Raw genomic sequence first — 109,367 nt, 5'->3', positions numbered from 1 at the left:
CAATAATGAGATCGGGGCTCCACTTCGTGACCTGTTCCATCGAGACGGTTGTCCGCCCGTTGCCCGGCGTAATGGCACAATCAGCGACATTGATCCCACCGGCGAGATCGATCAGTTCTGCATGAGGGGAGCCGATCGGATCGGTCTGGAGTCCCTTGGGGCCTTCTGCATAGTAAACCCGGACCTTCTGGTCATCAGGGATCGTCTTTACCGTGGACGTGACCTTTGAGAGGACACGGTTGTAGAATTCCGAGAGTGACGCCGCCTGCTGGTCCGCGCCAAGGAGTGACCCGAGGAATGCTATCGAGGGATCGTACTGGGTCACGTTTGCTGCATCCGTGATGCCGACCACGGATATGGTACCGAACTTCTGCTGGCGCTCATTGACGGTGCTCGTGGCATTGGGATCCCCGAGTGTCGACATGTCAATGATGATGTCGGGGTTCATGGCGATGAAAGACTCATAATTCCCGGTCTGGGTGCCGAACCATCCGCCCACAACGGTCAGGTTCCGGTACTTTGCCGGCATATACACCGAGCCGTCGGGAGCGGGGTTCGGGTTGAAGTTGACGCCGATCAGCTTGTCCGGTGCAAGGACGTAGACTTCAAGTGTTGTCGGAGGGCCGGTGGCCAGTACTCTGCTGACTGGCTGGGGCACGAAGATATTCCGCCCCATCATGTCGGTGATCATCTTCGTATTTTGTGCTACAGGAGCCGTTGCCGGTGCATGGCCGACTGAGGCCCCGCTGAGTGTTATCACGGCAATACCCGCAATAATGAGAAATGCGACGGTGATCAGGATGTACTGGTTCTTCTTATCCATGGGTATCACCACAACAATCACGCCTTAGCTTTTCCGGACAGGATCTCCTTCACCTGGTCTGAGGTGAGGGGATAGCCGAAGAATTTCTTGTAGAATACGATGGTCTCTGCTTCCAAGTCGAGATCCGCGAATGTATCCGGGTAGAATGTTTTGGCTGCCCACAGCACGGTCAGCGGTGTTTCGATCCCGCGATGACTCCAGATGTGCGCTCCCATCGGTGTGATATATACCCTCTTGTTCTTGATGGCAGGGACAGAAGACAACCTAGTGTCATTGTACACTGCCCCAATCTCTGCTGGTGATGCAACAATGATGATATCCGGGTTCCATTTCACGATCTGTTCTGGTTCGATCTTCAGGCTCTCGGTCTGGCGAGGTTCATCAGTCACGCTCTTCCCTCCTGCTTTCGTGATCCACCAGTCCCCGATCTTGTGCGGAACGCTCATGCTGGTATACTGGAAATACAGAACCTTCGGACGCTGGTCCGCTGGGATTGTGGACACCTTTGCATCGATCCGCTGGATAGTCATATCAAAGAACTGCACGTATTCCTGAGCTTTCTCCTGCTCATCATATATCTCACCCATGAGCGTCATCAGCTTCTTCACATCCTCGGCATCCACCCATGAGAGATAGACCACCCTGATATCGCTTTTATCGAGGCTCTTGACCGTAGCCATGTCCATAGTGAAGACTAGGTCCGGCCCTGCCTTCAGGATCTCCTCGGCATTCGGCTCATAGGAGGCCGACTGCATCCCCGGCTGGCCGATAAGGTTAGGGGCAAAGACTTGCTGGTACTTCCAGCGTCCCTGTTTGATGAAGGATTCCGGCAGCCCGTTAGCTATCGTCCCGTTCTTCCCGAGCGCAAAGATGAATGTGTTCTGGACCGGGACCGACCCGATCGTCACTACTTTCTGGACCGGAACGGGGATTGTCACGTTTCTCCCCATCATGTCCGTTATCATTTTCGTGGTGTGTGACGGTACCGTGTGGCCTTCCGAGGCATAGACCGCATACCCTGCTGCACAGAGAACCACGATCACTGCCACACCGATAATGATGAAAATGCTTTTCTTATCCATACCATACTCCCTAAATTTTTTTTGTCCTGGTCGTGCCATTTACCGGGAAATGATCGTTCCGGATACTGATCCGATCCGCGGATTTGCCAAAGAAATGATAACCGGAGCCGCCTTCACTCAGGATATCCAGGAGATCGTCAGGATGGAGCACGAGGTCACCGCCCAGCACAGATATCCCGCGCCGGAAGAAGGCCCCCGGCAGCATGCTTGCCGTCGGCCCGACAATGATGATGTGTGCCCCCTTCTTCGCACTGGCGAGGATGGGCTCAAGCGAGTGGAAGAGGAGAGACGTGCCGGTGATGACCAGCAGGTCTGCTTGCGGAACTACTTCGGATGTCCGTTCTACCGGCACCCAGAAGGGCATCTCGTCGGGCTTGAGGGTCCGGGGGTCCATCTCGATGATCGAGTACGGCTTTCCCCGTTTTTTCAGCCGCATCAGGATTGGTACAAGTGCCCCGATGACAACGACATGTGCGTCATCCGGGATCTCTACCGTTTCCAGAGGGTCCGTTCCACGTTCGATGTGATAATCCTCCGGAGGTTCCTGCTCCCAGCTGGATGCCGATAGGGCATTTACTACTGCGATCCCGAAGGCCCGTTTAACCGGGCCCGGATCGAAGAGGGCATCAAGGAAGGTCGTGACCGGCCGGCCCCGGAACTTACCGGACCATGGAAGCGCCCGGAGCGAGCTCGGGCAGCAGACTGCCTGAGGGATCTCCTTGATGGGCGTGAAACAGAGTCCACCCGACCCGTTGCTGAGTTTCACCCCGGTGAAGAAGATCCCGATGACAGCCCGTTCGACCGTGATGCCACCGAACTTATGACCGAACCGGGACTGGAGTTCGTCGACGGTCTCCCGAAGGATTGCCCCGGGTTCAGCGGAGATGGCAGTGTCGGGTCGGCTTTTCTGTTCCGGGCGCCGGCGGTTTACTGGCATGAACTGCACCCGCATGAACGTTCCTGGCGGGGCAGCGGGCTCTGCCCTTCCGGCACCTTCTCGGCAACGTGTACCTGCGAGTCCCCGAAGTTCGTGGCGATGGTGGCCCGTTTCGTAACAACCAGACCGTTCATGAACATCGCGGAGGCAAAGTCCTCCGGGTGGCAGAGCGGATGCCCGTAACTGTGGATGGACCGGTCGAGTTCCCTGACGCCGGAAGATCCGGCTCCGCAGACCGGGCCGCAGAACCAGTGATTGGAGACAAAGAGCCCCCGGGGTTTCAGGCTGTTGCAGACTTTTTTGAAGATAGCGGGAAGATCGGCCCGGAACTTGTAGAGCAGGTGAGAGATGAGCACGATATCGTAGCCGGAACCGGGATCATCGGTTACGATATCACCTGCCATAACGGTGATGCGGTCTTCCATACCATACTGCCGGATAAATTCCTGGGTCAGGTCAACGACATGGGGTTTGTCAAAAACAACCGCATGGAGACGGGGGTTCTGCTGACAGGCGGCAATCGCGTAGAGGCCATGTCCACCCCCGATATCGAGAAGTGTTTCAGCGTTACCAAAACCGTCCCATGTACTAAGGATCTTCGTGATGCCCTGGACTTCCCCACGCAGGGCCCGCTCGCCCGCTGCCCGGAGAAACTGCGGGCCCGGTCCCTCGGAAAAGCCGGTGTTTTTCGGAGCGGTGAGGGCAAGCGTCTCAGCAAGATTGTCCCACTGGCCGTTGCCATCTGCGGCATTCAGGATCCAGTCGCCCTGGTATGCCGGGCTGCCCCGGACCAAAAGCCGTGTTGCGAGGTCCGTATTCCCGAAGCGATCATCCTTTCCGGAAAGGAATCCAAGATCGATAAGCGTCTGGAAGAAACTCCGGGTGAACATACCGTTGATGGACAATGCCTTTCCGATATCTTCCCGTAATGCGGGGCCGTGCTCGTCCAGCCAGTCAAAGAGGCCGAGTGTCAGGGCCGCACGGAGTACCTGGTAGCTTTTATACCCCTCAATTATGTTATCGATCGAGGAGATCTCCTCCCCGATCCTGATATTGATGAGATCTGGTTTTTTGCCGTTCATACATCTTCACGTGTTCCGTTATTTTGTGGCAGGCTGCGGGTTGAGGAATTTCTCATACTCAGCGTCGCTGAGTGTGTACCCGTAATACGTCCGGTAAAAGTCCTGCGTCTCAGCTTTGAGATCAATGTCGGAGAATTTCTCCGGGTACAGTGTCTTTGCAAGCCAGATGATTCCTAACGGCGCTTCGGGCGACGGCCGATCCCACCAGAACGATCCGATGGGGCATTCGTAGAGCTGGTTGTTCTTAACAGCACTGATACTGCCCAGCTGGGCGTTGTTCTTCACATCCGCTATGGGAATAAAGGTGCCTTCGTTGCTGCTGATGATGATGACTTCCGGGTTCCATTTCACCAGCTGTTCAAGCGAGGTGTCCCGGTTTGTCCCGAGTTCCTCGGCAACATTGATGCCGCCGGCCGCAGTGACGTACTCCTGTCCCCACCAACTTCCCCCGTTGGTGTGGGTGGTCTTCCCCAGCATGTAGTAGACCCGTTTTTTCTCGTTTGCCGGGATCGCTGCAATACGTTCCTTCACAAGAGCGAGCTTCGTCTCCCAGTAGTTGTTTAATGAGGACGCCTGATTCCCGGATCCCAGGAGCTGGCCCATCATGGCGAACTCAGACCGCATCTGGCTCATGTTGCCGCGGCCGGTCATGACAGTCACAACAGGGATGCCCGCCTCGCGGAGTTTCGTGTTCCCCTTTTCCGAGGTGACACTGGCAATGACGACATCGGGATGGAGCGCGATGATCTGCTCAACATTGATGTCGTCAAAGGATCCGGCATCCGTCACGGACGAGAAACCCGGTTTCATGACCTTGAGCTCGGGCATGATGCACTTGGCGGGCTGGGCAACGATCCTATCTGCCGCTCCCATGACCATCACCTCATGGGTGGCTCCCCCACAACAGGTGACAACAATGCGGTTGACTTCCTGCGGAACAACCACGGTATTGCCCATCATATCGGTGATGGTCCGGGTCTGGTGAGCAACCGGTCCCGCAGCAGCTTTGGGCAATGCAATCACTGCAGCAACTGCAAGGACAGCTCCGATGATAATGATCCCGGCAAGGATCTTGATCAACCGGCTGTTCTTTTGCTTCTTTTCGGGTTCTGTCATAATGATATACCTCTGAATTCCCCGTTCCCTCCCGAATATAGGATGGGATCTGCCTGCTCAGTGTTTCCCGGTCGGAGCGGAACTCTGGTTTTCGGGAAAACGTCTTACCTCATCGCAGGGACCATTGCGGCCATTTTCGGAGAATATTCCGGCTGCTTTGGATCCCGGCACCGGCACTGCCCGGACCGGTGCGGCACGCAGACATGCCGTTCCACGTCATGGCTGTACGTGATTGAGACGTCAACCCCGTATGTCGCCTTCAGGTTCGTCTCCGTGACAACCTCTTCTGCAAGCCCATAGGCCATGAACGAGCCGTGCTGCATGATGGCAACATTGTTGGAGGTGAGGAACGCGTGGTCCGGGAAGTGGGAGCTCATGATCACGGACAAACCGTCACGGGCAAGCCGGTCGATGATCTCCAGGACCCGGATCTGGTTCCCGAAGTCCAGGTGCGAGGTAGGCTCGTCCAGCAGGAGCACCTCCGGTTCCTGCGCAAGTGCCCGTGCAATCATGGCGAGCTGGTACTCCCCGCCGCTGATCTCGTTGACCGGCTTGTCTGTGATCTTTTGTATGCCGACAAGCCCGATGGCCTCGTCCGCTTTTGTACGATCCTCCTTTCCCGGCGAGGCAAAGAGCCCGAGGTGCGGGGCCCTCCCCATGAGGACGAACTCCCGGACACTGAACGGGAAGGTGATCTCATGGGCCTGCGGAACGTACCCGATGACCCGGGCCACGTCGCGATAGTTCAGGGACCGTATGTCCCGGTCGTGCAGGCGGATTGAGCCCGCACAGAGCGGGTAGAGGTTTGCAAGGCACCGGATGAGCGTTGACTTGCCGATCCCGTTCGGACCAAGGATGCAGAGCACCTCCTGCTCCCCAAGCGAGAACGAGATGCCCGAGAAGATCATCCGTACCGAATCGTACCGGAACCCGGCCTGGTTCACGTCAAGGATCATATCCACCCCACCGATTTCCTGCTGAGCAGGTACGCAAAGAACGGGGCGCCAACGATGGCCGTCAGGATCCCGAGCGGGATCTCGGCATTCGTGAGCATCCGCGCAAGGTCATCGATAATGAGCATGTAGCAGGCCCCAAGAAGCAGGCACGCGGGCAGGAGCCGGGTATAATCCGGACCGACCAGCATACGGCCGAGATGCGGGACAACGAGGCCGACCCAGCCGATGATGCCGGCAATGCATACTGCTGATGCCGTGATGAGCGTGGAGCAGAGGATGATCACCTGCCCCATCCGTTTCGTGTCGATGCCGAGCGCCCGGGCCTCGTCGTCGCCCACGGCAAGCAGGTTGATGCGCCAGCGGATGAGGAGGAGGATTCCCGTTGCGATAAGAAAGAACGGGATGACCATCAGGAGGTCGGAATAGCGGACCGAGGCGAGGCTGCCCATCAGCCAGAAGGTGATGGCCGGCAGCTTCTCGTACGGGTCTGCCACGTACTTGGTGAGCGAGATAAGGGCGGTGAAGAACGCGGCAACGATAATACCCGACAGGACGAGGATCAGCGTGGGTGTTGTCCGGTAAAACCTGCTGAGGAGGTACGTGATGGTGACCGCGAGGATCCCGAAGCAGAAGGCCGATACCTGGATCATAGCCATGTTCCACGAGAGGAGGATGGCAAGTGCCGCGCCGAAGCCGGCACCGGATGCCACGCCGAGGATATCCGGTGAGACAAGCGGGTTCTTGAAGAGCCCCTGGTAAGCGGCACCGGCGATGGAGAGTCCGGCCCCGACAAGTACTGCTGCGACAAGCCGGGGGAGCCGGATCTGGTAAATGACATTCTCCTCAGCGGCCGTCCAGGTATGTTCGATTTGGATGAGGTTTCCCGGCACAAGGTCTGTGACCGGTGCTGCAAGTATCTGGAGAACATGCTGCGGGGAGACCTCGTACCTCCCGAAGAAGAGGGAGCAGATGAAGATGAGGGGCAGGAGGCTGTAGATGAAGACCATACCTGTCGCGCCTGCTGATATCCGGCTTGTGAGCTGACCGACTGCTGCCGTTACTCCGGAGAGGGTCGTGGATATCCTTGCAATAGATATCATAATACTCCCTTCACGTGACTGTTACCTCCTGGCTGTCAGCGATCCGGTTATCCGGAAGCTCAATCCGGACATCCGACTGCCAGATCATGGATCCGACGCAAAGGCAGATGGAAAAGAGACCAAAAGCGATCATCTCATAGAACGAGACATGGACCGCCGACTGGATGAGCAGGAAAAAGAAGAGGACCGTGGCGTGGTACACGTAGAACCCGGTGATCCGGCGGTCGATGACATCGCAGGGCCGGATTGAGCCGTAAATCCTGGTATCATTGAAGGGATGGAAGAGCGCGATTCCTTTGCGGCAGCAGCAGTCTTCTGCAAGGTGGAGGACCATGCCAAACAACAGCCCTGCGAGGAACCCCATGACGAGAAGCACGGGAATCTCATCCCCGAATACGAATACCGGGACAAACGCGATTGCTGAAAGAATACCGAAGTTCAGGATTAACCCGGGAAGGGAGTGGGTCAGCCATTTGTCGCCAGGGTTACAATCGATCCTGAAGATCCTGCGATAGAATATGCACATGACCGGTGTGCAGATCCGCCGGCCCACCTGGGCAACCACCCACGCACTCGTCCGGAGCGGATTATTGTTCGGCCGTTTCATCTGGATATCCGGAATGATGGCACCAGTACCCGCACCGATGGCAACTAGGAATGCCAGGGCCGGATTATAATCCACGATGGCACTGCTGAGGATAACGCTGCACAACAGTACGAGCAGGAGATGCTGACGCGTGATCATTGCCGGTTTCCGGAATTATGATGTCGGGGTGGCGGGAGTGGTAACCGGTTCAGGTGCCGGTGCTGCAGGCGCACAGGCATACTGCCGGGCATTCTTCTTCTTCGTGAGCCAGACCAGATCGCCATCGGCAAAGGCGAATGCCTTCATCAGGAGGACCTGCACGTGGGGAGGGACAAATGACGTGTCGGTTGCCTGTGGCGTGAGCAGGAATTTCTTCACCCGCGATCCCCGGCTTGAGGGAAGTGCGTCGAGAGCGGTTATGCACTCGTTTTCCGGAATTGGATCAAATGAGACCGCAATGAAGGCCACTTCTTCGTGGTACAGCCGGTTCCGGGATGCCCGGTACAAGCCAACCGGTGATTGCACTCCGGTGATCGGGGCAATATTCCATCCGTCGAATTCAGAAAAATACTGGCGGATGTCCCGCTCGGCAAAGGTTGTCATGACATCTTTTGAGCCCATAGTGATCCTGATCCGGTTGTCTGTTGGACCATTTAAGTTTTGGGAAATTGGTTAATTTTTTGAGAAGTAAACTAATATCATTTTACAAGAGAGTTTTCATCTCCTGCACCATGTTCGCTTAATGTCATTAATAAATGAAAAAATCAATTAGTATAAGTGAACAACAAACGGGGAGAGAATCAATGAACGAGTATACCAGCCCCCCATATACCGGGAGTATCCCTTTACCAACTTGGAGTGAACGGTGGCGCCGGGTCAAGCTGGCGCACTGCGCCGTGCCGAACTATGGCAACAACAAGCAGTTCTGGAACAACAGGAAGAATGTCAAAACCGTGTACATGAAGGGCCGGGAGAAGAACCAGCACCAGACCGGGGAACGGCTGGAGGCCATGGCGATACCCGATGGCTCGCGCGTGCTGGACATCGGCGCCGGACCCGGCACGTTTGCCATACCGCTGGCGGCCCGCGGGTGTACGGTGACGGTTGTCGAACCTTCGGATGTGATGCGGGAGGCACTGGCTGAACGAATTGTCCAAGAGAACATCTCCGGCATATCGGTTATCCCGAAACGGTGGGAGGATGTGGGCATGGAAGAACTCGGCGAGCCCTACGATATCGTGATCGCGTCCTACTCCCTCACGATGATGGACATTGCAGAGGCAATCGCAAAGATGCAGCGCTGCTGCCACGGGACCGTACACCTCTTCTGGTTCCTTACCCCGCCAGCCTGGGCGAACGTGAACCGGGACCTCTGGCCGCTGATCCATGGCGGGGAGTTCCCGGGCGAGCCCACGGCTGACTGGCTCTTTATGGTCCTTTTCGAGATGGGGATCTACGCGAACCTTACTGTCGAGACCAAGTCACCGGCATCCTCCTTTGCCACGTTCGAGGAGGCTACGGGAGAATACATCCGGCGCCTGAACTGCGCGGCTCCGGAGCATGAGGAAATTGTGAGGAATTATCTCCACGCCATGCTGCGGAAGACGGACCAGGGATTCGTGCTGGGGGAAAAGACCCTTGGCGCCCATCTCTGGTGGAATGTCGCTGACGCACGGAATACCGGCGGGAACAACAAAGATAACAAGACCTCAGGAAAGAGGAGGAGATCATGAGCGATTATGATAGTTTGTTTGCAAAAGCGAGAGAATTCCACGGTCATGTCTGCGCCGGGATCGTGCTGGGCACCCGGCTGACAATCGCCGGGCTCCGCGAACTCGGGCTGAACCCTCTCGAACACCACCGCGATCTGATCGTATACATGGAGATCGACCGGTGCGGCGCTGATGCCGTGCAGGCCATCACCGGTTGTTCGCTGGGCCACCGCAGCCTCAAGTTCCGCGACTACGGCAGGTTTGCCGCAACGTTTGTCGACCTGAAGTCCGGCCGGGCCGTGCGGGTTGCCGTGGACGAGAAGAACCGGGCAAAGCACGACCAGATGGACCCAAAGGAGATGCTGCAGGCCCTTGCGACCGCCCCTGATGAAGAGATCCTAAAGATTCAGCGGGTCTCCGTTGAAATTCCCGAGAACGATATTCCAGGGATGCCGAAACACAAGACGCTCTGCACGCAATGCGGCGAGCGGATCATGGACGGCCGCGAGATTATGCGGGATGGCAAGGCCATATGCAAAGCCTGTGCGGACGGGGCATATTACCTGGTGCTGTGATCCCGGCCCCGGATCCGACCCCCCACCGGGTCTTCCGGCCCCACACTTCCCTGAATTCCTCCCCCGCGATCGATCAGAAGGGCAACAATTAATCCGATTTTGGCGCCCGTATTATTCCCAGATCCTCGAAATTTCCCCTATACATCAATATTTTTGAAATCGATCGCTGTAATTCGCCAAAAACCGCGACTATCCGGAAACCCGTTTCCTAAAATGGGCTCTGATCCGAAAAATAAGCCCAAATCAAAGAGATAATTTTATGGTGTAATTACTCCTCAACGGAGAGTAAGAGCATGAGAAGAACGCAGTTCTTCGAAGGAGAGAGACATTCAAACGTTCCCTGAAAGCCAGAAGTATCATGGATCATTCCTCCAGCCCTCCCCTCCGGTGAGGTCCCCCCGAACTTCATGTTCCACCTCATCTGCTTCGCCCACATTGCATCGAGCTGCGTGAACTGCGGCCAGTGCCAGGAACTCTGCCCGTCGGAGATCCCGAACGCCCTCTTCATGCACTCCCAGCAGGTCGAGCTCGAAAAGATGTTCGGCCACGTCCCCGGCCGGGACATGGAACTCCCGATCCTTGCCTATGCTGAGGAGAGAGAGGAGCGCGCCCGCCTGCACAACACCGGCAGCGACATGATCTACGAGAATGTGTTCAACCCGATGCCGGGCAAACATTAATCTTTTTTTCCTTCTTTCCCACGCAGCGAACACACCTGGCAGTTCCTGCTGTACGCTGCAATGGTTCAACCGGAATATCCGGCTTTTCTGGTTAACAAATAAAAAAAGTAAATCAATAATTATTTATTAGTGTCCGGTCGATCCCTGATCCTCGGAATGATTTCCATGACCCAGAAACTGAACTCAACACTCATCATCAGTATCGCCCTCGTCATCCTGTTCATCGCAGCGGCATGTGCCGGCTGCACCTCCTCGTCACAGGGTGCAAAGAGCACCGCAGCGGCAACAACCGCAGTTCCCACGGAGAGCATCCTCGTCTTCTCCGGCGCTGGGCTCAAGGCCCCGATGGAAGATGCTGGTAAGGCATTCACGCAAAAGTACGGCATCGGCGTCCAGTACAGTTATGGCGGAAGCGGAGTCCTCATCACGCAGATGAACCTGACCCACAAGGGTGATGTCTTCATCCCCGGCTCGACGAACGAGTGGAAGACCGCAAAAGCGCAGGGCCTCGTCGATTCCTACCAGCTTGTTGCCTACCACGTGCCGGTGATTGTGGTGCAGAAGGGCAATCCGAAGAACATCGCCACGCTGAAGGATTTTGCACAGCCTGGCATGAAGATCGCACTCGGTGATGTCGATGCCACGGCCATCGGCAAGGCTGGGGCGAAGATGTTCAAGAAGCTGAACATTACCGCTGACGTTGAGAAGAACGTGGTGACCCGCACACCGACCATCAACGAACTGGTCACGATCATGAATGCCGGGCAGGCCGACGCCGCCCTCCTGACGCTTGACAATGTCAAAACCGACAAGATGGACATGATCGAGATCCCGCTTACGGTAAACGAGGTCCTGATCACTCCCATCGGTATGACCACGTTCACGCAGAATTCCGATGCCGCAGCAAAGTTCGTGGCGTTCGTGGCATCGGACGAGGGCAAGGCGATCTTTGCAAAGCACGGGTTCCCGATCTACCCGGACCCGGTCTATGCGAACGTCCAGCCGTAAGGGAGACCGTAAAGAGACCATGATGGACTTCCGCCCGATAGGGATTGCGCATTCAGAGCTCACGACACGCGGTGCACCCCCGTTCCAGAGCTCGTTCTCGCAGGCCACAGGGACAATCGAGGTCTTTTTCGAATACCGTGAGGGGCTCCGCGACATCGAAGGATTCTCGCACCTCATCATCCTCTCCCATTTCAACCAAGCAGAGAAGCGGGCACTTGCGGAGAAGCCGCTCCTGGACGGGGAGGCAAACCACGGCATCTTCGCCACCCGCCACTTCAACCGGCCCAACCCGATCGGGATCTCGTACGTTGCCCTGACAGGGATTACTGATGGGGTTCTCTCGGTGAAAGGGATCGACCTTCTTGACGGGACACCGGTCCTCGATATCAAGCCCTATATCCCGGCGTTCGATTCCATCCCTGATGCCGCCCCCGGGTGGGTCACCACGACACATGTCGGGAGGCTCCGGGAAGCGGGATCGGGTATCCGGCAGCAGTAACCGGGCGGGCAGGAGTCGCGGATGCGGAAAGTATCGCTGGCCTTAACCCTCATCCTCTTTCTTGTTATCAGCGGGATGCTCCTTGGCCTCCTCTTCTACTCTCCGCTCTCCACGCTTCTTTCGAGCCTTGCAAGCCCCGAGATCCGGTTTGCGATCCTGCTCAGTCTTGTAACGAGCGTGGCATCGACCATCATCTGCATAGCTATAGCCGTCCCGGTTGCCTATGCGCTTGCCCGGTATACGTTCCCGGGAAAGCGGATCGCAAGCCTTGTCCTGACACTTCCCCTGACACTCCCCCCGCTGGTTGCCGGCATCGCGCTCCTCCTCTTTTTCGGCACAACCCCGTGGGGAAAGGCACTCGACAGTGCCGGCTTTGCTGTTATCTTCACCCCGCTGGGGATCATCGTTGCGGAAGTCTTCGTCAACCTCCCCTACATGGTCCGCATCATGCGCTCGACGTTTGCATCCATCAACCCGCGGTTCGAGCACGTGGCAAAGACGCTCGGGTGCACGGAGACCGGTGCATTCTTCCGGGTCTCCCTTCCCATGGCACGGCACGGCCTCATTGCCGGCACCGTGATCACGTGGTCCAAGGCAATGGGGGAGTTCGGCGCAGTCCTGATGCTTGCCGGCGCAACAACCATGCGGACCGAGACACTGCCTATCGCCCTCTACCTCAATATCTCGACAGGAGACGTGGACCTTGCCATCGCGGCCGCGACCATCCTGATCCTGATCTCGCTTGTCGCGCTCTGCACGGTCGAATACCTTGACAAGAACGTGAACGTCTTTTAGGGAGGTCCAACCATGCTGCGCATTGAATCCCTCTCCATAACGCTGGGAGAATTTTCCGTTCATGATGTTTCGCTTGAGATCCGTTCCGATGAGTACTTCATCATCCTCGGGCCGACCGGCGCGGGAAAGACGGTTCTCCTGGAGACCATTGCCGGGATTCATATTCCCAAGGATGGAAGGATCCTTCTCGATACGGTTGACATTACGGAACGCGAACCCCGCGAACGGAACATCGGCATGGTATACCAGGACTACATGCTCTTCCCCCATCTCACGGTTGAAGAGAACATCGCGTTCGGGCTGAACCAGAAAAAAGTCCCCGCACATGAACAGCGGGATCGCGTGCTGGAAATGTACGACCTGATGGAGATCGGGCATCTGAAAAAACGCTACCCCGGCACGCTCTCCGGTGGGGAACAGCAGAGAGTGGCCCTGGCCCGGGCCCTCGTGCTCCGGCCGGAAGTCCTGCTTCTCGATGAGCCGATGAGCGCACTCGACAGCCGGAGCCGGGAGCGGATGCGCCGCGAACTCTCCCGGATCCGGAGCGTGACCGGGACAACCATCGTCCAGATCACCCACCATTTCGACGATGTCTTTGCCCTTGCCGACCGGATCGCCATCATGCGGGAGGGTCGGATTGTGCAGGTGGGAGAGACATCGGAAGTTTTTCTCCACCCGGAAGACACTTTCGTTGCCGAGTTCCTGGGGATCAGCAACATCATACGGGGGAGATCGGTACGTGAGAGGAATATTGTCCGCATCACACCCACACGCGGCCCGGCCTTTACTGCGGCCTCACCCGTCACGGGAGACGTGGTCACCACCCTGCATGCCGAGGACGTGATCCTCTCAAAAGCGCCGTTCGAGTCCAGTGCCCGAAACTGCCTGCGGGGGATCGTTACCGGGATCGTTTCTTCGGGAAGCACAGTGCGGGTGAGCCTGGATGCGGGATTCCCGCTCACGGCACTCCTCACCCGCGAGAGCTGTCGTGACCTTGACCTGAAAGAGGGGAGCGGGGTATTTGCAACGTTCAAGGCAACGGCCGTCCACGTGATTTCCATGAATGGGGATGAACGCTCGGAGTGAGAAAACGCTGGGCAATACTTTCACCCTTCCCTGCCGCGCTTTTATCTTGTTCCTTGTGGAACGATACCGACAACCATGATACCTGATTGCAGGCTTACGGCGTTTGTCCTCTTTGTCAGCAACATTGAACGATCGAAACGGTTTTACCAAAATCTCCTTGGCCTTGAGATCGAGATGGACCTCGGGGTTAACGTGGGGTTCAGGAACGGCCTTGCACTCTGGCAGAAGGATTTTGCCCTGAACGTGATCCATGGAAAACAGACCCCGCCGGTCAAGGGAAACGATATCGAGATCTATTTCGAGACCGGGTCCATCGAAGATGCCTGGGAAACCGTTTGTTCGCAGGGGGTCGAAGTCGTCCACGAACTCCGCGAGCAACCATGGGGCCAGAGAGTGTTCCGGGTCTATGATCCAGACCGGTTCATTGTCGAATTCGGGGAACCGATGCCGGCTGTCATCCTTCGGATGCATCGCGAGGGGATGACAGAAGAAGAGATCGCAAAGAAGACAACAATGCCAGCGGAGATCATGCACCAGATTCTGGTGGCGTGAGAGCCCGGGCATACAAAGCGCCGCGTTCCCGTATCACAGCAAGGATCTCGTCACGGATCCAAGTGCTGTGATCCCGGCCACAAATCCGACCCCTCCCGGTTCCTCCGGCTCCACTCTTCCATGAAAAGATTCCTCCAAGGCGCCGAAGAGTATCTTCCGGTGCTCCCTCGAAAAACTTCTTTTTTCTCGTGTCTCAAATCTGATGAGTTTCAACATTCTCTAGCTCCTACTGCCGTTCCGACAGTAGTCGCTCATCCAAAAGGCACCAATTAGGCAACTTTTGGAGCCTGAAACGGCCCCCATATACACAAAATAGCCTTAAAAAAGCCCCCGTTCCAAAACATCACCCTTTAATTCGCCAAAAAATGCGAGTATCCAAAAACCCGTTTTTCAAAATGGGCTCCGATCCGAAAAATGTGCCCGCAAAACGGAGATAATTTTACCAAGGGGGACACTCGGATATACCTGGAAAAATGGGGGCATCCTGAATGCGGGGATCCCGCTCACAGCACTACTCACCCATGAGAGCTGCCGCGAACTGGACCTGGAACAAGGGGGGCTGGCGTATGCAACCTTCAAGGCAACGGCTGTACACGTGATTCCATTGAACAGCACGGAATGAAAAAAACGTACCGGGTATCAGAACAGCAGCACCCGCTGGTGCTCGGCATGCACATTTCCCGGCGGATAGAAGAGGATCTTGCCAAGCCCCGGGAAACCGATATCAAGGACGGCGTTTAAGTCCTTGTTCTTCACAAGCCCGCGCTTCTGCAATGACTGCACGAGGACAAAGAAATGAAGGTTCTCGCTCCCCGCCACGGCGTTGATAATGTCCTGGATCGTGAACAGAGGGGTTTCCGCGGGTGTCCGGTGCGTCCCGGCAACCGAGTACACACCGTCTTCAAGGAAGACAACGCGGGTCAGCACGCCCTGGTGGGCACAGGCAACAGCTAAGGAGACTGCCCCAAACGCCATCCCGGTGCTGTACGGAGACGTCGTGATGAGGATTGTCACCGGGGGGGCGGTACTGCTCTTCTCGGCACGGTCAAAGGAGACCGCCATCCCTTTTTTCGGGAAATTGACCGAGCCGGCATTTGCGGAGAGGATGATGTGCGGACGCTCGAACCGGTCAATGATCGCATTGAGGTCGCGGATATGGAACGGCTTGATGGCGCAGGTCGAGACAACCGATCCCTTGCCGTCGTCCCAGGTACTGTACCCCCGGGCCGTTGCATACCGGTTGCAGGCAAGGAAGAGGCTTGATAAATTCTGTTTTGCCGCACGCTCATGGATCTCTTCGAGACCGCGCCCGACATTCTCTGAATCGGCCGGGCTCTGGGCTGTGTGGCCCATGTGGACGCCATCGAGGTACGCGTAGAGTTCCGGGGAGAGACGGGCCTCGATGCCGGCATTCAGGCACCTCAGGCCATACACGGCGGAGAGGTGCATGTAGGGCGACTCGCTCTGGAACCAGCCGATGCCATCGGGAAGCGGCGGCCGGTTCTGCCGCACGAGCCCGAGTACGTCCTTCCAGAAGGAGGGGTGGTTGTCCACGGCAAGGCTGTTGGTGTCGATCACCTGGTCGGGATATTTCATCTTCAGGCGGCCGACCGGGATCCCGCGGAGGTCCAGCTCCTGCCGGTCGCAGATGATCCTGACCGCGGTCAGCGAGAGGATAACCGACCAGATCTGCACGGTCTCGGCATCCTCAAGGCTGTATAATGCGTCCCCGGTCAGGAGGAAGGTGACAACCGGGCTCTCGGCCGGGGCCCGGTGCATCAGCGACTCCGGGTAGAGCTGGACAAAGAAGAACTTGAGACACTCCTCGATCCACGAGAGCCGTTCAACGGACAGGCTGCCGGAAAGGAGGAAAAAATGCGTTGTCATGGTCCGGAACTCATTCGTTTACCGCTCTCATTTTCTCGCCAGCCGGATCTCCCAGTGCCCGTCCGGCAATCGTGTGGTCTCTATCAAGAGGCCTTCCTCCCGTGCAATTCGCGGAATGGAGATCGTAACAGCGGGGAAATTATCGCAGGTAATGAATAATTCCCCGGAGGTGGATAAAGCCTTTGCGTTCTTCTCTACGACAGACAGGCAATACGGGCTTATTGTCCCGGAAATGTCGAGTTTCTTCTGGTTTGTCACAAATAATCCCCGGTTCGGGCAGAGTACGGTATCTCTCATTGTTTTGTCCCGGGTTAAAATCCCTGCGTCGGCATGCATGATCACAAGAAGTAAACCCAATAAGCAAGTACACCAAACATGAGCAACTATGAGTGACGATACGATCAAAAAAGCACTGGAAGAAGCCGGAATAACAGAGAAGATCACCTGCCCGCAGGCATTTGCGATCGCCGAGAAGGCAAAAGTCTCGCGGAAAGCCGTGGGCGAGTACTGCACAAAGAACCGGATCAAGATCCGGGAGTGCCAGCTGGGCTGCTTCAAATGAGCAGGTTCTTCTCGGTCATTTCCGTAGAGGACGCGGTCAGGACTGCCGAAAGGATCGCCCCACCATCACAGCCGGAGAAGATCCCGATCGATACATCTGCCGGGCGCGTTCTGGCAGCAGATGTCCATTCGGACACGGACATTCCCGGGTTCGACCGTTCGGTTGTTGACGGGTACGCGGTCCGGTCCGCAGATACGACCGGTGCGGGAGACTCGATCCCCGCGCTCCTCCGCTGCGTGGGGCGGGTCGCGATGGGAAAATCCGACCCGTTGCTTGTGATTGGTAACGCTGAGTGCGCCTACATCCCGACGGGGGGCGTTCTCCCGCAGGGAGCCGATGCAGCGGTGATGGTCGAGTACACTGAAACGGCCGGGGACACGGTTCTTGTAAAAAAGGCGGCCTCCCATGGAGAGAACATCATCAGGAAGGACGAGGACTTCCGGTATGGTGAAACAGTCTTTACCGCAGGCCACAGGCTCACGCCTCAGGATACCGGCGTCCTCTCGGCCTGTGGTTGTGTGGATGTCACCGTAGCAAAAAAACCCGTTGTCGGGATCATCTCGACCGGTAACGAACTCGTGCCGGCCGACGTTGTACCCGGGCCCGGTCAGGTGCGGGACGCAAATGCCCCGATGCTTGCCGCATGGCTCCTTGAATACGGCTGCCTGCCGCGGCGGTACGGGATCGCAAAGGACGAGCGTGAAGCATTCGAGGCCGTGATCGCAAGGGCAGTTGCGGAATGCGATGTTGTCCTCCTCTCCGGGGGAAGCTCCAAGGATGACCGGGACATGACGGCAAGCGTCATTGCATCGAAGGGGGAGGTGCTGGTCCACGGGATCGCGCTCGCGCCGGGCAAGCCGACCATTATCGGGACGATCGGCAGTACACCGGTCTTCGGGCTGCCCGGACACCCGGCCTCGGCCTTTGTCGTCCTGATCGCGATCGTCCGCCCGCTGCTCGACCGGATGCTCGGGCAGAGTGAGCCCCTCATCCGGACCGTGCGGGCAACGCTTTCTGAGAACATCCCCTCGCAGCGCGGGAGGGAGGAGTACGTCCGCGTGAAGGTCAGAGACGGAATCGCGACCCCGTTCTTTGGCAAGTCCGGGCTCCTCAACACGCTTGTCCGGAGCCACGGGTTGATCCGGATTCCGGCAGGGTTCGAGGGGCTTGAGAAGGGCAGCACCGTTGATGTAATTTTGTGGTGACCCGGACCTTCGAGCCGGCACCCCGCTCCTGGCGGGGCCGCATCTTTTTTACAAAGCCGCTTACGCTGGATCCTTCTTCTGGACAGCGACACCGAACAGTGCCCGGACAACCGGAATTCTTCTGATGATCTCGTAGCAGGCAAACGTCACAAAGAGACTGAGGATGACGATTAGCGTGTATTGTACTACCGGCGGGACAGGTATGGCGATAAGGTAGTACGCAACAGCCACCAGGACGGCATGGTGGATGATGTAGACCGGGTATGATGCCGCGGACAGGTATGTCGTGACGGCGTTGGAAAAATCCAGCAGGTGCCTCCCGGCTCCCAGGAGGGCGAGCGCCCCGGTCCAGCCAGTCAGGACAAAGAGCGGAGATGATCCCCAGAAAAGTTCCCATTGACCGAGCACAATCCCGCCAACCCACATGACGCCTATGGTGAGCGCGATCCATACCGCAACGAGAAGTACCCGGTTCTCGTCCAGTGAAACCTGAACCTTATCCGACGCAATCAGGGTATACCCGATGAGGAAGAACAATAAGTACGACAGTAACGAATACCCAGCCACGTTCGGGCCGGCTGCATTCAGGAGCCAGGCCGGGACAAAGAGGAGGAAGAGAAACGGAAGGGGCATGACGATGGAGGTGAACCGGGATCCGATAAGCCGCCGCGAGAGCTGGATCAGGCAGAGTGCTGCAAGGGAGACGATAAAGAGGAACAGGAGGAACCAGAGGTGGTCCACGCTGAAGCCCCCGGTCTGCCCATTGGTATACGGGATGGTGAATGCCGAACTGAAAAAATGCATGACTGCCCCGGCAAAACTCCCGTCATAGCCGGTGTGGAATTTCAGGGCAAAGTAGGCAATGACAGGGCAGACAAGGATTACCCCGGCAAAGAAGGGAACGAGAAGTCGCTCTGCACGTTCTTTCAGGTACGCGAGGGGCGTGCGTTTCTGTAAAGCAAACCTGGTGCTGATCCCGGCAATGGAGAAGAGGAGCGGCATGATCCAAGGCTCGATGGCAACCGTGAGACAGTGCGCTGCCACGGAGGAGTACGGGGACATGACATAGTAGCTGTACCATCCGGCACAGAAGACGAAAGCGGCGTGGAGCGGGAAGAGCAGGAGGATAGCGATCCACCGCAGGTTGTCGATGAAATGCAGCCGGGCCATGAACGATCTGATATGCGATCCGAAGAAAGAAGACGGTTACGCTCCGGGCCGGGCCGGCCGGCGTTTCAGCTTGCCGGTGCAGCCCTCTTCGCGTGCCATGCCAGCAGGTATGCGAGGATCATTCCCGCGATGAAGGCAAGCGTCATCGAACTGACCAGCGCAAGGATGCCGATGACCACGGTCACAGCCAGAGAATCCGATTTCAGGCTGTGGCGCCCCATCTCGATCCCGACAAAGACAAGCAACGCGCCGAGCACACCGACTGCGATAAGGGAGAGGACCTGCGGCGAAGTAAAGAACAGAGCTAGCACGATGAAGATGATACCCGCGTAGATATTCGCTCCGCCGGTCCGGGCGCCGTACCGGTATTGTCCCGCAAGCCCGCCGGCACCATGGCACATCGGGAATCCGCCAAACGGGACAGTGGTCAGGTTCATCAGGCCAATAGTGGTGGAGAATTTCTTCGGCGGCACATCCCTCCCGAACAGGTCCTTTGTCAGGAGCGAGGTGGCAAGGATGGCGTTTGCGATGGTAAGGACCAGCTGGGGAAGAACGAGCTCCGAGACGGCCGGGATGATATCCGTGGTGAGGGGGATCACGAGCCGTGGTGCAGGGATCAGGCTGACCGGGGGCAGGCCAAAGAGCATGATGCCGCCGACAAGGCCTACGGCGATGACACAGATCGAGGAGAGGTCGGGGATCCCCCGGAACCGGACCAGAAGGAGGAAGCCGACAATGACCGCGATCCCGATCCCGAAAAAGAGGGGGTCTTTGATAATGAAGCCGGCAGATGATCGGAAGAGGAGGAGGGCAAGGCCGAGCTGGATGCCTCGCACAACGCTCTGGGGCACATACTGTTCGATGATCTCGAAGAAACGACCGTAACCAAGGACGAGGAAGATGATGCCGAGGACCAGGCCGGCAACCGCGATCTCCCCGGCCGAGATCCCGCCGGTCGCACCTGCGGCAATGACCACGACGGCGATCGCCTTCATCGGTTCCAGCGGGATGGGCAGCCGGTAATACAGGCCGGTGAGGATGAACCAGATCCCAAAAAAGAGGAGGGTGTAGCGGGGGTCAACATCAGAGACGAGCGCAACGGCAAGGATGAGCGGGATGATGGTCCCAAAGTCCCCGAACGATCCTGCAAGCTCCGTGAGGGAGAACGAGAGCGGGAGCGGGGGGATTTTTTCTGTCGCCTGGGTCACAGGATAGTATCCTTTGCGTTTACTACAATAAAGGAGATGAACGGGATTAACCTTTCCAGCCGCCCTGCCATCCGCCGTCGGGCACGTATTCAATAAATTTATCTGTTTGTTCACTGTACCAGTCAGTAAGGTATGCTATGGCGGATATGTTCACGGACCTTTTGATCTATATCGGTATCGGGGTCATCACGTTTGCCATCGGAATGGTACTCGGGTACCAGCTGCTGGTCATGTACTACACGAAACGGTTCCTCGTTATTGCAAAGGAGTGTTCGGATGCGGACTCGGTCGTCCCGCTCGTGGACGAGCTTGCGAGGGAGTCGTGAGAGGGGAACCATGGTAGACATACTGAGTTATTCCCTGGTCATGGTCACCTGCTTCTGTTTCGGGTTGATCGTCAGCTTCCAGATTGCCCATATCCACTATGCACGAAAGCTCACAACACTGGTGCGCCGCTCCATATCCACAAAAACCATTGCGCCGGTGCTTGCCGAATACGAGACCCTCAAACCCCGGAAATAATCTTTTTTCCCGCTTCTCCCGTCCGCATTCCCTTCGCGGGCACTTCTGCCACGAACGGTTCCGGACTGTCGCAAATCAAATCTCTAATACGAAGAAGGCCAATACTAGGGTAATGCGTTGTACTGTGCTTGCCAGCGGGAGCAAAGGCAACTGTGCCATCATCGAAGGCTCATCCGCCACCCTTTTGATCGACGCGGGTCTCAGCGCGAAGGAACTCTTCCGTCGCATGGCCATGGCCGGTCTCGACCCGGAAGGGATCAGCGCCATCCTCGTCACCCACGAGCACGGCGACCATATCCGCGGGCTTGACGTGACCGCACGGAAACTCGATGTTCCGGTCTACGCAACCGAAGGGACGCTCCGGGATTTCCTGGGATTCCGGAAGGTGTCGAAAAAGCCGCTCGTCCACCATACCTGCCGGTACCACGAGCGATTTACCATCGGGGACATCTCCGTGGAGCCATTCGCCACCTCCCATGACGCGGCAGAGCCCTGCGGGTTCATCCTGACCGAGGGGGACTGCCGGATCGGGTACTGCACCGACACCGGGGTCATGACACCGCAGATGCACGCCCTGCTCCGGCCCTGCGACGGGATCGTGCTTGAGAGCAACCACTGCCCGGAGATGCTGGCAAACGGGCCGTATCCCGAATCACTCAAGCGGCGGATCCGGTCAAAACACGGCCATCTCTCCAACCAGGCGGCAGCGGAATGCCTCCACGGTTTTGGGAAGGACGTGCCCCACATCATCCTCGCGCACTTGAGCGAGATCAACAATACTCCGGAGAAGGCACGGGGCACCGCCCGCGACGGTCTCGGCCTCTTTTTCGAGGAGGAACACGTTGTCGTGGCAACGCAATGCGGGAGCTGCCCTGAAACCCCGCAGGAGATCCGGCTCTGAACGGATCCCCGGGTCCTCAATGGTAAGAAATGATTATGTTCATCCCCCCACCCATGTAAGATCAGCAGGGAACACCGCCATGCGCTTCCAGGATTTTGCACAGACCTGCGGGCAGCTGGAGAAGACCTCCGGCCGGCTCGACATGATCGCGATCATCAGCCAGGTGCTCCCCGGACTGACCGATGAGGAGCTGCCGGTCTTTGTCCGGTTCGTGATGGGGCGGATCTTCGCGGACTGGAGCAGCAGGAAGCTTGGCATCGGCCCGAATCTTCTGTACGAAGCAGTCGGGTATGTTGCCGGGGTGAAAAAGGAGCAGGTGATCGACAAGATCAATGCAACCGGCGATGTCGGTACGGCAGTCGAGGAACTCCTTGAACTCAAGTCCCAGACCACCTTCTTCCACGAGGATCTCGAACTCGTGCAGGTGTACAACGAACTGATAGCCATCGCCGACACGGAAGGAAAGAAATCACAGCGGGAGAAAGGACTTTTGGTGCGGCGCCTGCTCGCAAATGCCCTCCCGATCGAAGGACGGTACCTTGCCCGGATCATGCTCGAAGAGCTGCGGATCGGCGTAGGGGAGGGAAGCGTGCGGGAGGCCGTGGCAAAAGCCTTCGGGGTCGACTCCTCTCTTGTGGAGCATGCCCAGCAGGCGCTCAATGACATGGGCGAGGTGGCCAGGCTTGCAAAGACCGGGGCCGCTGCGCTGGAGGACGTGAAGATCACGCTCTTCCATCCGGTACGGATGATGCTTGCTCAAGCCGGATCCATTGCCGGCATGATCGAAGAGCATGGCGAGATCGCGGCGGAGTTCAAGTACGATGGCTCCCGCTTCCAGTTCCATAAGAAAGGCAACTGGGCCCGGCTCTACTCACGGAGGCTTGAGGACGTGACTGCGGCGCTCCCGGACGTCATCGGACAACTGATGGGCGCAACCGACCACGACGTGATCCTGGACGGCGAGGTTATTGCGATCAAGGACGGAAGGCCGATGCCGTTCCAGTCCGTGCTCCGCAGGTTCCGGCGCAGGCACGATGTCGCAGAGGCACAGGAGAAGATCGAGATGGTGCCAAACGTCTTCGATATCCTGTACCTTGACGGAGAGACCCTCATTGACCTCCCGTTCTCCGAGCGCCGGAAGAAGCTGGAGAGTGTTATGAAGATGTCTATCGCCCCGCAGACCGTCAGCAGCAGTCAGGAAATCATCGAGAAGACGTACAACGATGCCCTTGCCGCAGGCCACGAGGGGATCATGATCAAGGTGCCGTCATCGCCCTATACGCCAGGCCAGCGGGGAAAGAACTGGATCAAGATCAAGCCCGAAGTGGACACGCTCGACCTTGCGGTGATCGGCGCCGAGTGGGGCGAGGGGAAGCGCGCCCATGTCTTCGGCTCGTTCCTTGTTGCCTGCCAGAACCAGGGAAAACTTCTCCCTTTAAGCAGGGTTGCCACGGGATTCTCGGATGAGCAGCTCGCAGAGGTGTACGACCTCCTCAAGGACACTGTTGAACGGAAGGCAGGAAAAGAGGTCACGTTCGAGCCCACGCTCGTCTTCGAAGTCGGATACGCGGAACTGCAGGCGAGCGTGAATTACGAGGCAGGGTTTGCCCTCCGCTTCCCCCGGTTTATCCGGATCCGGGACGACAAGGATATCGCTGACATCGAGACTATCGAGAGCATCCGGGCCCGGTACCAGCGGCAGGTGAACACGGCGCAGGCTTACGAAAAGAATTGAAGAATTTCTTTCGGAATCCTTACTCTTCTCGTGGTTCCTCGAATCGTTTGCAACTCGAAGAAACCTTTGGTTTCTTCTCGTGCCTCACTCCTAACGGGGTTCGGCATTACGAAAAAAACTGCCCCAGCGTCCGCTGTGTCCGCAGTTCGGGGATCAGCGTGCTGTGGCGCACCCAGCTGTCGGAGCCGATCACGGAGACCGTGTGAGCTACCGCGGCATCGAGCGTCGGGAATGCCAGCGGCGGGGCAGCCATCGCCTTCCGTGTTGCCTCCCGGATGACCCAAGTCCCAAGCGGCGCCCAGTACTCGTTCGAGACGCTCCGGACAACAATGACGCGGGCACACCGCCGGATGCGGTCCAGGTACTCGCAGACTGCGAGCCGGGCCGAGTAATACGCGCCTGTGATGGGGGAGTAGCCCTGTTTTTTCATCCCTTCGCGGTCCTGCACGATCATCTCCTCTTCCCCGCCCCAGAGCGTGTGCGCCCCCCAGACCTCGACCATCTCGTACCGCCAGTCGCCCGGCACGAGGATGCAGGCGATGCGGTTGCCGAAGACCTCTGCGGAGAAGAGGAGGATCTCCTCAATCGGGGCGTTACGGGCGATCTCCTTTTTCAGGTTAGTCGAGACCGTGTCGTCGACCGCCGTGATGGCCCAGCGCGTGGGAACGAACCGCCGCCGCTTCCCAAGGAGCCCCGCGGTCATCAGCTTCGAGACCTGGTACACGTCAACGGATTCATTTGTTAGCGCAACGCAGGCTTCGGTTGCGGGAAGATCCGTATCAGAGGTGATCCGGTCAACCACCCGTTCTACCCTTGCGCTGCCGATCACGTCCATGGTTTTCACGGAGCCGATCATCCCGACCGGCGCCATGGTCCCGTCGAAGGTGAGCGAGAACGAGACCGGGCGTTCGAAGGATACGTCCACATCCAGCGGCACGGAGGAGAGCGCGATCTCCTGCAGGTCCCCGGCAACAGAAGTGAGGGCCGAGCTCCCGCGGAGCGTGCGTGCCCGGATTCCCACGATCTCGTCCATGCCGAGGCTTCTCTTCAGCCAGTCGGGAGGGTTGTCCGAGTCATCGACCATCAGCGGCCCGCCCCGCACATCGGGATACCCGAAGCTCCCGATGAAGACCGACGGGGAGCTGCCCTGGTAGCTTGCCGAGGGCTTTGCAAGCGCAGCTGCCTGCGCATGGAAACGGCTCACGATGGGGCAGCGGGGGAGCCCGCAGAGGCCTTTTCCCTTGCACTCGGCACACCGGATCATCGCTGTACTCACACCTCTTGATGAAAGACTGGACCAGAAGGAGAATTATTCCGGGTTTTTCGGGTCATGGGACGGGAGAGCGGGGGGACTCGTGATTATCGTAACCTGCGGGGAAGAGGCCGGGGCCTGCACGGGTTTGACCGGTGCCCTTACAAACTTGCTCTCCATCTCAGAAAACGAGACCCGCCAGCCGACATCGAAACGGGCGCCACACTCCGGGCAGATGAGGATGACGCGGTACACCTCGCGGGTGGACTTGACGGGGTTGTCCTTGTCGGCGTTCGTGCCAAGGAACGAGGTATGGAATCCCAGCTCGTACCCGCAGGACGGGCAGACGCGGAACTCGCCTGCGGCTTTTACCGTGGTGATGGGCCCGGGTACTGTCATAGGACTAAAGAATGGATTAGGATCTATTGCAGAATTAACATTGCCTGCGCCCGGCAACAGCAAGGATGATCTCCATAGCCTTCTCCCGGCCGTTCGCAGGGCCCTTGGTTGCCCGGAAGGGCTGCGGCGGAATCTTCATGGTCTCGGCAAGTTTCTCTTCCAGAGTTTCCGGCGTGAGGCTCCTTCCATCAATGGAGACCCCCGCCCCCATCTCCACGATTTTCTGTGCATTGTTCTGCTGCTCGGGATGCTTTGGGTCCAGGATGATCAGGACCGGTTTTCCAAAACTCAGGGTCTCGTGGAGCGTTGTCAGGCCGCCGTGGACGATCGCGACTTTTGCTGCGGCCATGTGCTCGTACAGGTTTTTGACATAACCGTGGGTGAAGAAGTTGCCGGACGATTCAGGGAGCCCCGGGGTTGTGGAGAAAACATCGAAGGTCTCGTCCCGGTGCCGGCCGGCAACTTCGCGAAGCATCAGGTACATCGGGAGCTTGTAGGGTTCCCCGCCGAAACTGGCAAAGATGGTCTTCTGTTCGTGGACGTACTGGCCCGGGTCCAGCATGTAGAACGGGCCGGTATACCGGTACCGCTTCGTTTCTGCGCCGGGGATCCGGATATTGTACTGGCTGATCGTGTTCGGCGGGGGAAAGTCAGGGATGATGACTTTTTTAGCAAGACGCAGGTACCCGCGGACGAGGCGGGAGAGGAGCCGCCAGAGCGGGTTCGTCTTCCCGTTCAGCCCGCAGAAGTGGTTCTGGTTGGTGATGAAGACCACCGGCACGCCCTGCAACCGTGCCGCGAGCACCCCGCCGTACATCGTGTCGAAGACAACGCAGTCGTACTGGTACTCGCGGATGAGGAGGAAGACGCGGCCCGCCGACCGGAGAAGGTCGAGGAGGAGGAACTTCGAGTGCCAGAGAGTGCGTTTCATGCTGAAGAACCCTCCCTTGCCCTGGAGGCAGACCTCGCGGCTGACGCGGTGGAGCACCGAGCACCCGTGCTGGTTCATGAAGGTGTAGGACTTGCCGTACCCCGCATAGTGGACTGCATGTCCCTGCTCTTCCATAAAATGCCCGAGGTGGAGGCACCGGGACGCATGCCCCAGCCCCTCCCCGCAGACCACAAAGAGGATCTTCATTCCGGCGCTTCAGGACAGGTTTGTCCTGATGAATGATGAATTATGGGGTCTCGCCGCCAGGCTCTTCGGGAATAAGGACCCATGCAGCGAGGTAAACGATGATGCCGGTGCCCAGGGAGAGGAGCGTGAGCGCGGCCCAGATGAGGCGGATGACCGTGGGATCGGTGTCGAGATGGTTCCCGATCCCGGCGCAGACCCCGGCAATCATGCGACCATTCTGCGGGCAGTAACAACCGAGAGGTTTATCTGATGGACGCCAAGAAAGAGAATAGACCGGTATGGCTGGGACAGAAAGTACCCGTAAGCTTGCTACCTTTGGGGCCGGCTGTTTCTGGGGCGTGGAGGAGGCGTTCCGTACAATCAACGGTGTGATCACTACCGCTGTCGGGTACATGGGCGGATTTGTTGAAAGCCCGACATATGAGCAGGTCTGCACCGGTGAGACCGGCCATGCCGAGGTTGTGCAGCTGACGTACGACCCCGCCCGCGTCAGCTACGAGAAGCTGCTGGATGTTTTCTGGTCTGTCCACGACCCGACCCAGTTCAACCGTCAGGGACCGGACATCGGGCCGAACTACCGCTCGGTGATCTTCTTCCACGATGCTGAGCAGGGAACCATTGCACGGCGGTCAAAACTCGACATCGAGCTCTCCGGGAGGTATGGATCGCGCAGCATCATGACCGCTATCCAGCCGGCCGGGCCGTTTTACCGCGCCGAGGAGTACCACCAGCAGTTCTTCAAAAAGAGGGGCGGCGGGCGCTGCCACCTCTGATCCTCCCCGTTTCCCCGGTTTTTTTCGCATGGTTTATCAGCAGGGCTGAAAATACCAACGTACCATGGACATCTCCGGAACCATCCAGCTTGTCGCAACGCTTGCAGAAGTGGCTGTTGCCCTGATTGCATTCCTGATCGCCATACAGAAGAAGAAACTCTACGGCTGGTTTATCGGCATTACGTTTGCCCTCTTCGTTGTCTTCGACCTTGCCCGTATCTTTGCGCTGGATATGTCAGCCGAGCTGCACGCGCTGGTGCTCCTCATTGCCTGCATCTCGATGGTCGGCGCCGTGTGGCTCCTATGGAAGTCACAGTAGACGGGACAGCCTTTCAAATTTATCAGCGACACCGCACCACCTGCATACCATGGACATCTCAGGGGTAATCCAGCTCATCGCATCCTCTGCCGAGGCATTCGTTGCACTGACAGCGGTCCGGATTGCCGTACAGAAGAAGAAGGCTTACGGCTGGTTCATCGCCCTCACATTCACCCTTTTTGTCCTCTTCAACTGCACCCGTATCTTCTCGCTGGCAGTGCCGGAAGAACTGGACGCGCTGGTATTCCTCGCTGCCGGCGCTTCGATGCTCTGGGCAATGCTCCTGATCCGGAAAGACCCCTGAACCAGTTTTTCCCTCCCGCCCGGATACGGAACGCAGGCTTATAAACCAGAGCGGATACCATTAGCTGATCATATTCTCCGGCCCGGCCCGGGCAGGTGGTGGTGTTGCGATGATCCAGATCTACCGTTCCCGGAAAGATATCGAACCGGCCATTACGGATCTCATCGACACTCCCTGCGAGGGTGCATGGGTCCGCATGACCGCCCCCACAGATGCGGAGCTGACGGAAATCGCCTCCTCCTGCAGCCTCCCGCCGGAGTTCCTCCGCGCTGCGCTCGATGAGGAAGAACGGCCGCGCATCGATGCCGAGGACGGCGTGGTCCTCGTTGTGCTCGACGTGCCCATGGTGACGGAGGTAGCAGGGATCCAGACCCTGACCACCCTTCCGCTCGGTATTGTCATCTCCGAGAAGCTGATCGTCACGGTGTGCAGCCGCCAGACTCCGGTACTCGACGACTTCATCGCGGGCAAGGTCCGCCACTTCCACACGGTCAAGAAGACCCGGTTCCTCTTCCAGATCTTCTACCGGAACGCCTCCGCCTACCTGCACCACCTGCGCCAGATCGAGCGTACCATCTCCCGGATCGAAGTTGAGCTCCACCGCTCGATGAAGAACGAGGAGCTCTTCCAGATGATGGAACTGGAAAAGAGCCTCATCTACTTCTCGACATCGCTCAAGTCCAACGAGGCCGTGCTCGAACGGATCCTGCGCACCAAGCCCCTGAAGATGTACGAGGATGACGCCGAGTTCCTTGAAGACGTCATCATCGAGAACAAGCAGGCCATGGAGATGTCGCAGATCTACCTGCACATCTTAAATGGCATGACGCAGGCCTTTGCCACCATCATCTCGAACAACCTCGGGATCGTGATGAAGTTCCTTGCTTCCATCACGATCATCATCGCCATCCCGACGATGATTGCCAGTTTCTACGGCATGAATGTGGCCGATCTCCCGCTCTCCGGAGTCCCGCTTGCGTTTGAGATCATCTTCATGTTCTCTGTCATGATCTCGGTGCTGCTCGGCCTGTTCATGTGGAGGAAGAAGTTCTTCTAACGTTCAGGCAGCCAGAGACAACCCGGCTACTAAACAAAACCCCACGTATTCTTCGACCTCCGACAGGTCATCAGACCTGGAGGAGGAGAAGAATTGCGTAGCAATTCTTCGACCAGATGGTACATTTTTTCAGATCGTCATCGCCCCCCAACCGCCATCCTTTTCAACACCTACCCGGTATAACCAGTTATCAGGACTGAATACCAGATGCACATCCGCGATATTCCTCTCGATACCTCAGGAATACTGAAGGATGAGACCACCGAACTCTCGTTCATGCTCTGCCCCTCGCCCCATGATGGCGTGGGGGTCTTCTGCACGCACGGGATCCGGAAAGGTACCTTTTTGCGGCTCTTTCCCGGCCCGGACCCCCGGCTTGTGACAACAACGAACATGACGGGCAATCAGGTGCTGGCGGTGTTCAGCCGCCATTATGGATTAGAAACAAAGGAGGGGTGTTATGTGCCCCATGATTTCGGGTACATGGAGATCGGATGGTACCTGAACCATTCCGCAGAACCCAACACGTTTCGGGACAAGGACTCGCGCTACTTTGCAAGCCAGGACATTGCTGCGGGCGAGGAGATCACCATCGATTATGAGACAATACAATAGGACGGGCGAGATAATTTTTCAGAGCGCTTCGGCCGGACAAACGTCACCGTCAGAAAAAACGTTTTGAGAAAACAAAGAAGATGGGCCCGCTGAGATTCGAACTCAGGACCTCCGCCATGTCAAGGCGACGTCATAGCCAACTAGACCACGAGCCCTCGATTGGTCTGATGCTCTATAACATCTGCTCTGGTATTATTAAAAATTAGTGTAACCGATCGCAAGCATGCGGCATCCTGATCGGGATCTGTTCCGTGTGCTTTATCTTCCGCACGTTCCCACAAAAAAATGGTCTACCATGACTGGACAAACACAACTCTTTACCTTCGAGCACGACGCGGGCCGGCTCGAGCTGCTCATCCGTATCGTATATTGGATCCTAATAGCCATTGTCCTATGGATCTACGGCATTATTACTGCCATCTGCCTCATCATCCAGTGGATCCATATCCTGATCCTCGGGCGGAGGAACGAGAGCCTCTCGAACTTCGTGAAGGGATACCTGGAATACTACGTGCACGTGATGGGCTACGTGTACTTCATGACCGACAAGCGGCCGGATATTTTACCGGTGCCGGTGAAAATCTACGAGGAACTCTGAAGAGTTCCTCTCGCGGTTCGGGTCAGAAGACCCTCACCGATTCGAAGAAGCCTGATGGCTTCTTCTCGTCCTCCCAGTCTGATGACTGGTCGGATTTCGAAGAACCCTGAAGAACTTCTCACCCTTTTTTAGATCACGGAAATCCATGAATCACGGCGGCTCCTCCGGCATCTTCTTTGTGATGTACCATGCATGCACGCCCAGGATAATGTAGAGCGGGAAGAGGATGCCGTAGGTATTCGCCTCGCCATAGTACTTGAAGATCCAGACCGTGGTGGTGATGTCGATCTGGAAGATCATGATCCCCCACCATTTGCCGAGATACCCGTAGCCCAGTCCGGGTAACAGGAAATTAAGGATCCCGGCAACGAGAGGGTTTTTCCTGAGCCGCGGGCGCCGGCAGAGTCCCCGCGGGAGGAGCATTGAGGGGACTTCACACATCTGCGAGGCGAGCATTGCCTCCCATCTCACCTGCCGGTCCTCATCCCCCAGCGCATGGAGGAGGGCGGGCCCCGCATCGCTGCTCCCGATTGCGCCAAGCGCCCGGGCTGCTTTGCGACGCAGGTCTGCATCCGGGTCGGAGAGGAGGCTCGTAAGCACGGGAACCGCGGCGTTTCGGAGTGCGGTAAGCCGTTCCCAGTCCTGCATCCCGGCAGAGAACCACGCCCGGTCATCGTCCGTTTCCGGGACATACCCTGCCTTGTTCAGGGAGACTGCCGACGCGTACCGTACATACTTGTCCCGGTCGCGGAGCGAGAAGAGGAGGACCGGGACTGCCCCGCCACCCTCGATCTGCCCGAGCGCGATACAGGCCTGCCACCGTATCTCGCTGCTCTGGTCCTTCGTCAGGCCGTCCAGCGCATCCAGTGCCTGCACATCCCCGATCTGTCCCAGTGCGGCGATGATCCCCAGGCGCCGGGCCCGTTTCCGGGTCCTAAGGGCTGCGATGAGAGGGCCGGTTGCAGGCGATCCCATCCGGGCCAGCGCTTCCGCTGCCGCCACCTGGATGTCCGGTTCGCGTGACGCAAGGTGACTGATGAGTGCAGGAATGTCGCACTCCTCCTCCAGCATTGTGATATCCGGCGTGCGTCCCAAAAACAGGTCCTGTGGCACCATCAGCGTCACCCCTGATCAGAGATCCTCCGTGCAAGATAGTACGTATGCAGGCCGAGGAACGCCGTGACGGGATAGGCAACGAGATAGGGAAGGAACGGGCTGGTTGCCAGCTGCGCAAGGACAATCACCGACATGTAGGCCATGAAGACCGGAAATCCCCACCACTTCCCGATGTAATTATACCCCAGGCCAAGGAAGAGGAAGTTCAAGATACCGGCGGCGACAGGGTTGGGGCCGGTGCGTTCGCGGGACGCGAGAAAGAGGGGCATGCGGGCGGGAGTGATCCCGCAGTTCATCGCAGCAAGGACCGACGCCCAACGGACACCCGGGTCTCGGTCCCGGATGCCGGCCTCGCAAGCCCGGCACCCTTCGCCCGCACCTATCTCCCCGAGTAGCGAGATAACCCGGGACCGGATAGCAGGATCGGGATCCTGGGAAATATCACAGAGCCACGGGACTGCGGCGGGCCCGGCCTTCCTGACCGCGTCCCAGTCACACCGGGCGATACGGTACCGGAGGCGATCGCGTTCATTCTCCGGTTCCCACCCGAGCCGTTCAAGCGAGACCGCGGCTGCAAGCCGGAGGTACTTTGCATTGTCAGAGAGCAGATGGACCTGGCAGGGGATGGCCTCAGGCGATCCGGTCTCCCCGAGGGCGAAGATTACAGCGCACAAAAGCTCGCTGTGCTTCTCTTTCTGGAGGTGGGTGATAAGGGGACCGGCCGATGCCGGGTCCCTGATACCGGCGAGTGCTTCAATGGCGCCAAGGCGAACATATGACCGGGGCGATCGCAGAGCTGATATGAGTGCAGGGACTGCCGGAGCACCGATGTCCGTCAGAGTGTCAACAGCAATGGTGCGGTTTTTCGGATCGGGATGGCCCATAAAGCGGATAAGTGTCGGAACATCCCGTACAGCATACAGGTTCCGGATATCAGCAGGGTACCGGGTGAGCAGATCAGAAAGCGGCATGAAGACGCCTCATCCTGACTGATGGAGTATACTGCCGTTACGATAATCAAGGTTATCCCCTCCACCACAACATCTCTGTAATCCCGGCCCGGGCAAGTAGTACACCGCCCGACCCCCGCGTAATACAATAGCAGCAAGGATTCTTGCAAGTTTTTTAGTCGGGACTATAATCACAAGGAAAAAATTTGACCTGTGAATCGTTGAAATGCCGGAAAAAAGGATTTTAGATTATCTTCAGATCTTCTCATCAGATATCTTGGCAAACGTCATGGAGGAGATTCCGGGCAGGCCGCGGAGTTCTTCGATCACGGGCTGCGGCACGGGGCTGTCAACATTCAGGACCATCAGTGCCGGCTCCTTCGGGTTGAACCGGCCGACCTGCATGCCCGCGATGTTGATGTTGTTCTTGCCGAGCACGGTTGCTGCCCGCCCGATGACGCCGGGCTGGTCCACATGCTTGGAAACCAGCAGGTGACCCTCGGGGATCAGGTCCATCGTGTAGCTGCCGACTGCAACAATCCGGCTCCGGCCCTTCTGGAAGACCGTGCCGCTGACCGTCTCCTCTCCCTTGTCGGTCCGGATCTTTATGGTGATGAGGTTTTTGAAACCCTTGGCTTCTTCCGTCACGGTCTCGCTGACCTGAATGCCGCGCTCCTTTGCAACGAACTCCGCGTTCACGATGTTGACCGGCTGCTGGAGGATCGGGTCGAGGAGTCCCTTTAAGGCAAGCCGGGTGACGAATTTCATGCTTCCTGCATAGGCAGAGAGCTCGCCGCCATAGATGCACTCGACCGAGGAGAGCCTGCCACCTGCGACCTGCACCGCAAACCGGCCCATCTTCTCGGCGAGCTGGGCAAAGGGCTGGAGGGCTTCCGTGTGCTCGGAAGGGATCATGGGAGCGTTCACCACGTACTTCGCCGATCCGCCCTTCAGGACATCAATGCACTGCTTTGCCACCGATACTGCAACGTTCAGCTGGGCCTCGACCGTGCTTGCCCCAAGGTGCGGTGTCACGATGACATTGTCGAGGGTGAGGAGCGGGGACTCGGTCGGGGGCTCCTGCTCGAAGACATCGAGGGCTGCTCCCGCAACCTTCCCGGCCTTGATTGCATCGTAGAGAGCCTTCTCATCGATGATACCGCCACGGGCGCAGTTGATGATCCGTACGCCGTCCTTCATCGTGGCAATGCTCTTCTCGTTGATCACATGCGTTGTCTCGGGGATGAGCGGGGTGTGGACGGTGATGACGTCGGCGACCTTGAAGAGATCCGCCATCGACATCATCTCCACGCCGAGCTGGGCCGCCCGTTCCTGCGTGATGAACGGGTCGTAGGCCACGCACTTCATGTCCATGGCCTTTGCCCGCTTTGCCACCTCGCGGCCGATCCTGCCGAACCCGACAATACCAAGCGTCTTCTCGTTCAGTTCCACGCCCATGAACTTCGAGCGCTTCCACTCTTTCTTCTTCAAGCTCGCGTTTGCCTGCGGGATGTTCCGGGCAAGCGACTGCATCATCGCCATCGTGTGCTCGGTTGCCGCAAGGGTATTTCCCTCGGGAGCATTCGCAACAATGATCCCCATCCGGGTTGCCGCGTCAACGTCGATATTGTCGACTCCCACGCCGGCACGCCCGATGAACTTCATCTTCTTTGCAGCCCCGATAACCTTTGCATTGACATCGGTGCCGCTCCGTACCAGCAGGGCATCGTAATCCCCGATGATTTTACAGAGCTCGTCCTCTTTCAGGTCCGTTTTGACGTCTACGTCAACGGCAGCCCGGAGGATGGCGAGCCCCTCTTCCGCCAGCGGATCGCTGACGAGCACTCTCGCGTTTGCCATAAAAACCCATACAATATCGGCACCGTACTTAAAGAGGATTATTCTTTTTCCGGCTGGCACTTTTTTATAGAAACCCGGTCTGTGGCATGGGATACCAGGGAGGACCCACGCACCGGAAGCGCCGGACATCATAACCCTTAAACAGGGCGCCGGCAAGATCATAAGTGGTGCGAGCAATGAAAGATGTGCCCAATATACTCTGGCTCGAGGAGATCCGGAAGGAGGATATCATATCCGTCGGGGGCAAGGGTGCCTCCCTGGGGGAGATGGCCTCCATCGGCCTTCCGGTCCCCAGGGCCTTCGTGGTCACTGCCCAGGCTTTCCGCAGGTTTTTAGTCGAGACCGGTCTTGAGAAGAAGATTTTTTCATCCTTAGAGAACCTCGACGTGGAAGACAATGTGGCGCTGGAGAAGGCTGCCGACAATGCAAAGAACCTGGTCTTAAAAGCGAAGATGCCGGCAGCGATCCGCGACGATATCAAAAAGTCCTACAAGAAGATGGGCGACGAGCTGATCGTTGCTGTCCGTTCGAGCGCAACGGCCGAGGACCTGCCGGACGCAAGTTTTGCCGGCCAGCAGGAGACCTTCCTCAATATCAAAGGTGAAGCGGCACTCATCTCGTCGGTCCAGAAATGCTGGGCCTCGCTCTACGGTGCCCGGGCCATCTATTACCGGGCAAAGCAGGGATTCGATGACCATACCGTGAACATTGCGGTCGTTGTCCAGCAGTTGGTCCACTCGGAGAAGGCCGGCGTCATGTTCACGTCCCACCCCATCACGGGAGAGCCCGAGACGATCATCGAGGGATCGTGGGGCCTGGGCGAGGCCGTTGTCTCTGGCTCGGTCTCACCGGACAAGTATGTCTTCGACCAGCGGAAGGAGTTGGTCACCGACACCTATATCGCAAACAAGAAAGTGGAGATCATTGCCGACGGCGACCATGGCACAAAACTCGCCGAGGTCTCAAAAGACCGCCAGGACACACAGGTCCTCTCCGACGCGGAAGTCGCCAAGCTCGCCATGTACGGGAAGATCGCGGAGAACCACTACGGGGTGCCGCAGGATGTTGAATGGGGCGTTGTGGCAGGGACGATCTACATCCTCCAGTCACGGCCGATCACAACGATAGGAAAGAAGGAAGGAAGGGACATGTCAGGGAAGAAATCGGATGCAAAAATCATCTTAAAGGGACAGGGTGCGGCCCCGGGGATCGCCTCCGGCAGGGTCATCATCATCAGGGACGTAAAGGACACCGGAGCAGTAAAGGAGGGCGATATCCTCGTCACCCGGATGACGAACCCGGACATGGTCCCGGCTATGCGCAAGGTTGCTGCAATAATCACGGACGAGGGCGGTATGACCTGCCACGCGGCCATCGTGAGCCGCGAGCTTGGAACCCCGGCCATTGTCGGGACACGGAACGCGACCAACCAGCTGAAGAACGGGCAGGTCATCACGGTCGATGGCGAGATGGGGCTCGTGTACGAGGGCGAGATCGCACCCAAACCCTCCGCACAGGCGCCCGCGGCAGGGCAGGTTGTGGCCGTCAGCGCCCCGATCATCACCGCAACGAGCGTGAAAGTCAATGTCTCCATCCCGGAGGCAGCGGCACGGGCAGCAGCAACGGGAGCAGACGGCGTGGGCCTGCTCCGGATCGAGCACCTGATCCTCGGCCTCAACAAGACTCCCGGCTGGTACATCACCAACAACCGCGAGGAGGAGTTCGTAAAAGAGCTCCATGACGGCATCAAGATCGTGCTCGATGCATTCCCCGGGAAGCCCGTCTGGGTTCGGACACTCGATGCCCCGACCGACGAGTTCCGGAACATGGCCGGCGGCGAGAACGAGCCGCACGAGCACAACCCGATGCTTGGCTGGAGAGGCATCCGCCGCGACCTCCAGAGCCCGGACCAGTTCCGGCTCCAGATCGAGGCCTTCAAGCGCCTCTGGAAGGAGGGCTACGAGAACCTCGGCGTCATGTTCCCGATGGTCTCCCATCCCGACCAGTTCATTGTCGGCAAGGAGATGATGCGGGCCTGCGGCGTTGACGTGGAGAACGTGACGCTCGGTATCATGATCGAGATCCCCGCAAGCGCCCTCATGATCGAGGACTTCATCCGGGCCGGGATCAAGTTCGCCTCATTTGGGACCAACGACCTCATCCAGTACACGCTTGCCATCGACCGCAACAACGAGAACGTGGCGGACATGTACAACCCGAAACACCCGGCGGTCCTCACCCTCATCCACAGCGCCATCCAGGTCTGCCGGGCCTACAATGTCGAATGCTCGATCTGTGGGCAGGCCGGTTCCGACCCGAAGATGGCCACCTGGCTCGTGGAGCACGGCATCACGAGCATATCGGCAAACATCGATGCGATCCCGAAGATCCGTGAAGCCGTGGCAAAGACGGAAAAGCGCATCATCTTAGAAGCCGCGAGAACCAAAGATGCTGAATAAGGGTCAGTCCGAAGAAGAACTCTTCGCCTTCCTTGCACAGAAGCGGCAGGAAGACCTTGACCATGATTTTATTTTAAGTTCCATGTGCACAATCCCGCACTCTGTCGCGGTCCGGGCACACTGCCTTTTCATGGAGACGAACCTCGGCGACCCAGGGCTCTTCCCCGGCTCATTCTCCTTAGAAAAACTCCTCGTACAACGGTTTGGCACGCTCTTCCATTGCAAGAACGCCGGGGGATATGCAACGAGCGGGGGGACCGAGTCCAATATCCAGGCGCTCCGGCTGGCAAAGGCACAATGCAGCGGGATTGTGGCGCCTAACGTGGTTGTCCCGGAGTCCGCCCACTTCTCGTTCAAGAAGGCCTGTGACATGCTGGGCCTCGAGGCACGGCCGGTCCCCCTTGGCAGCGACTTCCGGATGGACGCCGACGCTGCTGCCGGCCTTATCGACAAAAACACCATCTGCCTGGTCGGGATTGCCGGGACCACGGAGTACGGGATGGTCGATCCCATCCCCGCACTGGGGAAGATCGCTGTGCAGCACGACCTCTTCTTCCACGTGGACGCTGCCTTTGGCGGCATGGTCATCCCGTTCCTGGACCGGCCATCGCCGTTTGACTTCGCTGTCGGAGGAGTTACGACCATCGCGGTTGACCCGCACAAGATGGGCATGAGCACCATCCCCTGCGGTTGCATCCTGACGAGGGACCCCGACCTGTTGAACTCGCTGAATATCGACACACCCTATCTCACCGTGAAGCAGGAATACACCCTTGCCGGCACACGGCCCGGGGCGCCGGTGGCCGGGGCGCTCGCCGTCCTCGATTATCTTGGAATGGAAGGTATGAGAGCGGTTGTCGCCGGGTGCATGAAGAACACGGAGCGGCTCATTGCGGGAATGGAGACCCTCGGGTACCAGCGGGCAGCAACCCCTGACCTCAATGTCGCGACATTTACCTGTGCAAAGGAGGCAATCCCGGCCCCGTGGCGTGTCTCGTGGACCCGGAAGAACCACCTCCGGATCGTCTGCATGCCGCACGTACACGCCGGCAGGGTCGAGGCGTTCCTCCGTGCCATGCAGGAACAGAAAAAACGGTGAAGACTATGCTTGACAGACTCGTTGAATCCCTTGAGACCTGCCCCATGGTGAAACGCGGGGAGTACAACTACTTCATCCACCCGATCACCGATGGCGTACCGATTGTCGATCCCGCCCTGCTCCGCGACGTGGCTGCGGCCATGGTCAAGGTGATGGACTTAAACAACGTGGACAAGATCGTTGTCGTCGAGGCTATGGGCATCCACATCGGGTCCGTCCTCTCCACCATGACTGACATCCCGATGACAGTGATGCGGAAGCGGGTGTACAACCTCCCGCACGAGGTCCCGGTCCACCAGACTACCGGCTATTCAAAGGGCGAACTGTACCTGAATGGCGTGTACAAGGGAGACCGCGTTGTCATCATTGACGATGTCGTGAGCACGGGCGGCACGATGAAAGCTCTCTTAAAGGCCCTGGAGATTGCGGGCGCCGAAGTCGTGGATGTCTGCATCGCGATCCAGCGGGGCGATCCCAATATCGGCCGGCCCTACAAGTCCCTCGTGAAGATTGAGGTGGACGAGCGGGTCCATGTTGTCCAGCGGTATATCTGAACTCATTCAGGAACTGAAGACGAGGGGGGCCCGCCGGGTTGCCCTCCAGTTCCCGGAAGGGCTGAAACGGAAGGCTGCGAGGTACGCAGCAGGGCTCAGGGAGGCCGGGTTCGATGTCATGGTCAGCGGCGACCCGTGTTACGGTGCCTGCGACCTTGCACTCGATACCCTTGCGGATGCTGACGTGCTCGTCCATGTCGGGCACACCCCGGTCGATAACCGGGACCGGGTCATCTTCATCCCGTATTCTGTTGACTTTGATGTCACGATCCTCGAAAAAGCCCTCCCGCTCCTGAAGGAAAAGACCGTCAGCCTTGTCACCACCGTCCAGCACGTCCACCTTGTCCCGGCCATGGAGGAGTTTCTCCGTTCGCGGGGTATCGATACCCGGGTTGCGGAGGGAAAGGGAAGGACCCCCTGCCGGGGCCAGGTGCTCGGCTGTTCGTTCTCCGCTGCAAAAGACGCGGGGGCGGATGAGATCCTCTACGTGGGCACCGGCCTCTTCCACCCCATCGGGATTGCACTCTCGACAAAGAAACGGGTCGTAGCTCTCGACCCGCTCTCGGGGATCTGTTCGGAAGTGAGCGGCGAGACCCTGCTCCGCCGGCGGTTTGCCATCATCGAGAAAGCAAAGGCGGCAAAAAACACCGCAATCATCCTCAGCACCAAGTCCGGGCAGGCAAGGAAAGAGCTTGCAGAGGGGCTTGCTGCCCTCTCGCCCGGTGCCGTCATCGTCACGATGCAGGAGGTGAGCCCGGACGAGCTCACGAACCTCGGCTTTGGCTGTTACGTGAACACGGCCTGTCCCCGGCTTGCCTACGACGACCAGGTACGGTTCCCGGTCCCCGTCCTCTCCCCGCAGGAGTTTGAAATCGTCTGTGGGAAACGGAGATGGGACGACTACACCGTCGACGAGATCCCATGAAGCTCAAACAGCTCGAAATGGCACTCCAGCGCCTTTCCGGCTTCCCCCGCCCGAAGGCTGCGTTCGAACAGTACCAGACACCGGCACCCCTTGCTGCCCGGCTCCTCTACCACGCCCTGATGAAGGGGGATATTGAGGGGAAACAGGTCGTTGACCTTGGGTGCGGTACCGGGATGCTCGCCATCGGGGCCGCCCTGCTCGGGGCCGAATCTGTTACGGGAGTGGATATTGACGAGCGAGCCCTTGTCGTTGCACAAGAGAACGCCCGGCTCCTCGATGCTGAAGTCACGTTCCTCCCAGCTGACCTGCGGGAGGGGGGTTGCGAGGGACGGATCGGCACCTGCGATACGGTTGTCATGAACCCGCCGTTCGGTGCCCAGAAGGCCCACGCGGACCGGCCGTTCATCGACTGCGCTTTATCGGTTGCAGATGTTACCTACAGCATCTTTAATGCAGGGTCAATCCCATTTGTTGAAGCATATACTGCACAACGGGCAGAGGTCACCGAGATGATCGGCGGAGCGTTTCCCATCAAACGCACCTTTGCCTTCCACACAAAAGACGTGCAGGAGATCGAGGTCGAGATCTTACGGCTGAAACGGACTGTGTAACCCAACCCCACAGCGTGAAGAACACCATCACAGGACTTGCCGCTGCCCACATGATCACCGACATCTACATGCCGGTGCTCCCCGCGATCCTGCCGCTCCTGATCGCCCAGAACGGTTACTCCTACCTCACTGCCGGGCTGCTCGTGACGGCCTACAACGTCACGTCATCGTTCACCCAGCCGGTCGTTGGCTGGCTCTCCGACAAGCGCGGCCTGACCATCAGCGTGAGTATCAGCCTCTTCATCAGCGCTATTTTTGTTGCCCTCATGGGAGTCGTGCACGACTATTACCTGGTGATGGCCTTTGCGGTCCTCGCTGCCCTGGGCCATGCGTGCTTCCACCCAACCGCATTAAGTCTCGTCAGCCGACTGTGTTCTGCAGAAAACCGGGGCAGGATCACCTCCTACTTCGTGGTCGGGGGAAATCTCGGCTATGCCATCGGTCCAGTACTGGCCGGTATCTTGGTCTGGTGGCTGGGGCTGCCCGGGCTGGTGCTCCTCATCATCCCCGCCCTTGTCATGCTCATTGTCCTCCGGCGCCTCCTGCCGGGGGGATGGCCGCGGTACGCGAAGCCCATGCCACCCCCCTTCATGAGGTTGTCGACGTGCCATCGAAATGGCCGTTTGTCATCCTGATGATCGCGTCTATCCTCCGGGCATGGGCGGTTTTTGCGGCTATCACCTACCTGCCGATGTATCTCGTTTCTCAGGGATACAGCCTTGTGATGGCAAGCACAGCCCTGACCCTGATGCTCCTGACCGGTGTTGCCGGGCAGGTTGCCGGGGGACACATCTCTGACCGGGTCGGGAGAAAGGAGTTCATGGTCTTTGCCCTTGCAGGAGCGGTGCCGCTCTTCTACCTCTTCTTTGCCACATCAGGCATCCTGCAGCTTGTCATCCTCCTCTGCTTCGGGTTCTGCCTGTGGTCGACTTTTGCGGTGGCCGTAGCCATGTCCCATGAGCTCCTGCCCGGCAACGTCGGCCTTGCTTCCGGCGTAATGCTCGGTCTTGCCATCGGCTTTGGAGGCCTTGGCGTTGCCGTCAACGGTATGATCGCTGACACCTATTCGCTTGCAGCAGCGATCGGGACCATCCCGCTGCCGATCATCGGGGCAGTGATCCTGATGGCACTCCTGCCCTACCCGTGGAAGACGCTGGGTAAAAGTTGGGGACACCAGGCAAGGAACTGATACAACAGGCTTATATCATCACGGAAAAAACGTGATGTGAGGAATAATCATGGACAAAGTTGGAGTCATTGCACTGATCATCGGGATCATCCTGTGTGCTATTGGCGTGTATGGAATCTGGGTATTCCTGCCTGAAGTTATCTACGTGATCAAGGGGCTGGCCGGCATCGTCGTGCTGCTCTTCGGCCTGATGCTCGCCATCTTCGGCATCCTGATCGTCAAAGACTGATGTAAGAATCCAGCAACTATTCCCTTTTTTCTGATGATTTTAAATAACCATATGTCATTCCCGTGACTGACCCACAGGATTATATGCCGGGTAAAATAACAACCCCTCCATGAATGCGGGAGCCGGATGGAGGGGAGATCTACGAACACCGGATTACATGCCGGGAAAACACGATGAAGATCGTATCATGAGTCATGGTATGGCACAATCCCTGATCCATGCAATGATCACCGACAAAACCTGTAGGATCACCTGGCGGATCTTCCTGACCCTAGCGATCCTTCTGGGTCTCGTCGCAGTCCCGGTCATTGCCACTTCTCCGGATTCCTCATCAAGACAACCGTCACCGGATGATAGGCATACGTACGGTATTCCGGTCACCTGCAGGGACAGCAATACAGGGACGGGCATTGCGGGTATCCGGGTGTACCTTGACGGGGAATTCCGAGGAGTTACTGCCGGGAAAGAAGGGAGAATTGTGGTTTTATCGCTGCCCCCGGGAGAACATACCGTGCGGGCGGTAGGGAGGGGATATAGGGAAAACACGAGTATCATCAGGATACCGCAGGATGAGGGCGCTTATATCCTGATGTACCCCTCGAAGATCATCCCTGTCGGGGAGACGGGGGCGGTAGAGGACCGGATGGATGTTGTTTTTGTGCCATCCAAAACACAGTACGACTGCACGAAGAAACAGAAGATTTCTACGGATTATTATACCGCAAATGAGGACAATTTCCGAAACGATGTAAATGGCCTTATTGAAAAACTGCGGGCCTTAAATTCACTGACACGGAATCAGTCGTGCCTCCCTGGGGACACCCCGGACCGGTTCAATTTTTATTATTACTCGGATCCTGGCGATTATGCCGATGCTTTCAGCGGATGTGCCGGAAAACTTCCCGAAGATTTCTGGAAAGATGCACCCTTTACCGATGTCGCCGTTATCATCTATCCGCAATACACCGGTAAGTATACCGGGCCACCCTGCGAACCCAACGGCTGTTCCAGTACTATGGGACCGGGGACACAATCATGGTTCAAGAGCCCGGCAAATAACGCGCCGGTTTTTATGCACGAAGCCGGCCATACGGTGTTTGGCCTGATGGACACCTATTGCGGGGAGACGTATTATGCTCAGAACGACCCCCGACCCAATGTCTGGAGTACCCAGTCGGCCTGCATCCTCTCAGCAGAGAGCAACAACTGGGATCCCACATACTGCCGGCAGATCCTCCTGAAAGCCAGCAACGGAACCATCATCTGTCAGAAAGAGTTCTGGCGCTATGATCCGGATCCCGATATGATGAGTTACTCTCTTTTCACAGGAAAATTCGGGAACGCGACAACGCTGCATATCCATCACATGCTGGATAATATCAACAGGTGGAATCTATGAGACGGATTATCGTGCTGGGAGTAATTCTTCTCATTCTTTGCCTTGCTGCGGGTTCGGTTACGAATTCGGGCAATAGCGATGACCAAAAAAAGGTCTTCCTGATTGTCCTTGGCATCCATAAGAACAGCATCGATCTCGAGGAGATGGAGATACGATACGGCCATTCCCCGAACCTTGGGTATCAGACCGGGAATTTTACTGTTGATATCCTGGCAAAGAACGGAACGCGGCTGTTCTCTTTCGATATATGGGATCCGCGGTGCCATCTCGAGGAATACGGTCTCCATAATGAACTGGTGCAGCATGAACTGATGGAGGATCCCGAACTGGAACAAAAATACCTGGCTCAGGGAGAGACGAATGATATCGACCTCCCCCTCATTATCCCCTATCATAACGATATCCAGTCCATTGAGATCCGGGAGAACGAGACTGGTGCCCTGTTGATTTCCGTCAATGTTTCGCCGGCTGTTGATGCATTCCGGGCACGGTTCCCCAGGGATCCGGATATGATGGGGAACAATTGTGGGCAGCCTGACTCTCTATTCCATCATACCATGATAGCCTGGCCGTTCTGAGTTCTCATGGGCCGGGTCAGACCTGATAAAACAAGGTTGCAGGAAAAACGGTATCCGGGCCGGAAAAGCGGACATCGTGATGGTCAGACCTTTACAACAAGGCACTGCGAACCGGCGGTTTCCAGAACCGGCTCGGTTTTGCCTTCGAAGAAGTCATCGAACGCCTTCTTCACACCGGGCGCCGTGATGTAGTCGTGGGAGATGATGATGCCGCCCCGGCTCATGCGGGGATAGAAGAACTCGAGGCTCTGTTTCGTGCTCTCGTAGCAGTCCACGTCGAGGTTCACGAGCGAGAACATCGTATCCTTCACGGGTCCCGCAGTCTCCGGGAAGATCCCCTTGTAAAAGTGGACGTTCTTGTTCTCCTTGAGATAGTCCCGGACGCTCTCGAAGGAGGCGGCAAACTTGCCCTCGTAGAACGGCCAGACCATGTCAATCTCGTCCACCTGAGGCAGGCCTTCAAACGTGTCAAAGAGATGGAGGGCCTTGTCACCCTTTGCCGAGCAGATGATCTTGGCAGAACCCCCGCGGTAGACCCCGACCTCGGCAATGTCGCCGGGGACCTTCTGGGTGGTCTTCACTGCCATGTAGATGTGGTAGGCCTCGATGTCCTCTAAGAGGAGCTCGGTCTCCTTTCGTATCTTCCGGAGGTTCTTCGCAAACTCCTTTCTCCGGTCGCAGCCATAGTGGGAGAGCCGGCCGCGGTTGGCGATATCGTTTCCCATGAAGGGCTCGAAAAAGACGGCTTTCCGGAATTTCAGAAGATACCTGCTGGGGATGACAGAATCAACAACCGAGTAGATCTGTTTCTTCTGGGGCAGGCGCATATCCCATTAAATTCGCGCTCCTGCGATTTATATATCGTGGATCGGGGAAACTAAAAAAAAGGTGACGATATCAGGACTTCCGGGGGAGTTTCTGCACGCCGGGTGCCGGAGGTTCGGCTTCGAGGTCCAGTTCATCGAGGAACGGCATCAGGCAGGTGGCATACATCTCTGGTCCGATTGCAGTATCTCCCGGTCGTACTCCCGTGGCAACCACCTCGACCATGAGCGGGAACTCCTCCATTGTCTGTTCAAATGAGGGGTCGTTCTCCCGGGTGAACCGAAGGAAACTTTCGACCCGGATTACCGGCCGTTCGAATTCGGGAACACCGGCAAACTCGGTAAGAACCTCGGTGAGGGGCTTTTTCCGGGCAAGGTCCTCTTCAAAGAAGAGCCAGATCTCGGTACCATAGTTGTCAGCAATTATTGCACATTTTCGGATATCGACTTTTGTTCCGGGAATGAGGCCCAGGCTCCCAAACTTCTCCACGGGTGTTTTGCCCGGAACCGCGGCCCATGCGGAATGTTTCAGCATTCCGGTACATAGGGCGGCAGGAGGTGTAAAGATAACGATAACAACAGCGGGATGTGATCGGGGACCGGTCGGGGGATAAAAGAGGAGATAAAAATGAAACGAGGGTTATTCCCTCCCGAACTTGTCCAGAAGTGAGACCCCGATTCGAAGCGTGCTTTCGCACTCCTCTCATTGTCTTCTCACTGATGGCGGGACTATTCTCGTCCAAACTTTTTCAGGAGTGAGAAGCCAACTCCAAAGAACAGGACGGCGGCCACCGGCCAGGTGATCCTGCCGTTCATCATGAAGTCTATACCGAGGAAGAAAACAGCAAGCATCAGCATCACGGCAATGCCGTACCACCACTTCTTCCGGCCTTTTCCCGTATACCCTTCATCCATTGCACTTATAGTATCAGGGAATAGTAGGGAGAGTGGATTAAAAAAAGGTTGCGGAAAGGAATTCTCCTTTTTCTCATATGTTGCCAGGCCCTGCCTGCTTTGGCATGAAGGCATTCTGGATTGTGTCCCGGTTGAATGCGGCAGGGACGGTGCCGGTCTTTGCATACGTGTAGAGCGCAGTGACGAAGATGCCCTGCATTGCGTAGTAGACAACAGCGAGGACCACGATCATGAGGAGGAAGAGGGCAAGGGCTGCGTAAAAGAGGAGATCGATGCCAAGGAAAAGCGTTCCAAGGACGCAGAGTCCCCCGAGGACACCGATGACGACAAACACGACCGCCATCCCGCCGGCGCCGACGATACTCTCGCCCCACGTTTTCCGGATCAGGGAAAATGACTCCTTTATGGACTCAAACACGCCCTTGTCCTCGATGACAAGCACGGGGACTACGAAGAAAGTGACCAGCGCCCATGCGCCGCCGACAATGGAGAGGACAATCTGGCCGATGAGACCGGAGCGCTCTTCGAGAAGGTGGAGAATAAGGCCGACCGTTGCGGAGATAACGGCCCAGCCAATGATAGCGGGCAGGTGCTTTGCTGCAGCGGAAAGCCCTTCTCCCACCGTAAGGTCCCTGCCGTTCAGTTTCGCGTTCACGCACGAGATGAGAGCGGTATTGAAAAAGATCACAACAAAGTAACTCACGATATAGAAGAGGAAGAGAAGTCCGTAATACAGGACCGGACCTGCGTGTGCCTTTCCCATGAGCGCTCCGGAGAACAAGAGCGGGAGGATGAAGGTAAGCACGACAAGGATTGTGACGATTCCCGAGAGGATGGGGAATACAAGCAGTTTCTTGTCGTCCATCAGAATATTCCAGCTTGTCTTCACAAGCTCGATGCTTCTGCCGATGCTTTCAAACATAGGATCAGCGTGGTCGCGGGAACGAGATGAAGATTGCGAGGAGATCCTGTGAAAAAGAGAATTTTTCGGGAAGCCCTCAGGGTTAATGCCGGCGGCGCATCCAGACGACACCTGCCATACCGGACGCAAGGATGCCAACCACTGCGGAGAACGCCGGCGACCTGGTGGCAGCAGGGGAGGCCGTGGTAAGTGGGGGAGTCCGGGTGGGAACCGTAATGACGGCGGGTGCTGTGGGTGACCCGGCAGCCGGCTGGCTGACAACGATCTCGCTCCCCGACATGATGTTTCCGGTGTTGTCGATCTCGATCAAGTCAATGACGGTAACAGAACCAGTTGCTGCCGGAGGGACCGTACCGGTTACAGTGACGGTAAACCGGACATCGTGGTTCACGGAATAGGAGAGTACCATGCCGTTGATGAACGCGGCGGTGCCCGATGCTGTCTGTTGCGCAGAGTTGTGACCATCGACCACGACCTGGATGTTCCATTTCGCGTTCTCAAGCTGCGTTGTCATCTGGATCTCGTGGTCCCGGGGGAATGTCGTCCCACTCGGGATGGCAAATGTTGCGACAACTTCCTGCCCGTCACCAGGGATGAGGGGAGGGTTGGGAGTGAACGACTCGGAGGTCAGGACGGGACTGGCTGCAACGGGAATCACGAAGATGAGGAACAGCAGGCACCCGCAGATCAGGGAACGAAAAACAGGGTTCATGATATACCGGAAAAGAGGGTGTACCCGGCCCATGATAGCCATGTCGGTCTGGTTTGCGGGCGTACAACAGAGAGAATCAGCGGCCCTGGATGCCACGGATGAACAATCCGGCATGGTCGATTGCTTCCTGGCCCTCCGGAAGCTGGCCGGCAAATACCTGCCAGCAGTGATACATGCCCTCCCAGATCTCCACCTGGACCGGTGCACCGGCCCACCGTGCTTTCTCAACGAACGTCCCGATATCAGAGAGGAGGAGTTCATACGTGCCCACCTGGATATAGAGGCGGGGGAGGTTTTTGAGCGCGCCACGGACTGGGGAGGCAAGGGCATCCGATGCATTGCGACCAGAGAGATAGGCGGTCCGGATTGCGTGGAGGCGGTCGGCCGTTATCGCGTCCCGCTGCCCGTTTTTCGTCACCGATTCCCCGGCAAACTGCATATCGGTGATGGGAGACATGCAGACCGCGGCCGGGGGGAGTGTATATCCCCGCTCCCTCATTGAGAGGAGCGAGACAAGGACGATATTTCCCCCTGCGGATATCCCCAGCGGGACGATGCGGTGGGGCGGGTAACCCTTTGCCAGGAGGAAGCGGTATGCGGCTACAGCATCCTCAACCGGCGCAGGAAAGGAGTGCTCGGGGGCGAGCCGGTAATCAACGGAGAAGACCCGGGCCCGGGCAGCGCGGGAGAGTCGGATGCAGAGGCCCAGGTGGTCGGCCGTTGATCCCATCGTGAACATCCCGGCATGGAAAAAGAGGATTGCATAGTCCGGCTCGGCTTCGGGAACAGAGATCCAGTACCCGGAGAGGTTATCGCGGATTGCCGCCTGCTCAACAGTATGGGCCCCCTCGCTGACAATCTCGTCCTGCATCTCGCGGTAAAATTCAGAATATTCCTTCCGGGCGGCAACAAGGGGCTTGTCCGGGCCGGGCGCATGAGACCGGATGATCGAGAGAAGTTCTTCCGGGGACTCGCGGATCATTGTGTTCTGTGTTAGAGAGGCCGGGTAATAAAGGATGAGGGTACGACCGGCAGTTCCGGGCGCAGTACGGCGCGGGGATGCAAAACCGAACGCATATCAGGCACCGTGCAGACCGGTATCCATGCGGGACGAGTGGAGCCTTGAGGAGAGGACGGTCCGGAAGGTGACCCGCCGGCTGCTCCCGTTCCTCTTCATCCTCTATGTCATCGCGTTCCTCGACCGGGTCAACTTCGGGTATGCAGCACTCGGGATGAACAGCGCCCTCGGGATCTCCGCGGAGGTCTTCGGGTTCCTCTCGGGCATCTTCTTCATCGGCTACCTGCTCTTCGAGGTGCCAAGCAACATGATCCTCCAGAAGATCGGGGCCCGGATCTGGATCAGCCGGATCATCATCAGTTGGGGCATTGTCGTCATTGTCACCGCGGCTGCTTCTGATGCCCTCCAGCTCGCCGCCCTGCGCTTCATCCTCGGGGTCGCTGAGGCGGGATTCTTCCCCGGAATTATCCTCTATATCACCTGCTGGTTCAGGAGAAAGGACCTGGCGAGTGCCGTTGCCCTTTTCATGACCGCGCTTGCCGTCTCGAATATCATCGGTGCCCCGGTCTCGACGTGGATCCTCGACAATGTCAGTTGGTTCGGTATCGCGGGCTGGCGCTGGCTCTTCATTCTCGAAGGACTGCCGGCAATCGTGCTTGGGATCGTGACCTACTTCTACCTGACCGATCGGCCAAAGGACGCCACATGGCTGGAGCCGGAAGAACGGGAGTGGCTTTCTACAGTGATTGCACGGGACAATGCAGAGGCGGCGGATTCACGGCACGACTTCTGGTCCGTGATCCGCGACACGAGAATCTGGCACCTTGCCAGTATCTACTGCACGGTCGTCATCGGGTTGTACGGCCTCGGCTTCTGGATGCCGCAGATCATCCATGCCATGAACCCTGCGTTCACCAACTTCGAGATCGGCCTTGTGATGGTCATCCCCTACGTCATTGCCCTCTGTGCAATGGTCGCCTGGGGCAGGCACTCGGACCGGACCGGAGAACGGATAGGGCACACGGCACTTCCCCCCATTATAGGAGGGATTGCACTGGCGGCAGCCGGTCTTTTCCCCATACCCCTCCTCGCGTTCATCCTGATCTGCATCGCCACGGTTGGCATCTATTGCGAGTTCGGCCCGTTCTGGACCCTTCCTGCGCTCTTCCTTGCAGAGGCGGCCGCTGCTGTGGGGATAGCAGTGATCAACTCGGTCGGGAATCTCGGGGGGTTCATTGGCCCGTCCCTTGTTGGTTTCCTCATGAAAGCAACCGGGTCAACGGATGCCGGCCTTGTCGCGATCGGCGCATGTCTCATCCTCTGCGGGCTGCTCACGCTTGCGGTCCGCAACACCCGCAGGATAGAATCATAGGAACGAAAATTTTTCATGAAAACATTATTCCGGGCGTTCATTCATTAGATTTAAAAAAGAGTAAGCTAATATACCGCAATAATCATTTCACGAAATGCCCGGCTGCCATTCCACAGGGCACCGGTTGTGATCTGAGCAGTACGGTGGTATCATCATGACGTTTTCCAAAATCGGCATCATCGCCATTTTTCTGGTTGTGATCGCAGTCGCCGCTGCCGGGTGCAGCGGGAGCATCCAGCCTTCACAGCCCGGCACCGGAGCAGATTCAGCGGGCGGAAGCTCTCCTGCAGCGGGTAGCACCAGTGCAGGAACCTCAAGCGGAACGGATCTGCTTGGCGGGGTGAACTATGAATGGGCGGAATACAAGATCACCAGCAATGCCGGGGGAGAGAAGGTCTCCATGTTCTTCAAATACAACCAGAAGACCGGAAAATGCACAATGCGGATAGAAGGAATGGAGGACCAGACGGGCATGCTCTCCAACCTTGACTGCAGTTCATCAGGCAGCACCGGTTCTGCATCCGATCCCAATGATATCGGGTCCGATGTCAAACTGGCGAAGGTTTCTACCGAAACAGTTACCGTCCCCGCAGGAACCTTCGTTGCCGACAAGTACATGGCAAGTTCCAATGGCGTTACGGCGTACTACTGGATCGCATCCGGCAAACCTCTCGTAAAGATGGAAGGGGGCAGTGCTGAAGGGACCGTGACAACCGAACTGGCCGGCTGGGGATAATCTCCCATCAGTCCTTTTTTCATTCTTTTTCATGGTAAACCTAAACCCGGTGGACATGTTGCATTCCTTGCTGCACAATGCGCTGCGTGCACGATGCGGGCTTTCCGCGGGAGCGCGAGCGGCCTGATCCCGGTTTAAAACCGGGGTAAAAAAAGAGATTGTTCCCTTCAGAAGTAATACATCAGGACGGTCTGCTGGTACCCGTTCTCCCAGGTCCCGATAATGTTGGCTGTTACCGGAGTAGCAAGCCCCTGGTAGGTAAACACGATTGATTCGCCGGGTGAGGGTGTCAGGACCGTGCGCTCGAAATCATCAAGGTCCTGATTGTCAATCCGGACTTTCAGGGCAACAAGGCCCCCTGCATCAGGGCCGCCGGTATAGGTGATGTTCACGATCTTTTGTGTCTTGAACACGTCAAACGTCAGGCTTTTTTCCGCTATGGTTGTCGTTGCGACCGGAAGAGGGGTGACCGGGGCCGGTAACGCAGTTGTCTGGGGAGGTACCGGTGCCACCGGCTGGGTACAGCCGCTTGCAAATACGAGGAGCAGGACAAGGAGAAGACAGGTACAGAATGCACGTCTCATGAATGGATTGTGGGGTATGATGGGAAATAAAGGTTGGGAGGTGATTACTGGACCGGGACCGGTTCAGCGCCGTCCACAGCATACTGCGACCATACGATCCCGTCCTTTAACACCTCTGTGCTTTTATGGACAAGGTGGATCTGGAGACCCGTGATGCCCGCCTGTCCCGGGTCGCAGAGTGTCGGTACAGCCTTTCCTCCGGCAATGACCGGGTGAATGAGGACACTCACCTCGTCCACGAGCCCGGCATGCAGGAGGACGCTGTTGAGTGTCCCTCCACTATCAATCCGCAGGGTCTTCACGCCATGTTCACGGTTCAGTGCCTCCAGCGCTTCCCGCATATCGACACGTTCGCCTCCGGTAATGATCGTCCCGATATGGCGTTCTTTCAGGTAATTCTGGTATTCTTTAGGTGTTGCGCGGGAACAGATCGCAAGTACGTCCCGCATGTAGGGCCATTTCCGGATCGCGTCCCAGCAGCGCACCTGCCCGCGGCTGTCGGCAATGACGAGCAGCGGGCGCGGATCCGGCTGCCCTGCCGGCGGCGTGAACATCTCCTCGTGCTCCGGCGGGACTGCGAGCGCGGGATTGTCCCGGACTGCCGCAAGAACCGTCCCGCTGCCGAACAGGATTGCGTCGGGATTCCATTGCGCGGCAAGGGAATAATACAGCTCAAGGTCTGCGGGGAAGTTCGTGATGCGGCCGTCAAGGCTCATCGCAGTATGAATAATGACTCGGGGTTTCATGGATGATTCCTGATTACGCGTTGGACTGGCAGGAGATAAGGTGGTGCTGCAGGGAGTGAAACTAAAAATGCCTCTGCCCGTTCCATGGCCATCCCGCAACATATATAATGTCAACATTCTAATGTTGACATATGTTCCTTGCAACGGACGACCGTCAGTTCGGGTTCTGGGCACTGCGCCGGAGCGGGAAGTCCAATATCGGGATTGCCCACCGGTTTGGCATCTCCCGCCAGGCCGTGTCGCGGGCCCTCCACCTCATGGACGAGAAGATCGAGAGCACCCTCCGCGGGATGGCGGAAGCAAACCAGATCTCCATTGAGAAGATCAATGCCGAACGGGGAATCCTCCTCGGAAAATCGATCCCGTTCCAGACCGCTGCGATCATTTTTGTGTCGGAAAAACACGGGGTGCAGGTCTGGTACGAACATGACGGGGACTGCGGGGCGTGCCAGCGGTACACCGAGTGTATCGAGCTCCTCTGGGACTATTCCACCGAACTGGGCGTCCGGATCGAAAAGACCGCCGACCCGACAAAGATGGCGGATGAACTGTTCACGAGGGTAAAGGCGCTGATGAAATGACGCGGGTTTCCGAAGTTATCCGGGGCTGGCTGGGCTGGTGTCCGAACGCACAACAGCGCACTTTCCGCAGGGATAGTGCGACGGATACAACACATATATTACCCGCTGGCAGCGGTGGGGACGTGCGCACACTTTCCTTTGGCTGGAAGAACCGGTACCGAACCCGCGCGCTTGCATTCGCGCTCTGCATGACCGTTGTCGGGATCTCCCTCTTTGCCATATCGGAAGGCGATAAACTCGGATTGCTCATAAAAGGCCTGATCGGCGCAAGTTTTCTCTTTGCCCTTGACGGAATCCGGTACTGGACCCTGTTTGAGGATGTACGCACTACTGGCAGAGTAGAGGTGATTCACTGGAGCAGGAGGAGGCCGATCCAGTACCTCGTTCTCATTTCATCTCTCTTGATCATCGGGTTCGCAATCCTGGTCTTCTTCGGATTTGTCCCGGGTTTAGGGCTGCGAACTCTCGATGCATTCCTGGCCGGGTTTACGGTAATCGGGTGGCTCCACCTCATCATGATCATCGCATGGGAGCGGCAGTCGGGCCTCCAGCTGTACACGGACGGCAAACAGATCTACCGGAGGGCCTGATGCCGCAGCCTGACGGAGAAACCTGCACTCAGAATACTGCGGGGGCGCCGGAATGGATGGCTGCCCTTGCGATTGTCATCCTCTTTGCCACACCGGGCTTCGGGGGATTTTTCTTGTGGCCGTTCTTTGTCGGAGCGGTCCTGATCGTCTGTCTGGTGTATTGGTACTGCCGCCATAGCCGGGAGGTGCAGTGAGATGGTGCAGGTTTTCTTCCGGATCTGGGACGCAATGGGCTGGTGCCCGATGCATCCAACGCCACGGGATCTGCCACCTGCCCCGGAGGGGAGCGGGCTGAAGACGCGCGTGGCCGGTGACAGCGGGGCGGTTGCCCGTCGGTCTGCCCGGTTCATGCGTCTTGCCTGGGGCGTAGTTATCCTCGCGTGGGTTCTTGCATTCCTGGCCCTGCCCCACCTGCCGGAAGTCATTCCGGTCCACTGGGGCCTGCACGGGGAGCCTGATGGGTTTGCCGACCGGCTGCCCGGTGCGCTGGGCCTGCCGTTCCTGACCACCTTCATCATGGCCCTCCTCCTCGTCATCCCCCGGTTCGACTCCGTCCAGATCTCCCTCATCCCGTTCCGTGACAGTTATTCCCTTGTAATCCTTGCAACCGTCTCGATGTTGCTGTGCGTCGAAGTCATGGCGCTCCTTATCGGTCTCGGGGTCAATGTGCCGCTGGTCACGCTCGTCCCGGTGCTGATCGGCCTGCTCTTTATCGTCATGGGAAGCCTGATGCCCCATATCGGGAGGAACACGACCATAGGTATCCGCCTGCCATGGACTCTCGCAAGCGAAGAGGTCTGGAAGAAGACGCATGAGTATGGCGGAAGGCTCTTTGTGGCAGCGGGAGTGGTTGTTGTTATCGGCAGCCTCGTCACCGGCATCTGGGCAACCGCGCTCATGCTCATCGTCATCCTCGGGACAACGCTGTACATCTGCATATGGTCGTACCGGCTGGCAAAGACCGTACCGGCACGGGACTGATGGTTCAGGAACTATCAGGAATCTGCCAGGGTTTGGTGGGATAACACCCGTAAAGGAGTGATCCGGTCGATTGCGGGGAAAAAACTAAACGATAATTTTATATTGTAAATGTCAATACATTTACACATGTCAAAACCAGCCAGCAACAACCCGTACGGGTTCTGGAAGATGGCCCTGCTGCTCATCTTAGCAGGTGCAGTCGTATTGTCATTGTCTCCCGTATCTGCGGAGAAGCCGCTCGTCACTATCGTGGCAAAAGGCGATCAGTCCTATTATATGGGGGAAAAAGTGGTCTTTAGCGGGATGAACACCGATTCGGATTCCACATACCTCTTCATAACCGGACCCAACCTCCCAGATAACGGGGGAAACCTTGCTTCCCCAAATCAAGATACGGTCAGCGGGAATCCCGATTCATTCACCCGGGTAAAAACCAAGCCGGATAAGACATGGGAATATACCTGGTATACGTCTGATCTCAGACTGGATGCCGGGTCGTATACAGTATATGCAGTGACAAAGCCGGAAACAAAAGACCAGTTCAATGACCTGACAACGTATGGTACGGTCAGTATCATCTACAAAAAACCCTTCCTTATGACCGCTATCTCCCCGAAGCATTTCCTGAAAGGACAGCCATTCACGGTCAACGGCTATGCAGAAGGTGACCCGTCCGCAGTCCAGCTCTGGATCCTCGGCAATAACTTCTTCTCCCTCATAACCGTCCCGGTCGACAAAGAGGCACTCTACACGTTCACTGCCGATGCAGAGTTCTCCAAAAAACTCGCCCCGGGTGACTACTACCTCATAGCGGAGCATTCGATGGCGGACAACCGGTTTGACTTCACCTTTAACGGAGAATATGTCACCGGAATGGAGGACAATACGACGATAAACATCTTTAAGGTCAGGGGGCCGGGCAGCCTGCAGGGGAAGGATGCAGCAGAGGCGCTGGTCTTCGCACTAAGTGAGAATGAACACCGGAATGAGACCTTAGCACGGGACACCCATGCAATCGTAGCGTTCAGCGTGGGTGAAACTGACACTACCCTGCGGGCACAACCGATTGTAACCACCCCGGCATAACAGCAGGCCCCGCCAGCCCGTCACGGTTCGCCGCATCCGGCATCCGGGCTTGAATCCACAGGTCGCAACCACCGGTGGCGGGCAGTCCATTCCTTCTTTTTTCCTCCTGCCGGAAAACCCCGGCCACAAATTCCCAATGTTTTTATATTGTAAATGTCAATACATTTACATATGTTCCTGCCCACGAATGAGAAACAGTTCGGGTTCTGGAAGATGCGTCGCAATGGGATGCAGAATGTCACGATTGCAAACCTGCTGGGGATCACCCGGCAGGGGGTATCCCAGGCACTCCGCGTGATGGACGAGAAGATCGATGCCTCGCTACGGGAGATGGCCCACGCAAACCGGATCCAGATCGAGAAGATCGATGTTCAGCGCGGGGTCCTTTTTGGCAAATCCATCCCGTTCCAGACCAATGCTTACATCTTCGTCTCGGAGAAGCACGGCATGCAGGTCTGGTACGAACATGACGGCGACTGCGGGGCTTGTGATGAGTACACCCAGTGCATCGAGTTCATCTGGGACTTTGCCTCCGAATTGGGGATAAAAATCGAGAAGACTGCCGATCCGACAAAGATGGCCGAGGAACTGCTCTCAAAAATCCGGGGATTGAGCGGATGAATCTCATTTCCTCTATCGCAGACTGGTGGCTGGGCCTGTGCCCGAAAACACCGGCCTTCCATACAGCACCGGCAGTTCTCATGGCCTCTTCAGAAACCATTCATCCCGCACAGCCGGATGGCAATGGACCCGCCGATCGTTCTGGCAGGATCCGACAGGGAATCAGAATCGCTGCAGGAAGCCTGAAGACGATGGTGAGGGAGCGACAAATGCTCTGGTTCTCACTCATCTCCGGGCTCCTGATGTCCTTCCTTTTCACCCTGATGTACTGGACCAGAGGCAACGTGTATTACGACCCCTTCCTTATCAGTATCCCCCTTGGAGATTTCATCCTGTGGTTTGACCCAAGACTCATCCCGATCCTGGCATTCTGCCTCTTCTGTTTCACATTCCTGATGGCAGGTCTCATCAGGTACCGGAACCTGATTCGTACTGAGCACCCGGTCACCATCCGTGAGGGATTATCTGGGGCCCGCGCCCATGCAGGCCCGCTTGCAGCCCTGTCCATTGCAATGGCTCTTGCCGGCACAATCCTGATTGTGGTTGTTACGAGCGATAATCTGGCCGATATTTCCATCCAGGTGATGGATATCTTCATGCCCTATACCTGGTTCCTCCCTGATTCGCTCGGGTTATCGATTACCTTTTGGTTCATGAGTGTTATCCTGTGCATTACCATCATCCTGTTCCTGGCGGTACCCTATGTAGTGCCAGTCATCGTACTGGAGAATAAGGGGCTGGTTTCCGCCCTTGGAGGATCGATAACCCTCATACGGAAGACCCGGCGTGAAATACTTGGCTGCATCCTTGTTTATGGGGCACTTGTCCTCCTGGCCGGGGCCATATCGCTGGTAATGAACCAGTTACTTTTACACTACAACTACGATCCTGTATTCTGGTACTCCCAAGGCCTGATTCCCATCGTGGCACTTGGTTATGAAATCGTCCTGTTCTGCTTCGCGGTCCTGATAGCGGTATGCTCTATGGCTGTGGGTGTTGCAATAGTGGATCTCTACCGGGTCGGAAAGAGCGGGAAGGAGTCCGGGATACCGGAAGGGAACAGGAAACAACCGGAGCCTGCCTCATGACCCGGTTAGCGGAAATTGCCGAGAGCTGGTTCGGCCTGTGCCGGAAACCACCGGTGGTCCGGACATTGCAGGCAGATTTTGTCCACCTGCCCGAAAACGCCCATGAGGGACTCCCGGATGGAGGAAGCGGGGGATCGGGCGCAATTCGCCGGGGGATCGGGGCAGCATTCTCCGGTATGAGGACGCTGAACCGGAACCGGCAGCTCCTCTGGTTCGGGCTTTTTACCGGGCTGGTGCTGGCCGGAAATGCTGTTGCTGAAGGGGCGCTCTGGTATATCAACAAGACCCTGCAACCGGATATCATCGGATTATATGCCCAGGACTTTTTCCTCGGCTTTGCAACACTGTTCTGCCTGGTGCTTCTGCTGGCGGGTCTTTTCTTAAGCCTCTCTTCAATGAAAGAAGGGGCTGCACCGTTTTTTGAGGGGCTCGCTGGAGCAAAAAAATACTGGAAACCACTCTTCCTGTGGTCGATAATTCTGGCACTTGCAGGCATCCTGCTCTTCCGTATCTGGTTTGGTCTTTTTACCGGGCTGCCTCCGGAGTTCCGGTTCCTCAATATCTTTGGGCCCGTTACTTTCGTTACCAGTACGATCACCCAGTTCCCCTTCAACTGGACACTTGACTGGGCCATGTTGACCGAGATCCCGGGCTATGGGGGACGATCGCTGTTACTATTGATCTATCCTTTCGGGTTCATGAGAACCGCAAACTTCATTGTTGTCAGCCTGTTCCTGTTCATACTGACGCCGTTTGTCGTGCCTCTCATCGTACTTGAACAGAAAACTCTCAGGGAAGCTGTCGCGGGATCGTTTGCCCTGATGAAAAAGATCGGGGCAGAGGCCGTCACCTGTGCTGTATTCCTTGGGATTGTCCTCTTCGGTGTGTTCCTGACGCACCTGATCGTCCAGGCTGCGTCCGGGATTGTAAATCCCTATGTGACCGTGATGTTCCATCCCACCGTTGGCTGGATCACGGTTGCCGTGCTCTACAATCTTGCACTCGTGGCGTTTGCATTGGTTGTTGTAACCATCGGCGGGATCGCTGCGCTGGAGATGTATCGAGATACGAAGGCGCGGGAGAGCGCGCAATAATGACCCTCGTTTCCACCCTTGCCGACTGCTGGCTTGGCCTCTGCCGGAGGGCCCCGCGAGTCCGTGCATCGCAAACAGTCATCCGCGATCAGCCCGAGCCCGTTCATGAGGGCCAGCCGGGTGGCGGGGGCGGAGGAGGGACAGGCGCGGTACGGATGGGGATTGGGGCCGCACTGTCAGGCACGAAGACGCTGATCCGGAACCCGCAGCTCCTTTGGTTCTCGCTCCTTGTCGCGCTTGTGTTGGCCGGGCAGTCTCTCCTCCACGGAGTGATCCGCGAATTGTCGTCATCGCCTGAATTGAACTTCGTCATCAATTCTTCCATTACCGAATGGCGGTTCGTTGTCGATCCCTGGATTACCCTGGTCTGTCCGACGTTTTATCAGAATTATGCCAGCACACTCACATCGCTTGTTTTTGCATTTGTTGTCGAGCTTCCCATGATCTTCTGCCTGGTAGTGTTACTCGCAGGCCTTGTCCTGAGCCTCACATCAAAGAAAGGCGGCCCGGTCTCATTCTTTCATGGACTTGGGATGGCCAGAAAATACCTGCGACCTCTCGCGGGGTGGTCCGTTGTTATGGCGCTCGCAGGCATCATCGTGCTCTTCGTTGGTTACTATAATTCCTATTTGCTGAGCGTAAGCATCGTGCAAATTCTTGACCACGCACTCCACCAGAACCCCTTCAACTACGTCATCAACCCGAATCTCGGGAATACTATCTTCTTCGGGGGTAAGTTCGATATCAACTGGCTCCTCTACTCCGGGCTCTGGGACACCCTCATCCTTTCAGCAATCAACGTACTCCTGTTCGTCCTGACCCTGTTTGTCGTTCCCCTTATCGTACTTGAGGAGACAAGCCTGAAGGGAGCGATAATGGGATCGTTCACCCTGATGAGGAGGGGCTGGGGTGAAGTAGCCGCCTGCCTTCTCGGCCTCGGGATTGTCGTATCCGCTGCCATGTTCCTGTCACTCATCTTTCCGGTAGTAGCCGGGGGGAATATCGCGGTTGATTATTGGCCCCCGCCTGCTGAGTGGCTGGCTGCCGGCCTCCTGTACGTCCTTGCCCTCACCAGCCTCGTGGTAATCGCGGCAACGGTCGGCGGGATCGCTGCGCTGGAGATGTACCGGAATGCAAAGATGCGGGAGAGCGGTCAATGACCCTCACTTCCACCCTTGCAGACTGCTGGCTGGGACTCTGCCGGAAAACCCCTGCGCTGCATACCGCTTCAGCAGTGCTGCTGGGGGATCCGGGAGAGATCCGGTCAGTCCAGTCGGATGCCGGAGGATCTGCCGGGCGCCAGGGCCGGATCCGGAACGGGATCGGCATCGCAATGGCAAGCATCAGGGCCCTCTTCAGCGAGAAGCGGCTGCTTGGGTTCTCGTTTCTTTCAGGTCTCGTGATCCTCTTCCTGGTACTGGCAGAACAGTGGAACCTGTCTCACATCGATACCTCCTACGCCGTGTCGAACCTTATCACCATCCAGCTCGGCGATTCCTACCTGATCGTCTTTGACCTGCGGCTTTTCGTGATTGAAGCAGTCTGCCTTTCAGGCTTCACCCTCCTGCTGGCAGCCCTTGTCCGCTACCGGAACGCCCGGAATGCTGCCATCCCGATCACTGTTCGCCGTGCATTCGGTGAGTCCGGAAGACACGCCGGTTCGCTTGCGGCTCTTTCTCTTACCATGGCATTCGTGACAACGGTCCTCCTGGAGATCGCGTCCCAGAACCAGTTCACCGGAACGATCGTGTCTGCCATATCGCACGCGATGTTCTGGCTGCCCTATGCGTACTACTTTGCCCCGAACGGGATCTTCACCTCGCTCTTCTTCTCGTTCCGGATCCTGGTCGCAAACACCGTCCTCTTCCTGCTGGCCCTGTACGTTGTCCCGGTCATCGTGCTGGAGAAGAAGGGGCTCCTTTCAGCCTTTGCCGGCTCGGTCCGGCTCATGAAGAAGACCTGGCGCGAGCTGCTGGGCTGTGCCCTCGTTTTCGGGGCAATCATCCTCGCTGTCGCTGCCATCGGACTCCTGATCGGCCAGTCACCGGCCCTGCTCAACAACGACTACGACTTCTTCCTCCAGGAATCCCGGGGACTGGTACTGATGACGGGGGCCTGCTACGGGTTCCTCCTTGCCTGCGGGATGCTGATGGCGGCAGGCTCGACCGTGCTGGGGATTGCCGTTACGGACTTGTACGCGTGGGGGAGAACGGGTTCCCACCAAGCCAAACAGGAGACCACACCATCCCCCCTTGCGGAGCCTGCGCGATGACGAGGGTAACAGAGGTGATCCGGGGCTGGCTCGGGTTATGCCCGCATGGACCGACTCATAAGACCAGGACCTTTCCCAATCCGGGCGACACGTGCCAGGTGCCGGATAAGCCATCTCCTCACCCGGCTGCGCCACCTGTTACAGCCACGGCCGACTCACGCCCGGCGTACCAGGAGAACTTCCTCCTTATCCTCCTGCTCCTGGCCGGTCTCTTCTGCCTTGTCGACCTGAAGATGCTCGCCATTGCCGGAGTCTTCTCCGCCCTGCTCGTCTATTACGATGCCCAGACGTTGCATGCAGGGGAGAAGTTCGAAAAGGAATCCATTCTTGGCGATGTTGTCACGTGGCGTCCGCTGACTTGGGCGCTCGCGGTGCTCATCATCCCGCTCATCTTCCTTGCCATCTACGTCTTCTCGCGAAAGGAGATCTTCGACGCGAATTCCGGATAACGGGGATCGATATCAGGGGCCGGGATTACAGGCCCCGCCCCTGCTACCCGAAACCGATCCTCACAACCTGAAATCTGCCCACACGGCCCCGTGGTCCGACGCTGCATCCGACCATTTCGTGACCGAGGGGTATTCTGTCTCAACAGGAACTTTTCCTCCGGAACCTTTTGTCATCTTCTCGAGGTTGTACATCCCGTTCCGGACAACCCCTGCCTTCACGAACCGGTCTTTTAGGGGTTTTGAGACCAGGACGTAATCGATCTGTTCGAACGCCTTGTAGTGGTAGGTCCACCGTTTTGCCATATCGTTGCCGAACTGAAGTGAGAGGACATCGTAAAGATCCGGTACAGACAGCAGGGGTTCCAGCTGCGGGCTGTCCGGGGTGTCGTTGAAATCACCGGCAACCACGACCCAGTCATGCTGCAGGTCGTACTTTGCCAGGATCCCGGCAACAGCGACTGCCTGTTCTTTCCTCCGCTTGTCGGCGGTATTGTTGCTGTCATACCCTTTGCTTTTCAGGTGGTTGCAGACCATGACAAGCGACTGCTTATCGGAGATACGGACCTCATACTCGGGGGCATCGCGGCTGAAGATCTCACTCCGTCCCTTTTTATCGAAGATATGGGTATGGATCGCTCCGAGGGGGAATTTGCTGTACAGCCCGACATCGATCCCCCGGTCATCGTTCCCGTCCATCAGCATGTCGCAGGCATAATGCGATTTCAGCATCTGCGCATCGAACGCTTTGAGGGTCGGGCGGTCCTCTGCCTCGACAATACACAGGACGTCCGCCTTCAGATCGCGGATCACCTTTGCGGTGTTTTCCCGGGTAAGTTTGTCGAACGGGTCCGGCTTGAAATTTATCTCGCCGTCCCAGTCATCCCCTCTTCCGTTTGCCTGGACCCCGGTGATCTTCTGGCCCTTCCGTGAGAAGAGTTTTCCCCGGTTCTCCCGCACTTCTATGAATTTCCAAAGCTCGCCGGTGTACATCTCGAATATTTTCTGTTTGTCGTTGTCCGTGTACACGTTCTTTTCAATAGTGTCCTTGAATTCCTGGATCTTCTGGAGTACCTTGTCTACATTGTCATGGTTCTGGTAGTTGAGGGCTTTTGCACGCTGGAAAAGATTCTGGACATTGAATGACCCAATTCTCAATGAATCTGCCATATCATTCATCCCAGAGCGATGCCTCCGGCGGACCATCCTCCTCCGGGCATCCTGCTCCGGAGAGCTATTGATCGCTCAATATAATAAATAATTATTGTAAAAACCGCATATTGCCGCAGTTCCGGTCGAACACGCTTTTCCGGGAGGTTTATGAACAGCTTCCGCTCATCTTAATGAAACGAATGCAAAACAACCATAATCCCCTCCATCCCCCAACGCATAAGCGGAAACCGGACACCAACTGCGATACCCGGTTCGAAGACCTTGCTGAGCTCCTCCCCCAGATCGTCTTCGAGCTTGATGAAGATCTCAGGTTCACGTTCTTCAACTGGAGCGCTATCGATATCATCGGGCATGCCTACGACGAGCAGGCAGAGGACCGGGCCGGCATCTTCGATATCGTCTGCGAGCCCGACCGGGAGAAAGTCAGGTCCTTTTTCACCCGCATCCAGCAGGATGTGACCAGCGGCCATATCGAGTGCTGCATCACTGCTCACGACGGCCGGAAGATCCCGGCCATCATCTACGCCTCGCCGATCATCGGGGAGAAGCGGATCGCAGGGGTCCACGGCGTTATCGTCGATATCTCGGAGCAGGCCCGGCTCGAGAAGGCCCTTGCGCTCACCAACCAGAAACTGAACATGATGAACAGCGTGACCCGGCACGATGTGTTGAACAGCATCACCGGCGTCCTCGGGCTCTGCGATATGCTCGCTGCAACGACAACGGACCGCGATGCAAAAGAACTCGCTGCCGGTATCCGTGACCAGGTCGTCAGGATAAAAGACCAGATCCTCTTCACGAAAGATTACCAGAGTGTCGGTGTGAAAGCACCACAATGGCAGGGGCTCTGCCAGTGCGTCAGGGACGCGGCAGCGGCAGTCGGGAGGGAGTCGATCCATATTCACCTGCCCGCAAACGATGCCCGGATCTATGCGGACCCGCTCTTTGGCAGGGTGTTCTACAACCTGATCGACAACAGCATCCGGCACGGGGGACCGGTCCGGAACATCGCGGTGGAGACGGAGACCGTCCCGGACGGGAGCCTCATCATCCGCTACCGGGATGACGGGTGCGGCATTCCGCCTCATGAGAAACAGAAGATCTTCGAGCAGGGATACGGCAAGAATACCGGTTTCGGACTGTTCTTTATCCGTGAGGTGCTGGCTATCACCGGTCTTGCCATTCGGGAGACCGGTGAGGTCGGAAAGGGCGTTGTGTTCGAGATCACGGTGCCGAAAGAGACGTGGCGCGTTCCCGGATAATAGAAAGATCTGCGGGTGAATGTCCGTTTGTCGGAATATCCCCCACTCAGGAGATCACATCCCTTCGTTTGGAGGCCGGGGAGCTTCCTGTTTATTGCCATAGAGATAACTGGCAATACAGACGACGACGAGGATCACGACGGCGATGCTGATCCGCATAAATTCCTGCGATTTTCTTGCGGCGGCCTGCGCCATCATCTCGGGCGGAGCATACATGGCAGTGGACAGCAGGAAGGCATAAAAACCAAAGAGCAGAATGCCCAGAAAGCTGAGGATACAAACCGATTTCGCTATCCGGGCTCTGTTAACCATACATTAATATGAAAATATTTAGTATAAAACTATAATGAGCAGTTCTTTTCTCCGGAGATTACAGGTCAAGGCCCTTACTGCAGGGTTCAGCACCATGCAACGATGGGGGAAGACACCGCCACCAAAGACCGTGATATGGGAGTGTACCCGGGATTGCACGATGGCATGCATCCACGGCGGGGCATCGTCGGGGTGTGATACTGCTGGGGATGAACTGTCAACGGCGGCGATATCGGGAATTGTCCGGGACCCTGCAGGTCTTGGCGTGAGAAGGTTTCTCGTTACCGGAGGCGAACCGCTCTTACGTGCAGATCTCCTCGATGTCCTGGAACTGGCAAAAAAAGGGGGCATGGAGACGGGATTTTCCACAAACGGGCTGGCAGTATCGGAGGCAAACATCGGGAGAATTGTCCGGGTTGCCGCCTCGGTGCAGGTCAGCGTGGATGGAACCGAAAAGACCCACGATGCCCTGCGAAAGACCCCCCGGGTGCATTCTCTGGTGCAATACAAGCCCTGAAGCTGCTGAAATCCCACGGCTGCCGCCAGTCCTGCATGACCTCCATTATATCGCCCCTGAATCTCCCCGAGATTGGGGATCTTTACGACATCGCAAGGGAGAATGCCGATCTCTGGAGGGTCGGGACGGTGATGCCGGTTGGGAGGGCTGCAGGAAATGCTTCACTCTTCTTATCGGACGGTCAGTTGCGATCACTCCTCGATTTCATCACCGGGAAGATTGAGGACCGCGTCCCGATTCTCATAGGGGATAATCTTGGCTGGTTGGGAAAAGACTATGATAGGAAATCCACCGGCTGGACTTCTTCTTCTGTGGAGCCGTAATCATCGCCGGAGACCTGCGAAAGGAGACGTTCGAGAAGATCTGGGAGCAGGGATCTTTCCCCTGCCGTAACGAGGGACTTCCTCACATCTCCAGGGAATGCCGGGAGTGTACGGTACTGGATCTCTGCAGGGGAGGGTGCCAGGTGATGTGGTTGGGAGAGATACACTGCACAAAGGAACGGGTGAGTCATCCTGCATGGTGAAATTTCTCTCCATGTTGCCGAATTTAAATTATCTAAATACCACATAGAAATTATATAATGCCAACATATCTACAGTAAACATTAAGATTACTATTAATAATTATCATATATGTCCGATCTCCTGGCTGTCACAACATCATCGGAAAAACGGAAGAGACTTCTCCTCTTTCTGGCTGCTGGCCCCCGAACCTGGGACGAGATCAAGGACACACTGCATGTAACTGCAACGGGAATCCTCCCCCAGATCAAGATTCTCGAGGACCAGAAACTGCTCTGCAGGGAAGGGCGACAGTTCTATCTCACCGAGACCGGGCAGCTGATCGTCCGGTTCCTCGGACCATTTGACGGCGCACTTGCCGTTCTGGGACAGCAGAGGAAATTCTGGGAGGATCATAATATCCATGCACTCCCGGAAGAGTTCCTCCTGCGTATAGGGGAGCTGGAAAAGATCCAGATTATTGAGTGCTGTGTTGAGGATAGCTTCGAACCCCACACAGAGTTCATTGCATCCCTGCAGCAGGCATCCCGGATCAAAGGAATTTCCCCTATCGTGCATCCCCGCTACCCAAATCTGTTCCTGAACCTGGCAAAAGAGAATAAATCAATCTCCCTTATCCTGACAAAAAGTGCATTTGAAAAGATCAAACGAGAGTATTACAATATGTTGATGGAGGGCCTCGGTTATGCGAATGCCAGCCTGTTTATCTACCCGGACGACATTCATTTCGCCTATATCGTAACGGATTACTGTTTTTCCATCTCATTCTTCCTGAACAACGGATTGTTTGATTCAAAACAGGACCTCATCTCGACAAGTAAATCAGCACTAAGGTTCGGGGAGGACCTCTTCACATTCTATCAGAACCGGTCTGAACGGCTCAATGCGTAATGGCAAACCGGATAAGAACGGTTACCGGGGCTTCGCAATCGATTAATGAGATCCGGAGATTCCTCATAAGCCAGGAGACAGAGGTTTCCAGTGCGCTAGAATAGAAAACGAGGATTAGACATGTGGTCAGGGAACTGACTGTTAAGATAACAATTTCTTGAGATAATAATCCAAAGGTCATAGACAGAGCAACGAGAAGATGGATGAAAATGAAAATACCGGCAAGCACGAGACGGGTGTTATTCTCTCCAAGGACCACGGGCAGAGTCCGGATTCCCGCACTCATATCACCTAATGTATCTTTCATGTCGTAAATCACGGAATTGATGAACAATTTCCCAAAAAAGAAAAGGAAAACCACCAACACTGACAGGATACTGACATCAGAGCCTGCAATAACCATGGCGATTGTTCCCCCCCATGTCAACCCTATCACCAGGTTTTTCCCGCCGAGACTGCCCTTGAGCCTCAACCGGAGGTTACCAATTCTGATCCCTTTCGAGTACAAGTATCCAATGAAAAATGGAATAAATGGGGCTACCCAGATATTCCGCGAACAGAATAATGCAGTGCCGGTAATGAATGCCACAAACGTTACAGCAACTCCGATATCCCTTCTGGCATGTGCGTAATCCGTACGGTTTATCTTATCTTCGCTGGAAGCGAACACACGGTCCAGTGTGTATGTAGAATAAATTACCAACCCGGCGGCAAAACAGGCCAGACAATCTGGCGGCAACCCTGCAAGGAGAAACGCCAGATAAAGGCGGGCACTGCCAGAAAGAGCCGTCAGGCAGGATGCATTAAGGAGAGCAGCAGTCGCCGATAATCTGTAGTCCACATAGTAAACACATACGATGAGGAAAATATTACAACTGGAGAATAATTTTTTTATCGGATGATAAGATTAACACAACAAGGAAGTCCTTTTAACAAGACGAAAGCCCCTTTACAGGTTATAATATATTTTTAATTTCCCTATGGTCATTCCTCCATGGACATCTGTCCTTTTGGAGGTGTTGTCATGAAAAAAAATGAAGTGGAGAGTCTGATTCTGGAACAAATGCTGGGAAACAAAAGGGGGGTTAATGTCCACCTGAATCCCACAAAGCTTGCGCAAAATACTGTAATTAAGAACTGGACAGATGAGATCAAACCCCCGACCAATGATCCCATCAGTGACTTCTGGTTTGCATTCATCGACCATAGCCCGAATGCCAATTTCGAGCATCCCGTTGACTATGTCTTCATCAATGATAAGACAGGTGAAAAGCATGTGGTCCACGGAACAAGCCCTCCGGACAATCTGAAAAATCTGGAGAAGATCATGTGAGGGATGGCTATGGAGAAATACGCATTACTTGTATCCGGGGGTGTAAACGCTTCATCCAACTATGGGAGGTATCTCAATGACCTTATGGAGATCTACAAAACCCTCGTAACAAAGTGTGGTTACCCGAAAGCAAATATCACTGTTCTCTATGCCGATGGAAGCCCGCATGATCTCGATGGAGATGGTGCAAGCGAGATCAGTGCCTCGGCCACAAAGGCAAATCTCCTGAACGCATTCACTACCATGAAAACAAAAGTCACGGCCAACGACCTCTTCTTCTTCTACTCAACGAATCATGGCGGGCAGGTTACGACCGGCACGAACAAAGCCAAACTCTGGCTCTGGAATGCTGAATTCATACAGGATACTGAATTTGCTGTTTGTCTTGACGCGATGTCCTACAAGCTCGCTATCCTGACCATGGAGCAGTGTTACAGCGGCGGATTCCTTGATAATCTCCAGGGGGCCAACCGGGTTATTGCAACGGCCTGCCGTTGGGATCAGGTATCATGGGCATGCGACTCGCACGGTAACTATGATGAATTCGTCTATCACTGGACAGCTGCTGTCAGAGGCCAGCAACCCGACGGTACAGTTGTCGATGCGAGCGGAGGCGACGGCAAGGTAACGTTAAAGGAGGCGTTTGACTATGCCAAAGCCAACGACAGTACTGCGGAGGAGCCACAGTACTACGAGAATCCGGCAGGTATCGGCAGCCAATACACGCTATGCGGGCCGTTAACTATTATCGATACCTGTGGCAGTTATGCACGCCATCTTTGTCTTGTACGGGATGGTAGTATCTGCACACCAATAAGCCGGATCATCCGCTGCATTCCACTCTCCCGCATCATACCGGACTGTATACCTCTAATCCGTCACACATGCACTCCGCTCTCTCGGTTCCTATGCACACCGATCAGCCGGTTAATTGGCCCTGGTTGTCCTTCGCGGATAATCGCACCAATCTGTCAGCCGCTTAGTAAAATTATTCCAGAATTCACGGAGACGGCAACCTGCACAGCCAAACAATTCGTTCAGCCACCCTGTGGCCGGCATGTACGTCTACCTGACGATATGACAGTAAGAATCCGTCCCGAAGAACTTGTCATGACACAATATAACGAGGTGAAATCATCCTACATCCAGACTATCCAGGACATGATGAGCTCGGGATATTCCAATGATGAGGTAGCAGACACTCTGGAGAACCTTGCGGTTCAGCTCCAGGAGGATTTGGCGGATATACTCAATTCTGCCCAGCAGTTGAGAGCATCCAACAGGCATTTCAGCCGCCTTACACGCTGATTTCAGTGTTCCCGGTGCAGCCGGCCAACGGCTGCACCGCATCTTGGAGGTGTTATGACTACCAAAAATGGTACTGATACGGCCCGATATCTCCATATTTTTATGATTGAAGGACAACGGTATGCCGTTGATGGAAACAGCGGTGTTTTTTTCAAACTAGACGAGATTGCTGCTGAAGCCTTGAGTCTGGCAGTCACCGGGATTCCACACGAAGATATTAAAAAACAACTCAGCCAGACGCACGATCCCGAGAAGATCGTAGATACTCTTGTCGAACTCGACCAGATCATAGCAGATGGCATAGTATTTGGACCGGATCCGTTTTCTGGAGATTCCCTGATTGCAGATACCGGTATCAGTACCATATGTCTTATTGTATCGCAAGACTGCAACCTCCGGTGCCCCTATTGTTATGCTAAAGAGGGAACGTTTGGTCGGAGCCGGGGATACATGTCACCGGAGATCGCTGAACATGCTGTGGATTTCCTTATTCAACAATCCGGAGCAATCCGGGAACTCGGCATCACGTTCTTTGGGGGGGAGCCGCTCCTGAATCTCGATACGATCAAACACACTGTTGAGTACGCTAGGAGAAAAGCTACCGCAAACCATAAACAGGTCGGATTTTCCATGACAACAAACGCAACACTCCTTACACCCACGGTCCAGAAATATATCTTGGATAACGATATCGGTCTGATGGTGAGTCTTGACGGGCCACGGGAGATCCATGACTCGATGCGTCATTTCTCTGACGGGCGAGGTTCACACAATATCGTGCAAAATAATCTCATGAATATCCTTAAGGATCAAAATCGCATTCCGGTAGCGGTCCGAGCAACCATGACGCGGGATTGCATGGAGCTTGTCCAGATTGCCGAACATCTTTGGGAGACCGGGAGTACGGATGTGGCGGTGGAGCCCTGCTTGGATCCATCAGGAACGTTGGGAATCAGAACTGAAGATCTGGATATAATAAAGAGTAAATATCTGGAACTGGCCCGGATATATCTGAATTCTGCATGTAGTGGCCGATATGTCCCATTCTACCAGTTTGAGGAGTTCGCATCACGTGCCGGAAGGATCAGCCTCCGGCCCATTTCCTGCGGGGCGGCATTAAACTATCTGGCGGTCTCTGCTGACGGATCCCTGTACCCTTGCCACAAAATGATTGAGATAGATGATTACCGGCTTGGGGATGTTTATACGGGGATAACGAAACCCGAAATCGTCGAGAAAATACGGAACCTCCGGCCCAAGTCTCTGGAAAAATGTTCCGGGTGCTGGGCAAGGTATATCTGCGGGGGGGGTTGTCGTGCTCATTCTCTTATATTCAACCAGGATATTACCAAACCCTGCCTGTTTGACTGTGAGATGAGCCGGTATTTCACTGAACTTGGCGCCTTCATCTTCTCGGAACTGAACAGTTACGGAGATATCACTGCCGGGGGTGGGGAAAGAGGACATTGATGCAAGGTGATCTTCAGGATCGAGAGTTGTAATGTAGTGTGGAGCACCCTGTATCAATTGCGAGAGTGATTTTCAGGGAATCTCCGCATTGTCATCTTCTTGATCCGGAAATTCAGATCAAAGGCCCGACTGTTAATGCAGATGGGCATGACGAGATTATGAATATGAATACAACCGGGGGGAAAACATGAAAGAGGCGAAATACTCGATTAAGGGAAAGATCCCTTCTGAAGCGTTCAGGGCGCTTCCTACCGGCATCACGATGAAAGTATATGCTGTGAGAGACCGGAAAGTTATAGGATCCTCTGCAGTTGAAAAGGATGGATCATTTATCATTATCTACTCGTATGATGTCTTCGAAAACAAAAAGAAGACACTTGCAATCGCTCCTGCTTTGATTTTTGGTCCGGATCTGCCTGGAGATCAGATTCTCCGGTATAAATTTCCAAGAACATCACTTCTGCCGAAGGATTTCTCAGCAAAGGATGAGACATTTACCATATCTGTTTCCACAGCCATAATTGGAAAGATAGTAAAAAGCACATACGTTAAGGAGTATATCGTACCATGGTTGAAACACTTTTTCATTGAATGGCGCCCTTGTGTCCATGTACTCGGATGCTCAAGAATTAATGGATCTCTCTGTTATGACGAAGAGCCTGTTTCCAAAGCTCATGTACGGATTTATGAAATCCGTATACCTTATGTCAAGCCATTAGGTACTAATAAGATCAAAGAGACCGTGCTGGTTGCTGAAGGAGATACCGATATCTACGGTTACTTCAGAACAACCATGAGGTATTCCCTCTGTATATTTCCGATTCACCTACGTCTCGGGTACGTGGTTGAGGTTGGGTGGATTGTTGATGGTGTTTTCCAATCTGTATACAAAGATCCGGACACCAAATTACGAAAACTCGAATCTGATCTCTGTGAAGATATCCATATCGACAAATGGAAGGTGATCTCACCGGATATTCCGGAGATCCTGACAGGTAACGTATTCAAATTCGACCACATTGGAAACATTCCAGTAAAATATCTTTATACAGATCCGACTAAGCCGTTCCACGGGTATGCCAATACAACAGGTGCAACGGACAGTGCAACCCTCAAAGTTGTCGATTCAGCGTTCTTTGGAATTATAAAATTTTATGCCAATATCGGGGATGGGATCAAGGATATTGTCAAATTCTATCGGATCAAGTGTTCCTATGAACTGGATGGTTCGGTAGTCGAATCTTTCATCCGCGTGCCTTTTTATTGTGTCCGTGAATCCACTATCGCAGAGATCCCCGCTTCAGGATTTTATAAAACCGAATACATGGGCCCTGATGGAGATCTCTACACATATCCCAATCCGTACGATACTGCCCCAGATAAGGACTGGGTATACAAAGGTCTGGTTTTGGTACTTGATACAAGAACGTTGCCCCGGACCTACGGAAAATTTACATTCACGCTGGAGCCCCTGAAAGCGGATAAGATAACACCAATAATCGTAGACAACCCGGCCGATTTGAGTTGTACATTACTTGTTGATAATACTGCACCCGATGGATCTATCGGCGAGATCACAGGACCCGTAGGATCAGCAACTTCATGTGGATTCGTAAAACTGCCATTTCAGAGAACTGAATCCCGGATATGTGATTATGAACCATCACCCTATTCAAGAAAGATTGTAAGAGGAACGATTACAGTATCCTTCACTGCAACGGACTTCCATAAAAATCTCTATGCGCTAGAGATTAAAGCAAAGTTTGGGAACTCGCAGTGTGATTCTCCTGTTATTATTGTCGGTCCAGGAATGAGACCACTGAAAAACGGATGCTCAGGAACTGCTGAATACCAGCATTATAATGATGTTCCTCCAGCAGATCATCCTTCGTGGGAAGGTCGTACGGATTATTGCGGAAAGAGCCCGGAACGAGACTGGGATGTATGCGCATATGAATTCAGTCTTATCATCTATAAGAGACTGACAAACGGGGAGGTTGCATATCCGTGGTGGCAGTATTCAAAATTCATCACCATCATCGAGAGTTAACTAAAAGCAACAGAGGGTCATCAGATATAAATCCAGCAAATTACCGGTGGAATATTTCAGTTTATTTTTCTTTATTATGAAATGCGTTCACTTAAAATAATGAATATGCGTTACGCAGGCCGCGGACCTGCCGGTATCCGTGTAAACGATACAATAACAATTTTTGAACGAAAGCATTCGCTCGTTAGAGTAACTTTTCGAGAACAGTCGTGTAAGAAGGAAAGGTGATTGCAGCTTGGTATGGTTCCCGGGGACTCGCGTACCTCAGTACAGCATACTACGTGTGTCAGCTTAACTGCTGGGTTCGGAATGAGACCAGGTGTTTCCCGACAGCTATGGCCGCAATCACCACATGTTGTTTGCTTTAGATGCTTTGTAACGGAGGGCGGACACATTTGGTCGACTTGGTCGAAGAACTGCAAGCAGTTCTTCTCCTCGTCGATGTGCTGACGCACATCTCCGAAAGCCAAGGTCCGGATTTGAACCGGAGTGTAGTTGATCTGCAGTCAACCGCGTGGCCGCTCCGCCACCTTGGCAGCCGTGTAGGATGATACCCTATCCTGTATGTCAGGATAGAATATAAGGTTTGCACTCAGAATTTCGTCTGGGTTTAACGTGGTGAGCACTAGTGTTTGGACGTTAGTACTTGCGGACTGAACACGTCGTTGCCTTCGTGCGTACATCCCAAGCCTATCAAACGAGTCTTTTACTCGTGTCCTATAGCGGAGTCTCTTTTTAGGCCGGGTTTCAAGCTTAGATGCTTTCAGCTTTTATCCCTTGGCGCGTAGCTGCTCGGCACTGCCCTGTCGGACAACCGATCGACCAGTGGCGCCGAATGAAAGTTCCTCTCGTACTATTTCATTCTTACCCTCAGACTCCTAACACTCCTGATAGATAGTAACCGACCTGTCTCACGACGGTCTAAACCCAGCTCACGATCCCCTTTAATAGGCGAACAACCTCACCCTTGGCTGCTGCTGCACAGCCAGGATGGAAAGAACCGACATCGAGGTAGCAAGCCGCCGGGTCGATATGTGCTCTTGCCGGCGACGACTCTGTTATCCCCGTGGTAGCTTTTCTGTAGTCAATAGCCCTCACCAAAAGGGCATATTGGTTCGTTAGACCCGAGTTTCCTCTCGCGATCACTTGCTATGCGTGATCGCGTCAGGCCAACTTATGCTCTTGACACTCTTCTGTGAGTTTCTGACTCACATGAGTTGACCTTGGGGCACCCTTGATATTTTTTCGAGGGTGTGGCGCCCCACCCAAACTGCCTACCTACCGGTGTCCTCGTTAGAGTGAGAACTACAACAAAACTAGGATGGTGTCTCATCGTTGACTCCCCGTCACCCGAAAGTGACGGATATAACGTCTCCCATCTACACTGCGCAAGAATTATCGTAATTCAGCGACAGGCTGCAGTAAAGCTCAACGGGGTCTTCACTTCCCATCAGGAGTCCCTAGTCTCTGCACTAGGACAAAAAGTTCAACGGATATGTGTTAGGGACAGTATCGCTCTCATTAATCCATTCATGCAAGTCGCCAATTAAGCGACAAGGTACTACGCTACCTTAAGAGGGTCATAGTTACCCCCGCCGTTTACGAGTCCTTCGTCCGGTTGAACCCGGTATTCAGATACTCGCACTGGGCAGGAATCAGTGACTATACTAGTCCTTTCGGAGTTGCAGTCACCTATGTTGTTATTAGACAGTTAGAGCGACCCGGTCACTGCGACCTGCCTGATCTCCAGGCAGGCACCCCTTATCCCAAAGTTACGGGGCCAATTTGCCGAGTTCCCTTAACTACATTTAAATCCGACACGCCTTCACCTCTTCAGCGAGGGGCACCTGTGTCGGTTCTCGGTACGGACATGTGATTCCCTTTTCATGGGTTCCGGAAATTTGCCGAGTTACCCCATCACGCTTTCTCCCCGTTCTCACCATTACGGTACTCCAGGGGATTATACGCTTGGACGGGATGACGGTCCCGCTTGGCATATCCCGAAACGTCAGGGTCTTGCGACTAAAAACCACATGGTACAGGAATATTAACCTGTTTCCCTGTCGGTACGTTCGAGTTACGACGTACCTTAGGACCGACTAACCCTCGGCTGACGAACATTGCCGAGGAAACCTAGCCCCTGCGGCGGATGGGATTCTCACCCATCTATGCTTCTACTAGTGCCAGAATTCTCATCACTACGCGGTCCACTGGAACTTACGCCCCAGCTTCTACCCACGCAGAGCGCCTCCCTACCAGATCACCTTTCGGTGCTCCGTGGTCTCTGTAGTAGGCTTTAGCCCCGTCCATTTTCACCGCCCTAAATCTTGACTGGTAAGCTGTTACGCACTTTTTAAAGGATAGCTGCTTCTGAGCTCACCTTCCAGTTGTCTTTGACCTAGGACCAATTTCAGTGTTTACACTTAGCCTACATTGAGGGACATTAACCACGGTCTGGGTTGTTTCCCTTACGCATTACAAGCTTACCCCGTAATGCGGACTTCCGACCATCTAGGGTGTTGGGGAGTTTGGAGTTTGGCAGGGGGGTGAGCAGTTTCCCGCCCAGCTCCCCCAATCAGTGCTCTACCTCACCAACGACCTCCGGTCAGGTCATGCTGCGACATGTTTAGGGAGGAACCAGCTGATGCCGGGCTCGATTAATCTTTCACTCCTATACGCAGGTCACACCAATGATTTGCATATCAATACGGCTTGCGGTCCTCCACGCAACTTTCGTCACGCTTCAACCTGCCCACGCATAGATCGCTCGGCTTCGGGTCTTATCCTGCTGACTCCACGCACTTTTAATACGCCGTCCCACGCATTGCTGCTACGGACTTGTTGGTTTCCCTTTGGCTTCCCTTGTGGGTTAACCTTCGCCAACAGAATAAACTCTCTGGCCCGTTCTTCAAAACGTACGTTACGACCCTGGCAACCATACCCGTACTACCGCCTCGCGACGGGTTCCTTCGCATGGAAGATCCTTTCGGGCCGCAACTCGCGATCTCCTGCCAATTTCAGGCGCTTTTAACCACCTTTTCAGGGTTACTTTTCAGCTTTCGCTCACGCTACTAATTCGCTATCGGTTTCAAGGTGTATTTAGCTTTGGAGGTTGATGACCCCCTAATTCACGCGAGAATTCCAACCCGCGTTACTCGAGACACCACCTGGGCCTGTCTGCTTATGCGTACGGGACTATCACCCTCTGTAGTGTGCCGTTCCAGGCAACTTCCGCTTCACATCCAGGCCCGTACGGTGGGCTATGACACCACATTTCCCTTGCGGGATTCGGTTTGAGCTCTGTCGTGTTCGCTCGCCGTTACTAACGACATCTCGGTTGATTTCTCTTCCTCCCCCTACTGAGATGTTTCAATTCGGGGGGTTCCCTATCCTTACGGATAAACACCGAAGTGTTGGGATGTCCCATTAGGGTATCTCCGGATCACAGATTCCTTGCGTCTACCCGGAGCTTATCGCAGCTTGGCACGCCCTTCATCGGCACTTGAACCGAGCCATCCAATGGCAGGATTATACTAATGCTCCGCTAAACCCATTTAACGTCCTGAGTGCAACCTTTACACGGCCTCGAAGAGTCATTGGTTTGACTCTCAGCCCTTCCCTCGTGATTCACATCTCGAGGTGCATCTAAACCGGCTCACCGGGATTCGAACCCGGTCATTCGCCCCAATTTACGGCGACTGAACCTTTCTTGTCGACATCGGCAACTTTACAGTTTGTCTAGCAACCGCGTTTCCCTGAAATTTCGTTAGGAGGTGATCCAGCCGCAGATTCCCCTACGGCTACCTTGTTACGACTTAACCCCCCTTGCAAAACCTAGATTCGACCGCCGCAGATACGACGGCCTCATCAAGACCTCACTCGGGTGGTTTGACGGGCGGTGTGTGCAAGGAGCAGGGACATATTCACCGTGCCATTTTGAGACACGATTACTACAGATTCCAGCTTCATGTGGGTGAGTTGCAACCCACAATCCGAACTAAGGGTGGGTTTAGGAGATTGCCTTCACCTTTCGGTGTCGATACCCATTGTCCCACCCATTGTAGCCCGCGTGTAGCCCAGTTAATTCGGGGCATGCTGACCTACCGTTGCCCATTCCTTCCTCCTCTTTAGCAGAGGCGGTCCCAACAGTGTCCCCACCATCCCGGAGGACGAGCTGGCAACTGTTGGCGTGGGTCTCGCTCGTTGCCTGACTTAACAGGATGCTTCACAGTACGAACTGACGACGGCCATGCACCTCCTCTCAGCTAGTCAAGTAGAGTCTTCAGCCCGACTATCATTCAGCTGTCTTAACTGGTGAGTTTCCCGGCGTTGAGTCCGATTAAACCGCAGGCTCCACCTGTTGTGGTGCTCCCCCGCCAATTCCTTTAAGTTTCAGCCTTGCGACCGTACTTCCCAGGCGGCACGTTTCACGATTTCTCTTCGGCACCTCGGTAACTCGTGGTCACCGATACACCTAACGCGCATCGTTTACAGCTGGGACTACCCGGGTATCTAATCCGGTTTGCTCCCCCAGCTTTCGTCCCTCACTGTCGGAGCCGTTCTGGTGAGGCGCCTTCGCCACAGGTGGTCCCCCAAGGATTACAGGATTTCACTCCTACCCCTGGAGTACCCCTCACCTCTCCCGGTCCCTAGTCTGCCAGTATCCCTGAGACGCCTTCCGGTTGAGCCGGAAGATTTCCCCAGAGACTTAACAAACCAGCTACGAACGCTTTAAGCCCAGTAATAGTGGCCACCACTCGAGCCGCCGGTATTACCGCGGCGGCTGGCACCGGTCTTGCCCGGCCCTTTCTTCACCAGTTATTTAAACTGGTGGACAGCCCGATTTAACGGGCACTCGGAGTTCCCCTGTCACGGTTTCCCGCATTGCAAAGTTTTCGCGCCTGCTGCGCCCCGTAGGGCCTGGATTCGTGTCTCAGAATCCATCTCCGGGCTCTTGCTCCCACAACCCGTACCGATTACAGGCTTGTTGGGCCGTTACCCCAACAACAACCTAATCGGCCGCAGACCCATCCTATGGCGGCGGACCTTTCGACTACAGAGCATTCCAGCATCCATAGTCTATAGGGTATTATCCCCAGTTTCCCGGGGTTATCCCCTTCCATAGGGTAGATTGTCCACGTGTTACTGAGCAGTATGCCGAGGTCTTGCACCTCTCGACTCGCATGGCTTAATCGAACTCCGATAGCAGTGGCCTCTGGCAGGATCAACCAGAATTCACAAATATACGCACACTATCTGAACTTTCTAAGGAATTGAGCGGTTACTAAACAAATTTCCGCATTGCCAATGCCAACGTCAGAACCAACTCCGGTCATGCCGGGTATTGTTGGATCTCCATCAAAGAGAATTTACGCTTTTATCGTCGTGTTTGTTGTATCAAACACAGGCCTATAGTGTAGGTTGCGGTATTATTTATACCTTGTTGCCTGCACATTTTTTACGTCGGAAAACGACATTCATCGATCGCTTTCCTCCGCGTCTCTTCAGAACCGACACCGCCCGCAGGCCGTTTTCGTCGGTTCGTCACCAGAATTTGTGGATCACATTATTGCACACCCGGACATTTAAGGATTACCCCTAGGACAAGGCAGGATTTTCCGCGCATATTATTGACGGAAAATTATGTCCCGCACATATACCGCCATTTTGGCTTGTGAAATACAGTTCTCACCCATTTTGGCTGTTTCGCTATCGTCCAAGCATAGTTGGTGAACAGCAGGGGGCGCATGCATGCAAACGGCTTTTCGTGCCATTTCCGGAAAGAGCGCGGGGAACCCCGTACTGCATTCCCGACGGTACGGCGCGCTCCAGGGATTTGGAGGCCCCGTTCGGGCCGCACATTACGCCCACCCTGCTTCCAGCATCACCCGGTAAAACCGCTGAGGCTGTGTGGCCATCGGCACATGGGATGTCAGGAGTTCGAGATACCTCCACCCTCCCTCCGCTGCGGTCTTCTGCTTTGCCACCCTTGTGACCGGTGCAAACTCGCTTTTTGAACAGCGCACGTAGGTCTTTTGGATCCCTCGCAAGGCATGGGGATCAAACGTGATCTTCTCTACGTAAGCCGCGGCAGCTTCCAGCCCGGTAAACGAGAGCGGATTGACCCCTCCTTTGTCGAACTGGTCAAAGAGCGACTCTCCCGGGTCCGGCAGGGCTGCATCGACATAAACCAGCCGGCGGATTCGTCCAGACATCCGCGCTGCAATACCGGTTATTACCATCCCGCCATAGCTGTGCCAAGCGAGAATCTCGTTGCTCACGTCCTCATCTTCTAGGAGCGTGCAGACCTGCGGTAATGGATTTTATAGATTCTCGGGATCATTCGCCCCAGTCCCGGGAAATTAAAACCGGATCGCCCCTGCCCGACCACCAAGCACATCCCCGACCCTGACAATCTCCCAGATATATGCCCGATTTTAGGCGCCGCCCGAATACGATCACAACCACCTACCGGCTCAGGACGCCACTGCCCAATATCAGCGCGTTTGGTGCCATCGCCCGCAGGCTTGCATACGACAACCCGCTCGGCTGTACCCGCTAGCCGTCCGGAGACAGGGCCATCCCCCGGTCAGAAAGGTCCGGGAGATGTACACGGAAAAGTTCGAGTACCGGAACGAACGCGGGAAACGGATCGGCACGACCATCGAGATGTACGATTCCGAGGAAAGCTACGAGACCGACACCGCGGCGGTCATCTCGAACATGGCCAACATCGCCTCCCACCGGGGGAAGCCGAAGCACCTACCAGAAAAAGACCTCTTTTCCGTGACGCTCCAGTGCCACGACCCATCGGGCGAACTATATTACCTGAACATCGCCCGGGACCGCTTCTCCCTCTCGTCCTACCACGACGTAAGGATCCGGGAGAGGGTGGAGGCATGGGCGGCAGGGGTGCCGGAACTGGCCGGACCGGACCGCCGGCCCGGGCCGAAAGAATAAGAGGGGGGGGACGCTTACGCGTGCCCGGTTGCGCCCGGGCATTCGCCCAGCGGGACCGTGGCAGGAACCTGGACGGCCCGCATAATATATCCCGCCACCGGTGTCGGTATCTCGTACACGGAGGTCCGCCCCTCATGGCGGGCATGGACAATCCGGTCTTTTTGCAGGCGCTTCATGTGCCACGAGACCGACGGGCCGGAGATCCCCGCCGCATCGGCCAGGTCCTGCCGGGTGGCCAGCGGCCGCTCGACCAGCACGCGGAGGAGGATCTTCGTGGTCTCGTTCCGGAGGTGCTTGAGGATCAGCTGCTCGTCAGCGCTGTACGTCCCGCTGTTCTCGTAGTACCGGACCGAGGCCGCATCGCCACTCACGGCGATCTTGTGGGTGTTCTGCAGCATGCCCAGGTGGTACCGGAGGGTGCCCATCTTCAGGTCCATCTCGGCCGCAAGGCCCCGTAGGTGAATCCCCGGGTTGTGGCAGATGTGCTCGAAGATCCGGGCGCGGAGGCCCTGGTCGAGGACGTTTCCCCCGAAGACCCGCCGGATCCCCAGCGCGGCCCAGAGTTTGATCGCCAGGAAAACTTCCGGGGGGAAGAGGAAGAAATGGGCGATCAGCACCCAGAGCGGCAGGGCAAAGAACCCGACCGGCGCCGGCACCCGCGCCGCAGCGTCCACCGGAACCGGGCTGTCGTATCCCGACGTCACGGTATACTCCTGGGCCGACACCAGGGGAGCGGCGAGAACCGCGAGGAGGAGGGCCGAAAGGAGGAAGCGGACGGCGACAGGTCTCATGGGTACCTCATGCGGAATAGGTGTTCAGGGTATACGGGGTGTAGTCCTCGCGGCTGTTCTGGACCCGGAAGAACCAGGTGCCGGCGGTCACGTTCAGCCGGCTGGCGATGTCGAGGAAGATCCGCCCGTCTTTCCGGCCGTCCGAGGTGTCGGTGTAGGGCCCGAGGGTCGCGTCCGGGGCGAAGACCGTGAGCCCGAGATCCTTGTTCTTATCCCTCCAGTCAAGGTCGATCCACTCGTGCTGCTTGCCCTCCGGCACGGTATCCGCATAATAATTAGCCGTTGCGGGAACTACGGCAAACGACTGGTGGTTGGTGAGGAGGGGGGCACTCTCCTGCGCGACCGCAATGCTGTTGATCGCGTACGATTCATTTCCTTCAGGTTCCCTGTTGGTAAGGGTGTACATGTACGGAGAGCTCGCGTTCACCGTAACGGTTACGACACCGCTCAGGGGATCTTCTGTAACGAATGCCCGGTTGATCTCGGAGACATTCCCTATCGCGTACGCGACCTCCACCGGCCCTTCCTGTCCGGGACCGGAGATGTTGGTGAGGGTGACCCAAACTGTTCCGCTCTTCTGATTTGACATGACAGGAATGGAGACCTCTCCTGACAACGCGGATGCCGGAAGGGCGGCAGCTGCCAGAATGAGGAGGCAGATCCCTGCCATGAACCGGAAATTCATAATAAAATATCCGGTTTTGGGGATAAATAAGGTATCTGGCACAACTGTCTACACGTTTTTTCGTGCGGGCGTGGGTGAAAAACCGGAAAACCGCAGGGCCCGGGCCAGCGCGGGCCGGACCCGGTATTTGAGCGTTCCGGCACACCCCTCTTCCTGTGGCCCGACCGGTAGAGGCTTGTGCGAGAACTCCTTTTTATACAGGGGTCGAGCCTTGGGGCATCCGTTCGGCCGGGACATGCCCCGGTCGGGGTGCATACCATGATTCAACTCGAACACCTGACAAAAGTATATGACAAAATCCGTGCGGTCGACGACCTGACTGCGGATATCCCCGACGGGGAGATCTTCGGCCTTTTGGGCCCCAATGGCGCCGGGAAGAGCACGACCATCCTGATGCTGGTCGGCCTCATCGAACCGACCGGGGGTCGGTGCCTGATCAACGGCCTCGACACGGTCCGAGATCCCATTGCCGTGAAGCAGCAGGTCGGGTACATGCCCGAGGACGTGGGGTTCTATGCAACGCTCAGTGCCGAAGAGAACCTCGCCTACTTCGGGGCCCTGTACGGCATGGACCACCGGACCTGCCGAGAGCGTATCGAAGAACTCCTGGATCTCGTCGGCCTTGCCGGCGTCGCCAAGACGGTCGGCGGCTACTCCAAGGGGATGCGCCAGCGCCTCGGCCTCGCAAAGGCCCTCCTCAACGACCCGAAGATGATCATCCTCGATGAGCCGACCGCAAACCTCGACCCCCGGGGCGTTGCCGATTACCGGAAGATCGTCACCGGCATTGCCCGGGCCGGGACCACCGTTGTCGTCTCCTCCCATATCCTCGAAGAGGTGAGCCGGGTCAGCACCATGGTCGGGATCCTCTCGGCCGGCCGGCTCGTGGCGCAGGGCTCCTGGAAGGACCTGGCAGCCGACCTTGCCGGAAAAGCCGGGGAACCGGTGACCCTCCATATCGAGACCCGCGACCCGATGCCGGAGTTCTCGCACCCGGACATCGTCGATGTAGGGTACGAGGCCGACCGGTGCGGGGCCGTGATCCGTGCCCGCTCCGACATCCGCGATGCGGTGGCCGAGATGCTTGCGCTCCACAATGTCCGGATCCGGGGCCTCTCCTGCGAAGGCATGACCCTTGAAGAGACCTTCCTCTCCTACTACCGGGTGGCGGGGTGAGGGCGATGGCGCAGGGCAGGCTTGCTACGGTTGCAAAAAAGGAGCTCTTCGACCACCTGAAGAGCCGCAAGTTCCTCCTCATCTTCGGGATCCTCCTCGTCATCGCCATCGTCGGTATGATCGGCGGGATCACCGAGTACAACAAGGCGCTGGACAGTTACAACAAGCACCAGTCCACCATCGACTCCCCGCTCTCCAGCTACATAGCCCAGAAGCCGTCCATCCTCTCGGTCTTCGCATCGGTGGCCACGTACCTCGTCTTCGTCGGGGCCATCCTCGGGATCGCGATGGGTTTCGACCTCGTATCGAAGGAGAAGGAGAGCAAATCCCTAAAGATCCTCCTCTCGCACCCGGTGTACCGCGACGAGGTGATCAACGGCAAGGCGCTGGGCGGCATCGCAGCCCTTGCCGGGGCGCTCTTCGTGGTGCTCTTCATTGCGCTTGCCACCCTCCTCATCTACGGGATCGTGCCGGACGGGAGCGAACTGGTCCTCATCGGCATCTTTGCGGCAGTCTCGTTCCTGTTGATCTTCTCGTACTTCGCCATCGCCCTCTTCATGTCGACCGCGATGGACGAGAGCGGGCCGGCCCTCATCTACACCATCATCGTCTTCATCCTCCTCTCGGTCCTCGTCCCGACGCTCGCCAACGACACCGTGATGGAGAACGTGGTCGGCAGCCAGCCCGAGCTCCCGCAGGAGCTCCTCGACCAGATGCAGCGGCCGGCCGCCACCAACGTGACCGACGGATCGTTTGGCGTTGTCTTGGACTCCATCCCCAACGCGGGCAGCAACCGGGCCTGGGACGAGTACAACGAGCGCGTCCAGGCCTACTGGGAGAAGCGGCAGATGGTGAGAGACACCTGCGCCCTCTTCTCCCCCACGATGGACTACCAGGCGGTCACCTCCGCGCTCACGTCCACCACCACCATGACCCCGGATATCCTGCTCTCCACCAGGAGCGGCGTGGCCACCTCGTTCACCGTAGCGTCCGTAGGCAACGGGCCGGCGGTTGAGGATATCTTCGGGAAGATCCTCGCCAATATCGTGGCCCTCCTGCTCTTCCCGGCAGTATTCTTCGGCCTGGCGTACCTGCGGTTCATGCGGCTGGATGTCCGATGACAACGAGAGCCGTGATGAAGGGGGCCGGGGGGCCCCTCCTTCTCGCCGGTCTTATCGGCGCTGCGATCCTCTGTATCGTCCTCCCCCAGCCAGCGGCCGCCGACTTTACCTCGTCGAAGGACACCTACGTCACAGTCTCCTGCGATCTCCCGGGCCAGATCGTCGAGGCCGGGGAGACGGCCACCTTCAGCCTGAAAGTGACGAACACCGGCATGGACAACAACAAGAAGCTCTGGTACGAGTCCTTCGATACGGTGAAGTACGACTGGGAGATCCGGTTCATGGACGGGGATACCGAGATCAACAAGCTCTCCCTCCCGTCCGGGGGGTCGAAGACCATCACCCTCTCCGTGGAGACCAACTCCGACACGCCGAAAGGCGAGTACTCCGTCCGCCTCCATATCGGGGACGGGTGGTACTGGGTATACGTGACTGTCTCCGAGACGCACGCGGGGGAGAAGGGAACCCTCAAGCTCAGCGTCGTGGACAAGGACGGGGAGAAGATCAAGGGGGCGAGGGTGACGCTCGTGCGCGATGCGGACCACGCCATCGCCGACCAGGTGATGAGCACGGCCGACGGGAAGGTGGCCGCCGACGTCGAACCCGGGCGGTATACCCTGAAGATCGGGCGCGACGGGTACAAGGAGGTCGAGAAGAAGGACGTCCGGATCAAGGGCGGGATCACCACCGATGCCGGGACCGTGATGCTGGAGAAGGCCCCCTTTGCTGCCGAGGTCACGGTGAACTCCCCGGTCCTTTCGACCACGGCCGACAAGAAGCCCCGCTTCGAACTGACCATCCGGAACATCGGGAAGAGCGACGATACCTTCCGCCTCGGGACCGGGACCGTCCCGCCGGGCTGGTACGTGCGGTACGAGGCAAAGGCCGCACCCGGCACGGATATCTCCGAGATCTTCATCAAGAGCGGGGAGGAGAAGGCGCTCGTGGCCGAGGCGATCCCGCCGTACGACGTGCCCGTGGGCGACTACCCTGTCCCGCTCGTCATCGACTCGTCCCAGGACACCTACCAGGAGAACCTGACCGCGAAGATCAAGGGCAACTACGAGATCAAAGTCTATACCGAGAAGTACCAGTATCCCGTGAACAAGGGGGAGTCCCTCTCCTTTAAGATCCGGCTGACCAATGCCGGTAATGCCGGCACGCTTACGAACGTGAAGACCACCGTCTCGGCCCCGGAGGGGTGGAACGCCCAGGTCACCCCGGAGACTATCGCCGGGATCGCCCCGGGGGAGTCGGCGGACGTGAACCTGAAGATCGTCCCGCCGGGCAACATCGTGGCCAGCGAGTACAAGATCTCGGTGAAGGTGGCGTCCGACCAGACGGAAGCAAAGGACGACTTCCGCATCCAGGTGAAGGAGCAGTCGCTCGTGGCGGTGCTGGGGGTTGTCCTGCTGGTGTTCATCGGGGGCATCGTGTACTACATGTTCCGGAAGTACAGCCGGCGGTAAGGGTGCACCCTGCCCCTTTTTTCATCCCATGTCATCCGTCCGTTATTCGGGATTTCCGTCACAACAATCCTGCAGGAGTTGCTGTTTCTTCATTTCGCAAACGCGCCTGCAAATCACCGGTAAGGCGGTCGTACGACCGCTGGACATGATAGCAGGAAAAGAAGATGGCGGGGATTACCAGAAGTACGATTATTGCATCCCCAAGGTTGCCTGAAATACTACTGGCAGACAGCAGGGAACCGGCAATGGTGAAGACCGGCATATGGAACAGGAAGACGCAATACGAAGAGTAAGCAACTGCTCCGCCGGCCCGGGCCAGCCTGCTCCCTGGCACGATCTGGCTGTATCTCGCGCCACACGTGAACCGGTTGCCGCATTCTGCGGCGATCATCCCACCGATAAAAAAGAAGTAATACAGGAAGAAGCGGAAGTCAATGATACCCAGCGTGTAATGGAACAGGACCGCACCAAGGATGATTCCGGCAGCAGCCGCAACCTTCTGCCACACCCCCGCAATACCGGAGAGCAGAGGATAGATGGCGTACATTGCCATGATAAACCCGATGAACCAAAGGGTGAACACCGGCTCGGCGAATGCGGGGGAGAGGATCACCTGAAGACACAGGACGTTAACGATCCAGTCCGCGGGGGTGAGATGCAGCGGGGGAAAGAATCCCGCGACCTGGAAACCGAGGAAGAAGAGTACGAGTGCAACGAGGTACAGCGGGTATACCCTCACGTTACGTTTCTTATAAAAGTGCACTGCTTCCGGAATACTTCGGATTTTCCGGTTTGCTGCATGGATAACATACCCAGATACCGCTGTGAAACATGCGATGGCAATGAATTTGAGAACCTCGAAGGCGAAAGGATCCGCTCTTAGCGGTACAGACAGGAAATTCTGCATATGGACACTGATGACAAGAAGGATCGCAAACGCCCTGACCAGATCGGCAACAGAAGACCGGCCGGTGCTCATTGCCATGGTTACACCGTGGATACGGAACTTCGATAACCTTTCTGGTCGGGTCCTTGGGGGGGATCCGGGAGGAACCGGCCGTGCCGGACCCCTGCCGATCCAGTTTATCGATACTGTTATACATCCTTATGGCAGGATTTGATAAACCGACCCGGTTGCGGGGACTGCCTGCAGGATTCAGGTGCGGAGCAGGCCTGCTATAAATGGATTGCGCCGGAATACCTGATCAGGAGACAGGGATCCTGCATGAGACTGATGCTTCCGGCCTTCGTTATCGCGGCAATGCTCCTCCTCGCCGCAGGATGCACCCAGGCCAACGCCCCGGAGGTCAAAACGCCGGTACCTGTATCCCCGCAGACCGGCAGCGTAATGGCTGCCTACGGGTACCCCTTCCCGGACCCGAACGACGACACCTATTCCCTTGTCATGCCGGCGAAGGACCGGATCCCGTGGACGAAGATCACTCGGCTCTCCATCGGGTTTGCCACCGTGAAGGACAGGATACTCACCGATCTCCCGACGGGGGCCCGCCGCCCAGATTCTCGTAGTCCCGGGTAAAGGCGATCTGGTTCTCGATCGCCTTTGCAACCATCTGCATCCGCGACACATAGCGTGTCATATCAACGGGATTATCCACGGAATCCCTGCTCAGCTCCAGGTAGCCGGAGAGACCCGTGAGCTGGTTGCGGATGTCATGCCGCGTAATGCTGGTCAGGAGACGGATCTTCCGGTTTGCGTCCGCAAGCGCCAGTTCGGCTTCTTTCCGCTCCGTGATATCCCGCAGGACAAAGAGACTGCCATCGGATGCAGATCCTTCCTCGGCAAGAGGTAATGCCATGATATCAAAATACCGGATCGGACCCTTGCCCGCAATCTGGTATTCCGCCCGTACCCCTTCTTCGGGCAGCACCGGGCCGGCAAGCGGTTCCGGGAGATTCGGGAGAAGCACCCCCATATCCTTACCAATCGCTTCCCTGAGGGGAATCCCAAGGACATTCTCTGCAGCCGGGTTGAGATCGATGACACGGGAGGGTCCCGAGGTGATGATGATAGCATCCCGCATTGTCGTCATGATCCGTGCATAGGCAACGGGCACCCGGGTGAAGAGGTACCGGAAGAGCCCGGCTATGAGGAGGAGGGTCGTAACCATGAATGCAAGCAGTGTCAGGTCGAGTTACGGGCTGGGCGGGACCTTGAGCACGTACATCAGGTTTGCGATAAACGGCGCAAGCGATGCAAACAACAGGCAGATGAGCGGCCGGTGGTGGCAGCGCCCGGTCTCGGACATGTGCGACAGGATCAGGAGGACAGCAAGAAATGACAGCCCGTAGCTGTACACAACGGCAATCCAGAAGAGTGGCCCGTGGTGGTAGACCCAGAGGTTCAGCCCCTCGTATGATACCAAGGAAAATCCCGTGTAGTACAGGGGGTGCAGGGGATTGGTGATCACGGAAAGGCAGAGCAGGACCGGGACGATGAAAAAGAGCGGGAAGTGGCGGATCCTTTGCATACCGGACAGGGGGGCCAGGACGGTTCGAGATGCCATAGCGGTGTCAGCCCGGCATTTTTATTCTTGTTTTATGATATTCCTTCCTGTTTATATCCGGCTTTATGGGATTTTTTCATGAAGTTAAGCATGGTGGCGGTCCCTTGATCAATGATATCTTACGTCCACAGAACGCTCATGATCATCGCACAAAAAAAACAACATTCATCCCCTGCCCGACCCCCCTTTATTTCCAGTGGAGGGAAAATCCCCCCTATTTTCGTCATAATCTCCACAGGAAATAAAGGCGTTTTCAGCTTCCTCTGAAAAGGGGGTCGGGCTGGGGCAGATTTTTCATTTGCAGAACAGCGTCACTCATCGCATGCAACAAATACATTCGCAAACACGATCCGGACAGGCTGGTGGAGGTATCACTCCAGGGCCCAGTATGGCTTTTTTTGCAAAATATCGGAAAAATTTCCGAAATTAAGCCGGGAGCGTGTACGATACCGTAATCTGAAATTGTGAGCCGGCTGGTTTTTATTCCTTCACTCGCGATCGCAAAATGAATGAATTGCCCCCGCCCGACCCCCCCTCCCACCACCAAGGCTTTATCGGACCCTGCCATTCTCCTTTAGCATATGCCGGATTTCCGACCGCGACCCAATACGAAAAAATCCTCCCGCAGGCTGAAGACACCCATCGCGGGTATCGCCGCTTTTTCGGCCATCATCCGCTCCCTTGTGTACACGAACCCGCTCGGATGCACGTCCTATAATTCCCACCTTAGGGCATATCCCCCCGTCCAGAAAGTCCGTGAAATGTATACGGCAAAGTTCGAGTACCGGAACGGGAAGGGCAAACGAATCGGGACGACAATTGAGATGTACGATTCCGTGGAAGGGTATGAAACCGGTATCTCTGCTGTCATTGCGAACATGGCAAATCGCGAGGCACACCGGGGAAAGGTGAAACACCTCCCGGCCGCTGACCTCTTCAGTGTTATGATGAAATGCCATGACCCCAACAACGAACTCTATTACCTCAATATCGCCCGGGACCGGATGACCCTGACATCCTATAGTGATGATGCGATCCGGAAGAAGGTTGAGAAGTGGGTGGACAGCGTGCCGGAACTGGCGTGATTCGGCAGGCCACCATCAGGTTCCGGAGAAATCCCTGCACCAGAGAAGCCGGGATGGGAAGGAAACCAAAAAATCCTTAAATGACCCCTTTTTCTGTTTCAAGTGCATATAATCAATTAAAATGGTAACCGGCAATATCCAAACATATATCTGAAAACAGGAGCAGATCCAGAATCCATCAACAAGAAAAAGAGGAGAGCGTGCCCCCGCCCTATTCCATCCTGTATGTCGATGACGACACCGATCTCCTTGAACTCGGCAAATCATTCCTCGAAAGTACGCAGGAGTTCATTGTCGGGACAAGCGATTCTGCCCTCACAGCGCAGACTCTCATCAGGGAGCAGCGTCCCGATGCAATCGTCTCCGATTACGAGATGTCGGACATGGACGGCATCGTATTTCTCAAGCAGGTCCGCGCACAATACGGCGATCTCCCCTTCATCGTCTTCACCGGTCGGGGGAGAGAGGAGGTTGTCATCGAAGCCCTGAACAACGGGGCTGACTTCTACCTCCAGAAGGGAAGCGACGCAGAGGCCGTCTATGCCGAGCTCCGGCATGTCGTTAAGCGTGCTATCGAGATGCGGCAGGCGAGGCTGACCCTTGCCGAGCAGGAGCAGCGGTTCCACGACCTCCAGAATGCAAGCGACATGATCCAGAGCGTGGATCCGCAGGGCCGTTTCCTCTTCACCAACAAAAAATGGCAGGACACGCTCGGGTACGGGGAGGCAGAACTGCCCGAGCTCTCGCTGTTCGATATCATCCACGAGGAGAGCAGGGAGCACTGCATGGCAACCTTCCCGCGGGTAATTGCCGGCGAGGATGTGGGTATCATCGACGTCACCTTCCGGGCAAAGGACGGCAGGAAGATCTATGCCGAGGGATTTGCCAGCTGTAAAATCGCCGACGGGAAACCCCAGTACACCCGCGGGATCTTCAAGGATGTAACCGACCGCAGGGAGACTGAGCAGGCCCTAAAAGAGAGCGAGGAGAAGTTCCGGACCCTTGTTGAGCACGCGCTGGACGGGATCCTGATCCTCGACCCGGGCGGATTAATCCTCTTTGCCAACCAGGCTGCCGGTAAACTCGTCGAAGAAGAGGACTACCAGAAGGTGATGGGCCGGCAGAATGTCATGGCATTTATCGCACCGGAATCGAAGGAGACGGTGATCCGGGATTTCAGGAAGGTGGCGCAGGGGATTGACGGGTTCCTTGCACAATACAAGATCATCACCGTGCTGCACCGGGTGCGGTGGGTCGAGAGCATCGGGAAAGCCATCACGTTCGAGGGGAAGCAGGCCATCCTCATCTCGCTCCGGGATATTACCGACCGGATGCGATCCGAGTCCACCATAAAGGAAAACGAGGAGAAGTTCCGGACCATCTTTGAGTCAAGCCCCTACCCGATAGCGATCAACAGCATGCCGGACCAGAAGTTCATCGCGGTCAATCCCTCCTTTGTGAAGGCAAGCGGGTACGCAGAAGAGGAGATCCTCGGGAAGAACCCGGTCGAGCTGGGCCTCCTCTCCATTACCGGTGCAGCCAAGCTGGTCTCACGTGCGGTCCTTGCCGGGAAGATTGAGAACGTACCGCTTGCGCTGAACGTAAAAGACGGGCACAAGGTCCATGTCCTCTTCTCAACCATCCCGATCACCATCGGAGGGAAGTCGGCTGCCCTGACCGTGACAGTCGAGGTGACTCAGCTCAAACGGGTAGAAGAAGAGCTCATGCGCAAGAACGAGGACCTCCGCGCGGCCTATGAAGAATTGGCAGCAACCGAGGAAGAACTCCGGGCCAACTACGAGGAACTTTACAAACGGGAGCAGGGACTGCGCGAGAGCGAAGAGAAATACCGGCTCATGACCGAGACCACGACCGACGTAATCTACATGATGGACAAAAACGGCATCATCACCCATGTCGGCCCGCAGATCGCCCGGTACGGCTACACGCTGGAAGAGGTCCTCTCCCATTCTTTCACCGAATTTTTGGAGAGTGATGATGCCTCGCGGGCACTGGCCGACATGGAAACAACGATTACCACCGGGCAGTCCACGGTCACCCAGTTGAAGATGCGGGACAGGGCCGGAAATATCCGCTGGCTCGAGGACAACGGAGCAGCAGTCCACGACGCATCAGGCCGGGTCATTGGCCTCTCCGGCATCCTGCGGGATATCACCGAACGAAAGGAGATGGAGCTGGCACTTAAGGAGAGCGAGGAGAAGTTCCGGGCGCTGGTCGATAACTCGCTGGAAGGGATCTTCATTGTCAACTTCACGGGGAAACTGCTCTTTGCCAACCCGGCGGCAGCACGGATTGTTGATATCGACGATACCAGGTCCGTTGTCGGATCCCTCAATGTCATGGACCTTGTTGCCCTGGTGTCGAAGCCTGCCGTGGTAAAAGACCTTGCACAGGTCGCCCGGGGGATCGATGCCTACCTGGTCCATTACAACCTCATCACCGCAAAGAAGAGGGAGATCTGGGTCGAGTGCATCGGCAAGAAGATCTCCTTTGAAGGAAACACTGCCATGCTCGTCTCCATGCGTGACGTGACTGGGCGCCGGAAGGCAGAAGAAGTCCTGCGGGAGTCCGAGAGCCGTCTCGCCACCCTCTTCCGCAGCAGCCCGGTGGCGCTGACACTCGTCGCGGCAAAGGACGGAACATTCGTGGATGTGAGCGACGCGTTTGTTGAGAACACCGGGTTTACCCGCGAGGAGGTCATCGGGAAGACTGCAACCGAGATCCATCTCTTTGCCGACAGCGGGGAATATGAGCAGTTTTCCTCTGCTCTCCGGAGCCGGGGCGGTGTCAGAGGTATGGAGATCCGGTGCCTGTCAAAAGACAGGAAGGTCCAGACCTGCCGCTTCACCTCATCGGTCATCCTCATGAACGCGATCCCCCACATCCTCTCCAACGTGGAGAACATCAACGAGCAGAAGGAGGCAGAAAAGGCACTCAACACGCTTGTGAAAAGCATGGTCGGGACAACCGGGGTGGATTCCCTCCACACGATCACCGAGAACGTTGCCACATGGCTGGGTGCCGATTGTGTAATGGTCAGCGAAGTGTCACCGGACAGGAAATCGCTCGTAGCCCGCTCCATGATCCTTGACGGGAACCGTGTCGCTGCATTCTCCTGCTCCCTGCCGGGGACGCCCTGTAATGCAGTGACGGAGCAGGGATTCCTGTTCTACGGGGACAACCTCGGACAGCTCTTCCCCACGGCAGAGGCTGTTGCAGAATTCGGGTTTTCCGCATATATCGGTACCCCTCTCCATGATTCTGCCGGCGGAGTGGTAGGGGTCCTCAGCGCATTTTTCCGGACCGCGCAAAAATCCATAGCGGGATACCGGGAGATCCTTGACATCATGGCGGTGAAAGCTGCTGCCGAGATCGAACGCAGCCGTATAGAGCAGACCCTCCGCGAGAGCGAGGAAAAGTTCCGGACCCTTGTGGAGCATTCCCTTGACGGGATTCTTATCGTCGATATGACAGGAAGGATCCTCTTCGCAAACCAGGCAATGGCAGCAATGGTTGCTTCTGACAGCGACCTCGGATATGACAGCCATGAAGGCGGAAGGAACGTGCTGGATTTCATTGCCCCGGAGGCACGGGATGCCGTAGTGCAGGATTTCCGGAACGTGAAAGAGGGGCTTGACCGGTACCCGGTACAATACCCGGCATTCACAACAACCGGAAAACGGATCTGGATCGAGGGCATCGGCAGGAAGATCCTGTACCGCACTGTCCCCGCAGTTCTTGTCTCCATCCGGGACATCACTGCCCGGAAACAGATGGAGGAGACGCTCCTTCGGACCAACAAGCAGCTCAGTCTCCTCTCGGGCATCACGAGGCACGATGTCCTCAACAAGATCGCGATCATCCAGGGCCACCTTGCACTTGCCCAGCGGCAGGGTGCCACCCCGGATTACCCTGCGCTCATCGAGAAGATAGCTCCCCTCATCACCATCATCAGGCAGCAGGTGGAGTTCACCCGCGTATACCAGAACCTCGGGACAAAAGAGCCTGAATGGCAAAGTGAGAAAAAGTTCCTCGCATCGGCATCGGTCCCGAAGTCAGTCCGGTTGAAAAGTGACCTTGGGGATCTGGAGATCTATTCCGACATGATGCTTGAGAAGGTATTCCATAACCTTGTCGACAACTCGCTCCGTCATGGCGAAAGGGTCACGGAGATACGACTGGCTTCCCACCCGGATGACAGCGGGCTGACGATTACCTACGAGGACAATGGGATCGGCATCCCGGCAAACAAGAAGGAAAAGATCTTCGAGAGGGGATACGGGAAGAACACCGGCCTCGGCCTCTTCCTTGCACGGGAAATTCTTTCCATCACGGGCATGACAATCCGTGAAACGGGGGAAGGGGAGAAGGGCGCACGGTTCGAGATCCATGTACCGGAGAACGCGTACCGGAACGCCTCGAAATGACCTTATTATTCCGATGAGGATTCTGCAGGAGGGGCGGCGGCGTCAACCCGGCAGATCTGCACCCAGATATCCCCGAAGAACTCCTCCTGCCGGAGCGAGCAGCGGCCATCGAGGGCAAGGAAGAGCAGGGGGATGTAAACCTCGGGTATGCCCCATTCCATCCGTTTGCAGAGTTCAGCGAGTGTCATCTCTTCATCGATCTCCAGCCCTTCGAGGTACTCGGCAAGCCGGGTCATGGACGACTCCTGGAATCCCTCTTCGTGGGCGATGCTGACCACGTCATCGGCATCGATCAGGGAGTCCGTATAGTCATCGCGGCCCCCTTCCGCCATCCTCCGGCGCCGGCGTTCTTCTTTCTCGATGTTCTTCAGCTCGGTAATGAGCTCGAAGAGGGTGGTCGGGCTCTTCCTCATGCTCTTGCGGTCAAGACGGCGCTGGATCTCGTGCTCCAGCCGCTCGATGGGGCCGAGCCGGCCGGTGTAGTCGATGTCCTCGCCGTCCCCCGCACCGAACTCCCCGAACAGGTCGTCCCCTTCCCCGTCACCGGAATCTTCGGGTTCATCGATTTTCACCAGCTGCTCGGACTTCATCCGGACAAGGGTCGAAGCAAAGAAGAGCGTCCGCCCGGAGATCTGGAGGTTGAGTTCCCGCCGTCGTTCCAGTTCGGACAGGAAACGGTCGGTCACCTCGATGATGTCGATGTTCCACGGGTCGATCTCCCCTCGTTCGGCAAGGCCCACAAGGATCTCGACCGGGTCTTCCATAGCGGCCGGAACCGGAGACTGCAAGGGCGGGTCCTCCACGGGCTCCTCCGGCTGTTTGTCCGGCTGCTGCCCGGGAGGCCCGGACAGTCCTTCTTCCTCAGGAGAGGGGGTCGGTGCCTCGCTCCTCCTGCCCCGCTCTTCTTCAGCCATTGGCCTTTACCCCGGTGACGAGCGTGCTCTTGTCGGGCCGGAGGGTTACTCCCATGATCCGCTCGGCGGCCTCGATCATCGGTTTACGGAGCGAGATGATGATAAACTGGGTGCTCGGGGCAAGCTCCTCCACCATGGAGGCGATCCGCTCGACATTTGCACCATCCAGTGACATGTCCACTTCGTCAAAGGCATAGAACGGTGCGGGGATGAAACGCTGGATCGAGAAGATAAAGGCAAGGGTGGTAAGCGACTTCTCCCCGCCGGAGAGGGAGTTTAAGAGGTGGACCTTCTTGTCCCGGGGCTTGACGGCAAAGGTCATGCCGCCGGCAAACGGATCCTCCTCGTTCTCCAGCACAAGGTTACCGCTGCCGCTCGTGAGCCGGGCAAAGATCTCCCGGAAGTTCGCATCGATGGCCTTAAACGCGGTGGTGAAGGCTTCGTACTTCATCTTCTCGAACCGCTCGATCCGCTGGATCAGGGTCTCCCGCTCGGTCGAGAGGATCTCTTTCTTCTCTGTCCGCTCGGTTACCTGCCGCTGGACCTTGTCGTACTCCTCGATGGCGAGCATGTTGACCGCCCCGATCTTCCGGAGGGCCCCGTCGGCCTCGGCGATCTTTCCTTCAATCTCCGAGAGCGTCAGTTCCGTGTCCATCTCACCGACCTGCTGCTTCAGCATGTCGATCTCGATGCCGAGGGTCTTTGCCCGCTCCTCGATGGCCACCTGCTGGGCCGTGATCCGGTCCTTCTCGGCATCGAGCTTCAGGAGTTTCAGCTCCGATTCCTGGATGTGCTTTGAGACCTCGCTGCGCTTTGTCCGCAGTTCGTCCAGTTCTCCCGAGAACTCCTTCTGCTTCTCCTCAAGAGTGGCAATCTGCGCTTTGTGGGCGGCGATCTGCCCGTTCGCACCCGCAATATCAGAATCGATCCGCTGGTTGGCATCATCCAGGCGTTTCCGCTCTTCTGCAAGTTCGCCAAGCCGGGCCGAGAAGTGCTGGCGTTCCCGCTGCGCATCATTGATATCGCCGTCCTTGTTCCGGAGCCGGCGCTCGAACTCCTCGATCTCCCGGCGTTTCTTCTCCATCTGCTCGGTGAGAGCGGGAATGTTGGTGTCGTCAAGCCGTTTCTTGATGGCATCGATCTCAGCATTCAGGCCATTGATCTCCTCCGTGGCCTTGTCCAGCTCCGCCTCGAGTGCGGCAAGTTCGGAGGCGCTGCTCTTTGTCTCCTCCTGCTGCCGGGCAACCGCTGCCTCGATGGTCTGTTTCTCGACCGTGATCGCATCGAACCGTCGCGAGAACTCCTCGGTGAACATCCCGAAGCGGGCCACCTTCTGGTCGATCTCGTTCCGTGCCCCGCGTTTTGCATCTACTTCTTCCGTAAGGCGCTTCACGCCGGTTTCCAGGGTTGCAGCCTCTCCCTGCAGTTCTCCAAGGTGCGAGCGGATGCGCAGGATCTCGTCGTCCACGGCAGCGCCGAACCCTTTCGGGCCAGACTGCTTCTTCATCGAGCCGCCGGTCATTGCCCCGCTCCTCTCGATAAGTTCGCCTTCGAGCGTGACCATGCGGTATTTCCCGATCAGTTTCCGGGCACGCTCAAGGGTATCGACAACAACCGTCCCTCCAAGAACCACAGAGAACGCCCGGTCATATTTCGGATCGTAATCCAGCAGGTTTACCGCATAGTCGATGACACCGGGCTCTTTGAGCGGGGGAAGCTGCGGGGGCTTGAGCTTGTTGAGCGGGAGGAACGTGACCCTCCCCAGCCGCTCGTCCTTCAGGTACCGGATTGCGTCCGCTGCGATCTGATCGGTGTCGCAGACAACGAACTGGAGCTTGTTGCCTGCCGCGACATTCAGGGCGGTCGTGTATTCCGCGGGGGCTTTCCCCAGGTCGGAGATGGTGCCATGCACGCCCTCCATGGCCCGGACGGCCTCGATCGCCCGTCCGCCAGACTCGCCCCTTGCATCCCGGGCCGCCTCCAGCCGGATCGCGTCCTGCTCGGTGTCGCGGATCTCGGAGCGGAGTCGTTCAAGGGACGACCGCTGGGCAAAGAGCGTGCTCTCCAGTTCCGAGAGGTTCCGGTCCAGCGCCGTCTTCTCGGCCTGGAGGTCGGCGATGCTCTTCTCGCTGTCCGTGAGCTGGGTCTGCTTTGCGGTATACTCCTCGTCCAGCTGCCGCAACAGACCGGTAAGACGTTCGAGTTCGGAGGTCCGCATCCGGCTCTTCTCGATAAAGAGGTCCTGCTGGTGGAGGATGCCCGACCGCTGGCCTTTCTTCTCCTCGACCTCTTTTAAGAGGCTGAAGAGCTTCTCGCGGGCGCCCTCGGTGTCCTCACTGTGCTGCTTGATCTCGGTCTCGAACTTCTCCAGCTGGGCCTTTGCGGTGGCAACCTCCATCGCAATGTTGGTGCGGTCAATGGTCAGGGTCCGGATCTGGTCCGTGCACTCGGCTACCCGGGTCTCGGCACGCTTCGAGTCCGTGAACACGCGGTTGATTGCTTCGAGGTTCGTCTCCTTCTCTTTTTTGAGGCGGACGATGGTCTGCTCGGCAAGCTTGATCCCGCCCTTTGCCTCTTCGAGCTCCGCGATCAGCTTCAGGTAGTCGGCCCCGCTCTTCTTGTTGATCAGTTCGTCGATATCGGTCAGATCGGCTTTGAGATAGGAGAGCTCGTTCTCCTCGATCCCCCGGTCGGATGCGATCCGTCCCAGCTGGATCGTATGGTCCTCGGCCGACTGTAAAAGGGACCTGAGCTCCTTCTCCCGCTCATGGAGCTGGGCTGCGGAGCGGCAGTTCTGGTAGAATGTCAGCTCGTTCTGCCATTTCTGGTACTCAAGGGCGTGGGTCCGTTCCCGTTTCAGTTCGTTCGCACGCTTTGAAAGCTCGATCAAGAGGAGCTCCTCGCGCTCGATCCGCTCACGGACAATGTCGAGTTCAGCGAGCGACTGCTGCTTCTTGGTGTCGAACTCTGCAACGCCCGCAATCTCATCGATGATCTTCCGGCGTTCGAAGTCACTCATCTCCATGATGCGGGTGACATCGCCCTGCATGACAACGTTGTAGCCGTGGGGCTTGATCCCGTGCTTTGCCAGGTGGTCGACGATATCGCTCTGCTTGCAGAGGCGTTCGTTGAGGTAGTTGTAGCTGTAATAACCGTTGCCGGTCCGCTTGATCCGCCGGCGGATCTTCGTCCCGTCAGAGAATTCGAGCGCAACCTCGGCCGTGTTCCGGCCGGAGTTCAGGTTGATGAGGTCGGTCAGTTTCTCTGCCCGCAGGTTGCGCGAACTCGAGAGCGCAAGGACAAAAAGGATAGAATCGATGATATTGCTCTTGCCGGAGCCGTTGGGCCCGGATATTACGGTGAACCCCTCTAAAAAGGGAATTTTTGTCTTTTTTGAAAAAGACTTGAAATTGTCGATCTCCAGACCTGTGATATGCAAAGATCCGGCTCCTTACTTCTTTGCAGGATCCTTCTTTTGCTCATCCTCGGTTGCGTAGATGAGTTCGCCCTGTTTGGGCCGTGAGCCCTTCTTTCCCTGCCCATAGCCGGCGCGGGCAACGATGTAGTCCTTGTCGCCGCGGCGGGGCTCGAGCTTCATGGTGCCGTCGGGCTGCATGATCATGTCCATGACCGGCTCGGCGGGTGCTGCGGGTGCCTCGGGGGCACGGCTCTTGGGGCGGATGACCGTGCTGCCGGACGGGGACTGGGCGGGTGCTGCCGGGGCTGCGCCCTGCGATCCCTGGACGATCGGGCCGCGCTTCAATTCCTGCATGCGGCGTTCCTCGGTCTGCTTGGACATCTTCATCGCAACGGACTTGAGATCGAGGAGCTCCTGGGTCAGCCCCTTGACAAGCGCCTCCATCTCTTTTACTTTCTTCTCGAGGGCGGCAATGCGGTCCTCGCTTGCTGAACCTTCCATCATCTGAATCAGTTTCTCCTGTTGATCGAGTTCGTGCTCAAGGTACTTGATCTTTGCATCTTCGTGCGCCATACTTGTATAGTACTCGTGCGGCGCATTCCTCTTATAATAATAGTAATGATCGTCTGGTTAGGTAAAAAGCATTGTGGCTGGACCCGGCATTTAAAATGAAATTTGCCGTTCTTATCTGATATCAGGAAAAATGAGCGGCCGGCTTTACAAAAAACGGTCAATGCTTCCGCTGAGGGGGGAGGCAGCGGCGGGAACGATGGCGGGAATTCTGAAAACGGGGAACCTGCGGCAAGGGCAGGATTGAATACATGCCATGATCTAGTCGAAGAACGCTTCCGCGTTCTTCTCATCCTCACTGTTAGATGCATCTTTCGGATTTCGAAGAACCCTCCGAGCTTTCCTCGTCCTCACTGTTAGATGCACCTTTCGGATTTCGAAGAACCCTCCGGGCTTTCCTCGTCCTCACTGTTAGATGCACCTTTCGGATTTCGAAGAACCCTCCGGGTTCTTCTCATCCTCAGGGTCCTGATGGACCCCTCGGATCGGGAAAAGGTATTACCTGATCCGAGCGAACTTTTCTGCATATGTCCTATCTGGCAAAAACAGATCCGGCAATTGCCGATATCATCGAAAAGGAGAGGCTCCGCCAGGTGAACGGCCTGGAGCTGATTGCGTCCGAGAACGTTGTCTCGCGTGCGGTGCTCGAGGCGATGGGGTCCATCATGACCAACAAGTATGCCGAGGGCTACCCCGGCAAGCGGTACTATGGCGGATGCGAGTTCCACGATATGGCCGAGAACCTTGCCCGCGACCGGCTCAAGAAGCTTTTCGGCGCCGAGCACGCGAATGTGCAGGCCCACTCGGGAACCCAGGCGAACATGGCGGTTTATTTTGCAGCCATCAAGCTGGGAGAAAAGATCCTCTCCATGAAGCTGAACCAGGGAGGCCACCTTTCCCACGGTTCCCCGGTCAGCTTCACCGGAAAGTTCTACCAGGTAGCTCAATACGGTGTGGACCCGAAGACCGAAGTCCTCGATTACGGCGTGGTAGCGGAGATGGCAAAGAAGGAGAGGCCCCAGATCATCGTCTGCGGCGCCTCGGCCTACCCGCGGACCATCGACTTCAAGGCCTTCCAGGAGATTGCCGATGACGTCGGTGCGGTCTGCCTTGCCGACATCGCCCACATCGCCGGCCTCGTTGCCACCGGACTCCACCCGACATCGGTCGGTGTGGTCAACTATACCACCACAACCACCCACAAGACCCTCCGCGGGCCCCGCGGCGGCGCCATTATGTGCAACGCTGACCTCGGCGTTGGCATCGACAAGGCGGTCTTTCCCGGCATGCAGGGCGGTCCCCTGATGCACACCATCGCGGCAAAGGCGGTCTGTTTCGAGGAAGCCCTCAAGCCCTCGTTCAGGGAATACAACAAGCAGATCATCAGGAACGCCAAAGTCCTTGCCGAGACTCTCATGGCCAACGGCCTCCGGCTCGTCTCGGGCGGCACCGACAACCACCTCATGCTCCTCGACCTGACCGAGCAGGGCATCACCGGCCTCGAGGCCGAGACTGCGCTCGGTAAAGCCGGCATCACGGTCAACAAGAACACCATCCCGAACGAGACCAAGAGCCCGTTTGTCACGAGCGGTCTCCGCATCGGCACCCCCGCTGTCACCTCAAGGGGCATGAAGGAAGCCGAGATGCGCCTCATCGGCGGCTGGATTGCCAGCGTCATTAAGGATATCAAGAACGAGAAGAACACGAGCGACGTGCGCGGCAAGGTCGAAGCCTTGGCCTCGAAGTTCACCCTCTATCCCGAATAACTGCGGAGATCTGCCCATGGCCACGATCCTTGACGGAAAACAGACGTCGGAGAAGCGCCTTGAGACCCTCAGGGAAGCGATTGCAGGCTCCGGGCTCCACCCGAAGCTCGCCACGGTCATCGTGGGCAACGATCCCGCCTCGCAGATGTACGTGCGGATGAAGCACAAGGCCTGCGAGAAGGTCGGGATCGCGTCTGTCGGGGTTGAACTCCCTGCAGACGCAACAACCCGGACAGTTGTGGACAAGGTCAGGGCGCTGAACCGCGATGGGTCCGTCGATGGGATCCTTGTCCAGCTCCCCCTTCCCTCACAGGTCGACACCGGGCGGGTAATCAATGCCATCAGCCCGGAGAAAGACGTGGACGGCTATCACCCGGAGAACATGGGGCACCTCTTTTTGGGGAAACCCCGGTTCTCGTCCTGCACGCCAACAGGGATCATGACCCTCCTTGCCGAGTACCAGATCCCTGTTGCAGGCGCCCGTGCAGTCGTTGCCGGCCGGAGCATCGATGTCGGTCGCCCCATGGCAGCACTCCTCCTTAATGCGGATGCAACGGTCACCATCTGCCACAGCAAAACAAAGGACCTGGCCGAAGAGCTGAAGCGGGCGGACATCCTTGTTTCTGCCGTGGGAAAGCCGCATTTCATCACGAAAGAGATGGTGAAAGAGGGCGCCGTGGTCATCGATGTCGGCATCAACCAGCTCGAAGGAAAACTGGTCGGTGACGTGGACTTCGAGGCAGTAAAGGAGGTCGCATCAGCGATCACCCCGGTCCCGGGCGGCGTAGGACCGATGACAATTGCAACCCTGATGGAGAATACATTCCGGTCAGCACAGGAGCGGGCATGCGACCGTGTATTGTAAACAAACTCACAATTGGCGGTGATGCGCCTCCCCGGGTCATGGGTGTCTTAAATGTCAGCCCCGAATCCTTTTACCACGACTCGTTTATCCCGACCGACCAGATCCACAAGAAAGCGGTGGAGATGATCGAGCAGGGTGCGGACATGCTCGACGTGGGGGCCCGGAGCACTGCACCCAATGCACAGGCGATCAGCGGGAGAGAAGAGGGTGGCCGGATCGATGCTGCCTTAAAGGAACTGGACGGCACCGGCTTCACCATCTCGGTCGACACCATGAACCCGGGGGTGCTGGACATCTGCTTAAAACACGAGGTCCATGCGGTAAACGACATTGCCGGTTTTGCCTCTGATGCCTATGCCCGGCGCGTGGCGCAGGCGGGTCTGCCCGCGTTCCTGATGGCAACAGATTACACGCCGGGCGATGCTGTCGGTCTTGAGGAGACAAAGGTCGCACTAGCGACAGTTGTTAAGCGCTGTCAGGCCACAGGAGTCGATAATTATGTCCTCGACCCGGGTGTCGGGATCTGGACGCCGCAGCGTTCCTATGATGACAACTGGGAACTCTGCCGGCATTTCGATGAGTTCCTCGCATTTGACCGCCCGCTCCTTGGGGCCATCTCCCGCAAGAGTTTCATCGGCGACCTTGTGAAACGGGAGCCGGAGGAACGCCTCGCGGGGAGCCTCGCAGTCACCCTGTTCCTCCTCCAGAAAGGGGCCTCGATCATCCGGACCCATGATGTGAAAGAGACCGTTGATACCATCAAGGTGTACCAGCGGATGGGGAAATAATTATGAACTCATCGTACGAGGTCCTCGGCCTTGCAACCGGCATCATCACAAGCGGGGAGTCCATCGCAGAGCGGGTCATCGAAACTGCGGAGAAGACCTGCGGGGGATTCGAGGAGGGAGACGTGCTTGTCCTTGCAGAGACCGCTGTTGCAACATCTGAAGGCAATATCGTCCGGCTCGACAAGATCGCGCCAACCCCCAAAGCCCAGGAACTCGGGGACAAGTACAGGATCGATCCCCGCATGGCCGAGGTAGTGATTCAGGAGAGCGATTCCATTGTCGGGGGCATCCCGGGATTTCTGCTCTGCATGAAAGGGGGCACGCTCCTCCCGAATGCCGGGGTGGATGCATCAAACGCTCCCCCGGGCTGCGTCACGCCCCTGCCCGCTGACCCGGACCAGAGTGCCACCTCCATCCGGAAGACCATCGAAGAAAAGACCGGTGTCAGGATCGGGGTCATCATCGCTGACAGCCGCACGCATGCCATGCGCCTCGGGTGCAGCGGCGTTGCGATCGGTTCTTCGGGAATCCCCTCGGTGATCAATGACCAGGGAAGGTCCGACCTTTTCGGGCGCAAGCTGGAGGTGACAAAACGGGCGGTTGCAGATAACATTGCTTCCGCTGCTGAACTCGTCATGGGTGAAGCCGATGAGTGCACGCCAGCCGCGATCATCCGCGGGATCGGCCTCCCGCTGGGCGATCATCTCGGTGTCGAAACGATCGATGCCACCGAGTGCCTCTTCATGGGGGCATTTGCCAAAAACCGGACACAGTGGTGACGTTACCGTCTCCGTCGTTTGGCAAAGGTAATCTTTGCCTCAAGCGCCTTTTTCTTTTCCTGAATAACACCCGGGGGAGCATTATCAACCATAAGAGATGCTATCTCGGCAAAGTCACGTATCATGTCGAGCTGCTCCTCCGGGGTAAAATCCTCTTCATCGATCAGTTCCCGGAACTCTGCCTCGCCTTCCACCGCCGATACAGGAGGGGGGAATGTGACACGGCACTTTGTATGGCAGTAGCGGCACCTGCTCACGTACTCTCCGGCCATACGGTCCTTCACGGAAAGGATCCGGAAGTTCCTCCCGTCGCATTTCGGGCAGGACCATTCCAGCGTCAGCGCTTTTAAGATGCCTTCTGCATGCCGGGAGAAGAGTGATTCAAACATCAGGTCTGCCTGCCACCAAGTCGTAAAAGAGCGTTTTTCCGCGATCCATATTAACCCAGCGGGCCTGGAGGATGCTCCCGTTCACCCTCACGGAACGTAAAAGGGTTCCGGCCAGGATAATTCCAGAAGGAGGCCAGGGCCATTCTTCTGCTCCCAGCCATCCGGCATCTTCGGAATGTCCCCACTATCGTGAAATTGATGAAGATCTGCTCCTTACAGGGCACCCCCTTATCAGGAAAAAGGTGAATACTTGGAAAGGAATGGTGGTTATGAGCGGACGGGGGCAGAGAGAGGCTGCATGAACCGGTGCGCGACCGGGGAGTCATGGAAAAGACACGTTCACCTGTTCCGGATACTACCTGCGGGCGATGATCTGCAGCACGGGGGCTTTATCGGATTCCCCCCCTGACATTTCATGGAGGTGGTGCTGATAAATGGTATTCCGGTGCCAGCAGTGCGGTGAATGCTGCAGTTCCATGGGCCATGTCATTTGCATAAAGGAGCAGACAGGTCCCTTCGAGTACCGTCTCGGGTTTTCCATTACCGGGGAGGAACGGCAGGTGCGGATCGATCCGGACAAGCGGGATCTCTTCTCGTCACAGGATATCCTGGAGAACCGGCCGATGGCCTGCCCTTTCCTGCGGGAGCGGACGCCGGGAACGGTCATCTGTACGGTTCACCAGACACGCCCCGATCTCTGCCGCCAGTATGGCTGCTTCCGGATCCTTGTTTGTGGCAGGAGGGGAGAGCGGGTTGGTCGCGTGATGGATAACACGCGGTATTTCACGACCATGGACCATGAACTCCGCGCCCTCTGGGACAAGGAGATCGCACCGATCAGTATCGCTGATGAAATGTGCTGGGAAGAAGAGGTGGCCCGGATCCTTTCGGCAGCAGGATACCGGGTGTTGCGCTGAGACGGTTCAGGAAATGTCAGGATGTGCCGGGATCACCTGGCTGCGTCCCCACCGGATCCGGGAGGGAGAGGCCAAGCTTCCTGCATGCGGCCCGGGCCGCTTCCCGCTCTGCTTTCTGGATGCTCTCGCCACTCCCGGTACCGAGCACCTGGTTGTTGAAGAGCACTTCAAAGGTGAAGATGGGCCGGTGGTCCGGTCCCTCCCGTTTTGTTTCCCGGTAGATGGGAACGGCCCGGAACCGTTTCTGGAAATATTCCTGCAGCATCCCTATGGTGTTCTCTTCGGGACTGGCCTGGTCGATGGGTTCCCGCAACAGGGCATTGATGAAGAATGCCACCTCGTCAAGCCCTATCTCGCAGTACAGGGCGCCGATGAATGCCTCGAACGCCCCCCCGGTTATTCGTTCGCCATACGTGTTCTGCCCTGCAATCGCCGGGGGAATGAGACGGGAGAAGACTTCGAAATCCACCAGGTGCCGGACAATGGCATCGAGCGCATGGTTCGAGACGATCCCGCTGATTGCACGGGTCATCTCTCCCTCAGTGAGCGCGGAATGTTTCCTGGTGAAAAGGGCCTGGGCAACAATGAGGTTCAAAACGCGGTCTCCCAAAAACTCGTAGCGCTCCCACTCGGCAATAGAGATGTCCCAGTGGTCCTTTGCGGGATCGCCGTAGGTTGTGTTGAAGCAGGAGACAAACGTCGTGATAGTCCGCCCCAAGTCCGGCCTGGGCGCACGGAGAAGTTCGATAAGGGGCAGGCACGAGTGTCCGGTCATTTCATGCTATTCGGATATTGGATGAGATATTGTTATCGTTTCCGGACACAGCGGACCCGGCCGGTCTCGGTTGCAAGGGAGAACCCGAGGCTCTCGAGGTATGCCCTGCTCTTCCCGGTGCCGTGGATCAGGAGTTCGACCAGGTCATCCTCTTCGTCAATATCCGTATGGAGCCGGAACGAGTCCACCACCTCGACCGAGAGCCCGGCGTCTGCGGCGATCTTCATGTGCTTTACAAAACTCGTGCCATAGTAATCGACATGGAATTTTTTCGGCTCCTTCATGAAGATGACATTCGTACCTCCGCCACGGCCGGGAACGATCGCCATGTCCTTTTCTGTGGACGTGACCCGGCGGATCGATGCTTCGTCGGCAAGCGGGAGGTCCGCCATCAGGATCAGGAGGCCGGTCTCTACCGTGGGGAGGATCTCGTTCAAGGTCTGGTTCAGGTCCGCATCCTTTACCGTCACCTGCACAAGTTCCGAATCAAAGAGTTCCGTTCCCACGACCACCGGGCTGCACATGGCGTCCTTTGCTGCGCTGACCACATCCTCGAGCATCGCAAACGCGAATGCCTCGCGCTCTTCCTGCGAGAGGAGGGAGGAGAGCCTTGTCTTCGGGTTCTTCGGCTTGTACGGGATCAACGCATGCGGGCACATACCAGAGATCGTGTGCAGGGTGACCAAAAATAGGTGCTGATATGCGTCCGTGAACGAAATGAATGGTTTAACAGTTTTGCCGTCCCAGATTCCGGTAATGGACGGACAACACTATACCCTGCGGAGACTGCCCGCCCGCACCGTGGTCGGTATTGCCCGGCGCACATCGAACGCAGATGCGGCAGGCACCATCCCGGGCTGCTGGCAGGCATTCCTCATGAACAACGGGCCGGCACGGATTTCCCACCGGGTGAATCCCCCGGTCATGTATGCGGTCTACTCGGAATACGAGAAGGACTGGACCGGGACGTACTCGTACCTGCTCGGGTGCGGCGTGACCCGTGCTGATAAGGTGCCGGAAGGCATGGAAGTCCGCCATATCCCTGCCCAGACCTATGCGGTCTTCACGGCGAAAGGCAAAATGCCGGACGAGATCGTGGGCGTCTGGGCGAATGTCTGGTCGTCGGATCTCCCGCGGACCTACACGTTCGACTTCGAGGTGTATGACAAGCGGTTCACGCGCCCGGTGGCAAAGGAGGCAGACGTGTACGTGGCCGTGAACCCGGATCGGCTGAAAGAGACTTCCTGACCTCAACCTTTTTTTCACACCGCAACGACAAGGAACGCCGGCATGAATGCCAGCAGGACCGAGACTGCCACAGGGATGACGAGATTGTCATCGACCGGTGAGATGAGTTCGATGATTCCTGCCAGTATCGCAACAGCGGCAGCCCCGGCTGGGGTCAGGAGCGGGAGCAGGACGATAGCTGTGACAGCAATGCCGGAAAGGGTGCCCTCCCATGACTTGCCATTGTAGATACGGTGTTTCCCGAACCTCAGCCCCGCAATCGTTGTCACGCTGTCAAGCACCGCGACGGTCACGATTGCCGGTACCGAAATAGCGACGGGAAAGAGAACAACTACCGCGAGCGCGCTGACGGCAAAGGTGAGCGCCCCCCTGCCGGGAAGGCGGTCGTTGCGGTCAAGGTGCCCGACCAGAAACGAGAAGAGCGGGATGCGGTACCCGCGAAGGAGAAGGTCCACCAGCACGATGCCAACAAGGAGTCCTGTTGCGAGGATTGCGGTCGCAGCTGCCTGCCCGGCGACATAGACCATTGCTGCAACGAGGAGACCGGCGATGAGGTGGATGAGTTTGCGGACGAACTCCTGCATCGTTGCATCTTGGCTGCCAGGGACAAAAAAGCCTCTGATTGTGGATAGCAGGGGGAAGCAGTGTTCACAAACCTACCGGACCGTAAGCGGGGGTGCCTCTCCCCCTTCGCGGTACGTGCCTTTGGGGAGCGTGATGACAAACCGGGCGCCTTTCCCCGGCTCCCCGCTCTCTGTTACCGATATGCTGGTCATTGCAAGGATTTCCCGGGCTAAAAAGAGGCCCCATCCGGTCCCTTTGCCATAGCCCCGTTCAAAGATCCGGTCCTTGTCCGCAGCAGGGATGCCACACCCGTTGTCTTCGATGGTCACCTCTGCGTGGGTGCCACGGTCCTGAAACGTAATCCGTACCTCTGTCACGGGTCCCCCGTACCGGGCAGCATTGTCAAGGAACTGGAAGATCGCCTTATCCAGGAAACTGTCGGCAAACACCGCAATCCGGCCAATAGAAACGGTGACCTGAATTGCAGGATTGTCAAAAATTTCCATGGCACGGTGGATCACATTGTCAAGCCCCTGCCAGCGGGGGGGTTCCACCGCAAGGTTCTGGTAATCCTTGGCAAACTGGAAGAGACGCCGGATCTTGTCAACCGCGAACTTCTCGCGCTCGATGTAGGACTTCTGTTTCTCATCGGTGACAATCATCTCGAGCAGTTCATTGTACCCGACAATCGCGGTCATCTGGTTGAGGACATCATGCCGGGTGACACTGCCGACAAGATGGAGCTTCTTTTTCAAAAACTCGTTCTCGGCCCTGAGGGCAGCACACTCATCAGGGAGTGACGCGGTACGGTCACCGTCGCCCCTCGCATCTCCCTCCTTGACATGGACTTCGAATGGTGACATCTGCAGGTCCCGGTCCGCCATGATCATTCACGGCAGAATATAACAGGTTAGAGATGGTTAACCCCGAAACCTCATTAGAGTTGCCCTTCCTGCATGAACTGACCCATAAGCCGGGCTCGACACCAGCTTTCATGAGATCCAAGCGATAATTTCATGTACATGGATCGCCGCACGATCACCTTCTCAAGAAATGCTTTCCTTCCGCTCACGACCGTGTGCCGGAACCGGTGCGGGTACTGCTGTTTCCGCACACCTGTACAGGAAGGCTGCATCATGGCACAGGCAGAGGTGGAAAAGACCCTGCAGAACGGTGCTGCTCTCGGGTGCACCGAGGCACTCTTCACGTTTGGCGAACGGCCGGAGGAGGAGCCGGGCTTTTCCGCGATGCTCGCCACGCATGGTTATAAGACGATTCTTGATTACTGCGAGGCCATGTGCCGGAAAGCGATTGCATGCGGGATCCTCCCCCACACGAATGCCGGGATCCTGACGTATGGAGAGATGGAACGACTCCGGCCGGTCACCGCGAGCATGGGACTGATGCTCGAGACCACCGCGGAGATCCCCGCCCATGCAACCTCGAAGGGAAAGTCGCCTGATGTCCGGCTCGCCATGATAGAGGACGCGGGCAGACTGAAGATCCCTTTCACGACCGGGCTCCTTCTCGGGATCGGTGAGACCATGGCCGACCGCGAGGACTCGCTCTTTGCCATCCGCGATCTCCACAAGCGCTACGGCCATATCCAGGAGATCATCATCCAGAACTTCTGCCCGAAACCCGGGACGCCGCTTGACAAAAGCCCCATCCCCACCACGGACGAAGTCTGTGCAACCATCCGAATGGCAAAAGACATCCTCCAGCCCGATATCGCGGTCCAGATCCCGCCGAACCTGATCGACGCCAGCCTCCTGATAGAATGCGGGGTCGACGACCTCGGGGGAGTCTCCCCTCTGACCATCGATTACGTGAACCCCGAGCACCCATGGCCGGCACTCGATGAGCTCAGGGTTATTGCAGGAAATGCCCGGCTTGTCGAGCGGCTCTGCATCTATCAGCGGTTCATTGACAAGGGCTGGTTCGACCCCGGCATGCAACCCCTGATAAACCGGCTCGCACATACAATACAGGCAAGGAGCAGTGGATTGTGAAACAGAAGGGCCTCCTCTATACCGGAAAGGCAAAATCCGTATACCGGACAGACACGAAAGGACAGCTGATCGTGGAGTTCCGCGACGACATCACCGCGTTCGATGGCGGGAAGAAGGACAAACTGAAGAACAAGGGCAGCTACAATGCAGAGGCGTCAGCTTTTATCTTCCAGTACCTGGAAAAGAACGGCGTGAAAACCCACTTCCTGGAAATGATCGACCCGCGCCGGATGCTGGTGCGGGAACTATCCATGATCCCTCTTGAAGTGATCGTAAGGAACGTTGCTGCAGGCTCCATTGTGCGCAATTACCCGTTCAAGGAGGGGGCAAGACTCAATCCCCCCGTGATCGTCATCGATTTCAAGGACGACTCACGGCATGACCCGATGCTCAACGACGACCTGATCATTGCCCTGAAGCTGGCAACACAAAAGGAGCTGGCAGCCATCAAGAAAGCAGCCCTGAAGATCAATGCCCTTCTCGTAAAACTGATGGCAGCGCAGGAGATCACGCTCGTGGACTTCAAGATCGAATTCGGCCGTGCAGGAAAGACGATCTATCTTGGCGACGAGATCAGCATGGACTCGATGCGCCTGTGGGACAAGAAGACGAAAGAATCGCTCGACAAGGACGTGTACCGGTTCGACAAGGGGGACGTGATGGCTACCTACAACCGCGTTGTGAAACGGATCACGAAGACTGCAGCTCCGAAGAAAGCAGCTGCAGGAAAACTGAAGACCGCGGTGAAGAAGCCGGTTAAGAAAAGCCCAATAAAAAAGAAGTGAGCCTCCGATCGCAAAGACTAATGTGCCTGATGCCTACACTATGGTGACAAAACTGCCTGAATGGATACCATGACAGATATTTCACCGGAAGAAGCGGATATGCTCAAGTGGGCTCAGGGGTATGCCCAGAAGCACGGATGGAGCCTCAACAAGGACGAGAAACAACTCGGTACGGTAATACGCGGGCTCGTTCGGAACAAGACAAAGTTCGGGCACCCCTACTGCCCCTGCCGGCTCCGGAGCGGCGACGAGGAGAAAGACCGGGCAATCGAATGCCCGTGCGTCCATCACAAGGAAGAAGTGGCAAGCCTGGGCCACTGCCACTGCAACCTTTATTTCAAAGAGCCCCAATAGAGGCCGACTTATTTTTCTATGCCCTGTTCCGGCCTCCTTCCCGTCTCATCCCCCAACCCCCGCGTCCTTATTCTCGGGAGCTTTCCCAGCGTCCTCTCACTTGAGCGTCAGGAATACTACGGCAACCCAAAGAACCAGTTCTGGGCGGTCATGGAACTGCTCTTTTCCGTCCCATCATCGCTTCCCTATCCGGAGCGGATAGCACTTCTGACCACGTGCGGTATTGCGCTCTGGGACGTTGTCGCATCCTGCGAGCGGCCTGGCAGTGCCGATAGCCGGATCAGAAAGCTGGTTCCCAACAACATTGCTGGGTTTGTCCAAAAACACCCGTCAATTCTGATGGTTGCGCTGAACGGGAGTACTGCCGGCCGGCTCTACCACCGGTGGTGTGAAGTACCGAACCTGCCCTGCGTGGCGCTGCCTTCAACGAGCCCCGCTTATGCTGCAATGCCATTCCCTGAAAAAGTCCTTGCCTGGGAAGTCCTGAAAAAAGATATCTGAACCGGGGTCCTTTCTACCGTTCCATCCGGAACTTCAGGAAGATGACGTGGTAGATCGCATAAAACCCGCAGAGCACTGCTGCCGTATACCCGCCAATGGCAATCCATGAGATTTGAGTGGGTAGCGTGACAGACGAGACCTGAAGTACGAGCGAGGAGCCGACGACAAGCGATGCCACGACCATCCCCATCAGGAGCTTGTCGCTGAACCGGTCGAGGGCCATCTGGAGTTTCTGGATATCGTTCTCCACGATCTCGAGCTTGAACGAACCGGTCGAGAGCCTCCTGAGCATCAGGTTGATGTTCCGGGGCATGTCGAGCAGTGCATCGGCACCCTCGAGGAGCGCCATGGACGCACGCTTCATATATCCTTCCGAGAATGTGTTTGCATCGGCAAGCTTGGAGAGGTAGGGGGTTACTTCTTTACCGAAGTTGAACTTCGGGTCGAGCCGCACGCCAATGTCGAGGACCATGACAAAGACCTTCAAAAGAAGCATCAGGTTCATCGGTACCTTCAGCCGGTACCTTCGCATCGCTTCGGTCAGCTCGGTGACAACAAGCCCGAAGTTCAGCTGCGAGACGCCGTCCCCTTCGCCTCCCGAGAAGTCATGCATCATGATATAGAGATCATCGCGGAGTGCTTCGCGATCCTCCTCGGCGATCACGATCCCGAAGCCTTCAAGCGATCGGATCATCAGCTCGATGTTGTCCGTTGTCAGGGCAAAGAGGAGGTTGATGAAGTTCTGGCGTTTCTCCGGCCGGAGGATACCCACGATCCCAAAGTCCAGGAAGACAATGTCCCCCTCTTTTGTCACGAGCAGGTTGCCCGGGTGCGGGTCGCCATGGAAGTACCCGTCCTCAAAGATCATTTTGAGGTATGCATGGAATCCGCGGACACCGATCGCATGAGGGTCCTGGCCCATCTCTCTGATGGCCTCGCGGTCGTCGATCCGGACTCCCTCGACAAATTCCATGACCAGAAAATGGGGCTTTGAATACTCCCAGTAGATCTTCGGGAACCGGACCCCCGGGAAGTTCTGGAAGTTCCGGGACATCCGGTTAGCGTTCCGTGCGTCACGCGTGAAGTCCAGTTCTTTTACGATCTGGTGAGCGAAGTCATCCACCATTCCCTTGGGATTGTAGACCCGGGTCTCAGGGAGGACCGTCTCGATCCGCTCGGCCATGGACTGGAGGATCCCGATATCCAGCTCGATTATTTCCGGGATGCCCGGGCGCTGGATCTTCAGGGCGACTTTGGTCCCGTCACGGAGGTACGCCCGGTGGACCTGCCCGATGGAGGCAGATGCCACGGGGGTCTCCTCGATATCACCGAAGTAGTCCTCCCACTCGGGGCAGTTCTCCTCGATGATAGCCATGACCTCGGAGAAGGGCACTGGTTTCGCATGATCCTGCAGCCGCTTGAGCTGCTCGATCATCTCCGGCGGCAGCAGTTCGGTCCTTGTGCTCATGATCTGCCCGAACTTCACAAACGTCGGGCCGAGTTCCTCAAGGGCAAGCCGTATCCGTTCGTAGATGGTCGTGCCTTCGGCCGCTTTGTCTTCTCCGGGCAGTTTGAACCGTGCCCGCCCGGGAAAGAGCTTCTCAAGGCCGATGCCAAAACCATACTTGCTCAGGATATCAACGATCTGAGCGTACCGGACGATACGGGTGACCATGCGTACCACTTGGATGTGGTGATACTTAATGCGTGCTTTCTGCCAGCAGCAAGGGTGAGGTTATAAAAAAGAGGCCGTGATGTCTGGTCTGAATAAACACGATTTGCCCCCAGTTTCACGGGCGGATGCTGCCAAGATCATCATCAATGTTCACCG

The 109,367-nt window shown here is 56.7% G+C and carries 120 protein-coding genes, 2 tRNA genes, 3 rRNA genes and 1 pseudogene (2 of these 126 only partly in view); 72 read left to right on the top strand and 54 right to left on the bottom strand.

The window, feature by feature from the left end; translation table 11 throughout:
- From METFOR_RS03170 to METFOR_RS03130, 9 genes are all read right to left on the bottom strand, one after another.
- On the bottom strand, positions 1-823 hold the 5' portion of the coding sequence (locus METFOR_RS03170; RefSeq protein ID WP_015284653.1) for an iron ABC transporter substrate-binding protein. 293 nt of this gene lie to the left of the window's left edge; 823 of the gene's 1,116 nt are visible here — the first part of the coding sequence; its start codon is at positions 821-823; the stop codon falls past the left edge of the window.
- 17 nt (positions 824-840) lie between these two features.
- A complete protein-coding gene (locus METFOR_RS03165; protein ID WP_015284652.1) occupies positions 841-1,905 on the bottom strand; it encodes an ABC transporter substrate-binding protein in 1,065 nt (354 codons plus the stop codon).
- A 10-nt stretch (positions 1,906-1,915) separates the two neighbouring features.
- A complete protein-coding gene (locus METFOR_RS03160; protein ID WP_148277580.1) occupies positions 1,916-2,842 on the bottom strand; it encodes a DUF364 domain-containing protein in 927 nt (308 codons plus the stop codon).
- The gene (locus METFOR_RS03155; protein ID WP_015284650.1) at positions 2,833-3,924 is read right to left on the bottom strand and encodes a class I SAM-dependent methyltransferase; all 1,092 of its coding nucleotides are present in this window, start codon (positions 3,922-3,924) and stop codon (positions 2,833-2,835) included. Before METFOR_RS03155 ends, METFOR_RS03160 begins: the two co-directional genes overlap by 10 nt.
- An 18-nt stretch (positions 3,925-3,942) precedes the next feature.
- A complete protein-coding gene (locus METFOR_RS03150) occupies positions 3,943-5,040 on the bottom strand; it encodes an ABC transporter substrate-binding protein (RefSeq protein WP_015284649.1) in 1,098 nt (365 codons plus the stop codon).
- A 104-nt stretch (positions 5,041-5,144) separates the two neighbouring features.
- Positions 5,145-5,996: an ABC transporter ATP-binding protein gene (locus tag METFOR_RS03145; RefSeq protein WP_015284648.1), complete on the bottom strand. Its 852-nt coding sequence runs from the start codon at positions 5,994-5,996 to the stop codon at positions 5,145-5,147.
- Positions 5,993-7,096: a FecCD family ABC transporter permease gene (locus METFOR_RS03140; RefSeq protein WP_015284647.1), complete on the bottom strand. Its 1,104-nt coding sequence runs from the start codon at positions 7,094-7,096 to the stop codon at positions 5,993-5,995. Before METFOR_RS03140 ends, METFOR_RS03145 begins: the two co-directional genes overlap by 4 nt.
- A 10-nt stretch (positions 7,097-7,106) precedes the next feature.
- Complete coding sequence (locus tag METFOR_RS03135; protein WP_015284646.1) at positions 7,107-7,841, bottom strand: metal-dependent hydrolase; 735 nt, start codon at positions 7,839-7,841, stop codon at positions 7,107-7,109.
- Between the two features lie 15 nt (positions 7,842-7,856).
- Positions 7,857-8,303 (bottom strand): hypothetical protein, encoded by a 447-nt coding sequence (locus METFOR_RS03130; RefSeq protein WP_015284645.1) that lies wholly within the window; start codon positions 8,301-8,303, stop codon positions 7,857-7,859.
- Positions 8,304-8,485: 182 nt separating this feature from the next.
- On the opposite strand from METFOR_RS03130, the gene METFOR_RS03125 reads away from it, so the two are divergent.
- The 8 genes and pseudogenes from METFOR_RS03125 (at position 8,486) to METFOR_RS03090 (ending at position 14,589) form a co-directional block, all read left to right on the top strand.
- On the top strand, positions 8,486-9,415 hold the full coding sequence (locus tag METFOR_RS03125; protein ID WP_015284644.1) for a class I SAM-dependent methyltransferase: 930 nt from the start codon (positions 8,486-8,488) through the stop codon (positions 9,413-9,415).
- The gene (locus tag METFOR_RS03120) at positions 9,412-9,969 is read left to right on the top strand and encodes an FmdE family protein (protein ID WP_015284643.1); all 558 of its coding nucleotides are present in this window, start codon (positions 9,412-9,414) and stop codon (positions 9,967-9,969) included. The genes METFOR_RS03125 and METFOR_RS03120 overlap by 4 nt, the downstream gene beginning before the upstream one ends.
- 386 nt (positions 9,970-10,355) lie before the next feature.
- Positions 10,356-10,649, top strand: a pseudogene (locus METFOR_RS03115) (formate dehydrogenase); the annotation flags it as partial.
- Between the two features lie 165 nt (positions 10,650-10,814).
- A complete protein-coding gene (gene modA, locus METFOR_RS03110) occupies positions 10,815-11,657 on the top strand; it encodes a molybdate ABC transporter substrate-binding protein (RefSeq protein ID WP_015284642.1) in 843 nt (280 codons plus the stop codon).
- The gene (gene tsaA / locus METFOR_RS03105; protein ID WP_015284641.1) at positions 11,638-12,156 is read left to right on the top strand and encodes a tRNA (N6-threonylcarbamoyladenosine(37)-N6)-methyltransferase TrmO; all 519 of its coding nucleotides are present in this window, start codon (positions 11,638-11,640) and stop codon (positions 12,154-12,156) included. Before modA ends, tsaA begins: the two co-directional genes overlap by 20 nt.
- A 21-nt stretch (positions 12,157-12,177) precedes the next feature.
- Complete coding sequence (locus METFOR_RS03100; protein WP_015284640.1) at positions 12,178-12,951, top strand: ABC transporter permease; 774 nt, start codon at positions 12,178-12,180, stop codon at positions 12,949-12,951.
- 12 nt (positions 12,952-12,963) lie between these two features.
- Positions 12,964-14,037 (top strand): ATP-binding cassette domain-containing protein, encoded by a 1,074-nt coding sequence (locus METFOR_RS03095; protein ID WP_015284639.1) that lies wholly within the window; start codon positions 12,964-12,966, stop codon positions 14,035-14,037.
- Positions 14,038-14,112: 75 nt separating this feature from the next.
- Entirely contained in the window at positions 14,113-14,589 is a 477-nt protein-coding gene (locus METFOR_RS03090; RefSeq protein WP_015284638.1) for a VOC family protein, read from the top strand.
- Positions 14,590-14,622: 33 nt separating this feature from the next.
- On the opposite strand, the gene METFOR_RS03085 is transcribed toward METFOR_RS03090, so the two are convergent.
- Complete coding sequence (locus tag METFOR_RS03085) at positions 14,623-14,805, bottom strand: hypothetical protein (RefSeq protein WP_048110780.1); 183 nt, start codon at positions 14,803-14,805, stop codon at positions 14,623-14,625.
- A 157-nt stretch (positions 14,806-14,962) separates the two neighbouring features.
- Between METFOR_RS03085 and METFOR_RS16125 the strand changes: the two genes are divergently transcribed.
- Entirely contained in the window at positions 14,963-15,211 is a 249-nt protein-coding gene (locus METFOR_RS16125; protein WP_083883451.1) for a TOBE domain-containing protein, read from the top strand.
- 17 nt (positions 15,212-15,228) lie between these two features.
- On the opposite strand, the gene METFOR_RS03080 is transcribed toward METFOR_RS16125, so the two are convergent.
- Positions 15,229-16,476, bottom strand: coding sequence for a DsrE family protein (locus tag METFOR_RS03080; protein ID WP_015284637.1), 1,248 nt, complete (start codon positions 16,474-16,476; stop codon positions 15,229-15,231).
- A gap of 27 nt (positions 16,477-16,503) precedes the next feature.
- Positions 16,504-16,773 carry a hypothetical protein gene (locus METFOR_RS03075; RefSeq protein WP_048111095.1) on the bottom strand — a complete coding sequence of 90 codons (270 nt, stop codon included), beginning with the start codon at positions 16,771-16,773 and terminating at the stop codon, positions 16,504-16,506.
- Between the two features lie 88 nt (positions 16,774-16,861).
- Here METFOR_RS03075 and METFOR_RS15715 point away from each other — a divergent pair, with 88 nt between their 5' ends.
- Both METFOR_RS15715 and METFOR_RS03070 read left to right on the top strand, forming a co-directional pair.
- The gene (locus METFOR_RS15715; RefSeq protein WP_015284635.1) at positions 16,862-17,038 is read left to right on the top strand and encodes a hypothetical protein; all 177 of its coding nucleotides are present in this window, start codon (positions 16,862-16,864) and stop codon (positions 17,036-17,038) included.
- On the top strand, positions 17,035-18,243 hold the full coding sequence (locus tag METFOR_RS03070) for a molybdopterin molybdotransferase MoeA (RefSeq protein ID WP_015284634.1): 1,209 nt from the start codon (positions 17,035-17,037) through the stop codon (positions 18,241-18,243). The genes METFOR_RS15715 and METFOR_RS03070 overlap by 4 nt, the downstream gene beginning before the upstream one ends.
- Positions 18,244-18,303: 60 nt before the next feature.
- Here METFOR_RS03070 and METFOR_RS03065 read toward each other — a convergent pair whose 3' ends face one another.
- Positions 18,304-19,413 (bottom strand): acyltransferase family protein, encoded by a 1,110-nt coding sequence (locus METFOR_RS03065; protein WP_015284633.1) that lies wholly within the window; start codon positions 19,411-19,413, stop codon positions 18,304-18,306.
- Between the two features lie 65 nt (positions 19,414-19,478).
- Positions 19,479-20,621: a putative sulfate/molybdate transporter gene (locus tag METFOR_RS03060; protein WP_015284632.1), complete on the bottom strand. Its 1,143-nt coding sequence runs from the start codon at positions 20,619-20,621 to the stop codon at positions 19,479-19,481.
- Between the two features lie 137 nt (positions 20,622-20,758).
- Here METFOR_RS03060 and METFOR_RS03055 point away from each other — a divergent pair, with 137 nt between their 5' ends.
- The 4 genes from METFOR_RS03055 (at position 20,759) to METFOR_RS03040 (ending at position 23,779) form a co-directional block, all read left to right on the top strand.
- Positions 20,759-20,947, top strand: coding sequence for a hypothetical protein (locus METFOR_RS03055; RefSeq protein WP_015284631.1), 189 nt, complete (start codon positions 20,759-20,761; stop codon positions 20,945-20,947).
- Positions 20,948-20,957: 10 nt separating this feature from the next.
- Positions 20,958-21,143 (top strand): hypothetical protein, encoded by a 186-nt coding sequence (locus tag METFOR_RS03050; protein WP_015284630.1) that lies wholly within the window; start codon positions 20,958-20,960, stop codon positions 21,141-21,143.
- Between the two features lie 112 nt (positions 21,144-21,255).
- Positions 21,256-22,044, top strand: coding sequence for an MBL fold metallo-hydrolase (locus tag METFOR_RS03045; RefSeq protein WP_015284629.1), 789 nt, complete (start codon positions 21,256-21,258; stop codon positions 22,042-22,044).
- 79 nt (positions 22,045-22,123) lie between these two features.
- Positions 22,124-23,779: an ATP-dependent DNA ligase gene (locus tag METFOR_RS03040; RefSeq protein ID WP_015284628.1), complete on the top strand. Its 1,656-nt coding sequence runs from the start codon at positions 22,124-22,126 to the stop codon at positions 23,777-23,779.
- 106 nt (positions 23,780-23,885) lie between these two features.
- Here METFOR_RS03040 and METFOR_RS03035 read toward each other — a convergent pair whose 3' ends face one another.
- The 4 genes from METFOR_RS03035 to METFOR_RS16120 are packed head-to-tail and all read right to left on the bottom strand — an operon-like array spanning position 23,886 to position 26,962.
- Entirely contained in the window at positions 23,886-25,043 is a 1,158-nt protein-coding gene (locus METFOR_RS03035; RefSeq protein WP_015284627.1) for an Nre family DNA repair protein, read from the bottom strand.
- Positions 25,044-25,088: 45 nt separating this feature from the next.
- Positions 25,089-25,430: a hypothetical protein gene (locus tag METFOR_RS15710; protein ID WP_015284626.1), complete on the bottom strand. Its 342-nt coding sequence runs from the start codon at positions 25,428-25,430 to the stop codon at positions 25,089-25,091.
- 34 nt (positions 25,431-25,464) lie between these two features.
- Positions 25,465-26,568, bottom strand: a complete 1,104-nt coding sequence (locus METFOR_RS03025) for a glycosyltransferase (RefSeq protein WP_015284625.1) — start codon at positions 26,566-26,568, stop codon at positions 25,465-25,467.
- 40 nt (positions 26,569-26,608) lie between these two features.
- Positions 26,609-26,962 carry a PspC domain-containing protein gene (locus tag METFOR_RS16120; RefSeq protein WP_324602935.1) on the bottom strand — a complete coding sequence of 118 codons (354 nt, stop codon included), beginning with the start codon at positions 26,960-26,962 and terminating at the stop codon, positions 26,609-26,611.
- Here METFOR_RS16120 and msrA point away from each other — a divergent pair.
- The 5 genes from msrA to METFOR_RS02995 all read left to right on the top strand — a co-directional run bounded on the left by msrA (position 26,847) and on the right by METFOR_RS02995 (position 29,636).
- A complete protein-coding gene (msrA, locus tag METFOR_RS03015) occupies positions 26,847-27,341 on the top strand; it encodes a peptide-methionine (S)-S-oxide reductase MsrA (RefSeq protein ID WP_015284623.1) in 495 nt (164 codons plus the stop codon). The two genes, METFOR_RS16120 and msrA, sit on opposite strands and share 116 nt — an antisense overlap.
- A gap of 64 nt (positions 27,342-27,405) precedes the next feature.
- On the top strand, positions 27,406-27,660 hold the full coding sequence (locus tag METFOR_RS03010) for a hypothetical protein (RefSeq protein WP_015284622.1): 255 nt from the start codon (positions 27,406-27,408) through the stop codon (positions 27,658-27,660).
- Positions 27,661-27,709: 49 nt separating this feature from the next.
- Positions 27,710-27,964, top strand: coding sequence for a hypothetical protein (locus tag METFOR_RS03005; protein ID WP_015284621.1), 255 nt, complete (start codon positions 27,710-27,712; stop codon positions 27,962-27,964).
- Between the two features lie 109 nt (positions 27,965-28,073).
- Positions 28,074-29,021 carry a magnesium transporter CorA family protein gene (locus METFOR_RS03000; RefSeq protein WP_015284620.1) on the top strand — a complete coding sequence of 316 codons (948 nt, stop codon included), beginning with the start codon at positions 28,074-28,076 and terminating at the stop codon, positions 29,019-29,021.
- Positions 29,022-29,228: 207 nt separating this feature from the next.
- Positions 29,229-29,636 carry an SET domain-containing protein gene (locus tag METFOR_RS02995; protein WP_015284619.1) on the top strand — a complete coding sequence of 136 codons (408 nt, stop codon included), beginning with the start codon at positions 29,229-29,231 and terminating at the stop codon, positions 29,634-29,636.
- A gap of 81 nt (positions 29,637-29,717) precedes the next feature.
- On the opposite strand, the gene METFOR_RS02990 is transcribed toward METFOR_RS02995, so the two are convergent.
- Positions 29,718-29,791, bottom strand: a tRNA-Val gene (locus METFOR_RS02990).
- 140 nt (positions 29,792-29,931) lie between these two features.
- On the opposite strand from METFOR_RS02990, the gene METFOR_RS02985 reads away from it, so the two are divergent.
- Positions 29,932-30,234: a DUF4389 domain-containing protein gene (locus tag METFOR_RS02985; RefSeq protein WP_015284618.1), complete on the top strand. Its 303-nt coding sequence runs from the start codon at positions 29,932-29,934 to the stop codon at positions 30,232-30,234.
- Between the two features lie 150 nt (positions 30,235-30,384).
- Here the strand turns inward: METFOR_RS02985 and METFOR_RS02980 are convergent, their stop codons facing one another.
- The 3 genes from METFOR_RS02980 to serA all read right to left on the bottom strand — a co-directional run bounded on the left by METFOR_RS02980 (position 30,385) and on the right by serA (position 34,160).
- A complete protein-coding gene (locus METFOR_RS02980; RefSeq protein WP_015284617.1) occupies positions 30,385-31,350 on the bottom strand; it encodes a HEAT repeat domain-containing protein in 966 nt (321 codons plus the stop codon).
- Positions 31,351-31,355: 5 nt separating this feature from the next.
- The gene (locus tag METFOR_RS02975) at positions 31,356-32,321 is read right to left on the bottom strand and encodes a HEAT repeat domain-containing protein (RefSeq protein ID WP_015284616.1); all 966 of its coding nucleotides are present in this window, start codon (positions 32,319-32,321) and stop codon (positions 31,356-31,358) included.
- A 234-nt stretch (positions 32,322-32,555) separates the two neighbouring features.
- A complete protein-coding gene (serA, locus tag METFOR_RS02970; protein WP_048110778.1) occupies positions 32,556-34,160 on the bottom strand; it encodes a phosphoglycerate dehydrogenase in 1,605 nt (534 codons plus the stop codon).
- A gap of 176 nt (positions 34,161-34,336) precedes the next feature.
- On the opposite strand from serA, the gene ppsA reads away from it, so the two are divergent.
- From ppsA to METFOR_RS02925, 10 genes are all read left to right on the top strand, one after another.
- Positions 34,337-36,619 (top strand): phosphoenolpyruvate synthase, encoded by a 2,283-nt coding sequence (gene ppsA / locus METFOR_RS02965; protein WP_015284614.1) that lies wholly within the window; start codon positions 34,337-34,339, stop codon positions 36,617-36,619.
- Positions 36,609-37,718 (top strand): tyrosine decarboxylase MfnA, encoded by a 1,110-nt coding sequence (gene mfnA, locus METFOR_RS02960; protein WP_015284613.1) that lies wholly within the window; start codon positions 36,609-36,611, stop codon positions 37,716-37,718. The genes ppsA and mfnA overlap by 11 nt, the downstream gene beginning before the upstream one ends.
- A 5-nt stretch (positions 37,719-37,723) precedes the next feature.
- Positions 37,724-38,272 (top strand): hypoxanthine/guanine phosphoribosyltransferase, encoded by a 549-nt coding sequence (gene hpt / locus METFOR_RS02955; RefSeq protein ID WP_015284612.1) that lies wholly within the window; start codon positions 37,724-37,726, stop codon positions 38,270-38,272.
- A complete protein-coding gene (gene dph2 / locus METFOR_RS02950) occupies positions 38,250-39,197 on the top strand; it encodes a diphthamide biosynthesis enzyme Dph2 (RefSeq protein ID WP_015284611.1) in 948 nt (315 codons plus the stop codon). The genes hpt and dph2 overlap by 23 nt, the downstream gene beginning before the upstream one ends.
- Positions 39,194-39,808, top strand: coding sequence for an METTL5 family protein (locus METFOR_RS02945; protein WP_015284610.1), 615 nt, complete (start codon positions 39,194-39,196; stop codon positions 39,806-39,808). The genes dph2 and METFOR_RS02945 overlap by 4 nt, the downstream gene beginning before the upstream one ends.
- 14 nt (positions 39,809-39,822) lie before the next feature.
- On the top strand, positions 39,823-40,443 hold the full coding sequence (locus METFOR_RS16050) for an MFS transporter (RefSeq protein WP_267878664.1): 621 nt from the start codon (positions 39,823-39,825) through the stop codon (positions 40,441-40,443).
- Positions 40,362-40,997 (top strand): MFS transporter, encoded by a 636-nt coding sequence (locus tag METFOR_RS16045; RefSeq protein WP_267878663.1) that lies wholly within the window; start codon positions 40,362-40,364, stop codon positions 40,995-40,997. The genes METFOR_RS16050 and METFOR_RS16045 overlap by 82 nt, the downstream gene beginning before the upstream one ends.
- A 49-nt stretch (positions 40,998-41,046) precedes the next feature.
- Positions 41,047-41,226 carry a hypothetical protein gene (locus METFOR_RS02935; RefSeq protein WP_015284609.1) on the top strand — a complete coding sequence of 60 codons (180 nt, stop codon included), beginning with the start codon at positions 41,047-41,049 and terminating at the stop codon, positions 41,224-41,226.
- 199 nt (positions 41,227-41,425) lie between these two features.
- Complete coding sequence (locus tag METFOR_RS02930; RefSeq protein WP_015284608.1) at positions 41,426-42,625, top strand: peptidase associated/transthyretin-like domain-containing protein; 1,200 nt, start codon at positions 41,426-41,428, stop codon at positions 42,623-42,625.
- Positions 42,622-43,203, top strand: a complete 582-nt coding sequence (locus METFOR_RS02925) for a hypothetical protein (RefSeq protein WP_015284607.1) — start codon at positions 42,622-42,624, stop codon at positions 43,201-43,203. Before METFOR_RS02930 ends, METFOR_RS02925 begins: the two co-directional genes overlap by 4 nt.
- A gap of 83 nt (positions 43,204-43,286) precedes the next feature.
- On the opposite strand, the gene METFOR_RS02920 is transcribed toward METFOR_RS02925, so the two are convergent.
- From METFOR_RS02920 to METFOR_RS02895, 6 genes are all read right to left on the bottom strand, one after another.
- The gene (locus METFOR_RS02920) at positions 43,287-44,030 is read right to left on the bottom strand and encodes a TylF/MycF/NovP-related O-methyltransferase (protein ID WP_015284606.1); all 744 of its coding nucleotides are present in this window, start codon (positions 44,028-44,030) and stop codon (positions 43,287-43,289) included.
- 70 nt (positions 44,031-44,100) lie between these two features.
- Positions 44,101-44,562, bottom strand: coding sequence for a hypothetical protein (locus tag METFOR_RS02915; protein WP_015284605.1), 462 nt, complete (start codon positions 44,560-44,562; stop codon positions 44,101-44,103).
- Between the two features lie 194 nt (positions 44,563-44,756).
- On the bottom strand, positions 44,757-44,942 hold the full coding sequence (locus tag METFOR_RS02910) for a hypothetical protein (protein ID WP_015284604.1): 186 nt from the start codon (positions 44,940-44,942) through the stop codon (positions 44,757-44,759).
- 73 nt (positions 44,943-45,015) lie between these two features.
- Positions 45,016-45,864 (bottom strand): DUF6159 family protein, encoded by an 849-nt coding sequence (locus METFOR_RS02905; protein WP_015284603.1) that lies wholly within the window; start codon positions 45,862-45,864, stop codon positions 45,016-45,018.
- Positions 45,865-45,946: 82 nt separating this feature from the next.
- Positions 45,947-46,576 (bottom strand): hypothetical protein, encoded by a 630-nt coding sequence (locus METFOR_RS02900; protein ID WP_148277578.1) that lies wholly within the window; start codon positions 46,574-46,576, stop codon positions 45,947-45,949.
- Between the two features lie 76 nt (positions 46,577-46,652).
- Complete coding sequence (locus tag METFOR_RS02895; protein WP_015284601.1) at positions 46,653-47,558, bottom strand: alpha/beta hydrolase; 906 nt, start codon at positions 47,556-47,558, stop codon at positions 46,653-46,655.
- 121 nt (positions 47,559-47,679) lie between these two features.
- On the opposite strand from METFOR_RS02895, the gene METFOR_RS02890 reads away from it, so the two are divergent.
- Both METFOR_RS02890 and METFOR_RS02885 read left to right on the top strand, forming a co-directional pair.
- Positions 47,680-48,966, top strand: coding sequence for an MFS transporter (locus METFOR_RS02890; RefSeq protein ID WP_015284600.1), 1,287 nt, complete (start codon positions 47,680-47,682; stop codon positions 48,964-48,966).
- A gap of 154 nt (positions 48,967-49,120) precedes the next feature.
- Positions 49,121-49,702: a hypothetical protein gene (locus METFOR_RS02885; protein WP_015284599.1), complete on the top strand. Its 582-nt coding sequence runs from the start codon at positions 49,121-49,123 to the stop codon at positions 49,700-49,702.
- Between the two features lie 167 nt (positions 49,703-49,869).
- Here the strand turns inward: METFOR_RS02885 and METFOR_RS02880 are convergent, their stop codons facing one another.
- A complete protein-coding gene (locus tag METFOR_RS02880; RefSeq protein WP_015284598.1) occupies positions 49,870-50,286 on the bottom strand; it encodes a hypothetical protein in 417 nt (138 codons plus the stop codon).
- 44 nt (positions 50,287-50,330) lie between these two features.
- The gene (locus tag METFOR_RS02875) at positions 50,331-51,032 is read right to left on the bottom strand and encodes a dihydrofolate reductase family protein (protein ID WP_015284597.1); all 702 of its coding nucleotides are present in this window, start codon (positions 51,030-51,032) and stop codon (positions 50,331-50,333) included.
- 131 nt (positions 51,033-51,163) lie between these two features.
- Here METFOR_RS02875 and METFOR_RS02870 point away from each other — a divergent pair, with 131 nt between their 5' ends.
- The 11 genes from METFOR_RS02870 (at position 51,164) to METFOR_RS02820 (ending at position 59,794) form a co-directional block, all read left to right on the top strand.
- Complete coding sequence (locus tag METFOR_RS02870) at positions 51,164-51,613, top strand: hypothetical protein (protein WP_015284596.1); 450 nt, start codon at positions 51,164-51,166, stop codon at positions 51,611-51,613.
- A complete protein-coding gene (locus tag METFOR_RS02865; protein ID WP_015284595.1) occupies positions 51,610-52,203 on the top strand; it encodes a DUF1673 family protein in 594 nt (197 codons plus the stop codon). The genes METFOR_RS02870 and METFOR_RS02865 overlap by 4 nt, the downstream gene beginning before the upstream one ends.
- Positions 52,203-52,397 carry a hypothetical protein gene (locus tag METFOR_RS02860; RefSeq protein ID WP_015284594.1) on the top strand — a complete coding sequence of 65 codons (195 nt, stop codon included), beginning with the start codon at positions 52,203-52,205 and terminating at the stop codon, positions 52,395-52,397. Before METFOR_RS02865 ends, METFOR_RS02860 begins: the two co-directional genes overlap by 1 nt.
- A 1-nt stretch (position 52,398) precedes the next feature.
- On the top strand, positions 52,399-53,184 hold the full coding sequence (locus METFOR_RS02855) for an SdpI family protein (RefSeq protein WP_015284593.1): 786 nt from the start codon (positions 52,399-52,401) through the stop codon (positions 53,182-53,184).
- Positions 53,185-53,310: 126 nt separating this feature from the next.
- On the top strand, positions 53,311-54,270 hold the full coding sequence (locus METFOR_RS14420; RefSeq protein WP_015284592.1) for a hypothetical protein: 960 nt from the start codon (positions 53,311-53,313) through the stop codon (positions 54,268-54,270).
- 171 nt (positions 54,271-54,441) lie between these two features.
- Complete coding sequence (locus tag METFOR_RS02845) at positions 54,442-54,891, top strand: hypothetical protein (RefSeq protein WP_015284591.1); 450 nt, start codon at positions 54,442-54,444, stop codon at positions 54,889-54,891.
- Positions 54,888-55,979, top strand: a complete 1,092-nt coding sequence (locus tag METFOR_RS02840) for a hypothetical protein (RefSeq protein WP_015284590.1) — start codon at positions 54,888-54,890, stop codon at positions 55,977-55,979. Before METFOR_RS02845 ends, METFOR_RS02840 begins: the two co-directional genes overlap by 4 nt.
- Positions 55,976-57,073, top strand: coding sequence for a hypothetical protein (locus tag METFOR_RS02835; RefSeq protein WP_015284589.1), 1,098 nt, complete (start codon positions 55,976-55,978; stop codon positions 57,071-57,073). The genes METFOR_RS02840 and METFOR_RS02835 overlap by 4 nt, the downstream gene beginning before the upstream one ends.
- Entirely contained in the window at positions 57,073-58,233 is a 1,161-nt protein-coding gene (locus METFOR_RS02830; protein ID WP_015284588.1) for a DUF6159 family protein, read from the top strand. Before METFOR_RS02835 ends, METFOR_RS02830 begins: the two co-directional genes overlap by 1 nt.
- A complete protein-coding gene (locus METFOR_RS02825; RefSeq protein ID WP_015284587.1) occupies positions 58,230-59,345 on the top strand; it encodes a hypothetical protein in 1,116 nt (371 codons plus the stop codon). Before METFOR_RS02830 ends, METFOR_RS02825 begins: the two co-directional genes overlap by 4 nt.
- Positions 59,342-59,794 (top strand): hypothetical protein, encoded by a 453-nt coding sequence (locus tag METFOR_RS02820; protein ID WP_015284586.1) that lies wholly within the window; start codon positions 59,342-59,344, stop codon positions 59,792-59,794. Before METFOR_RS02825 ends, METFOR_RS02820 begins: the two co-directional genes overlap by 4 nt.
- 60 nt (positions 59,795-59,854) lie before the next feature.
- Here the strand turns inward: METFOR_RS02820 and METFOR_RS02815 are convergent, their stop codons facing one another.
- Entirely contained in the window at positions 59,855-60,961 is a 1,107-nt protein-coding gene (locus tag METFOR_RS02815) for an endonuclease/exonuclease/phosphatase family protein (protein ID WP_158491342.1), read from the bottom strand.
- Positions 60,962-61,134: 173 nt separating this feature from the next.
- Between METFOR_RS02815 and METFOR_RS14415 the strand changes: the two genes are divergently transcribed.
- Positions 61,135-62,226, top strand: a complete 1,092-nt coding sequence (locus tag METFOR_RS14415; RefSeq protein ID WP_148277576.1) for an ATP-binding protein — start codon at positions 61,135-61,137, stop codon at positions 62,224-62,226.
- A gap of 54 nt (positions 62,227-62,280) precedes the next feature.
- Here the strand turns inward: METFOR_RS14415 and METFOR_RS02805 are convergent, their stop codons facing one another.
- The gene (locus tag METFOR_RS02805; RefSeq protein WP_015284583.1) at positions 62,281-62,538 is read right to left on the bottom strand and encodes a hypothetical protein; all 258 of its coding nucleotides are present in this window, start codon (positions 62,536-62,538) and stop codon (positions 62,281-62,283) included.
- A 34-nt stretch (positions 62,539-62,572) separates the two neighbouring features.
- On the opposite strand from METFOR_RS02805, the gene METFOR_RS02800 reads away from it, so the two are divergent.
- The 4 genes from METFOR_RS02800 (at position 62,573) to METFOR_RS02790 (ending at position 64,470) form a co-directional block, all read left to right on the top strand.
- On the top strand, positions 62,573-63,055 hold the full coding sequence (locus tag METFOR_RS02800; protein WP_083883388.1) for a radical SAM protein: 483 nt from the start codon (positions 62,573-62,575) through the stop codon (positions 63,053-63,055).
- 35 nt (positions 63,056-63,090) lie between these two features.
- A complete protein-coding gene (locus tag METFOR_RS02795; RefSeq protein WP_048110773.1) occupies positions 63,091-63,378 on the top strand; it encodes a hypothetical protein in 288 nt (95 codons plus the stop codon).
- Complete coding sequence (locus METFOR_RS16175; protein ID WP_083883450.1) at positions 63,342-63,581, top strand: SPASM domain-containing protein; 240 nt, start codon at positions 63,342-63,344, stop codon at positions 63,579-63,581. The genes METFOR_RS02795 and METFOR_RS16175 overlap by 37 nt, the downstream gene beginning before the upstream one ends.
- A gap of 109 nt (positions 63,582-63,690) precedes the next feature.
- Positions 63,691-64,470, top strand: a complete 780-nt coding sequence (locus METFOR_RS02790) for a helix-turn-helix transcriptional regulator (RefSeq protein ID WP_015284582.1) — start codon at positions 63,691-63,693, stop codon at positions 64,468-64,470.
- On the opposite strand, the gene METFOR_RS02785 is transcribed toward METFOR_RS02790, so the two are convergent.
- Positions 64,460-65,311, bottom strand: a complete 852-nt coding sequence (locus tag METFOR_RS02785; protein ID WP_015284581.1) for a UbiA family prenyltransferase — start codon at positions 65,309-65,311, stop codon at positions 64,460-64,462. The two genes, METFOR_RS02790 and METFOR_RS02785, sit on opposite strands and share 11 nt — an antisense overlap.
- Positions 65,312-65,494: 183 nt before the next feature.
- Between METFOR_RS02785 and METFOR_RS02780 the strand changes: the two genes are divergently transcribed.
- From METFOR_RS02780 to METFOR_RS02765, 4 genes are all read left to right on the top strand, one after another.
- Positions 65,495-65,803 carry a hypothetical protein gene (locus tag METFOR_RS02780; protein ID WP_015284580.1) on the top strand — a complete coding sequence of 103 codons (309 nt, stop codon included), beginning with the start codon at positions 65,495-65,497 and terminating at the stop codon, positions 65,801-65,803.
- A gap of 84 nt (positions 65,804-65,887) precedes the next feature.
- Positions 65,888-67,111 carry a C13 family peptidase gene (locus METFOR_RS02775; protein ID WP_324602934.1) on the top strand — a complete coding sequence of 408 codons (1,224 nt, stop codon included), beginning with the start codon at positions 65,888-65,890 and terminating at the stop codon, positions 67,109-67,111.
- A gap of 102 nt (positions 67,112-67,213) precedes the next feature.
- On the top strand, positions 67,214-68,581 hold the full coding sequence (locus tag METFOR_RS02770; protein WP_158491341.1) for a radical SAM/SPASM domain-containing protein: 1,368 nt from the start codon (positions 67,214-67,216) through the stop codon (positions 68,579-68,581).
- Between the two features lie 187 nt (positions 68,582-68,768).
- Positions 68,769-70,631 (top strand): hypothetical protein, encoded by a 1,863-nt coding sequence (locus METFOR_RS02765; protein WP_015284577.1) that lies wholly within the window; start codon positions 68,769-68,771, stop codon positions 70,629-70,631.
- A gap of 225 nt (positions 70,632-70,856) precedes the next feature.
- Here the strand turns inward: METFOR_RS02765 and rrf are convergent.
- The 5 genes from rrf to METFOR_RS02740 form a co-directional block, all read right to left on the bottom strand.
- Positions 70,857-70,978, bottom strand: a 5S ribosomal RNA gene (gene rrf, locus METFOR_RS02760).
- A 117-nt stretch (positions 70,979-71,095) separates the two neighbouring features.
- Positions 71,096-71,167: transfer RNA gene (locus METFOR_RS02755), tRNA-Cys, on the bottom strand.
- Positions 71,168-71,251: 84 nt separating this feature from the next.
- Positions 71,252-74,173 (bottom strand): 23S ribosomal RNA (locus METFOR_RS02750).
- 226 nt (positions 74,174-74,399) lie between these two features.
- Positions 74,400-75,866 (bottom strand): 16S ribosomal RNA (locus tag METFOR_RS02745).
- Together the 16S, 23S and 5S rRNA genes with 1 tRNA gene alongside form the textbook arrangement of a ribosomal RNA operon.
- A gap of 626 nt (positions 75,867-76,492) precedes the next feature.
- Positions 76,493-76,912 carry an alpha/beta fold hydrolase gene (locus METFOR_RS02740; protein ID WP_148277574.1) on the bottom strand — a complete coding sequence of 140 codons (420 nt, stop codon included), beginning with the start codon at positions 76,910-76,912 and terminating at the stop codon, positions 76,493-76,495.
- 146 nt (positions 76,913-77,058) lie between these two features.
- On the opposite strand from METFOR_RS02740, the gene METFOR_RS16040 reads away from it, so the two are divergent.
- On the top strand, positions 77,059-77,193 hold the full coding sequence (locus METFOR_RS16040; RefSeq protein WP_267878662.1) for a hypothetical protein: 135 nt from the start codon (positions 77,059-77,061) through the stop codon (positions 77,191-77,193).
- Between the two features lie 44 nt (positions 77,194-77,237).
- Positions 77,238-77,591 (top strand): hypothetical protein, encoded by a 354-nt coding sequence (locus METFOR_RS02735; protein ID WP_052310740.1) that lies wholly within the window; start codon positions 77,238-77,240, stop codon positions 77,589-77,591.
- A 14-nt stretch (positions 77,592-77,605) separates the two neighbouring features.
- Here METFOR_RS02735 and METFOR_RS02730 read toward each other — a convergent pair whose 3' ends face one another.
- The 3 genes from METFOR_RS02730 to METFOR_RS15225 are packed head-to-tail and all read right to left on the bottom strand — an operon-like array spanning position 77,606 to position 79,322.
- Entirely contained in the window at positions 77,606-78,382 is a 777-nt protein-coding gene (locus tag METFOR_RS02730) for a winged helix-turn-helix transcriptional regulator (protein ID WP_015284576.1), read from the bottom strand.
- 7 nt (positions 78,383-78,389) lie between these two features.
- Positions 78,390-79,067 carry a hypothetical protein gene (locus METFOR_RS14410; RefSeq protein ID WP_015284575.1) on the bottom strand — a complete coding sequence of 226 codons (678 nt, stop codon included), beginning with the start codon at positions 79,065-79,067 and terminating at the stop codon, positions 78,390-78,392.
- Positions 79,068-79,115: 48 nt separating this feature from the next.
- Positions 79,116-79,322 (bottom strand): hypothetical protein, encoded by a 207-nt coding sequence (locus METFOR_RS15225; RefSeq protein ID WP_148277573.1) that lies wholly within the window; start codon positions 79,320-79,322, stop codon positions 79,116-79,118.
- A 3-nt stretch (positions 79,323-79,325) separates the two neighbouring features.
- Here METFOR_RS15225 and METFOR_RS02720 point away from each other — a divergent pair, with 3 nt between their 5' ends.
- The 3 genes from METFOR_RS02720 to METFOR_RS02710 are packed head-to-tail and all read left to right on the top strand — an operon-like array spanning position 79,326 to position 82,833.
- Positions 79,326-80,243 carry an ABC transporter ATP-binding protein gene (locus METFOR_RS02720; protein WP_015284574.1) on the top strand — a complete coding sequence of 306 codons (918 nt, stop codon included), beginning with the start codon at positions 79,326-79,328 and terminating at the stop codon, positions 80,241-80,243.
- 5 nt (positions 80,244-80,248) lie between these two features.
- Positions 80,249-81,364, top strand: coding sequence for an ABC transporter permease (locus METFOR_RS02715; protein WP_015284573.1), 1,116 nt, complete (start codon positions 80,249-80,251; stop codon positions 81,362-81,364).
- Positions 81,361-82,833 carry an NEW3 domain-containing protein gene (locus tag METFOR_RS02710; RefSeq protein WP_015284572.1) on the top strand — a complete coding sequence of 491 codons (1,473 nt, stop codon included), beginning with the start codon at positions 81,361-81,363 and terminating at the stop codon, positions 82,831-82,833. The genes METFOR_RS02715 and METFOR_RS02710 overlap by 4 nt, the downstream gene beginning before the upstream one ends.
- A 58-nt stretch (positions 82,834-82,891) precedes the next feature.
- Here the strand turns inward: METFOR_RS02710 and METFOR_RS02705 are convergent, their stop codons facing one another.
- Positions 82,892-83,818 (bottom strand): acyltransferase family protein, encoded by a 927-nt coding sequence (locus METFOR_RS02705; protein WP_015284571.1) that lies wholly within the window; start codon positions 83,816-83,818, stop codon positions 82,892-82,894.
- A gap of 240 nt (positions 83,819-84,058) precedes the next feature.
- On the opposite strand from METFOR_RS02705, the gene METFOR_RS02700 reads away from it, so the two are divergent.
- Entirely contained in the window at positions 84,059-84,370 is a 312-nt protein-coding gene (locus METFOR_RS02700) for a hypothetical protein (protein ID WP_015284570.1), read from the top strand.
- Here the strand turns inward: METFOR_RS02700 and METFOR_RS02695 are convergent.
- Together METFOR_RS02695 and METFOR_RS02690 are read right to left on the bottom strand one after the other, a co-directional pair.
- Positions 84,318-84,962: a PAS domain S-box protein gene (locus METFOR_RS02695; protein WP_048110769.1), complete on the bottom strand. Its 645-nt coding sequence runs from the start codon at positions 84,960-84,962 to the stop codon at positions 84,318-84,320. The genes METFOR_RS02700 and METFOR_RS02695 overlap by 53 nt on opposite strands.
- 24 nt (positions 84,963-84,986) lie before the next feature.
- Positions 84,987-85,358, bottom strand: a complete 372-nt coding sequence (locus METFOR_RS02690) for a histidine kinase N-terminal 7TM domain-containing protein (RefSeq protein WP_048110768.1) — start codon at positions 85,356-85,358, stop codon at positions 84,987-84,989.
- Between the two features lie 581 nt (positions 85,359-85,939).
- Here METFOR_RS02690 and METFOR_RS02680 point away from each other — a divergent pair.
- Together METFOR_RS02680 and METFOR_RS14405 are read left to right on the top strand one after the other, a co-directional pair.
- Entirely contained in the window at positions 85,940-86,443 is a 504-nt protein-coding gene (locus METFOR_RS02680) for a hypothetical protein (RefSeq protein ID WP_015284569.1), read from the top strand.
- Positions 86,444-86,643: 200 nt separating this feature from the next.
- A complete protein-coding gene (locus METFOR_RS14405) occupies positions 86,644-90,891 on the top strand; it encodes a PAS domain S-box protein (protein WP_015284568.1) in 4,248 nt (1,415 codons plus the stop codon).
- Positions 90,892-90,896: 5 nt separating this feature from the next.
- On the opposite strand, the gene METFOR_RS02670 is transcribed toward METFOR_RS14405, so the two are convergent.
- Genes METFOR_RS02670 through METFOR_RS02660 form a run of 3 tightly spaced genes read right to left on the bottom strand, consistent with a single transcriptional unit; the run spans position 90,897 to position 95,796 of the window.
- Positions 90,897-91,805 (bottom strand): segregation/condensation protein A, encoded by a 909-nt coding sequence (locus METFOR_RS02670; protein ID WP_015284567.1) that lies wholly within the window; start codon positions 91,803-91,805, stop codon positions 90,897-90,899.
- Entirely contained in the window at positions 91,798-95,244 is a 3,447-nt protein-coding gene (gene smc, locus METFOR_RS02665) for a chromosome segregation protein SMC (RefSeq protein ID WP_015284566.1), read from the bottom strand. Before smc ends, METFOR_RS02670 begins: the two co-directional genes overlap by 8 nt.
- A 12-nt stretch (positions 95,245-95,256) precedes the next feature.
- The gene (locus METFOR_RS02660) at positions 95,257-95,796 is read right to left on the bottom strand and encodes a DUF7518 family protein (protein ID WP_015284565.1); all 540 of its coding nucleotides are present in this window, start codon (positions 95,794-95,796) and stop codon (positions 95,257-95,259) included.
- 524 nt (positions 95,797-96,320) lie between these two features.
- Here METFOR_RS02660 and METFOR_RS02655 point away from each other — a divergent pair.
- From METFOR_RS02655 to cofE, 4 genes are read left to right on the top strand one after another with little or no spacing between them, the layout of a single operon-like run.
- Positions 96,321-97,559 carry a serine hydroxymethyltransferase gene (locus tag METFOR_RS02655; protein WP_015284564.1) on the top strand — a complete coding sequence of 413 codons (1,239 nt, stop codon included), beginning with the start codon at positions 96,321-96,323 and terminating at the stop codon, positions 97,557-97,559.
- Positions 97,560-97,575: 16 nt separating this feature from the next.
- Positions 97,576-98,424 (top strand): bifunctional methylenetetrahydrofolate dehydrogenase/methenyltetrahydrofolate cyclohydrolase FolD, encoded by an 849-nt coding sequence (folD, locus tag METFOR_RS02650; protein WP_015284563.1) that lies wholly within the window; start codon positions 97,576-97,578, stop codon positions 98,422-98,424.
- Complete coding sequence (folP, locus tag METFOR_RS02645; RefSeq protein ID WP_015284562.1) at positions 98,406-99,212, top strand: dihydropteroate synthase; 807 nt, start codon at positions 98,406-98,408, stop codon at positions 99,210-99,212. The genes folD and folP overlap by 19 nt, the downstream gene beginning before the upstream one ends.
- 2 nt (positions 99,213-99,214) lie before the next feature.
- On the top strand, positions 99,215-99,991 hold the full coding sequence (cofE, locus tag METFOR_RS02640; protein ID WP_015284561.1) for a coenzyme F420-0:L-glutamate ligase: 777 nt from the start codon (positions 99,215-99,217) through the stop codon (positions 99,989-99,991).
- 2 nt (positions 99,992-99,993) lie between these two features.
- On the opposite strand, the gene METFOR_RS02635 is transcribed toward cofE, so the two are convergent.
- Positions 99,994-100,380 carry a hypothetical protein gene (locus tag METFOR_RS02635; protein ID WP_015284560.1) on the bottom strand — a complete coding sequence of 129 codons (387 nt, stop codon included), beginning with the start codon at positions 100,378-100,380 and terminating at the stop codon, positions 99,994-99,996.
- Positions 100,381-100,451: 71 nt separating this feature from the next.
- Between METFOR_RS02635 and METFOR_RS15220 the strand changes: the two genes are divergently transcribed.
- Together METFOR_RS15220 and METFOR_RS02630 are read left to right on the top strand one after the other, a co-directional pair.
- Positions 100,452-100,682: a hypothetical protein gene (locus tag METFOR_RS15220; RefSeq protein ID WP_148277572.1), complete on the top strand. Its 231-nt coding sequence runs from the start codon at positions 100,452-100,454 to the stop codon at positions 100,680-100,682.
- Between the two features lie 132 nt (positions 100,683-100,814).
- The gene (locus tag METFOR_RS02630; protein ID WP_015284559.1) at positions 100,815-101,297 is read left to right on the top strand and encodes a YkgJ family cysteine cluster protein; all 483 of its coding nucleotides are present in this window, start codon (positions 100,815-100,817) and stop codon (positions 101,295-101,297) included.
- Positions 101,298-101,313: 16 nt separating this feature from the next.
- Here the strand turns inward: METFOR_RS02630 and METFOR_RS02625 are convergent, their stop codons facing one another.
- Positions 101,314-102,072: a ribonuclease III family protein gene (locus tag METFOR_RS02625; RefSeq protein WP_015284558.1), complete on the bottom strand. Its 759-nt coding sequence runs from the start codon at positions 102,070-102,072 to the stop codon at positions 101,314-101,316.
- Positions 102,073-102,104: 32 nt separating this feature from the next.
- Positions 102,105-102,731: a 2-phospho-L-lactate guanylyltransferase gene (gene cofC, locus METFOR_RS02620; RefSeq protein ID WP_015284557.1), complete on the bottom strand. Its 627-nt coding sequence runs from the start codon at positions 102,729-102,731 to the stop codon at positions 102,105-102,107.
- Between the two features lie 97 nt (positions 102,732-102,828).
- Here cofC and METFOR_RS02615 point away from each other — a divergent pair, with 97 nt between their 5' ends.
- Positions 102,829-103,320 (top strand): GyrI-like domain-containing protein, encoded by a 492-nt coding sequence (locus METFOR_RS02615; protein WP_015284556.1) that lies wholly within the window; start codon positions 102,829-102,831, stop codon positions 103,318-103,320.
- 14 nt (positions 103,321-103,334) lie between these two features.
- Here METFOR_RS02615 and METFOR_RS02610 read toward each other — a convergent pair whose 3' ends face one another.
- Both METFOR_RS02610 and METFOR_RS02605 read right to left on the bottom strand, forming a co-directional pair.
- Positions 103,335-103,904: a diacylglycerol/polyprenol kinase family protein gene (locus METFOR_RS02610; protein ID WP_015284555.1), complete on the bottom strand. Its 570-nt coding sequence runs from the start codon at positions 103,902-103,904 to the stop codon at positions 103,335-103,337.
- A 72-nt stretch (positions 103,905-103,976) separates the two neighbouring features.
- Complete coding sequence (locus METFOR_RS02605) at positions 103,977-104,768, bottom strand: sensor histidine kinase (RefSeq protein WP_158491340.1); 792 nt, start codon at positions 104,766-104,768, stop codon at positions 103,977-103,979.
- Positions 104,769-104,906: 138 nt separating this feature from the next.
- Between METFOR_RS02605 and cofG the strand changes: the two genes are divergently transcribed.
- Genes cofG through METFOR_RS02585 form a run of 4 tightly spaced genes read left to right on the top strand, consistent with a single transcriptional unit; the run spans position 104,907 to position 107,536 of the window.
- The gene (gene cofG / locus METFOR_RS02600) at positions 104,907-105,896 is read left to right on the top strand and encodes a 7,8-didemethyl-8-hydroxy-5-deazariboflavin synthase CofG (RefSeq protein ID WP_048111087.1); all 990 of its coding nucleotides are present in this window, start codon (positions 104,907-104,909) and stop codon (positions 105,894-105,896) included.
- Complete coding sequence (gene purC, locus METFOR_RS02595) at positions 105,893-106,681, top strand: phosphoribosylaminoimidazolesuccinocarboxamide synthase (protein WP_015284552.1); 789 nt, start codon at positions 105,893-105,895, stop codon at positions 106,679-106,681. Before cofG ends, purC begins: the two co-directional genes overlap by 4 nt.
- A gap of 60 nt (positions 106,682-106,741) precedes the next feature.
- On the top strand, positions 106,742-107,035 hold the full coding sequence (locus METFOR_RS02590) for a ferredoxin-thioredoxin reductase catalytic domain-containing protein (protein WP_015284551.1): 294 nt from the start codon (positions 106,742-106,744) through the stop codon (positions 107,033-107,035).
- An 18-nt stretch (positions 107,036-107,053) separates the two neighbouring features.
- The gene (locus tag METFOR_RS02585) at positions 107,054-107,536 is read left to right on the top strand and encodes a DNA-deoxyinosine glycosylase (RefSeq protein ID WP_015284550.1); all 483 of its coding nucleotides are present in this window, start codon (positions 107,054-107,056) and stop codon (positions 107,534-107,536) included.
- Between the two features lie 13 nt (positions 107,537-107,549).
- On the opposite strand, the gene METFOR_RS02580 is transcribed toward METFOR_RS02585, so the two are convergent.
- Together METFOR_RS02580 and METFOR_RS02575 are read right to left on the bottom strand one after the other, a co-directional pair.
- Positions 107,550-109,211 carry an ABC1 kinase family protein gene (locus METFOR_RS02580; RefSeq protein WP_015284549.1) on the bottom strand — a complete coding sequence of 554 codons (1,662 nt, stop codon included), beginning with the start codon at positions 109,209-109,211 and terminating at the stop codon, positions 107,550-107,552.
- Between the two features lie 115 nt (positions 109,212-109,326).
- Positions 109,327-109,367 carry the final stretch of a hypothetical protein gene (locus METFOR_RS02575; RefSeq protein ID WP_015284548.1) on the bottom strand. The gene runs 430 nt beyond the window's last position, so 41 of the gene's 471 nt are visible here — the last part of the coding sequence; its start codon lies off the right edge, out of view; it ends in the stop codon at positions 109,327-109,329.

Source organism: Methanoregula formicica SMSP, assembly GCF_000327485.1.
Classification (GTDB): Archaea; Halobacteriota; Methanomicrobia; order Methanomicrobiales; family Methanospirillaceae; genus Methanoregula; species Methanoregula formicica.
The sequence above is the reverse complement of the archived record's forward strand: the minus strand, read 5'-3'. Positions and strand labels throughout refer to the sequence as shown.

What these genes read in the sequence shown, in the direction of transcription:
- METFOR_RS02855 (WP_015284593.1), top strand. Translation starts at nt 52,399, where the DNA reads ATGGTGCAGGTTTTCTTCCGGATCTGGGACGCAATGGGCTGGTGCCCG.
- METFOR_RS02680 (WP_015284569.1), top strand. Translation starts at nt 85,940, where the DNA reads ATGCCGGATTTCCGACCGCGACCCAATACGAAAAAATCCTCCCGCAGG.
- cofC (WP_015284557.1), bottom strand. Translation starts at nt 102,731, where the DNA reads ATGTGCCCGCATGCGTTGATCCCGTACAAGCCGAAGAACCCGAAGACA.
- METFOR_RS02795 (WP_048110773.1), top strand. Translation starts at nt 63,091, where the DNA reads ATGACCTCCATTATATCGCCCCTGAATCTCCCCGAGATTGGGGATCTT.
- METFOR_RS02860 (WP_015284594.1), top strand. Translation starts at nt 52,203, where the DNA reads ATGCCGCAGCCTGACGGAGAAACCTGCACTCAGAATACTGCGGGGGCG.
- METFOR_RS02870 (WP_015284596.1), top strand. Translation starts at nt 51,164, where the DNA reads ATGTTCCTTGCAACGGACGACCGTCAGTTCGGGTTCTGGGCACTGCGC.
- METFOR_RS02835 (WP_015284589.1), top strand. Translation starts at nt 55,976, where the DNA reads ATGACCCGGTTAGCGGAAATTGCCGAGAGCTGGTTCGGCCTGTGCCGG.
- folP (WP_015284562.1), top strand. Translation starts at nt 98,406, where the DNA reads ATGCGACCGTGTATTGTAAACAAACTCACAATTGGCGGTGATGCGCCT.
- METFOR_RS14420 (WP_015284592.1), top strand. Translation starts at nt 53,311, where the DNA reads ATGTCAAAACCAGCCAGCAACAACCCGTACGGGTTCTGGAAGATGGCC.
- METFOR_RS02710 (WP_015284572.1), top strand. Translation starts at nt 81,361, where the DNA reads ATGACAACGAGAGCCGTGATGAAGGGGGCCGGGGGGCCCCTCCTTCTC.
- hpt (WP_015284612.1), top strand. Translation starts at nt 37,724, where the DNA reads ATGCTTGACAGACTCGTTGAATCCCTTGAGACCTGCCCCATGGTGAAA.
- METFOR_RS02875 (WP_015284597.1), bottom strand. Translation starts at nt 51,032, where the DNA reads ATGAAACCCCGAGTCATTATTCATACTGCGATGAGCCTTGACGGCCGC.
- METFOR_RS02610 (WP_015284555.1), bottom strand. Translation starts at nt 103,904, where the DNA reads ATGCAGGAGTTCGTCCGCAAACTCATCCACCTCATCGCCGGTCTCCTC.
- serA (WP_048110778.1), bottom strand. Translation starts at nt 34,160, where the DNA reads ATGGCAAACGCGAGAGTGCTCGTCAGCGATCCGCTGGCGGAAGAGGGG.
- METFOR_RS15715 (WP_015284635.1), top strand. Translation starts at nt 16,862, where the DNA reads ATGAGTGACGATACGATCAAAAAAGCACTGGAAGAAGCCGGAATAACA.
- tsaA (WP_015284641.1), top strand. Translation starts at nt 11,638, where the DNA reads ATGCGAACGTCCAGCCGTAAGGGAGACCGTAAAGAGACCATGATGGAC.
- METFOR_RS02630 (WP_015284559.1), top strand. Translation starts at nt 100,815, where the DNA reads ATGGTATTCCGGTGCCAGCAGTGCGGTGAATGCTGCAGTTCCATGGGC.
- METFOR_RS02700 (WP_015284570.1), top strand. Translation starts at nt 84,059, where the DNA reads ATGAGACTGATGCTTCCGGCCTTCGTTATCGCGGCAATGCTCCTCCTC.
- METFOR_RS02605 (WP_158491340.1), bottom strand. Translation starts at nt 104,768, where the DNA reads ATGGCGGACCGGGACCTGCAGATGTCACCATTCGAAGTCCATGTCAAG.
- METFOR_RS03055 (WP_015284631.1), top strand. Translation starts at nt 20,759, where the DNA reads ATGGCGGATATGTTCACGGACCTTTTGATCTATATCGGTATCGGGGTC.
- METFOR_RS03090 (WP_015284638.1), top strand. Translation starts at nt 14,113, where the DNA reads ATGATACCTGATTGCAGGCTTACGGCGTTTGTCCTCTTTGTCAGCAAC.
- METFOR_RS02805 (WP_015284583.1), bottom strand. Translation starts at nt 62,538, where the DNA reads ATGGTTAACAGAGCCCGGATAGCGAAATCGGTTTGTATCCTCAGCTTT.
- METFOR_RS02820 (WP_015284586.1), top strand. Translation starts at nt 59,342, where the DNA reads ATGACGAGGGTAACAGAGGTGATCCGGGGCTGGCTCGGGTTATGCCCG.
- METFOR_RS03085 (WP_048110780.1), bottom strand. Translation starts at nt 14,805, where the DNA reads ATGTTGAAACTCATCAGATTTGAGACACGAGAAAAAAGAAGTTTTTCG.
- METFOR_RS02985 (WP_015284618.1), top strand. Translation starts at nt 29,932, where the DNA reads ATGACTGGACAAACACAACTCTTTACCTTCGAGCACGACGCGGGCCGG.
- METFOR_RS02845 (WP_015284591.1), top strand. Translation starts at nt 54,442, where the DNA reads ATGTTCCTGCCCACGAATGAGAAACAGTTCGGGTTCTGGAAGATGCGT.
- METFOR_RS03070 (WP_015284634.1), top strand. Translation starts at nt 17,035, where the DNA reads ATGAGCAGGTTCTTCTCGGTCATTTCCGTAGAGGACGCGGTCAGGACT.
- METFOR_RS02925 (WP_015284607.1), top strand. Translation starts at nt 42,622, where the DNA reads ATGAGACGGATTATCGTGCTGGGAGTAATTCTTCTCATTCTTTGCCTT.
- METFOR_RS02705 (WP_015284571.1), bottom strand. Translation starts at nt 83,818, where the DNA reads ATGGCAATGAGCACCGGCCGGTCTTCTGTTGCCGATCTGGTCAGGGCG.
- METFOR_RS03010 (WP_015284622.1), top strand. Translation starts at nt 27,406, where the DNA reads ATGGACATCTCCGGAACCATCCAGCTTGTCGCAACGCTTGCAGAAGTG.
- METFOR_RS03130 (WP_015284645.1), bottom strand. Translation starts at nt 8,303, where the DNA reads ATGGGCTCAAAAGATGTCATGACAACCTTTGCCGAGCGGGACATCCGC.
- METFOR_RS02655 (WP_015284564.1), top strand. Translation starts at nt 96,321, where the DNA reads ATGTCCTATCTGGCAAAAACAGATCCGGCAATTGCCGATATCATCGAA.
- METFOR_RS02830 (WP_015284588.1), top strand. Translation starts at nt 57,073, where the DNA reads ATGACCCTCGTTTCCACCCTTGCCGACTGCTGGCTTGGCCTCTGCCGG.
- modA (WP_015284642.1), top strand. Translation starts at nt 10,815, where the DNA reads ATGACCCAGAAACTGAACTCAACACTCATCATCAGTATCGCCCTCGTC.
- METFOR_RS03125 (WP_015284644.1), top strand. Translation starts at nt 8,486, where the DNA reads ATGAACGAGTATACCAGCCCCCCATATACCGGGAGTATCCCTTTACCA.
- METFOR_RS02815 (WP_158491342.1), bottom strand. Translation starts at nt 60,961, where the DNA reads ATGGCAGATTCATTGAGAATTGGGTCATTCAATGTCCAGAATCTTTTC.
- METFOR_RS02635 (WP_015284560.1), bottom strand. Translation starts at nt 100,380, where the DNA reads ATGTTTGAATCACTCTTCTCCCGGCATGCAGAAGGCATCTTAAAAGCG.
- METFOR_RS03065 (WP_015284633.1), bottom strand. Translation starts at nt 19,413, where the DNA reads ATGGCCCGGCTGCATTTCATCGACAACCTGCGGTGGATCGCTATCCTC.
- METFOR_RS02915 (WP_015284605.1), bottom strand. Translation starts at nt 44,562, where the DNA reads ATGCTGAAACATTCCGCATGGGCCGCGGTTCCGGGCAAAACACCCGTG.
- METFOR_RS03160 (WP_148277580.1), bottom strand. Translation starts at nt 2,842, where the DNA reads ATGCCAGTAAACCGCCGGCGCCCGGAACAGAAAAGCCGACCCGACACT.
- METFOR_RS02715 (WP_015284573.1), top strand. Translation starts at nt 80,249, where the DNA reads ATGGCGCAGGGCAGGCTTGCTACGGTTGCAAAAAAGGAGCTCTTCGAC.
- METFOR_RS02945 (WP_015284610.1), top strand. Translation starts at nt 39,194, where the DNA reads ATGAAGCTCAAACAGCTCGAAATGGCACTCCAGCGCCTTTCCGGCTTC.
- METFOR_RS02615 (WP_015284556.1), top strand. Translation starts at nt 102,829, where the DNA reads ATGGACGGACAACACTATACCCTGCGGAGACTGCCCGCCCGCACCGTG.
- METFOR_RS02765 (WP_015284577.1), top strand. Translation starts at nt 68,769, where the DNA reads ATGAAAGAGGCGAAATACTCGATTAAGGGAAAGATCCCTTCTGAAGCG.
- msrA (WP_015284623.1), top strand. Translation starts at nt 26,847, where the DNA reads ATGGCTGGGACAGAAAGTACCCGTAAGCTTGCTACCTTTGGGGCCGGC.
- METFOR_RS15710 (WP_015284626.1), bottom strand. Translation starts at nt 25,430, where the DNA reads ATGACAGTACCCGGGCCCATCACCACGGTAAAAGCCGCAGGCGAGTTC.
- METFOR_RS02895 (WP_015284601.1), bottom strand. Translation starts at nt 47,558, where the DNA reads ATGATCCGCGAGTCCCCGGAAGAACTTCTCTCGATCATCCGGTCTCAT.
- METFOR_RS02900 (WP_148277578.1), bottom strand. Translation starts at nt 46,576, where the DNA reads ATGAACCCTGTTTTTCGTTCCCTGATCTGCGGGTGCCTGCTGTTCCTC.
- METFOR_RS02775 (WP_324602934.1), top strand. Translation starts at nt 65,888, where the DNA reads ATGGAGATCTACAAAACCCTCGTAACAAAGTGTGGTTACCCGAAAGCA.
- METFOR_RS03080 (WP_015284637.1), bottom strand. Translation starts at nt 16,476, where the DNA reads ATGACAACGCATTTTTTCCTCCTTTCCGGCAGCCTGTCCGTTGAACGG.
- METFOR_RS03165 (WP_015284652.1), bottom strand. Translation starts at nt 1,905, where the DNA reads ATGGATAAGAAAAGCATTTTCATCATTATCGGTGTGGCAGTGATCGTG.
- folD (WP_015284563.1), top strand. Translation starts at nt 97,576, where the DNA reads ATGGCCACGATCCTTGACGGAAAACAGACGTCGGAGAAGCGCCTTGAG.
- METFOR_RS02975 (WP_015284616.1), bottom strand. Translation starts at nt 32,321, where the DNA reads ATGCCGCTTTCTGATCTGCTCACCCGGTACCCTGCTGATATCCGGAAC.
- METFOR_RS03005 (WP_015284621.1), top strand. Translation starts at nt 27,710, where the DNA reads ATGGACATCTCAGGGGTAATCCAGCTCATCGCATCCTCTGCCGAGGCA.
- METFOR_RS03135 (WP_015284646.1), bottom strand. Translation starts at nt 7,841, where the DNA reads ATGATCACGCGTCAGCATCTCCTGCTCGTACTGTTGTGCAGCGTTATC.
- METFOR_RS02880 (WP_015284598.1), bottom strand. Translation starts at nt 50,286, where the DNA reads ATGAGACGTGCATTCTGTACCTGTCTTCTCCTTGTCCTGCTCCTCGTA.
- METFOR_RS02720 (WP_015284574.1), top strand. Translation starts at nt 79,326, where the DNA reads ATGATTCAACTCGAACACCTGACAAAAGTATATGACAAAATCCGTGCG.
- METFOR_RS03045 (WP_015284629.1), top strand. Translation starts at nt 21,256, where the DNA reads ATGCGTTGTACTGTGCTTGCCAGCGGGAGCAAAGGCAACTGTGCCATC.
- METFOR_RS02695 (WP_048110769.1), bottom strand. Translation starts at nt 84,962, where the DNA reads ATGGTTACGACCCTCCTCCTCATAGCCGGGCTCTTCCGGTACCTCTTC.
- METFOR_RS02735 (WP_052310740.1), top strand. Translation starts at nt 77,238, where the DNA reads ATGTACACGGAAAAGTTCGAGTACCGGAACGAACGCGGGAAACGGATC.
- METFOR_RS03075 (WP_048111095.1), bottom strand. Translation starts at nt 16,773, where the DNA reads ATGAGAGATACCGTACTCTGCCCGAACCGGGGATTATTTGTGACAAAC.
- METFOR_RS15220 (WP_148277572.1), top strand. Translation starts at nt 100,452, where the DNA reads ATGCTCCCGTTCACCCTCACGGAACGTAAAAGGGTTCCGGCCAGGATA.
- METFOR_RS02930 (WP_015284608.1), top strand. Translation starts at nt 41,426, where the DNA reads ATGGCACAATCCCTGATCCATGCAATGATCACCGACAAAACCTGTAGG.
- METFOR_RS02660 (WP_015284565.1), bottom strand. Translation starts at nt 95,796, where the DNA reads ATGGCGCACGAAGATGCAAAGATCAAGTACCTTGAGCACGAACTCGAT.
- cofG (WP_048111087.1), top strand. Translation starts at nt 104,907, where the DNA reads ATGGATCGCCGCACGATCACCTTCTCAAGAAATGCTTTCCTTCCGCTC.
- METFOR_RS02730 (WP_015284576.1), bottom strand. Translation starts at nt 78,382, where the DNA reads ATGAGACCTGTCGCCGTCCGCTTCCTCCTTTCGGCCCTCCTCCTCGCG.
- METFOR_RS16040 (WP_267878662.1), top strand. Translation starts at nt 77,059, where the DNA reads ATGCCCGATTTTAGGCGCCGCCCGAATACGATCACAACCACCTACCGG.
- METFOR_RS03145 (WP_015284648.1), bottom strand. Translation starts at nt 5,996, where the DNA reads ATGATCCTTGACGTGAACCAGGCCGGGTTCCGGTACGATTCGGTACGG.
- METFOR_RS03035 (WP_015284627.1), bottom strand. Translation starts at nt 25,043, where the DNA reads ATGATCCGGTGTGCCGAGTGCAAGGGAAAAGGCCTCTGCGGGCTCCCC.
- METFOR_RS02580 (WP_015284549.1), bottom strand. Translation starts at nt 109,211, where the DNA reads ATGGTCACCCGTATCGTCCGGTACGCTCAGATCGTTGATATCCTGAGC.
- METFOR_RS02590 (WP_015284551.1), top strand. Translation starts at nt 106,742, where the DNA reads ATGGATACCATGACAGATATTTCACCGGAAGAAGCGGATATGCTCAAG.
- ppsA (WP_015284614.1), top strand. Translation starts at nt 34,337, where the DNA reads ATGAAAGATGTGCCCAATATACTCTGGCTCGAGGAGATCCGGAAGGAG.
- cofE (WP_015284561.1), top strand. Translation starts at nt 99,215, where the DNA reads ATGAACTCATCGTACGAGGTCCTCGGCCTTGCAACCGGCATCATCACA.
- METFOR_RS03155 (WP_015284650.1), bottom strand. Translation starts at nt 3,924, where the DNA reads ATGAACGGCAAAAAACCAGATCTCATCAATATCAGGATCGGGGAGGAG.
- METFOR_RS02995 (WP_015284619.1), top strand. Translation starts at nt 29,229, where the DNA reads ATGCACATCCGCGATATTCCTCTCGATACCTCAGGAATACTGAAGGAT.
- METFOR_RS14415 (WP_148277576.1), top strand. Translation starts at nt 61,135, where the DNA reads ATGAAACGAATGCAAAACAACCATAATCCCCTCCATCCCCCAACGCAT.
- METFOR_RS03095 (WP_015284639.1), top strand. Translation starts at nt 12,964, where the DNA reads ATGCTGCGCATTGAATCCCTCTCCATAACGCTGGGAGAATTTTCCGTT.
- METFOR_RS02840 (WP_015284590.1), top strand. Translation starts at nt 54,888, where the DNA reads ATGAATCTCATTTCCTCTATCGCAGACTGGTGGCTGGGCCTGTGCCCG.
- METFOR_RS15225 (WP_148277573.1), bottom strand. Translation starts at nt 79,322, where the DNA reads ATGCACCCCGACCGGGGCATGTCCCGGCCGAACGGATGCCCCAAGGCT.
- METFOR_RS02770 (WP_158491341.1), top strand. Translation starts at nt 67,214, where the DNA reads ATGATTGAAGGACAACGGTATGCCGTTGATGGAAACAGCGGTGTTTTT.
- METFOR_RS02690 (WP_048110768.1), bottom strand. Translation starts at nt 85,358, where the DNA reads ATGGCATCTCGAACCGTCCTGGCCCCCCTGTCCGGTATGCAAAGGATC.
- METFOR_RS03025 (WP_015284625.1), bottom strand. Translation starts at nt 26,568, where the DNA reads ATGAAGATCCTCTTTGTGGTCTGCGGGGAGGGGCTGGGGCATGCGTCC.
- METFOR_RS02980 (WP_015284617.1), bottom strand. Translation starts at nt 31,350, where the DNA reads ATGGTGCCACAGGACCTGTTTTTGGGACGCACGCCGGATATCACAATG.
- METFOR_RS03120 (WP_015284643.1), top strand. Translation starts at nt 9,412, where the DNA reads ATGAGCGATTATGATAGTTTGTTTGCAAAAGCGAGAGAATTCCACGGT.
- METFOR_RS02905 (WP_015284603.1), bottom strand. Translation starts at nt 45,864, where the DNA reads ATGTTTGAAAGCATCGGCAGAAGCATCGAGCTTGTGAAGACAAGCTGG.
- METFOR_RS03050 (WP_015284630.1), top strand. Translation starts at nt 20,958, where the DNA reads ATGGTAGACATACTGAGTTATTCCCTGGTCATGGTCACCTGCTTCTGT.
- METFOR_RS02935 (WP_015284609.1), top strand. Translation starts at nt 41,047, where the DNA reads ATGGACAAAGTTGGAGTCATTGCACTGATCATCGGGATCATCCTGTGT.
- METFOR_RS03140 (WP_015284647.1), bottom strand. Translation starts at nt 7,096, where the DNA reads ATGATATCTATTGCAAGGATATCCACGACCCTCTCCGGAGTAACGGCA.
- METFOR_RS02825 (WP_015284587.1), top strand. Translation starts at nt 58,230, where the DNA reads ATGACCCTCACTTCCACCCTTGCAGACTGCTGGCTGGGACTCTGCCGG.
- METFOR_RS14410 (WP_015284575.1), bottom strand. Translation starts at nt 79,067, where the DNA reads ATGAATTTCCGGTTCATGGCAGGGATCTGCCTCCTCATTCTGGCAGCT.
- mfnA (WP_015284613.1), top strand. Translation starts at nt 36,609, where the DNA reads ATGCTGAATAAGGGTCAGTCCGAAGAAGAACTCTTCGCCTTCCTTGCA.
- METFOR_RS03100 (WP_015284640.1), top strand. Translation starts at nt 12,178, where the DNA reads ATGCGGAAAGTATCGCTGGCCTTAACCCTCATCCTCTTTCTTGTTATC.
- METFOR_RS02585 (WP_015284550.1), top strand. Translation starts at nt 107,054, where the DNA reads ATGCCCTGTTCCGGCCTCCTTCCCGTCTCATCCCCCAACCCCCGCGTC.
- METFOR_RS02780 (WP_015284580.1), top strand. Translation starts at nt 65,495, where the DNA reads ATGAAAAAAAATGAAGTGGAGAGTCTGATTCTGGAACAAATGCTGGGA.
- METFOR_RS03000 (WP_015284620.1), top strand. Translation starts at nt 28,074, where the DNA reads ATGATCCAGATCTACCGTTCCCGGAAAGATATCGAACCGGCCATTACG.
- METFOR_RS02625 (WP_015284558.1), bottom strand. Translation starts at nt 102,072, where the DNA reads ATGACCGGACACTCGTGCCTGCCCCTTATCGAACTTCTCCGTGCGCCC.
- METFOR_RS16120 (WP_324602935.1), bottom strand. Translation starts at nt 26,962, where the DNA reads ATGTACCCGACAGCGGTAGTGATCACACCGTTGATTGTACGGAACGCC.
- METFOR_RS03040 (WP_015284628.1), top strand. Translation starts at nt 22,124, where the DNA reads ATGCGCTTCCAGGATTTTGCACAGACCTGCGGGCAGCTGGAGAAGACC.
- METFOR_RS02800 (WP_083883388.1), top strand. Translation starts at nt 62,573, where the DNA reads ATGAGCAGTTCTTTTCTCCGGAGATTACAGGTCAAGGCCCTTACTGCA.
- METFOR_RS02910 (WP_015284604.1), bottom strand. Translation starts at nt 44,942, where the DNA reads ATGGATGAAGGGTATACGGGAAAAGGCCGGAAGAAGTGGTGGTACGGC.
- METFOR_RS02890 (WP_015284600.1), top strand. Translation starts at nt 47,680, where the DNA reads ATGCGGGACGAGTGGAGCCTTGAGGAGAGGACGGTCCGGAAGGTGACC.
- METFOR_RS02920 (WP_015284606.1), bottom strand. Translation starts at nt 44,030, where the DNA reads ATGCGCCTGCCCCAGAAGAAACAGATCTACTCGGTTGTTGATTCTGTC.
- dph2 (WP_015284611.1), top strand. Translation starts at nt 38,250, where the DNA reads ATGTTGTCCAGCGGTATATCTGAACTCATTCAGGAACTGAAGACGAGG.
- METFOR_RS16045 (WP_267878663.1), top strand. Translation starts at nt 40,362, where the DNA reads ATGGCCGCGGTACGCGAAGCCCATGCCACCCCCCTTCATGAGGTTGTC.
- METFOR_RS02790 (WP_015284582.1), top strand. Translation starts at nt 63,691, where the DNA reads ATGTCCGATCTCCTGGCTGTCACAACATCATCGGAAAAACGGAAGAGA.
- METFOR_RS03150 (WP_015284649.1), bottom strand. Translation starts at nt 5,040, where the DNA reads ATGACAGAACCCGAAAAGAAGCAAAAGAACAGCCGGTTGATCAAGATC.
- METFOR_RS02670 (WP_015284567.1), bottom strand. Translation starts at nt 91,805, where the DNA reads ATGGCTGAAGAAGAGCGGGGCAGGAGGAGCGAGGCACCGACCCCCTCT.
- METFOR_RS02865 (WP_015284595.1), top strand. Translation starts at nt 51,610, where the DNA reads ATGACGCGGGTTTCCGAAGTTATCCGGGGCTGGCTGGGCTGGTGTCCG.
- METFOR_RS02885 (WP_015284599.1), top strand. Translation starts at nt 49,121, where the DNA reads ATGACGTTTTCCAAAATCGGCATCATCGCCATTTTTCTGGTTGTGATC.